This window comes from Helicobacter turcicus (assembly GCF_019711685.1).
GTDB classification, from domain to species: domain Bacteria; phylum Campylobacterota; class Campylobacteria; order Campylobacterales; family Helicobacteraceae; genus Helicobacter_D; species Helicobacter_D turcicus.
In genome coordinates this window covers 115,343-230,436 of the sequence record NZ_JAIGYQ010000002.1, presented here as the reverse complement: position 1 = coordinate 230,436, position 115,094 = coordinate 115,343, and the positions used below count along the sequence as shown (strand labels likewise).

Genomic DNA, 115,094 nt, shown 5'->3' with positions numbered 1-115,094 from the left:
AACACACGTTCCTTACATGCAAAAAGTTCTCCCCCAAACAAACACAGAAAAATCACTAAAAACCGCAACTTATCCTCCCTTACCTATTACTTTTTCTTGATAAATTTAGGCTTTTCCTTGCATAACCCAATTCCCATTTGCAAAGAGTTTTATTTTGATTTTAAAACTTAAAATTAACACATATAAAATAAATTTTACTTTTTTAAAGAAACTTATATAATCCTTTTATGAAAGCATTTGCACTTTTAGAATTTTTAGTTTTTATGGTAGTAGTCTTAAACAAAATCATAGTAAAAACCCGCAAAATACACACAATTATTCCTATGAATCTGTAACTTTTTGTAACAAAATATCTTCAAATTGCATTTTAGATTCCAACATTCCTCCCCTTACTCCACTTTTTGAAATCAATGCTACCAAAGCCTATTAAATGCCAAAAAACTTAAAAAGAGATTTAAACGCGCACATTTTATGGTTTGCCAACTTGCTTCCTTTTCTCTCTTTTTCTCACACCATGAAGCGAGCGAGAATGTGGAGTTTCTAAGTTCTCTTTTTGTGCGGAGGGGGATTTTAAATTGTGAATAAGTCTGTATATATTGTCTTGCGTGTTCTATCGGTTGGTATTTAATACATTGCATTGCATAAAATACAAATTTAAAATTAATGTTGTCATATTTGCTAGTGGAATCCTCACTAGCAAATATGACAAAAAAGGGGGATTCTTCGCTTACACTCAGAATGACAGGGAGGGGGAGCTCAAGAATGATAAAGGGTGTCTTAGTATGACAAAATGAGTTTTGGAATGACAAGGGGGGCGTGATGACAAAAGGCAGGATTTACTCTAAATAAAGTATAATAGCCATTCAAAACCATACAAAAGGATAGAAAATGACTTCAGTTGTGCAATTTAGAATGGATAGCAGTGATAAAGAGATTTTAGAAATAATGCTTAAGGATATGGGGCTAGATTTAGGCACAGCCTTTAGAATGTTTGCCGCAAAGGTGCTTAAAACTGGTGAGATTCCCTTTAGCGTAAGTAGCGAAATAGACCCAGACACTATTGAGACAGAGGCAAACAAGAGAGCCTATAAAAAAGCTATAAAAGAGCTAGAGAGAGGTGAAATAATAAGCCACGAAGAGCTTAAAAGGGAGCTTGGAATCAAATGAATTATTCCTTAGGATATAGCAAGGAAGTAAAGAAATTCCTACAAAAGCACCGCGACTTAGCCCCTAAAGTCATCAACGCACTAGAGCAAATCGCACAAAATCCTTACGCAAACACGTAGGATACTAAAAGACTGCAAGGCACACAAAATCGCTATCGCTTAAGGATTGGCAAATATAGAATCCTTTATGAAATAAAAGAAAAGGAGATTATTATCTATGCATATGATGCAGAATCTAGAGGCGATATTTATAAATAAAATACAGGAAGTTAAATAGAATCCTTAACCCACAAATAAACCAATAACACAAAGGAGAAAACAATGAAAAGCGTAGAACAAAGAGAGGAACTCCATAAAACAATATGGAAAATCGCAAATGACTTAAGAGGAAGTGTCGATGGCTGGGACTTCAAAAGCTATGTTTTGGGATTTTTGTTTTATTACTTTATCAGTGAGAAGCTCAAAAATAGCATTGATGAATTACACAATACAGACTATGAAGCCCTAAGCGATGAGGAGGCAGAAAATGGCAAGGAGACTATATTAAACGCCTATGGATTTTTTATCAAACCTAGCGCTTTGTTTTCAAATGTGCTTAAAAATGCTGATTTAGAGAAACTCAATGAGACTTTAAGCGGATATTTTAAGGAAATCCAAGCAAATAGCAAAAATTATGAAAGCTCTAGGCAGTTTGAGGGGCTTTTTGCAGATATGGATTTATATTCTAATAAGCTTGGTAACTCCAATAGTGAGCGCAATAAAAAAATTTTAAGCATAATGCGAGCCATTAAGGATTTAGAGCTACATTATAATGAAAATGAAATTGATGTCTTTGGCGATGCGTATGAGTATTTAATGAAAATGTATGCAAGCAATGCGGGGAAAAGTGGCGGGGAGTTTTTCACCCCTCAAGAAGTAAGCAGACTTTTAGTTGAAATCACACTTTGCAATAACGCTAAGCCTAATAAGGTCTATGATCCAGCATGTGGAAGTGGATCACTACTCTTGCAATATAAAAAGATTTTGAAAAAAGACCCGAAATTAGGTTATTTTGGACAAGAAATCAATATCACCACTTATAACCTTGCAAGAATGAATATGCTATTGCATAATGTGGAATGGACGTGTTTTGATATAGCACACGGCGATACTTTAACAAAGCCTGATGAAAAGCACAAACAAACCGAACCCTTTGACGCAATCGTTAGCAATCCTCCTTATAGTATCAAATGGGAAGGCAAAAGCAATGCACTTTTAATTAATGATGAACGGTTTTCTAAGGCGGGGGGTTTAGCTCCTGAATCAAAGGCTGATTTAGCTTTTGTAATGCACACTCTCTCTTGGCTTAGTGAGAAAGGCTCTGCGGCAATTGTCTGCTTCCCGGGTGTGATGTATAGAAGCGGTGCGGAGCGGGATATAAGAAAGTATTTGATAGAGGAAAATTTCGTTGATTGCGTGATAGCTCTTGCGCCTAATCTTTTCTTTGGCACAGGCATTGCGGTGTGTATCTTGGTATTACGAAGAAATAAGAGGGACGATAAGGTTTTATTCATCAATGCCCAAGAGGAATTTATCAAAGTAACGAATAAAAATATGCTTTCACCGCAGAATCTAGAAAAGATTTTAAAAACCTACAAGGCAAGGGATAATGAATCGTTTTTAAGTGCGCTCGTGCCAAAAGAGCAGATTGTTAAGAATGACTACAATCTAAGCGTTTCTAGCTATGTAGAGGCAAAGGATACGAAAGAAGTGATTGATATAGCCTTTCTTAATGCGCAGATTAAAGAGATGCTAAAAACTCAAGTAGCTTTAAGAACACAAATTGATGCAATAGTCGAGGAACTTGAGAATATAGCTTAATGCTTTAATTAAACTATCAAAGAATTTTTTGGGTAAAAATAAGTTTGTCATATTGAGCATTTGAAAAATGCGAAATATCTCATTAGATTCTTCGCTACGCTCAGAATGACAAAAAATTAAGATATTTTGCTAACGCTCGTGCAATCAATTTCACCCTCACTAGCAAATATGACAAAGACAAATTTAATCTAAATTATATGCTAAATAATACATAAGCTAATTAATAGTATAATACGCGCCTTCAAAGCACTTTATAGGCTAAAATACAGAGGGAAAAGTGAGAGAATGAGAAAACACGAGGCAAATAATGAAAAATATCATACTTAAAGCCTTATCTCTGTCTTTGTTGCAAAAAATGGGCTTGGCTTCCTTTCACCTCTTTGATATTCGTAGCACTCAAGCCTTTTTAAGTGCGCATTTACAAGGCTCACTCCACGCACAAAATGAAAAAGAAATCATAGAATTTTTAGCGCATTTAGGGGGGGGGGCAATAGTTCTAAGCCTCTTTTAATCCTTTGCTTTAGTGCTAAAAAATCTAAAGCCCTAGCCCAAAGCTTAAGCCAAAACCAAAACTTTCTCTCACTTTACCCCTTAAATACCATTTACTATTTAGATTGTGGAATAATGGAAGCCTTTGACAATGGCTTTAGCCCTATCTCAAATTCGCAAAATCCTAAAAGCTCACACATTTGCTCTACTTTAGAATCGCTAAAGAGCAAATTCCTCGCCTCAAAACGCACTTGGGTTGTGGCTTTTAGCGGGGGTAAAGATTCTACTTGTGTGTTGCAACTTGTCTATGAAATGCTTGTATCTTTACCACAAAGCCAAAGGCGGCAAACCTATGCTATCGCCTCAAATACGCTTGTAGAAGCCCCGCATATTGATAGATTTTTAAAAGAAGTAATAGATTCTATTAATACGCACGCTAAAGAAAACAAAATCCCTTTTGAAATCTTGCAAGTAAGCCCAACGCTTAAAGATGACTTTTGGGTAAATCTCATTGGTAAGGGCTACCCTAGCCCAACGAGGACTTTTAGGTGGTGCACCGATAGGCTTAAAATCACTCCAGCCAAAGCAGAGATTGCTAAAATCACGCAAAAATATGGCTCGGCGCTTTTGATACTAGGCTCAAGAAAAGCAGAATCTAGCAATCGTAAAAAATCCATAGAAAAGCGCATCTTAAACGAAGAGGGCTACTCGCAACATCACGACTTTCCAAACACCCTTACCTTTTCGCCCATAGCAGAATGGAGCACTGATGAAGTCTGGGCGTATCTTAGCACGCACAAGCCTCTATGGGAGAAAGACCATAGCGAGCTATTTTCACTCTATGCTAAGGCAAGTGGCGAGGAGTGTCAATTCATCACGGATTTAAGTCAAAGCAGTTGTGGTGGCTCACGATTTGGCTGCTGGGTATGCACGGTGGTAAATGAGGATAAATCAATGCAAGGGTTTATAGAATCAGGCGAGGAGAATCTTAAAGCTTTGAATGCATTTAGGAATTACATTAAAGATTTAAGGGAGGATTGCAATGCGAGGGCGGACTACAAACGCGATGGCAAGGCGGTGTATAAAGTCGGGGGATTAGGACCATTTCTAAGCCATATTCGCATAGAGATTCTAAGCAAGCTTTTGCAAGTGGAGCGGGAATTTATGCAAAATGGCGGTAGTTGGCTGATTTCAGATGCGCAGATTGATGCCATACAAAAGCAATGGAGTAAAGACTTTGATTTTGAAAACAAAGCAATACAACTCGCACAGGAGGTAGGCAGAATGAAAGATGAGAACTTAGAGAAAAGCAAGGTTTTACACAAGGAGCTTTTAGCAGAGGTCGCAAATGATGAGGTGGATTCTAAAGAGCTTGAGAATCTCATTGGCACTTGTATTGATATTTATAATACCACAGGTTCAAGGGGCAAAAATAATGCTTCAAACAAGATAAAAGAAGAGATAAAAAAGCTTGTAGAGGATAAAACAAGCAAGCAAAGGGAGGCATAATGTTTATTTCAAAAATCACCATTTGCAATCTTTTTGCTTACTATGGACAAGTAGAAGTGGAATTTAAAAAGTGTGAGGGCAGGAATCTCTACTGCATTTATGGCAATAATGGCTTTGGTAAAACGAGCTTTATCCGCTGTGCGAAATTGCTTTTTTTGGGTGTGGGCGTGAAAGAGGCGGAGATTCCAAATGTCATTAAAAGGTTTGCGCCTCGTATTCTATCTGCTAAAAAACTGCTTAGAGGGGATTCAAACTCTTGGGCTGGAATCTTAAATAAAGCAGCGATAAAAGAGGGTTTAGAGGAGTTTTTTGTCTCTTTTGAGGGGACTTTGGGAGATAAAAATTTCACTCTCACCCGCACTTTTAAAAATGTCTATGGAGAGATTGAGGAAGAATTAACATTGAATCTTGATAGAGAAACTTTAAAAGATGAAAAAGCACAAGAGAGAATCGATACGATTTTGCCTCCAAATTTGACAGAATTTTTCTTTTTTGACGGCGAGGAATTAGGAGAGCTTAGTAATAATTTACGCGAAGAATTTCAAGGAAAAATTGAGGAAATACTGCAAATTAAGCCTTTAGATACGCTCATTAAACAGATTCAAAATCATAGAGAAGACTTAATAAAAAATGAACAGGAAAATAAAGAACAACGGAACACGCTTGAAAATGCAATGCAAGATAGAAAAAAATGTGAGAGAAACTTAAACTACAACAAAGAGCGACTTAAAAATATTGAATATTTTATTGAGCAAAAGGCTCATCAAATAAGGCAAATACAAAAAAAGATTGAAAAACTAAGCGCAGATTCTAGCAAAGAGCAAGCAGAGCTTATTAGTGAAAAAAATGAGCTTGATAAGGAACTTGTTTCTTTAAAAGAGCGATTAAAAGAAAGCATAAAAAGTGTGATTTTTGTGAGCAATGAAGTGCTTTTACAAGATTTGAAGGCAGAAATACAAAAATTGCAATCAAGTAAGTCCGCAAGTGATATTGAAGTATTTAAAAGGCTTTTGCCTGAATTTAAAGCATTTATGAATGCAGAGCTTGAAAATAGTGAAATCTTTAAAGTGCTTGATATAAAAAGCATAGAAGATATTATGGATAAATTTCCAAATAGACTAGAACACAAAGGATTTAGCAATTCTTTTATCATGCATAATATGCTACCTTGTTTAAGAGAATCTTTAGTAAGGCTTGAAAATGTAAGTTTGGCACAAGATATAAAAGATATAAAAAGCACAAAAAATAAACTCATGCAAGTTAAAAATGATATAGATGTGCTAAGCAGTGATGATAGCACAAGAGAAAAACAAAAGGCACTCAAAGAGGAAATGGGTGCATTAGAGAGTGAAAAGTCCCAAGAGGAACAGAAAAAAGAAGATATCAAAATAAGCTTAAGACATTTAGAAATACAAAAAGAACAACTTGATAGAGAGATTGATTCCTTAAAACAAAAGATCAATACAGAACGCATTGATAATAAGCTAAAAATTCTAGAATCTTTGCAAAAAAGTATAGAGCAGTATAGAAAAAAACTTAACAATACACTAAGAGATGAACTACATTTGCTCATTTTGCAAAATTATCAAAAGCTTTTACCTAACGACAATATCAAGGAATTGAGCATTAGTGAGGATTTTGAGATAAAGCTTAAAGATGAAAATGATGAGCAAATCATTATAGAAAATCAAAGCAGTGGGCAAAAGCAGATTCTAGCGATTGCGATTTTTTGGGCTTTAAGCAAGTTATCAAACTCTAATCTACCGCTTATCATTGATACGCCATTAAGCAGGATAGATAGGGAAAATAGGGCGAGAATTATACAAAATTATTACGCAAGTAATGCACAAGTGATTATTTTGCCCCATAGCGGAGAAATGGGAGAGAGGGAATACGAATATGCAAAACCTTATCTCGCAGAGCTTTATAGGATAGATAATAAAGCAGATAGAAAACACGCTACTATCAAAAATGCAAGAAAAGAAGAGATTTTATAAGGAGAGAAAATGGCAGATTTTAATACAAATCACCACGAAGAGCTTTTGATAAATAGGATAAGAAAAGATGGATTTGGCTTCAAAGAAGAAAATGAATTTCCAAAATATTTTATTTTAAGAGTGGCTCTAGCTTGGGCATTAAATGCGCCTTTTTTGCCATTAGAATCTAGAGATTGGGAGCGCAAAAGATTAGAGGGCGATAAAGGCAAAGAATACCATTTAGAACAAATCACAGGCAAAGGCAAGGATAAAAAAGAAGATTTTGATTTACTCATTCGCTCAATGCTCTATATCAAACACAAGGAGGAGTTAGATAGAGATAAAAAAGACATTTTCAGCGATGAAAAAGAATATTTAAAGATTCTAAATCGCTATATCCAAAGGGGACTTTATGAGCTTGATAATACTTATAAATTAAGTGATTGTTTTTATCAATGGTGTTTAGATAATTTGCATTTATCCCCCACACAAGAAAAGCAGACAAAAGAAAACCCCAAAAGCAATGATGAAGGCTATTTTTCTAAATTGCAAGATTATTTTAAAAGGCAAGGCATTGGCATTAGCTTAATGAATGAAGAAGATTCCTATCGGCATCATATTTGTAAAATTGAACTTTTGGATTCTACTAAGATTCAAGCCTTTAAATCCAAAAGTCACTATCTTGATGATGAGCTAGGAGAAAGTGTTTATATTGAGCAAATTAAGGGCATAAGCAGGGCATATAGTTTGCAGATTACAAAGCCTAAAGAACAATGGCGCAATCTTGGTTTGAACGAATTTAAACAAGGCTTAAAGGATTTAAGTAAGCAAAACTACGTACTTGGTATTTTTGCTGGAATGAGTGTGGATAAAAAGCCTTTTTGTTTTGATTTACAAACTACTCCGCATTTGCTTGTGGCAGGCACAACAGGGAGTGGAAAAAGTGTGCTTTTAAAAAACATTATTTTGTGTTTGTTGCGTAATCAAAATATTGAAATTTCTATCATTGACCCAAAGGCTGGAGCGAGCTTTAAGGAGTTTAAAGATATCAAAAATATAGAGATTTTTACCACACAAGAAACAAATGAATGCGTGGAAAAGTTTATTAAAGAAATGGAATCGCGTTATGAGAGAAATGCCAAAGGCGAGGGCTTTGAGAGTATGCCTTATAAGATTTTAGTCGTAGATGAGTTGAGTGACTTAATAAAGCAAGATAAAGAAATTGAAACGCTTCTCATAAGATTAGCCCAAAAGGCAAGAGAGGCGAGGATTCATCTTATTTTAGCCACGCAAAGACCAGATTCTGCGACCTTTAGTGGAAACCTGCGCACCAATGTGCCTAGTCGCATAGCCCTAAAGGTAGGAAAAAGCACAGAATCTAAAATCATTTTAGATGAAACAGGTGCGGACAAGCTCACAGGCAATGGCGATATGCTTATTAAATTAAGTGAAGGTGGCGCATTGCAAAGGGTTATTGGCATATACCTTGGAGAAAAAGAGATACAAAATCAACTAAAAACTATGCCTTGAAGCTTAGGATTTCTTTAAAATTTTAGTGCGCAAATTAAGTTATAATCTGGGCTTTCAAGGTTGATATTCTAAAATCTAAAAGAGCTTATGCTAGAAAATCTTAAGCCTTTAAATATATTTATTTGAATCTTTAAAAATGCCCAGCTTTTAATTACATTGAGGTTGATTATTTAGATTGTGTATAATACATTTTTTGTTGCGGAGAAAATAATGACACAAAGCTTAAGCCTCTATAAACCCTATAACCAAGTCTTTTATAAATCTAGCACCACAATGCAAGAATTGCAAGATTCTAGCGTGGATTTAATCATCACTTCTCCGCCTTACTTTAATATCAAAGACTACTCCAAAAATGGCTATCAAAACGCGCAACATTCAGAATCTAACAAGGAAGATTTAGGAGCGATTGATAACTATAAAGAATACATCAATGGCTTATTGCAAGTTTGGATGGAATGTCATAGAGTGCTTAAGCCAAATGGCAAACTTTGTATTAATGTGCCTTTAATGCCTATGCTTAAAAAACAGCTAAATACACATTACAATCGCCATATTTTTGATTTGCAAAGTGATATTCAGCAAAGTATTTTAGAATCCACATCTTTTTATTTACTTGATTTGTATATTTGGAATCGCACCAATACAACAAAATCGCTAATGTTTGGAAGCTATCCTTATCCACGCAATTTTTATGCGCAAAACACAAGTGAATTTATAAGTATTTATGTTAAAGATGGCAAACCAAATAATAAGATTCCAAAAGAAATCAAAGAGCAAAGCAAACTCACTCAAGAAGAATGGATAGAATACACAAAACAAATTTGGAATATCCCCATTCCAAACAAAAGCGATAGTGCTTTTGGGAAACATTCAGCCATTATGCCAGAAGCAATTCCTTATCGCCTCATTAAGCTTTATTCTTTTGTGGGCGATGTGGTGCTAGACCCATTTGCTGGGAGTGGGACGACATTAAAAGTTGCTAAAGAGCTTAAAAGAAATTATATAGGTTATGAACTCTACACGCATTATAAAAGCGTGATAGAATCTAAACTGCAAGCAAACTTATTTTGATGAAAGCTACTGCCTTGCAACTCAATACAATTTATATACAAGACTGCTTTAGCTTTTTACAATCCTTAGAAAATGAAAGCATAGATTTAGCAATTATTGACCCACCTTATAATCTTAAGGTGGCGGATTGGGATAGCTTTAAAAGTGAGCAAGAATTTTTAGATTTTAGTTTTGCTTGGATTGATTTAATGTTGCAAAAAATGAAAAAAAGCGGGAGTTTTTATATTTTTAACACCCCTTATCATTGTGCTTTATTTTTGCATTATTTGCAAGGTAAGGCGGTGTTTCAAAACTTCATTACTTGGTATAAAAAAGACGGCTTGAGTTACACAAAAAAGAAATTTGTAAATAATCAAGAATCTATTTTGTTTTACACAATGGATTCTAAGGATTATTATTTTGATTACGATTCTGTGAGAATACCTTATAAATCTACCCAAAGAATAGCCCACGCTAGAGAAAAAGGAATCTTAAAGAATGGTAAGCGTTGGTATCCTAACAAAAAGGGCAAACTATGCCCTGATGTATGGGAGATAGTAAGCCAGAGGCATAAGCAAAAGCTAAATGGCAAAACACAAAAGCTTAACCACCCAACACCAAAACCAAAAGAAATGATAGAGCGAATGATTAAAGCAAGCAGCAAAGAGGGGGATTTGGTATTAGATTTATTTGCTGGAAGTGGCACTACAAGTAAAGTAGCTAAAGAATTTGGTAGAAATTACATAGGCTGTGAATTGAATAGTGGCTATTTGGATTCTAGTTTGGAGATAAGGGAGAGTAAATGACACAGATTTTACAAGATATTTTAAATATAGACACAAGCAAAGAGTGTATAAAGTTTCTAGTCAAAAGGGTGCAGAGTGAAAATTATCGCGGAGTGCAAATCTCACAACACAATCGTTACACACAAAAAGAAATCCTTATCATTTTGCAAGAAATTTATAGTCTTTGTGGAGAGAATTATTTGCAAATTCGCACCACAGATTTAAGTAAGCGACCTCAAAATATCAATGGAGAAGAAAAGTATGCGAAACTTACGCATAATATAGCTTCAAAAATTGGACGTTGCACACAAGATTCTTTACGAAAAAATATTTTTGTAGATATGCACAGAATGGGTTTAATCAATAGATTTAATGCTAAGAAAAAGGCTTTAAGTCCTTTTGAGAATGGAGTTAAAAAATATATTGCTTTAACCCAACTCGCCATAGAGTTATTATCAGCTAAAGATATTTTCACACAGAATATTCTTTATACAAGAGCTTTAGAATCTTTAATGAATGGTTTTGGTGAAGAGATTTTACAAATCATATTAGAACTTAACAAGCCCTATCTCACAATCTATGAATTACTCTTTTTTGGCACTTTTGTTTATCAAACATTGGATTCTCATATTTATGAGCGCGTAGAAATTATAGGATTCATTAAAGAGTTTCGCTCTTTAAGCAGATTTTCTCAAAAACTTTTAATAGAAAAAATAAAAGCCTATTGTAACCCCTTAAATTTTAGTGGTGATAAGACACAAAAAAGGGATTTTCATAATTGGATAAACGAAACACAACAAATTTTAACCCTTTTAGCACAAATGGCATATTTTGAGTGGAACAAAAAAGAGCAAAAACTTTATATACGCGTAGGTAAAGAAGGCATTTATGACAATAGCGCAAAACTTAAACGCTCTTTGGCGCAAAAACAATATTATTTTACGCAACACAAAATTACAAAAACAAAAGGCTTTGAACTTCACCATATTGTGCCACTCTGCTTTGCAAAAAATCGTTTGGAGTTTCAAATCTTTGATAATTGGCAAAATCTTGTTTATATTGACGCCTATTCTCACGCACAAATTACGCAGAATAATAATGCAAATGTGCTTTTAAGCTTTGAGGAGAATGACGCAATTTTTACAGACTTTAATGATAATAAAGTGTGCTGTAAAAATAATACAAATATTAAATATGACACAGACAAACAAAATCTTATGCTTGCATATAATCAACAACTTTTATTTGCAAAAGAAACTTGAAATTTTAAAGGAATTCCAATGGCAACAAGTGAAAGTTTCAAGGATTTTGTGTTAGAAAATCTTACAAACGCGCTAGAGGATACATCTTATAGTTTTAGCGCGAGAAAGATGTTTGGGGAATACTGCATTTATGTGATTGATAGGGGCGGTGTGCCTAAGCCTATTTTCTTACTCTGCGATGAAGTGCTGTATGTCAAGTGCGCCGAGATTCTAAAGCCTATTTTGCAATCCGCGCCGCTTGGCTTTGCTTATCCGGGGGCAAAAGAGTCTTATATCCTTGATGTAGAATCTCTTGAAGTTTTAAAAGAAGTCGTGCTTACTCTTGCTCCCACTCTGCCTACTCCAAAGCCTAAAAAACCTAGAAAAGTAAAAACCCAAAGAAATGATAAGAATTTTGATAAAATTGTGGGATTGAAATGATAAAAAGGAGAGAAAATGGAGGCAAAAGCGGTAAAAATGCTAGATTTTATGCACGAACCTAAAACACAATTTATTATCCCTATATATCAAAGAACTTATAGTTGGGATGAAGAGCAATGCGAGAAATTATGGCAAGATATTTGGCAAATTGGCACAAACGAAAAAAAAGCACATTTTATAGGCTCTGTTATTTATATACACGAAAACACTTATCATCATAGCTCTATAAATCAGCTCTTAGTTATAGATGGACAACAAAGGATTACTACTTTAACACTGCTTTTAGAAGCTTTAAGAGAAATTATAGATGATGAGATTGAGGGATTTTCACAAGCAGAAATTAGAGATTATTATCTTATTAATCAATATGGCAAAAATGAAGAAAAATACAAACTTATCCTTACGCAAAATGACAAAGACACGCTTATTTCCTTAATAGATAATGACAAAGCAAAGCCCAAAGAAATCTCAAGCAAAATCCAAGCTAATTTTGATTTTTTTAAAGAAAAGCTAGAAAAAAACAAAGACAAACTAGAAACTATTTGCAAAGGTATCAGTAAACTTTTAATCATTGATGTAGCGTTAGAGCGGGGCAAAGACGACCCGCAACTGATTTTTGAGAGTATGAATTCCACAGGCAAGAAATTATCTCAAAGCGATTTGATACGCAATTATATGTTAATGGATTTACCCCCAGATAAGCAAAGCAGATTTTATGAAAAATATTGGCGTGTTATGGAGCTTGAATTTGGAGAGAATTTTAACAAAACAAAGCAAAACAAGCCAGATAAACAAAGTTTTGATTATTTTGTAAGGCATTATCTCACCATAAAAAATGAGGGCAATATTACTAACTTAGATAAGATTTATGACGATTTTAAAGAGTATAGGCAAAATCAAGGCATTACTCGAGAGGATTTACTGGTTGATTTGCAAATATATGCGCATTTTTATTGCACTATGGCTTTTGGCAAAGAGGGGGATAAAGAGCTTAAAAGTAGCTTTAAGAATCTAAAAGCATTAGATTGTGAAGTGGCGTATCCGCTTTTGCTTGAGCTTTATAGGGATTATACAGAGAATACTCTAAGCAAAAATGATTTTTTAGAAATCTTAAAACTCATAGAAAGCTATGTATTAAGAAGGGCAGTTTGTGGAATCCCTACAAGTGCCCTAAATAAAACTTTTGCCTCTTTTGCTAAAAATATCAAAAAAGACCAATATCTTGAAAGCCTTAAGGCATATTTCAGTCTCCAAAAAAGTAATACAATCTTCCCAAATGATACAAAATTCCATGACGCGCTCATTAATAAAGATGACTTCTATAAATTTAGCAAGAAAAGCTATTTCTTTGATAGATTAGAAAATCTTGACAGAAAAGAAAGGGTGAGCATAAATGGATACACCTTTGAGCACATTATGCCACAAAACATTGATAATAGCACAGAGTGGCAAAAAGAGCTTGGCGAAAATTGGCAAGAAATCCATGAAAAATACTTAAATACTTTAGGCAATCTCACACTTACAGGCTATAACTCCGAATATTCTAACAAGCCTTTTAAGGAAAAACAAAATACGAAAGGTGGCTTTAAAGAAAGTCCTTTAAGATTAAATCAAGGATTGAAAAATATAGAATCTTGGAACGAACAAGCCATTAAACAAAGGGCAGAAGAATTGGCTAAAGATGCTTTAAAAATTTGGTTATATCCTAAGGTTGATAAAGAGATTTTAGAAAATTATAAACCTAAAAAAGAAAAGCAAACCTATACTTTGAGAGACCATAAGCCTTTACAAAGTGGTAAAACAAAAGAATTATTTGAGGCTTTAAGGAGAGAAATTTTCGCGCTTGATGAAAATATAGAAGAAGAAATTTTGAAGCGATACATTGCCTATAAACTTGATACTAATTTTGTGAATATTATCCCTTTACAAAAAGAATTAAAACTAAGCATAAATATCTACCTTGATGAGTTAGATGACCCAAGAGGATTAGCAAGAGATGTTTCAAATATAGGAAAATGGGGCAATGGAAATGTAGAAGTAAGATTAGATAGTATGGAAGATTTGCCTTATTGCTTGGGGCTGATTAGACAAGCATTAGAGAAGCAAGAATACAATTAAGGCAATGCAACCCTGCTTCATCGCTGCGGTGTCAAAATTATATCAAGCTAGGAAAAGTGCGGCTGCCCAAGCAAAACTTAAAGGATTTCTTATGCAAAATAAAATATGTCAAAGTTGCGGTATGCCACTAAGCTCACAGGAGCAAATGGGGCTAGAGAAAGACGGAAACGTGAGTCTTGATTATTGCAAGTATTGTTATGAAAATGGTGAATTTATAGATAAGGTTTCCATGCAAGAATATATAAAAATGTGTTCTTTATATGGCGCACAAGCAGGAATGAGCAATGCACAAATGAAAGCGCACTGCACCAAATTATTCCCAACACTAAAAAGGTGGCAAACCCCTACAAGCCCCAAAAGTTCTAATACCTAAGCCATTCTAGAATCTAGAATGCTTTTGCCTTGTATGCGACTTGATACAACTCAAAACTCCCCCACTCCCCGCCCACTCCCGCATAAAATCTATCCTAAGGCTATTTACAAAGCTTATGTGTTTTATACTATAATCTAAAAATTTTTTTAAAAGGCATTTGATGTTTTCTATTTATTCGCGTCGCTACACAGGGGCTAAAACGAAGCTTTTAAAAGAAATTGACAAGGTGCTTTTAGAACATTTTGATTATACAAAGCAAAGCAATCTTAGCTTTTTTGATGTGTTTGCAGGCACGGGTGCAGTGAGTGCATTTTTTATGCAAAAGTCACAATTTAACCATTTTCTACTTAATGATTTTTTGGAATCTAATTTTATAATTTATCAAGGATTTTTCGCGCAAAAAAGATTTAGTCAAAGCAAACTTTTAGGCTTACAAAAGTATTTTCAAAGTTTAGAGCCTCAAACACTCAAGCAAAATTATTACTCTCAAGCTTTTGGAGGCAAGTTTTTTAGCCTAAATGATTCTAAATATATAGGCTTCGTAAGAGAAGAGCTTGATAAACTTGTAAAGCAAAGGAAAATTAACACAAAAGAATTCCACATACTCCTATCAAGTTTGCTTTATAGTGCTGATAGGGTGGCAAATACTTGCGGACATTATGATGCTTATCGTAAAAATGTAAGCCTAGGGGATAGATTTAGCTTTGAGCTCATTTTACCTTTAAAAACACAGGCAAAAATAGAGCTTTTTAAGACAGATTCTAATGCCTTAGTCAAAGCATTTATCAAACAAAAAAGAAAGCTTGATGTTGCCTTTATTGACCCACCTTATAATTCTAGACAATATAGCAGATTCTACCATTTACTTGAGACTTTAACGCAAAATCATAAGCCTAAACTCTATGGCGTGGCTCTAAAACCAAAGCCAGAGAATCTAAGCGAGTATTGCAAAAGTAATGCCAAAAATGCCTTCAAAGATTTAATTAAAAGTCTTGCATTGATTACTAAGTTTTTGGTAGTTACTTATAATAATACTTATGGTGCAAATACAAGGAGTAACGCAAGGATAAACGATGAAGAAATTGTGCAAATCTTAAAAGAATATGGTAAAGTTTGCGTTTATGAATTTGATTATAAAGCTTTTAGCAGTGGTAAAAGTGAGCTTAAGAATCACAAGGAGAGGATTTTTATATGTCAGATATAAGACAAGCTCTTTTATATGCAGAGGGTTTTATCCCTAGCCCCCTTAATTATATAGGCAATAAATTCAAACTTTTAGGGCAAATAATGCCACTTTTTCCCAAAGATATTAACACGGCAGTTGATTTGTTTTGCGGAGGTGGAAGCGTGGGGATAAACTTAAAAGCTAAAAATATTATCTTAAATGACAATTTAAGCGAACTTATAAGATTGTATGAAAATTTACAAACTCATAATATAGAAATAATTTTTAAGAAAATTTTTCATATTATCAAAGATTTTAAACTCTCTCATACTGCAGAAATGGGTTATGATTTTTATAAATGCAATAGTAGCAAAGGTTTAGCTCCTTATAATAAAGATAAGTTTTTACAACTAAGGAATCGTTATAATCAAAATAAAAATATATTTGATTTTTTTGTTTTGGTCATTTTTGCATTTAACAATCAAATAAGATTTAATAGCAAAGGTGTATTTAATTTGCCTTGTGGAAAAAGGGATTTTAACACTAATATGCAAAAAAAAATTAAAGCGTTTTGTTTTAAACTTACAAATCAAAAATATAAAGATTTCAAATCAAGATTTTAGAGATTTTAATCTAAGCCTCTTAAATTCTAAGGATTTTATTTATATAGACCCACCTTATTTTCTCGCTACCGCTCCCTATAATGAAAACAAAGCTTGGACTTTGCAAGACGAGCTTGATTTGCTAGAATTTTTAAGCTTACTTCAAGCAAAAAATATTCGCTTTGCCTTGTCAAATGTGATTTTGCATAAGGGCAAAGAGCATAAAATTTTACAAAATTGGCTCAAAAAACACTCAAATTTAAAAACCCATTTTCTAAATTTTCATTACACTAACTGCAATTATCAAACAAAAAATACTTTATCACAAGAAGTGCTTATCACAAATTATTAGGAGTATATATGCTGCGTTATGATTACTTTGGCAACACAAGCTTAAGGGTAAAAAATTTGCTTTATAATTTTGAAACTCAACTCATTTTATTTGAATATCTTTTTTCTAATGCACACAAAGAAGATATTTGGGCTAATGATTCTAAATTACAAATAAAATATTTAGAACTTTTAGAACAAAATAATCTTTTAGAATCTAAAAACAAAACCACGTATCTAGGCACAAAAGATGCAAGAGTAAATCCGCTCCATTAGAAGATTACCAACTCATCAAGAGAAAACAAAAACGCATTACAAAAGAAGGCTATGAATTACTAAATCTCATTAAAACTCAAAGCTATAAAATTAATAATAATTTCTTACAGATTGATTTAATTTCTTTACTTTTTTTGAAAACTACACTTTGTATTGATAACGAATCGTTATTTGTCAAATATTTAGAAGTATTTAAAGCTTTTAATGGTTCTTTAGATATTGAAATATTTAGACTTTTACCTCTTGTGAATAATTTTAAAAATACAGAGCTATTCATTCAATCTCTTAAAAATAAAAATTTATTCTCAACTTTATTTGAAGAAGATTCTATTTATAAGAATAATTTAAAATTATTTTTAAATGATTTGAATAAAAATATTTTTAAAACTCATTATTTTAAAACTGCAAAAGGAGAAAAAACTGCTTTAGCAATCATCAAAACCCTAAAAGAAGTATTTTTGCCTTTTATAAATTCCAAAGATTCAAAAATTTTAGAAAGGCTTATGAGTTCTGATGATTATTTGGATTTTAAAAAACTATATTTACCGTATTTAAGTAGGCAAAGCAAAAAAGAAGAAAAGATAAAAGATTTAATAAACTTTTACAATGGAAGCTTGAATGAATTTGGAGAGAACTTTTTTAAGTTTATTTTTAAGGCAAGAATACAGGCAAACCTAAATGACTACTTAGATTTAAACCGCAGATATTTAAATCTCACTGGTATTTTTGAATTTCAGTATGATAAAGTAGAGCTTAATACTATTTTTAAGATAATTTTAAAGCATTCAAAATATAAAGAAATTCTAGAAAAAATCGCACAAGATTCTATATCTCAAAATCTTTTAAGTGAATATTTTGATGATAAAGAATTTAAGCAATACTTCAAAGAATTAGGGATTGCAAAACCACAAGATATAAAAAATTATAAAGACAAACAAGACAAAGAAAAGCTTAAAAATCTCTTGCAGACTAAATTCGCAAAAACAAATATTATAGAAATTTTAAAGCTTTTTGAAGAAAGAAAAAACGATGCAAAGATTTTAGAAAAAACAACCACAGAGGCGAATGTTCCTACTATTTTTGAATATATCGTTGCAATTGCTTGGCATTACATAGATGATAGTAAAATTGAGAGAATTTTTGAAGCAAATTTAAGTTTAGATTCCTCTCTTTTACCAAAATCTCACGCTGTGGGAGGCAATGCAGATTTTGTTTATACTTATGACAATCATAGTCTAATGATAGAAGTAACTCTTAGCGAAAAAACTAATCAAAGAAGAGCTGAAATGGAAAGTGTTTCAAGGCATTTAGGAAATTTGCTTTTGAGCTTAAATACAAATTTGCAAAATCAAAGCTATGCAATCTTTATTGCGCCCTATTTAGATAAAAATGTATTGAATGATTTTAGAAGCAGGATACATTGTTATTTTGAAAACGATAGAGCTCATATTGAAGGAATGAAAATTTTGCCACTAAGCACGACTGATTTGATAGAAATCTTGCAATCCAATTTAAACTACCAAAGCCTTTTGCCTAAATTTCAAAAAGTGCTTCAAAGCAATGAAAAATGGGGAAGCAAGTGGTATAATGAGGAGCTTAAAGATATGATTAACACATTGAGCATAAATTAAAATCAACCCTTTAGCGCGTCTTTTTAAAAAGTTTTATAAATTCACTTTAAGCCCCTAGGGACTATCCCAGCTAAAAATTTTATTCCTATCAAGTTGTTTTAGCTGCTTTAGAATCTAGCACAAAATCAAAAATTTCTAAATTTTGTTTTAATGCTCTAGAAGCTTTTGGAATCACAATGCGTCAAAAATAATTAATATTCCTAGCAAATTTAAGGATTCAAAATATCTACATAAAAGAAAAATATTAAGAGCCGCGCACACCCTATTTTACACCCTTTTTTCTACAAAACTCCCTAAAATTAAAAGTCAGGGAATTTTAAGCATAAAATACAATTTCTTTAAACGAGCTTTAAAGCCATTTATACAGCTTTCCAATCTTTTCCTTATCGTCTAAAATTAGGATATTTCTTTTGTATCTCTTCTAGCTTTTTAGAATCCACCCACCAAGTCTCAAAACCCACTTCATAAATGGGAGTAATTTTTGGATGCTCTAAAAAATTCCAAAATGCTACACGAAAAGTTTTTGTATGAAAATGCGGAATCACATAATGTTCCCACAATAGCACTCTATCAAGCGCACGCACACTAATTACTAACTCTTTGTGATTTTTAGCTTGGATAATCTTAGAGATTAAAGCATCTACCACACTATTTCTTACTCCGACATAATTATGACTCCCCTTTATCTCTGCCACCTCACTCCCCCAAAAAAAAGCCTGCTCATTACCCGGCGATAAACTTTGAGGAAATACTCCTACAATCATATCATAATCAAAACTGCGCAAACGCTTAACATACTGCGCAACATCAACTCTATGCAATTGCATTACAATCCCTAAAGTTTGTAAATTTTTCTGAAAAGGAATCACAACACGTTCCATTTCTGGGCTAACAAACAATAATTCAAACACAAAAGGGTTTCCATCTTTTTGCAGCTTACCATTTTTAAGGCTATACCCAGCCTCTTTTAATAATGCTTGTGCTTTTTTTAAATTCTCCCTATTGTCTCCATTACCCTTACTTTGCGGTAAAGAAAAACTTTGCGTAAAAAGCTCTTGTGGCAAACTCCTCCTAAAAGGCTCAAGCAGCTCTAATTCTGCACCTAGTGGAATCCCAACACTTGCATATTCTGAATTCTCAAAAAAACTTTTTGTACGTGTGTATTGATTATAAAAAAGATTCTTATTGCTCCATTCAAAATCAAATGCAAGCCCTATTGCTTCCCTTACGCACCTATCGCTAAAAAAATTTTTGCGTATATTAAATACAAAACCCTGCATTCCGCTTGGTAGAAAATGTAAAAACTCCTGCTTTTGAATATCTTGATTTTTTAATGCAATTCCATTATAGCCTAGCGTCCAATTCCTTGCATTAATCTCTTCTCTAAAATCATATTTGCCAGTCTTAAAAGCCTCTAGGGCAATTGCGTCATTCTCGTAATAATCAATAGTGATTTTATCAAAGTTAAAATGCCCTATACGTGTTGGGTGGTTTCTAGCCCAATACTTCTCCACACGCTTATAAGTTATACTGCGTCCTGCATCAAAAGATTCTATCACATAAGGACCACTACCTAGTGGAATTCTTAAGAGATTCGCATTAAAATCTACTGCTTGATAATAGTGTTTTGGTAAAATTGGCAAGTCTCCTAAAATTAATGCTAACTCACGATTCTTATTGTTCTTAAAATTAAAGCGCACAGTGTATTTATCCACTACTATAACATCTTTCACATCTGCATAATAACGTACCATTGAGGGATTGTCTCCTTTTGCAATGGTATTAAAACTAAATTCCACATCAAAGGCAGTAATTTCTTTTCCATCGTTAAAGTGTGCGTTTTCATCTAAATGAAAGATTACAAAAGTATTATCCTTTGCCCTCTGCACTTGTCTTGCAACAAGCCCATATTGGCTACTTGGTTCGTCAAAGGAACGCACCATTAAAGTATCATAAAGCAATCCCAAGCCTTTAACACTCACTCCTTTGGGCAAAAAATTATAAAAACTATCATAACTTCCTAGTGCGTATTGTTTAATATGTCCTCCTTTTGGTGCATTGGGATTAACATAATCAAAATGCTTAAAATTCCTATATTTAATTTCCCCTTGCGCACTCAAAGCAAAGCCACTATAAGTTTGTGCATTTACGAACATTCCAAAAAACAGCAATACAAAAAAGAAGGATACAACAAAACGCATAGGAATCCTTAAGTTCAAAAATCAACGATTCATTTTAACAAATTATTCACAAACTAAGGGGTAATAATTAACATTTTCTTCACATTTTGCAATTAAACTTCCATAAAATTTTTCAAAGGAGTCTTTAATGACAAAACAATTTCGCAACATTCATATTTATCTAAGTTTGTTCTTCTTGCCCATTGCATTAATGTATGCAATTACTGGAATCCTATACATTAGTGGATTTGATCAAAATAGCTGGGCAACAGAACACACTTACACACTTACACAAAATATAGAGCAAGGTGAGGAAATTAATGCACTTGTGCAATATCTAAAAGATAATAACCTAAGCATTCCTTCAAACTTAACCCCAAAAACAACTAAAAATGGTGCATTAAGTATAGGCAGCACACATTATAGTGCTAGTATCAGAAAAAATGCAGATTCTACTTATACAATTAGAACACTTGAACGTTCTATTATGGGAGATATGATTATGCTCCATAAGGCAAAGGCAAAATGGTATTTTGATGTGTTAGCTATTGGGTTTGGAATAACTTTAATTTTGCTTTATCTCTCAGGTTTAATGATTACACTCTTTAATAGCAAGAAAAATCGCGGAATCCAATATGCGACAATTTTAGCAGGTTGTATTATTAGTGTTGTTCTAGGTGCTTTAAGCGTACTATAAAAGGCATTTTTAGTATTTATTAACCTTTGCAAAGTTTATAGTTTCATAATTTAAACTTAAGTTTAGTGCTTTATAAAACAACCTTAACATAAGTTAAAATATGGAATCCAAAAAGGATTCCAACCTTAAAAATTAAAAACTAAAATCCAAGAAACTTAACGCTGAAACTTAACGTTTAGATTCTTCAAATTTCTTTTTATCCCAGCCACCACCAAATGCTTTATACAAACCAATTGTTGCACTTAGAGATTCTAGTTTCGCACCTTCTTGTTCTAATTCCGCAGCAAAAAGCGCACCTTGCGTACTTAGGACTTCAAGGTAATTTGTATAACCCTCTGCATAGCGTAAATTTGCAAGCTCTAGTGTGCGTTGCAACGCATCAACACGTTCTTTTAAACTACTTAGTCGCTCACTTGTTGTTTGCACATTAAATAAACTTTCTCTAACTTCGCCAAATGCTGTGCGCACAGTCTGCCCATAAGTTAATAACATTTCTCTATATTGCGACTTTGCTAAATCCACATTTGCACTTGTTCGCCCAAAATCTAAAAGATTCTGTATGAAGTTTCCTCCAAAATTCCAAGTAGAATTTGAAGTTCTAATAAGCTCATTTAACTGCGGACTTGCATAGCCAAAAAGTCCAGTTAGAGAAATCGTTGGAAAATAGGCACTACGTGCTACGCCAATAGAAAAATTCGCCGCTTTTAGATTCTGCTCTGCTGCCTCAATATCTGGACGTTTTTGCAAAATACTTGATGGCAAACCTGCCTGTATGCTAGGAACATTTACCAAAGCTTGTGGTGCGTTTGGAATCTTATTTTCAAACACACCCTTACCATCACGTCCTAATAAGATTAAAAATGCACTTTGTGCAGAATTTTGCTCCATTAAAAGACTTTGTAACTGCGCTTTAACGTTTGCCATTTCAGACCTTGCTTGTTGCATATCAATCTCTGAAATCTTACCTGCTTCAAACTCTTTTTTACGATATTCATAATTTTCTGTGCGACTCTTTAACGTATTTTGAGAAATTTGCACTTGATTATTTAACGTTAAGACACCAAAGTAGCTCTGCATTACATTTGCAATCAAGCTCAAACGCACCATATCTCCATTTGCCTTGAGCGCAAGAAGTTTTGCTAAAGCACTTCTATTAGAATCCCTAACCCTACCCCATAAATCAAGTTCAAAACTAAGCACCGCACTAAGAGAAAAATCATTATAATTCTCCCTCTTTCCCAAATCAATATTTTTGCGATTCCGCTTTGCCTCACCTTGCGCTTTTAAGCTAGGATAACGATCGCTTCTTGCATAGCTCCATTGTGCACGTGCTTGCTCTATACGTTCCATTGCAACAAGTAAATCATAATTGTTTGCTAAGGCTTCTTCTACAAAAGCATTTAAATGTACATCACCAAAATCCTCCCACCATTTCTCTTTAATTTCCATTGCTTGGGTACTTTGTGATACCTCTTTAGAATCTGGAACATTAATTAAAGGCTGTGAATATTTTGGCGATAGCGAACAACCACTAAAACCTAAAACCAAAATTGTGGCAATACTTAAACTCACTTTGTAAATTTTAGGATTCATTTTTTCCCCTTAAATTCGCAATAAACTCACTAAAACGCGCAAAATAGGTATAAAATAAAGGGATAAAGAAAGTTGCAATAAATGTTGCAGCAATCATACCTCCAATTACACCTGTCCCTATTGCATGACGACTTGCTGCTCCTGCTCCTGTGCTAATTGCAAGAGGCAAAACTCCTATGGTAAAGGCTAAAGAAGTCATAACAATAGGACGAAATCTAAGGCGAGCTGCCTCAATTGCAGAATCGTAAATATCCTTGCCTTCCACTTCTCTTGCTTGCATTGCAAATTCAATAATCAAAATTGCATTTTTTGCAGAAAGAGCAATCAGCATTACAAGTCCGATATTAAAATAAATATCCGCATTTAAACCTCTAAGCCAAGTGGCAAAAATCGCCCCAAAAACAGCAAAAGGAACAGCTGTTAAAACTGCCATTGGCATAAGCCACCGCTCATATTGCGCTGCTAAAATCAAAAACACAAAAATTAAACCAAAAACAAAAGCAAGATAACCTGTATTGCTGCTTGCTTTTTCTTGATAAGAAGTCCCCGACCAAGCAATCGTATAACCCTCTGGCAAAACCTCTTGAGCCACTTCTTCAATAGCTTTTAGCGCATCTCCTGAAGAATACCCAGCCGCTGCATCCCCCATTAGCTTAGCCGATGGAAAAAGATTAAATCTTTCTAAAATATCTGGAGCAATGATTCTTTTAAAGGTTACAAGCGCACTAATTGGAACTAAATCTCCATTGCTTGAGCGCACAAACACATTACGTAAATCTTCTGGACTCTCCCTAAAAGCACTATCGGATTGAATATTGACCTTATAAGTTCTCCCATAAAGATTAAAATCATTCACATAGTAAGAACCAAAAGTTGCCTGCAATGTTGAAAAAATATCATTAATATTAATCCCTAAAGACTTTGCTTTTTGTCTATCAAGTTGCACATTATATTGTGGCACATCAGCACTCAAGGTTGTTCTAACACTTGTTAGCTCTTTTCTTTGTGTTGCCTTTTGTAGAATTTCTTGTGTGTATTTTTGCAAATTTTCAATAGAACCACCAGTTCTATCTTGCACATACATTTCAAAACCATCTGTTAAGCTAAGTCCCATAATGGGTGGTGGATTTAATGCAAAAATTATTGCATTAGGATTCCGCATTAGTTGCCCTGTTAAAGTATTTGCAATAGCTTGAGAATGTTGGCTATCCCCTTTGCGCAAATCCCAATCTTTTAACTTCACAAACGCAGCCCCCCCAAATGTCCTAACAGCACTTGATAACAAATCATATCCTGCAAGTGCCATAATGGATTCTGTATCAGGATGATTTCTAACCGTTTGCTCCATAAAAGAAGCAACATCAGTAGTTTTTGAGAGTGCCGTTGCAGGAGGTAATTTCATGGAAATAAGCAATACTCCTTTATCTTCTGAAGGCACAAGCCCAGTAGGCACTCTTGTAAATAAACCATAAGTGATTCCAATAAGCCCCACAAATAAAATTACATATAAAGTGCCACGGCGAATTGCGTGTGCTACTTTTTGCGTAAATTGCTGTGTGAGCCAATCAAAAAAAGTATTGAATTTTTTCACAATCCAAAAAGGCTTAGGCTCTTTTGTTTTTAACAAAGATACACAAAGTGCTGGGGTAAGTGTCAGTGCTACAAATCCAGAGATAATCACAGAAATTACAATAGTAATCGCAAATTGCTTATAAATTTCCCCTGCAAACCCACCAATAAACGCAACAGGAATAAACACTGCTGAAAGTACTAAAACAATGGCAATTACAGGGCTTGCAATTTCTTCCATTGCTTTTGTTGTAGCATCTTTAACAGAAAGCTTTTCCTCATGGATTAGCCGTTCAACATTTTCAATGACAATAATTGCATCATCAACTACAATTCCAATGGCTAGAATCAAGCCAAAAAGCGTTAAGAGATTAATAGAGAATCCTAAAATATACATTCCTGCAAATGCACCAATAATAGAAACAGGCACAGCTAAGACAGGAATAATTGTCGCTCTAAAATTCTGTAAAAAGAAATAAATCACAATCACAACAAGCACAATTGCTTCAATAAAGGTTTTGATCACTTCTTTTACGGAAACATTAACAAATGCTGTTGTATCATAAGGAATCGCATATTCTAAGCCATCAGGAAAATTTTTAGATAGCTCTTCAAGCTTTGCGCTCACACTTTTTGCAACATTAAGCGCATTTGCTCCAGGTTGCAAAAACACACCAAAAGCAACTGCTGGTTTGCCATTATAAAAGGCATTAACACTATAATCCTCTGCCCCCAAAGAGACTTTAGCAACATCCCTTAAGCGTAGAGAAGAACCATCAGGATTTGTGCGAATTAAAATCTCACCAAACTCTTCAGCACTAGTAAAGCGCCCCTGTGTTGTTACAGAATAAGTAAAATCTAAATCTTTTCTAATGGGTTCTTGTCCAAATGCACCCACTGCAAATTGTGAGTTTTGCTCTTGCACGGTTGCAATCACTTCAGCAGGGGTTAAATTATATTTAGTCAGTTTATCAGGAGCAAGCCAAATACGCATTGAATATTCCGAACGGCTAAACAATGCCGCATCTCCAACACCTGGAATCCTTTTTAACTCATCTAAAATATTAATCGTTGCATAATTTGCAATAAAAACTGCATCATGGCTTGGAGTATCTGAAGAGAGAGAATACACAGCAAGAATCGTAGAAGAACGTTTCTCAACAGTAACCCCCATTCTTTGCACTTCTTGGGGTAGCTGACTTAAAACTGCTTGCACTCTATTATTTACATTAATCGTTGCTTGGTCTGGATCAGTTTCATTAGTAAAATAAATATTAATAGATAGCACCCCGCTAGAAGTTGAAGAAGATTGCATATACAACATTCCCTCAACCCCATTAATACTATTTTCCAAAACACTTGCTACACCACTTGAAATCACTTCTGCGCTAGCTCCAGGGTAAGTTGCCTGCACAACAACTTGAGGAGGGGTAACTTGCGGATATTCTTCCACAGCAAGTGAAAAGATTGAGAGCGAACCCGCAATCACAATAATAATAGACATTACCATTGCTAAAACAGGACGATTAATAAAGAATTTTGAAAACATTTTATGATTCCTTATTGCCCATTTTGCTGCATTGGTGCTACTGGAGCACCCGAACGCAATTTAATTAGCTGACTTGTAATAATCACATCATTATTGCTTAACCCACTCTTTACCACTACACTATTTCCGATTATGTGTCCTGTGATGATATAAGCAGGTTGTGCCTTACCATCAACAATTTTAAACACATAGCTTCCTTTAGAATCTTGCAAAAGTGCATTTTGTGGAATTATGATGGAATTTTCTAAAACAAATCCTTCTAATTTAATGCGAGAAAATTCTCCAGGAACTAATAAATGCTCTGGATTTTCCACAAGTGCGCGCGCCTTAATTGTCGCGGTGCTAGGATCAATCACACTATCAAGAAAATCTATCTTACCCTCTTTTTCGTACTTATTTCCATCTGGTAAAATATAATGCACACTTACATTTTCTTGGTTAAGTGTACGCACAAAATAATAATCATTGCTTGGGATTGAAAATTCTGCATAAATTGGGTCAAGCTGTGTAATGGTTGTTAGCACATTATTGCCACCTGCTGCACCGACTAAATCACCAATATCATAACGTTTCATACTAATTTTTCCACTTGCAGTTGCCATCACATCGGTATAATCTAAGTTAATTTTAGCAATATCTAGATTAGCCCTTGCATTTGCGACTGCTGCATTTGCACTCTCATACGCAGACTGGGCAGAATCGTATTCTTTAGGGCTAAGTGCATTTTCTTTAAACAGCTTTTGCGCACGCTTCCAATCACGACTTGCAGCTCTAAAAGTCGCTTGAGATGAAAGAAGTTGCGCACGTGCCATATTAAAAGAAGCTTGATATTTAGAAGGATCTATTTTAAAAAGCTTATCTCCCTCTTTAACAAGACCTCCCTCTACAAAATGTTGTTCTAACAATGTCCCCTCAACACGTGCGTAAATATCCACACTCTGCAAACTTTCAAGCTTTGCAGGGAATTCAAAACTAACAGGAACATTTGCAGTTTTAATCCTATAAGTGCTAACTGGAATTACCATATTTTGTTGTGTTGCTTGTGCGTTTTTATCCTCTTTGAAACAACCTGTAAAAAGCAATACCCCACAAACTAAACTTAAAGATATTTTAGAAAATATTGCGGTAGTTTTTTTCATTGTTTTCCTCATCTAAAAATCAATTTTATAAACGATAACTACTAAAAACTTGTAATTATCATTACACAAAAAAGTTTGGAATTCTAACTAGCATTTGCTTAAAAGCAAGTTAGTTTATAATGAAAAAATTATCTAAAATGCAACCAAAAAAATATAAAGCAGAAATAAAATTTAAAGTCAAAGCGCACAGCTAAAACCTAGGAAAGTTTTAGCTAAATCCAAATTAAAATCTAAAATTAAAACAATAAAACTAGAATCAAAAATTAAATCCCAAAATCTCCTAACACTTAAAAGAATCAAGTTGTGTATTTAACATACTTGCCTTTTGCGCCATCTCTTTTGAGATTGTATTAATTATATGCACTGCTTCGCTATTATCGTTTGTGAGTTTATCCACTTCGCTAATTTGCTTTAACATTGTTTGCATTGCCTCAAAAAGCGTATTTGTTTTATCAAGTGCTTCCACAGAGGCATTAACAGCTGTTTCAAGTGATTTTGCGCTAGTCTCTAAAATTTCTGTTCCCTCTATTGAATCATCAGCGACACTTACAATTTTTTGAACATTCGCACGCATTGCATTATTAGAATCAGTAATGGATTGGATGATTGTATTTACCACAGCATTTACCTCTCCTAAGCTCTTTTGTGTACGTTCTGCAAGCTTTCTAACTTCATCAGCAACAACAGCAAAACCACGCCCAGCCTCTCCAGCACGTGCTGCTTCAATGTTTGCATTTAATGCAAGCAAACTTGTTTGGTCAGCAATTTCTGCTATGATCGTTAAAACGCCTTTGATTTTATCCGTTTCTTGTGCGCTCTGTTCCAAACGTTCGGCAATGTTGTGTTCAGTGCTAACATTTTCTTGCACACTATTTGCCACCTTTAATAATAACTTTTTAGTATCGGCTAACTGCTTGGAGGATTCTTGAATATCTTTAGCACTAAGTTGCACTAAATCTTTTGCTGCATTCAACATTTCTTCTATCTCCTTACCTAATTGCGCACTATTTCTTACAACCTCTACGGAACGTCCGATACGTTCATCAATTTCACTTGATGCATTGAAGAGTTGATTAGATTCCGTAATGTTTTGGTGGCTAATGCCTTTTGCGCTACACACAGTGTTTCTAATTTTTTTAATAAAACTATTAATATATATGCTTGCTTGTGTAATCTCATCCTCATTTTTAACCGGCAAGCACTTTGTTAAATCTCCATCTCCTTGAGACAAATCAAATGCCACTCTTGTAAGATTTGAAATAGGATAAAACACCCAGCGATTAAAGAGTAAAAGCAATAAAAATAATGCGATAACTCCAACACCCACCATTAAAAGAATAATTCTATTTTGCACTGCAGTGGAATCTTCCATTAGTGTGCGCACAGAAATTTGCATTTCAGAGACACCTAGCACATCACCTACTTGTGAAGTTGCATGGCACATTATGCATGCTTCTTCAGCTAGGATTGGACTTGCCATTAAAAAACCCTCATCATTCTCTGTCTCATAAGTCCTAATTAGCTCTTTTTTACTCTCAAACACTCGCAAAATTTCAGGATCTGTTGTAAATTCCTTTTGCAAACCCATAAGTTCAATAACATCTTTAGCCACAAAAATCTCTAAATCTGTGATACCATTAACTTTTTTTGCGCCCTCAATAAAACCATTAATCACTATGGGATCACCCGTATTCATCGCAACTTCTAAACCCTGAGTTAGCATTTCATTTAGTTGGTGCAATTCCCTCGTGGAGCTACTTCTAGCGATACTATCAAACCCATTTTGCAGATTATAATACACCATCGCCAAAAGCACTAACAAAAAACTCACAATCATTACAATAATCTTTGAACGGATAGTCTTTAGCATAGTTCCCTCCTAGTTAGCGGAATCCTAAATCGCAAAAATCCTAAAACCATAGATTATTATAATAAACTGCGCTAAAAAACTCATTAAAAATACAAAATTTTGCGTTAATTACAGCTTCATATTTAATTCTTGAGTGCTTTGATTACTTATTGGTAGTTCCACTTTAAATTCCACACCATCTTTTTCATTGATAAAAGAGATTCTGCCCCGCATAGAATCTAAAAGCATCTGCACCATGGATAGTCCAATTCCAGTGCCACTTTGCTTTGTAGTAAAAAATTTATCAAAAATTTTTCTTGCGATATCTGCACGAATTCCACCTCCATTATCTTTGATATAGAGTGCGCATACGCGCGCTCCAGCAATATTTTCTTCCATTGCACAACGAATCGTAATCTTTCCTTCTTTAATCCTTTTTTCTCTCAAACGCTCCTTAATTGCCTCAATCGCATTATCTATTAAGATAATTATTATATTTTGGAACTCACTTTTAATTGCATAAATTTTAAGAGATTTTTTATTCTTACAAGATAAGATTTTTATAGAAATATTATTATCTAAAATGCTATAAAATAAATCTAAAGTATTTTGAATTGTAATGTAAATTTCAAACTCTTCTTTATCTTCAGAAGGAATATAAAATGAACGGAATGTATCAATAGTATTGGACATAAATTTGATTTGTTCAGTCATTATCTGCAAATATTTTTCAAACTCCGCATCATTAAGAACTCCTAAAGTGCGCATTTCTTTTAGATTCTGACATACAAGATAAAGTGCATTTAGCGGTTGTTTCCATTGATGTGCAATATTGCCCAACATTCTTCCCATCTCTTCATCTTTTGTTTTTTGGGTAAGCATTAGGTGCTTATTTTGTAACTCTTCTTCAAGTTTTGCTATGTCAGAAATATCAATAAAAGTAAAATACAATGTTGTTTTTTGTGCAAATTCTAAAAAGTTGATGGACACCATAACCGGTATCGTAGTCTCTGCATTCTGTAAAACCATACGAAAATTTTGACACCATTTACTATGCTTCAGCTGATCAATTTTTTCTAAAACAAGACGCTTGCATTCCGTATCCTTAAAAAGTTCCAAAACATTGGTATTTAACATTTCCATACCAAAAAGCGCAAAAGCTGAACTATTGCATTTAATAATTTTTAAATCCTCATCTTGGGCAATCACAATCGCATTTAAACTACCCTCAAACAAATAATTATGTGCATAATCACTCTTTAAACGTTGCGCTACCTCTTGTTCAATGTGATTAGCAAGCTCTCTACTTAGAATCTCAACTGCTTCTCTCTTACTTTGAAGCTCATTCACTAGTGTTTCACTTTTTTTTAATTCTTTGCTTAGGTGTCTATATTGACCAAGTGCATAAATCACCGCCCAAGCCAAACAAACAAGAAGCCCAAAAAACAGAATTGCAAGTGAGTAATTTTCATTCCAATGTGTCAGCCACTCCATTCACAAACCTCTCATAACCCCACTTTTTTCCTAAATTAATTATACAACACTAACTGCAATTTTTATCGCTTTTAGAGTTTTTTAGTTTTTGTTTTGTTACAATCTCGGAATTTTTTAAAAGGTAACAAACAGATGACAACTGCTTTACAAACTAGCCCACTCTTGCTTGAAATTGGCACAGAAGAACTACCAGCAATTCCATTTTTAGCAGAGTTACCAAATATTAAGAATAAGTTTCAAAAAATCCTAGAAGCAAAGCGCCTAAATTGTGCATTTGACTTTTATTACACGCCTCGTCGCTTAGTTATCATCACAAAAGAATTTCCAAAATTCCAAAGTGCTGAGACTTTAGAATTTTTTGGACCGCCTTTAAGCCTTGCTTATAAAGACAATACGTTAACACCAGCAGCATTAGGGTTTTTTAAAAAATGTGGCATTAATCCTGTAAATGCACAAACTACGCAAAGAAATGGAAAAGAGGTTCTCTATTGTCAAAAAGATGCAGAACAACTCCCATCTAGCACATTATTAGAGGCAATCATTAAGGAATTTTTAGAATCCCTAAACTTTGGCAAAACAATGCGCTGGGGCAATATAAAAGAATCCTTTATTCGCCCAATTTCTTGGATTTTATGCCTTTTAGATTCCAAACTTGTCCCACTAAAACTCTATGGAATAGAAGCAAAAGCGCAAACCTATGTGCATCGTAATGTAAGCTTTGAGCCTTTTGATGTAAATTCTTTGGAATCGTATTTACAAACTTTAGAAAACAATGGTGTAATTTTAGACCAAAATGTGCGTAAAAGTAGAATCCTAAATGCGATTGCTAAGATTGAAAAAACCCAAAATATCAAAGCAGAAATTGATGCAAAATTACTTGAAGAAGTCGTAGCAATTACTGAATATCCTACCGCACTTTTTGGCGAATTTAGCACACATTTCTTAGAGCTTCCTGCCCCTTGCATTATCACTTCAATGAAAGTCAATCAACGCTATTTTGCTACTTATAAAGATGGGCATCTCCACAACGGGTTTATTCTAGTTTCAAACAGCTTAAGTGAGAATCCAAAAAAAATTATTACTGGAAATGTTAAAGTCTTGCGTGCGCGCTTAGAAGATGCGCTATTTTTTTACCATAATGACTTAAAAAATGGCTTTATGCCAGAAAAATTAAAAGAAGTAACCTTTGTTGAGGGTTTAGGCACTATGTGGGATAAAACAGAGCGAGAATGCCTAATCGTGCAAAGTTTGAGCGACTTGTTTAAAGAAGCTTTGCAAAAAGAGGAGGAAAATTTAGAACTAACTTTAGAGATTTTAAAACAAGCTTGCTTACTTAGCAAAGCGGATTTGATGAGTGAAATGGTATATGAATTTACAGAATTACAAGGCATTATGGGATACTACTATGCTAAAGCATTGCACTATGAAGAACGTGTTGGCGTGGCGATAAAAGAGCAATATTTACCAAACTCAGAAGAGAGTGCCCTACCTTCAAATCTAATAAGTGCTACCATTGCGCTTGCTTACAAGCTAGATAATCTTTTAGGGCTTTTTAGTGTTGGCAAAATCCCAAGTAGCTCTAGTGATCCCTTTGCCCTACGTCGTGCCGCAAATGGTATCATTAAAATCATTTTACATTTTAACCTACCTTTTAACTTAAGAGAGGTTTTAGAAACACTCAAAGTCCATTACAAAAATTTTAATACCAATGCGCTAGAAACTTTTATTTTAGAACGTTTAGATTCCATATTGGAGTTTAACCCATCGCTTTTACGTGCAGTTTTAGCCACAAATGAACGTGATTTAGTGCAGATTTTCAAAAAATTAAGTGCACTTGATAATGCCCTAAAAAATCAAGATAAGCAACTTTTAACACAAACTTTTAAGCGTCTTGCGAATATTACAAAAGAAGTGGATTTAAACAGCACACTCTCTATTAAAGAGGACAAGCTCCTAGCAAGCGAAGAAATTGAACTCTATAATAGCTTTAAACAATGCAAACTTGAGGAAAGCGATTACACAAAGCGCATAGAATCTCTGCTTAGCCTAAGCCCAATTTTAGAACGTTTCTTTGATAAAGTGCTTGTAAATGCTCCAGACGAAGATTTTAAAAATAACCGCAAACACCTAATCGCAAGCATTTATAAAGAATTTTTAAGTATTGCAGACATTAGAGAAATCAGTTTTTAGGAATATTTCTTGCAAGATTTTAAAGGTGTGAAAATTACACAAATTAGAGATGTAATTGAAGTAAAAAAGCAAAGCTTTGACGCGCAATGGCTTGGACGAAGCCTTGCCTATACACCCTATCAACCCCGCCCTCTAGATTTAAAACGTAAAGAATCCCTAAACTCTATTTACACACTTTCTAACTCAAACAATGAAGATTTTTTATTTCGCGCAAAAGAACTTGAAAAAGATGCTAGAGCCTTTATTGTGGAATCTCTAGAACTTGCGACATACCTTAGACGTTATGTGCGCACACCACTTATTTATGATTTTTTAATTTTAGATTCCTATCAACTCTTGGAAGCTCTTGTCTATGGAATCGATAGTGTAATACTCTACCCAAAATACTTAGGACAAAAAGAGTTAAAAGCCCTTAGTGATTACACGTTAAAGCTAGGGTTAGAACGTGTGTTCCACATAGAATCCAAAGAGGATTTAACCAAGGCAATTTTTGCAAAAGCAGACATTCTAAATCTCAATGAAAACTTCTCTCTTGTTCCGCTAATCCCTAAGCAAAAAATCCTTATTTCAACTTTGCAAAACACTCTAAAGGATTCTGTTAATTCACACATTAGCGCACTTGATGCATACATTATCTAAAAAAGCAAATTTTTAAGCACTAATTTAGAATCTTTTAGTTAGAAACTACATTTCATTTTAACTTCGGAGCTATTTATGTCATTAATGATTAATGAAGAGTGCATTGCATGCGATGCTTGTCGCGAAGAGTGTCCAAATGAGGCAATTGAAGAGGGAGACCCTTATTACATCATAGATCCTGAACGTTGCACAGAGTGTTTTGGATTTTACGATGAACCCGCCTGTCTCTCCGTATGTCCTGTGGATGCAATCATTCCAGATCCTGATAATGTAGAAACGCTTGAAGAGTTGAAATTCAAGCATTCACAGATACACCAAGAAGACTAAAAGCACATAAAAAATGGCGAAAATCACTGCCATTATAGACATTGGCTCAAACTCTGCGCGGATGGCGATTTTTGAAAAGACAAGCCATTTAGGATTCCATTTGCTTTATGAAGCCAAAAGTAAGGTTAGGATTTCAGAATCCACTTATGCGCATAATGGCTACTTACAGCCTATCCCAATGGAACGTGCTATTTGCGCACTAAAAGACTTCTTAAGAATTGCAAAAATCCATAAAGCGCGTAAAATTATATGCGTGGCAACTTCAGCTGTACGTGATGCTCCTAATAAAGCAGATTTTCTTAGACTAGCACGCAAAATCGGTTTAAATATCAAAGTTATTACCGGTGAGCAAGAAGCCTATTTTGGAGCACTAAGCGCACTAAATCTTCTACCTTATACAAGTGGAATTACTATTGATATAGGCGGTGGAAGCACTGAATGCGCACTCATTGAAAACCACAAAATTATTGACAAAATCTCACTAGATATTGGCACTATCCGACTAAAAGAACTCTTTTTTGATAAAGGCGACTTAAAAGGTGCAAAAGACTTCGTTCAAAACGCGCTTCTCAAACTCCCAAATCACTTTAAACACGAGCGCATTTTTGGAATAGGTGGCACAGCAAGAGCACTTAGTAAAAGTATCCAAAAGCGCATTGAATACCCCCTTGACACTCTCCATGCCTTTGAATACGACTTTTTCAGCCATGCAGAATTTTTCCGTGCAATCTACTCTGCAAAACCAAGTGAGCTTCCAAAACTAGGCATAAAAGAGGATCGCATTGATTCGATCCAAGGTGGAGCACTAATCTTCCATTTAAGTTTATTGCATTTTGAAGCACAAAGTATCATAACAAGCGGAGTTGGCGTAAGAGAAGGTGTGTTTTTAAATGACTTATTGCGCAATGAAAATGGACATTTTCCACCAAATTTTAACCCCAGTGTGCGCAACTTAAAAGATAGATTCCAAAAAAACACTTCCCAATCCAATGTACAAAAACTCCTAGCAATGCGTCTTTTTAATACCCAAGAAAATCTAGCTCTTATTCCGCAAGTCTATAAAAAACACCTAAGCATTAGTGCTGAACTTTGCAATATAGGAATCGCATTAAATTTCTACGAAAAAAGTAGTCATAGTGATTACATCTTATTAAATGCCCTAAGCTATGGACTAACACACCAAGAACGCCTACTTATTGCTACACTTGTGCGCTATGCATCAAAAAAGATTCCAGAATCCTTGCCTTATTTAGAACTCCTTCCAAGCTTACAAATCCTAAAAACTCTAAGCTTTTTTGTAGGCTTAAGTGAGATTCTAAGCCAAAATGAAAACCCTAGCAATTTCCACTTTATCCTATTTAGTAGTCTAAATGGTTACACGTTACAAATCACACACCCAAATATTTCCTATCTCGTGCAAGAAAGACTAAAAAAACTTCCTCTACCAAGTCCATTTTCACAGCTTGCACTCACAAGCTCTAAGGGGCAGTAATGCCTCAAACGCTTAACCTAGCGATCGTGCGCCTAAGTGCTATGGGCGATATTATCCACACAGCTAGTATTTTACCAAGTTTGTTTGATGCCTTAAAAGAACGTTATACGCTCCATCTTAATTGGATTATAGACTCCACATTTAGTGCAATTATGGAGGATTCTCCATATATTAATAGGCTAATCCCATTGCCTCTAAAAGAAGCAATAAAAACAAAAGATTTAAAAACTTTACTTGCAATGCACAAAGCCTTAAAAACAGAATCCTTTGATATTGTACTTGATATGCAAGGCTTGTTAAAATCTGCACTTATTGCTAAAACCTTAAATGCACAATCTATTTTTGGATTCCAAAGTCCTAAGGAATCCCTAGCAAAGCTTTTTTATACTAAAAGCATTGCAATCCCCTATTCTAGCCACATTCTCTTACGCAATGCCACTCTAGCCTTTGGTACTTTTGGTTTGCCAATTCCTAGTCTTGAGACTCTAAAATCTCCAAAAGATTTTTTAGGCTTTAAGTCTGCTCAATTTCCTTTCATTTCAAGCATCAAAAATAAAAAGATTCTTTGTGTGCTTGAAACTTCAAAACCTAACAAAACTTATCCCTTAGAAAAGTTTTTAGAACTCACAAAATTGCTAAATGCTAAAGGCTACACACCTATTTTTCTCTCCCAAAAACCAATTACGATTCCACAAAATGCACAATTTTACCACATACACAGCCTAGATTTAGCAAAAATCAAAAGCTTAGTTGCACAAATGGACTTAGTCATCGGTGGAGACACTGGAATCACGCATCTTGCTTGGGCGTTAAAACGCCCTTCTATCACGCTTTTTGGATCAACTCCAAGAGAACGTTTTAACCTAGACACCCCACAAAACCTCTCCCTAAGTGCTAACACAAATAATGATAAAAATAATTTCAACATTGCAACCCTTGATCCAAGCGCGATTTTTGAGCTTACACAATCACTTTTAGAAAAATCACTCTCAAAAACGTTTTCAAGGAATAATTTATGAAGCATTTACGCTTTAAAAAATTCTTTCTTTTTAGTTCTCTTAAAATGCTTGGGCTTAGCTTTTTGTATATGCCCCATTTCTTGCGCTTAAATCTTGCTAGGGCAATTGCCTACATCTTATACATTTTAGATTCCAAACGCAAATTTGATTTACTAAATAATCTAAACTTTGCCTATAATAACACACTAAATAAACTCCAAAAACAAGAGATTCTAAAAACAAATTATCTCAATTTGGTCTATAATAGCATACTTTTTTTTATGCTTTCTGTCAGCAGCAAAAAGAAGGTTTTAGACACCATTAGCTTTGATCAACCCAAGATTATAGCTGACCTTTTAGAAAAAGGCGAAAAAATCGTCTTTGTTACTGCGCATTTTGGTAATTGGGAATACACAACTCCAGCTTTTACTTGCACTTTTAACCACCCGATAACCGCAGTCGCCAGAATGACGCCTAGTGCGTTAGTAAATGCCTACCTTACATATGTGCGTGAGCGTTTTGATGTTGCGATTTTAGACAAAAAAGGTTCGGCTACTAGTCTAGTGCGCGCACTTAAAAAATGTGGTGTTGTTGGAATCGTAACTGACCAAAACACAGCTAAAGATGAAGGATTGCTTGTAAAATTCTTCGGCAAAAATGTCCGTCACACGCCAATTGCTTCTTTGCTTGCTTTAAAATATGATGCAAAAATCGTGCATTGCATTGCAGAATATTCCAAAGATTACCGCAAAATCCATATAAAAGTCCTACCACCCCTAGAGTTTCAAAAAACACAAGATTTAAAAGCAGATATCCAAGCCCTAACACAACTTCAAAGCAATATTTTAGAAAAAATTATCCGTGAAAATCCAAAAGAATGGCTATGGTTTCACAAAAAATTTAAAAACCAATATCCAGAAATCTATACGCATTAAAAACTATGAAAGTCTTAATCATTATATTAAACAAAATTGGAGATGTGCTACTAACTAGCCCCTTATTTCCTAATCTCAAAGCACATTTTGGAGAAAATTGCCAGATTGATATGCTTGTAAATGCAGGCACAGAAGGATTACTAGACACTACGTTACTAGGAACTATATATTTACTAAAACGTCCTAAAGGAATTTTTGTTGGATTAAAGTCCGATATTGCCTTGCTTTTTACCCTAAGGGAACAAAAATATGATATTGTATTAGGGCTTACAGGTGGGGAGCGCGCCGCATTTGCAGCTTTTTTTACAGGTGCTAAAGTACGTGTTGGAATCACTCCACATAGTTTTTGGACAAAACATATCTACACACATAAAATCTCTCACAAACCACAACACATCATAGAATCTAATCTTGATGCCCTACGCTTACTCCAGATTCCTATTCTTAGCAAATGCGTGTGCGTTAAAGTCGCTAAAGATTCCAAAGCTTTTAAAAATCTACCAAAAGAATTTGTGCATTGTCATTTTTTTAGTGATTGGCTATTTAAATGCCTAGAAGATTCCTTTTGTGCGCAAATTGTAGATTTTATCGCACAAACTTATCAAATCCCTTGCGTATTAACCGCCGCACCTAATGCTAATGAAATGCAAAAAATTCAAACCATACAAATCTTAACACAAAGCAATCCTATCATTTTTGCCGGTAATCTCTCTTTAGAAGAAGTTGCTTTACTAAACACAAAGGCTAAGGCATTCATTGGTGTAGATACCTCTATAATGCACCTAAGTGCTGCAAATGGAATCCCAACTTTTGCCTTTTTTGGACCAAGTTTTGCACAACTCTGGCATCCTTGGGATAATACGTTACAAGATTCCATTTTTAAAAACCAAAAAGGTGGAATCCAAATAGGAAAACATCGCATTTACCAAGAAAAAATGCCATGTGTGCCTTGTGGCAATGCAGGTTGTAATAACACTCAAAAAAGCGATTGTCTCTTAAAGCTTGATACAAAAAAAGCTCTCAATGCACTCCATGAGTTTTTATCCCCCTTGCTAAAGGATTCTAAAACGTAATCACAGAATTTTCGCTAAACAGCGCATTAAGTGTGCTCTGCATATTTCCCACACTCCCAACCTTTAACACATCAAGAACATTAAAATACCCCAAACAAGTCTGACAAGAATAAATTGCAACGCCCTTTGCTTCTAAACGTTTTAATGCCTCTACGCCCTCACTATCATTAGTGGCTAATAATACAGAACGATTCAACAAATATATTGCCTTTGGCAAGGATTCCATTGTTAAGAGCGTCCCTAGAAAATTCAGCATAAGCTTTCTTCCAAGCTCACCACTCTCTCCAATCACATCACTTTTTAATAATAAAATTTTTCCCATCATATCTCCTTTAAAATTGATAACACCGCTTCAAGCCTACCCTTCTCCCTTGCACTCTCTAAGAAGCTCCGAAAACGTTTTGGTATCTTAAGCTTACGATATTTTTCTTTAAATTCTTTTGGAATTGCAACTAAATGAACTTTAAAAGGAGCAACAAAGATTCTACCTTCTGACTTCTCCACACTCACTTTATGTTGCAGCACCACTGAAAAACTATTACTCTTAAGCATCTTTTCTAGTATTTCTCTTTGTGCGCGAGAAAGAAGAATTCCACAATGCTTACACGCCCTATCTATTTGCTCTACACCTCCCTCCCTAAAGATACAAAAAGGCTCTAAGGATGGGATTCTAAATAACTCCACATCTACAATTTCACTCCCAAGCTTCTCTAAACTAAAAGCAATTCCATTTTTGAAGTGCGTAAGCAAGGGGTTACTAAAATTCTTTCTAAAAGTATTGCGTAAAAATTTGGAATCTAAATTACTAAAATCCTCAAAATAAAAGATTTTTTCACTTTCTAAATACTTCAAAATCTCCATACGAGTGCTTTTAATCAATGGTCTGACCACCAAATAATCCAAAATCCCTTGTCTCTTATAACATCCTTGCATTTTTAATAAACTTGAACCCTTGCAAAACTGCATTAAAAACCACTCAAAAGCGTCATTTAATTGATGAGCAAGAATTAGATTTTGGTAACCCTGTGTGCTAATAATTTCTTCAAAAAACACATAACGTGCCTTGCGCGCCCTATGTTCAAAATCTGCAAAAATCGGTTCTGAATGCCCAATAAAACAACGTTTCTTATCCCAAAAACAAAGTGCTTTAGCGCGATTAACTTCTAAGCTAGATTGCTTACGCACACCATAATCTACAATCGCCACATCAAACATAATTCCATGTTGTTGCAACAAAAAATACAATGCTGTGGAATCCACACCTCCAGAAAAACCTAAAAGATTCCTCCTCCCCTTTAAAATCTCTAAAAATTCAAGTCTAAGCATATCCAATCACGCAACCAATCACATTTTCTCCCACCACTTCTGTAATCTTAACTCTATAATACCCAGCTTTTAATTCTTCATTAAGCTCTGTATCATTAATCAAAATCTCCCCATCAATACTAGGGGCAAAGCGCACATCACGCGCACTATAAAAATACTCCGATTCCTGTGATTTTCCTTCAATAATCGCCACAATCTCCCTGCCAACAAGTGCTCTTAAATCTGCCTTATACTGCTTTGTAAAAATTGCATCCATCTCCTTTAAACGTGCATTAATAATCTTTTGTGGAATCTGCTCCATTGTCGCACTCTTTGTCCCCTCTTCTTTAGAAAAAGCAAAAAGATTCATTCTATCAAATGAAAACTCTTTAATAAACTCACAAAGTTCAATAAAATCCTGTTCGCTCTCTCCAGGATGTCCTATAATAAAACTTGTGCGCACAAAACTATTAGAAGCCATTCGCATTCTATCTAGCAAATCTCTAAACTCTCCACTGCGTCCCATTATCTTTAATACATTTTTACTTATATGCTGTAAAGGCATATCAAAATAATTCACAAACACTTTAGAATCACAAATTGCTTGAATTAGCTTCTTTGAGGTAGTAGAGGGATAAAGATATAAAATCCTAGCACTTCTAAGCTCTAACCCATTCTCCACGAGCGCATCAATCCTTTTAATAAGTTCCACAAGCCCATTTTTGACACCTAAATCACGCATATATGAGCTAGAATCTTGTGCAATAAAGCTAAAATCCCTAAAACCTCTTTTAACTAAATTTTGCACTTCTTTTAGTGTGGATTCTAAAGTGCGTGAATGCAACTTGCCCTTAAAAGAGGGAATCGCACAGAAGCTACACTTTTGATTGCAACCTTCTGATAACTTAATATAAGCATGGATATTTGAGCCACTAATCACACGTTTATTATTCTCATCTGCCAAAAACACGCCCTTACGACTTTGACAAATCTCCTCACCTTTTTTGCGTCTTTGAATCATCGCATCAATCTTATCATAATCCCCAACTCCTGTGATAATGTCAATCTCTGGAATTTCTTGCTTTAACTCCTTTGCATAACGTTCACTCAAACATCCACTTGCTACCAAAATTGCCCCATTTTTTTTGGATTCTAATGCATGCAGAAGTGTTTGAATGCTCTCTTGCTTTGCTGCTTCAATAAAACCACAAGTATTAACAATCACAACATCAGCTTCACTCACATCTTGCGTATTTTCATAAGAGCTTAGACACCCTAACATTACTTCACTATCCACTAAATTTTTCGTGCAACCCAAAGAAATTAAATGCAGTTTTTTGCTCAAAAAAGATTCCTTATTTTATAATGTTTGTAGGCGCTTTAATGCAGCCTTTACCATTGCGCCTACCTCATCATTTTCTAGTCCTTTTGTAGCCTTTGCAATCACATCATTTTTATATCCTAAGGACTCTAAGGCTAAGATAACTTGGTGCAAATTAGAATCCTCTGATGAGCTCACGCTCTTCTCTTGCATAAGCTCTAGCGACCAACCAGAGAGTTCTACTAAAATTCTACCTGCACTTTTTGGACCAATTCCGGGCACACGTTGCATGGATTTTATATCATTATTTTCCACCACTTTAGCAAAAGTTTGGGGTGTATAAGTAGAGAGGATTGCCATAGCCACTTTTGGACCCACTCCATTAATTTTAATAAGACGCTCAAATAAACTTTTTTCTAGCAACTCCACAAATCCAAAAAGCATTTGCGCATCTTCACGAATAATTTGCGTAATGTGTAGAGTTAGTTTCTCACCCACATTTTGTTTGATTTGGTTAGAAGATTGAATAGAAATAAACACTCCATACACAACCCCAGCACACTTTAGCCCAATATGCGTAGGCTCTTTACTAAAAATCTCCCCTTCCATTGCAATAATCATCATTTTTCCTTTATAACACTAACTCAATTTTATCGTCTTTATAAATCACTTTTGAAGGCTCTCCAGGCTTTGGAATGCACAAAAAATCTCGACTTGGTGCATAAAAAGTATAATGCACTTCATTATAGCCCACCCAGCCACTATCCACACTAATAGTTGCATCTTTTGTTTGCACATCTAGCCTTGCAATATCCTCACGCGCACTTTTAAACGTTCCACTTAGTTGATTAATCTTTTCTCTTTTTTCACGCAATGCTACAACACGCGCATGGTATGCTTCAAACTTTTCTAACAAATAGCTTGGTGGCTTGGTTTTGGTATTTTTATACTGCATTAGCACTTTACGCACTTCATCGGCTGTGTCTTTTAGTTTTGAGAGTTCCAAACTCTCAACCTTTAACTCTTTTGTTAAGCGGATCGCCTCTTTAATGCAATTGTTTTTTTGTGCTAAAAGTGCATTATACCGCTCTTTATTACTTGGGCTATAATCTGCTGCTAAGAAAAATTTATTCTCTCCTTTTTTCATATGGACAATGTGAATACTTTTTGTAGCATATAAAAAGGCATTAGAATGCAGAGTGTGAATAACAATCTCTTCAGCATAAATCTTGCCTCCATACATTTTACTAATTTCTACACGTTTTCCTTCAACAATTCCAGCTTCTAGCATATCAATTTGGACATTTTCACCCTTAATATACCCCTTATGTGTTGCTACTGCTACATTATCTGCATAGATTTTTGAGCTTTGATGTGTTAGCCCACCAATATGCACTTTTTTAGAATGCACAATCGCATCAGAGCCGACATTTCCCTCAATATTAACCTCTCCTGCTTGAATTTCCATTCCTTGCCCTAAGGCTTCTTTCATCGCATCTGCTTCTGTAATATTAATAACTGCTCCACTATCAATTGCGCCAATTAGAGAGCCTGTGGTCTTAAAGGAAACTTCTTGTGTCTCAAGCGTATCTTCTATACTTAGCACATCATCATTATAATCTAAAAGTCCTCCAATAGCACTTCTATACTCTATCTTAGTGGGATAATCCACAAGAGTAATACTTACAGAATCGTATCTCAAAGGGCTTGTTTGTTTCTCTTGCTTTGGTGCTTGTGGGATAATATAATCTCCTCTAATATTACGTCCGGGCTTTCCTTGTAATGGCTTTTGAAACTCACAAATCACCTCATTTGCTAAGACGGTTTGAAATTGTGCAGTAATATCTTTTTTAAAACTTAACTTTGCTTCTGTGCTAACAACTAAATTTACCCCACGTATTAATAGATAGCGCGTTTCTTCTTTAAGCGGATATGATAATGTATTCAAAAAATCTAATAATGCTTTCTTTTCACTCTTTTCATCAAAACATAGAATCTTATTCCATACTTTTTCTTTTTTAATTCGCGCATAAAGATTCTCAAAATTTCCTTCTTTAAAAGTAAAGCCAGAATGAAAATACAAAAAAGCTTCGCTAAAACTCTTATCTGTGCTTAAATGAAACTGCGTCTCCTTACGCTCCTTTTCTTTAATCAGAATACAATAACGTTGGGAAATCACTAAATTTGGCTCTAGCATATTATCGCGATTTTGTAAAAACTTATCAACGACGTCTTGTTGAATTTGTTCTAATTCATAATCATAAAGATTTTTTTTATAAGTCGTTATTGCTTGAAGCTCAAAATCAAAGGAATCTGCATCGCGATTATACTGCGAGGCGACTTGCTTAATAGCAAATTTAATGTCTTCACATTCATTAATATAATAAGGTCGAAATACACGCGAACCTTTTTTTAACATATCTCTAAAACCTTTTATGTAAAAATAAGCGTTCAATTTTAGCCAAATGTTGCTATAAGTTTAATTTAAATTTTTTGATTTTCACCCAAAAAAGAGATATACAATGTTTTTAAGAGGCTTTTTTACCAACTCTAGCGGAATCCTAACTTCTAGAATTCTAGGTTTTTTCCGTGATTTCCTAACAGCAAATACCCTTGGAGCTGGAATTTATAGTGATATGTTTTTTGTTGCTTTTAAACTCCCAAATCTCTTTCGCCGTGTTTTTGGTGAGGGTGCATTTAATCAATCCTTTCTGCCCGGATTTTTCAAAGCGCGCTTCCGTGGCGGTTTTGCACTTAAAATTGGGCTTATCTTTTGTGTAATTTTACTCCTTCTTTCTCTTATTGTTACACTCTTTAGTATGCCTATAACTAAACTTCTAGCTTTTGGATTCTCTGATGAGCTTATCACACTTACTGCACCTTTAGTTGCCATTAACTTTTGGTATTTGCTTTTAGTCTTTATTGTTACATTTCTTGGAGCAATGCTTCAATACAAGCGTAATTTTACTGCTTGGGCATATTCTCCTGCCCTTTTGAATCTTGCAATGATTATAGCTTTATTGTTAGTCCAAAACAGCAATGCGTATGATGCGGTATTAATCCTTAGTTATGCCGTTCTTGCAGGAGGAATTGCTCAGATTGCTTTGCATTTTATCCCGATATATCGTTTAGGGTTTTTGAAGCTTCTTCTTTGCGGCTTTAGAGAATTAAAAGATTCCGCAAACTCTCTCCATAAACAAAACAGAAAATCTAGTATTAATACTAGTGTGAAGGACTTTTTTAAGCAGTTTTTTCCTGCAATGCTTGGAAGCTCCACTGCGCAAATTGCTTCTTTTATTGACACACTTTTAGCTTCTTTTTTAGCTAGTGGCTCTATCTCCTATCTTTACTATGCAAACCGCCTTTTTCAGTTACCTTTAGCCATTTTTGCGATCGCCACTTCCACTGCCCTCTTCCCCCTAGTTGCAAAATACATTAAGGAATCTAAAGAAAATGAAGCAATTAAAACACTCACAAAGTCTTTTTGGCTGCTTTTAATCTTGCTTAGTATCTGCACACTAGGTGGAATCTTGCTTAGAAATGAAATTATTTGGTTGCTCTTTGAACGTGGAAAATTTATGCGCACAGATACGCTAATTTGCTCAAGTGTATTTGGAGCATATCTTATTGGATTGCTACCCTTTGGACTTGCGAAGATTTTTTCTTTATGGCTTTACTCTAAAGGACAGCAAATATTAGCAGCAAAAATCTCGGCAATCTCTCTGGCTATTGGCACACTATTTTCTCTTATTCTTATGCAATTTTTTGGTGCTATGGGACTTGCTCTTGCCGGGAGCATTAGTGGTTTTATAGTATTTTTTTTAACACTGCATCACTTTGGATGGCAAACGTTTTTTCAAATCCTATGGAATCCAAAATTCATTTTAATCACTTGCGGAATTTTAGTTTTGGAATCCCTCATAATTTTAGCCTTTAAACAATATATTTTTAGCCTTTAAAATTTATTCTTAACTTTCAAACTCTGCGCCATTAAAGAATTCTACAATGGCTTCACGCATTAACATAGGTTCAGAAATTACATTAACCTTACTTCTAAATTCGCTTGCACCCTTTAATCCTTTAGAGTAAGCATGTAAATTTTTACGAAACATAATTGCTCCATAATCCCCCCTAAAATCAATGGTACGTTCAAAATGTTCCAACGTCACACGTCCCCTTAGCTCCACACTCTCTTCTATAAACCCCTCTTTAATCTGTGCAAAAATCCAAGGTTTTTCTACCGCTGCTCTCCCAATCATTACTCCATCTGCTCCTGTTAGCTCTAGCACTTCTTGACTTTTTTTGGCACTATTAATCTCACCATTTGCAATAAGTGGAACTTTAAGATTGCACTTCATCAAAGCAATAGAATCATAATCAATACGTTCCTTTTTGTATCCATCTGCCCTTGTCCTTCCATGCACCACAACATAATCAACGGGTGCGTCATTTAAGGCTTTTGCAATTTCTAAAGGAATCTTTTGGTCAAATCCTAAACGCACTTTTACACTTAAATAGGGAATTTCACTCACTTCTCTAATGAGTTTTAAAATTTCAACTAGTTTATTTAAATCCTTTAAAAGCGAACTTCCACTGCCATGACTTGAAACTTTTGGAGCTGGACAACCGCAGTTAAAATCTAAAATAGTAATGTTATCTTTTTGCGTATTTAAAAACTCTACTGCTTGCCTAATAATCCCAAAATCATTACCTGCAATTTGTAAGGCAAAAGGTGTTTCAAGAGGAGATTTTTCTACCATTTTGAGTGTTTTTTTATTTTTAAATGCTAAGGCATGCACACTAATCATTTCACTCACTGTAATATCTGCACCAAACTTCTTTGCCACTTCACGCAAAGGTAAATCACTGTATCCTGCCAAGGGTGCTAACATTAATGTATTTTTTTTAATGACCGATTCCAAAATTAACCTTTACTTATTGAATAAAATTAGCGAAATATTAACAAAGTCTTGGTAAAATGCAACCACCTTAAGAGTATAAAAGGTGTCTCTCTCCCTGATTTTAACAAAATTTTGATGGAGAAGCATTATGGCAAATAAATGGAATTTCTAAAGCAAAAAGCATAGAGTAGGAATGCGGACAAATCACTCTAACTATTACTTTTAGTGATGAGTAGATTCTTTATCTTAACAAAAAGCTAACAATAGTCCATTAAAATTCTCCTACTAAATTGATAAAGGAATAAAAATGAATGGTATTTATAGGCTTAAATGTATTTACAAAGGACATTTAAAGGATATTTGTAGAAGTGGGCTCTCTGCAAGAAAAATTTTGCATACACACAAAATTGAATGCAAAAAAACAGCATACTAGGAATTTTTATGGGTCTTATAAAGATAACCTTATGTATTGCTATATTAGCAGTTTCAAGTCTAGCAAGTAGTTTCAAACTTCAAGGCACAATTGCACAAACAAACTCTGCAGATAAAACAATTGTAGTAGATTCCATTTATGGAGATAGTGTCGTGGTCAAGGTTTTGCCTAACACAGAAATTGATATGGATAATTGTGGTGTATTTGGGATAGACAAATACGGAACTTTTAAAGATTTAACTCCGGGGACTTTTGTGGAAATTAAATTATATTTTCAAGATTTCAACAATGGCAAAGCAAATCCAATTGCGAGAGAAATTGAAATAGAATGCTATAAAAATAGAGCATACTAAGCTTTATATAAAAATACAATTCCGGTTTCTGCAAGATCTTTATATGCTTCTAGACTAGAGATTGGAATCCTTTTTTGCCTTTTAAAAAAAAAGTAAATTTTAGTGCCAAAACTTTGAATTATTTTTAGGTTTTTTAAAAGTTTTGTAGATATTTCTTGTGGTTCTAACCTTGCGATTTTAGATCCCCTATTCAAATCTAAATGCACAAGCACCAAAGCTTCTACGCGTTTATTTTCTCTTAATGTTTTTAATGTAAATTCCACTGCCTCTTTACAATGCTCTTTCACTCCAAAAACACTAAAATCTCCATATAAAAATTGAAGAATACTAAAAGATTCCAGCTCTGTTTTTTTTCCAAAAATTACGCTCATCCAAATACTTCAAGCATTAATTATCTTCCCAACTTCAGCAAACTCTAACTTCTCATTTGTCAAAAGTGCACTTTTAATGGAATCCAAAATTGAACGATAATTTTTAAAAAATCCATAACGTTCATTTTTACAATTCTCTAAAATTTTTAAGACATCTTCTTCGCGCCCTAAAAGATACTCGCCCATCCCATAGGATTCTGCCATTTTACGCGCAATCACCTTCGCCTTATCCAAATCCACTTTTGCATGTGAGTAGCGTTCCTCAAAAAGCAACTCCAAAGCTGCAATTCCAGATAAATGAATTTTAATTTGACTCTCCATTTCATTTTGACTTAAAAACTCTTTATCAGCATACTTTAGCCCATCACTCATTAAAGTCGCTTTTTCAAAAGGTATTTCTAAAGCATACGCACTAAAAGCTTTTGCTGCTTGATAATATGCTAAAATCTCGCGCTCTTTATCGCTAAAACTTAGCTTCTTGCGCACTCCTAGCATAACTTTATCACGTACATTTAAAATATCCTCTTTGGTAATAACTTCTGAACCTCTCTTAATTGCGCATAAAGCAGCTTCGTTAATGAGTGAAGCAAGCGCAGCACCACTAAAGCCTACGCAAAGCTTAGAAACCTCCTCATAGTCAAAATCACAACGTTTATCGCGTGTATGCACCTTTAAAATTTTGATACGTTCTTCTAAATTTGGCAATTCCACAAAAATTCTTCTATCAAATCTCCCACTGCGCAATAATGCTTCATCAAGAGATTCCATATTATTTGTCGCACCAATAACAATTACACCAAAACTATCTTCAAAACCATCCATTTCCGTTAAGAGCTGATTGAGCGTTGCTTCTCTTTCATCATTGCGCATTCCACCCCTCGCTTTACCCACTGCGTCAATCTCATCAATAAAAATAATTGATGGGGCACTAAGTTTTGCCCTTGTAAATAAATCATGCACTCTTTTTGCACCCATTCCTACATAAATTTGCACAAAACTTGCTCCACTTTGGTAAAAAAATGGCACATTTGCTTCTCCAGCAAGCGCCTTTGCAATGAGTGTTTTTCCAACACCTGGGGCACCAACTAGCAAAACTCCCTTTGGTAATTTCACACCAAATTCTTGGTATTTTTTAGGAAATTTTAGATAATCAATAATCTCTTCAAGCTCATTTTTTGCTTCATTAATACCTGCGACATCCGCAAAAGTCACATTTGAGGTTATAGGCTTAATATGATGCAGTGCAAAAGCATCACTTGCTAGGGATTTTGCGACATTTGAAGTGTTAGATACGGAATCCTCTTTTAGCTTTGGTTTATTTTGTGCAACTTTACTCTGCTTAAAGGCAAGAACAAACAAAAGTATAATAAACACCACACCAAAAATTACAATAACCTCAATTGTATTGCGCCACAAACTCCACTCTTCTTTAATTTCTAAAGGAACTTTTTGCCCAAAAGCTTGTAAATCTACACTTTCCTTAGCAACCTTATAATGTTGTTTCCCTAGCGTAAAATACAAATATTCTCCTTTAATTGTAGCAATTTCTGGCAAGTTTTCTTTTATTAAACTTTGCAATTTTGTTGCGCTAATTAGCTGTGTATCTTGTTTTAAAACCATCGCACTAAATAGAATCACAGCTAAGATAATCGCTAGGATTCCAATATACAAAGCTTTAAATTTCTGCATAATTCTTATCCATTCTTGGGTTAAAATTTTCTATCTTTATCCAACTATCTTTTAAAATAGGTTGTTTAGAGAAGATTTGCACTTTATTATAATATTCATCAAAGCCTTGTGCAATAGACATAGAATCTTGCAATGTTACATTTTCAACTAGCACATTTAAAGGCATTTTTCTAGCGCACAATGCTTCTCTAAACTTCAAATTATTCGCCCTCACTCTTGTTTCAAGTTGATTTTTTCTTTCTCTTGCAACATTTCCATTAATTCTATCTTTAAGAAGGGCAGATGGTGTATTATCCCTTGGAGAATAAATAAAACTATGCAAATGCGTCAAAGGGAGTTGTGAAAAATTTTCAAATGCTTCCTTCCATATTTCCTCACTCTCGCCGGGGTGTCCAACAATAAAATCACTACCTAATGCAAAACCCTTATTACGTAGTGCATTAAATAGCTTTAAATCTTTTTCAAAAGTATTATAGCGATTCATTATTTTTAGCATTTTTGAAGAAGTGTGTTGCAAGGCAATATGTAAATGCCGCTCAATCTTTTCATTCTCTAGCACTTCCAAAAATTTTTCATCAATTTGCGAAGGCTCTAAGCTACCAATTCTTAGACGCTTTAAAGAGGAGATTGCGCACAAAGATTCCACAAGAGTAGCAATATTTAAACCAAAATCCTTACCCCAACTCCCCATATTTGTCCCTGTAATAATAAACTCGCTAAATCCTTTTTGTATTAAATTTTGCACTTGCTTTAGAATCTTATCTTGCGAAAAGCTTCTAGCCTTACCGCGTACACTAGGGATAATACAATACGAGCATACAAAATCGCAACCTTCTTGGATTTTAATAAATGCGCGACTTTTACCTACAAAATCGCTTAAAATCTCTTGTTCTAGTGCTTCTAAATTGTCTTTTAAATAAAACTTGGATTCCTGTTTTAAAAGCGCATTAATCCTCTCTTTATGCGAGTGTCCAAACACACCACTAACAAGCCCTTTCTCTAAAAGTGTTTGCCCCTGTGTTTGCACTCCACAGCCCGTAAAATATACTCTTTTCCCTTCATTTTGCAAACGATTAATATAATTTCTAACCCCACTATCTGCACCATTTGTAACTGTGCAGGAATTCACAACCACAATATCACTATCCTCTTCATAAGGCGTTTGTATAAAGTCTTTTAGCGCATTAATCATAACTTGCGTATCAAACAGATTTGTCCGACACCCAAAAGTCTTAAAATACACTTTTTGTTTCAACGTCACAATCCCTAGCTAAAATTTGTAGGAGGAATAACACCATCGCCTACACGTGCCGTTTTAAACGCCTCTTTATGCTCCTTTTTGCGCTTACCCTCATACACTGTTGTGCTAGGATATGCAATTTGAATACTTGGCTCTTGTAAAATTTCATTAATAATCTCGGCACTTATACTACTACGCAAAGCTAAAGTCGCATAAGCATTTGTAAGATACCATACAGAGATTCTAATCCCATTTTGTTCTAGTAGACTAAACACCCGTGGTTCTACATTTGTATTGCGCAAAGTAAATCTATCACGCAATTTTGCAAACTGCTTACGTGTGCTTTCTGTGTAGCCTTTTGCATATTTTCTGGCACATTCTCTTGCGATATGGCAAGCCCTTGCGTGATCGGAATCAAAAGTAATGGTAAAATCAATCCCATCCCACACCGTTTTCATTCCGCCATGCGTATAATTAGAAAACATTACGGTGAAGATAAAGTTATTTGGCACAAAAATAATTCTCCCAGCACGACGATTTTGTGCATAAGTTGTTAACGTAATATCCTCATAAAGCGTAATTCTAAGCACAGAAATATCTAGCACATCACCCACATACACTGCCCCATCTTTAATCACTTTGATCCTATCCCCTGCATGCACAGAACCTCCAACAACAATAACAATCCAGCCAAGCACAGACATAAACAAATCTTTCATAGCAATTGCTAAACCAGCCGATGCAAACCCTAGCACAGTAACAAGATAGCCCACATTATCAAGGTAAGAGAAAAGCAAAGTAATCACAATAAGCGTAATATTCAAAAAATTGATAATCTTATTTGTCGTGTAAATGCGCTCATTATCATGAATATACTTACGCACTCCAAGTTTTAGAAAAAAAGCAATTCCAATAAGAACCAAAATTGTAATACCAATATAAATCCCCTTAAAAAACTGCGCCTTGACCTGCCCCATTAGGCGCACTTTGTTCTCCTGTGTCTCCTTGCTAAAAATTTCTAAAGTCGTATTAAAAACCTCTTTTGTGGTCTCTAAAACAGTTAATGCATTTAAATTTTCCGCATAAGCCTTTGCAATCTCTTCTGCATTAGCAAAAAGGCAGTAATTTGAGCGACACACATTGAGCAATTCACTTTTGTTAGGTTCAGCTTGATAGATTTGTAACAAGCCCTTAAGCGCAGAATCTTTTTGGTTTAGCCATTTAAGATTACTCTGCAAACTCTTATAATTGGTATTTAGATTCTTTAACTCTTCATCGGCTTTTTGAATATAGGAATATGCACGCACAATTAACAGTGGATTAGTAACATTTGGCATTTCCTCTAATTTTTTTGCTTCTGTTAGCTCCCTAAAGGGCAAATCCTTGTAAATATCTAGCACTTTTTTTTGTTGTTGTAGTGCTGTTAGATTCCGCTTTAAGACACTTAGCTCATCTTCAACTGCAAGAGTTTTTGGCTTTTTTTCTAGTTGTGTGATTGCCTCTTGTGTATGCGCTAGATTCGCTAAAACTTGCTGATAAGATTGGTAGTTTGAGTAACGTTTCATCCATGCATTATTAGTATCCTCTAAAAAGCGGTTAGCATTGGTAATTTCTAATTCTAGAGATTTTATTGTTTTGATGTCCTCAACAATCGCACCGAATGCGACACTACATACAAAAAGAAAAACAAAAATTACAAAACGCATTAAGCAAACTCACTTAAAATATCAAGCACTAGTGCTTTTGGAATATCATCTTTAAAACACACTCCACCAATGCCCTGTGGTAGAACAAATTTAATGCGAGAATTAAGGCTTTTTTTATCTAAAAAAAAGCTTTCATAAAAAGATTCTACATTTTTAATTGCATAACTTGTTGGAATCCCAAATTTTTCTAGTAGTGCTTTTATGGCATCAAACTCTACTTGATTGATTAGACCAAGCGCAAGTGCAAGGGTATTTGCCATCACCATTCCCATTCCAACTGCTTCTCCGTGTAAATATTTGCCATACCCGCTTTGGAGTTCTATACTATGCCCAAAGGTATGCCCATAATTTAGTGCCGCTCTAATCCCCTGTTCTTTTTCATCTTCTCTAACAACTTGAGCTTTAATACTCACAGCCTTTTGAATCACTGCTAAAAGCGCGCACTCATCACCAATATTAAGATTTTCTAATACCTTAAAAAACTCCCTATCAAAACATACAGCCATTTTTATAATTTCTGCAAATCCAGCACTTAGTTCTCTTTGTGGAAGAGTGCGTAAAAATTGTGAGTTAATATACACAGCTTTTGGTTGGTAAAAAAGTCCAACAAGATTCTTACCAAAAGCATTATTAATTCCTGTTTTCCCTCCAACACTAGAATCTACTTGCGCTAAGAGTGTTGTTGGAATCTGAATAAAGTCAATCCCTCGCATAAAGATTCCAGCAGCAAAACCCACCATATCCCCAATCACGCCCCCTCCAAAGGCAATCATTAAGGACTTTCTATCCAAGTGGTGATTAAATGCTGTTTCCAAAATACTCTCCACACTTTTAAAATTCTTATAAACCTCACCATCTGGAATGATATGACAATACACCTCTCTTGCTTGAACTCGCCCTAAAAGTGTTTGCAAATGCAACCCAGCAATTTTTGGATTTGTAACAATTAACACTTTTTTATCTAATATGAGTTTAGGTAAATCTCCAAAATAAATTTGATAGCTACTCTCTTCACCTTTTAAAGAAATATCAAGAGAATCCACATAAGTTTTTGAGAGATTATCTAAATCTGCTTCTAAGCTCTTATTCACGCAATTTGCCTTTTCTTGAAATTTTTCTATATAATATGAAGTTTATTCCTATTTTAACATTTTTTTGTTTTATCTATCCTTATTATTTATGGCATTTTTAAGGAGAAGCTATGTTAAAAGCGTGGGTTTTTCTCATACTTGCGATTATATGTGAAGTCTTTGGTGTTTCTGTTATGAATTACTCACAAGTTGGAAATGAAATCTTTATGTATGGCTTTATGTTTGCAATGATTGGTGTGGCATATTATTTTATGTCTATCTCTATCCGCACAATTAGTGTGGGAGTTGCTTACGCAATTTGGGAGATTGTTGGGCTTAGCCTTATTACAATTATTGCTATTTTCATCTTTGGAACTTCACTAAAAGCGCAAGAATACATTGGTCTAGCACTCGCTATTCTTGGAATTACTCTTGTAAATTTAGGAGAAGACCATAGACATGGCAAAAAGCAAAAGACGGAGGAGAAACTGGGATAGAAAATGTTTAACATCTACTTGCTTTATGTTGTTTTGGCTGCAATTTTAGACATTATTGCAAATCTAGCACTTAATAAATCTGATGGATTTAGAAATTTTAAATGGGGATTACTAGCAATTTTATTGGTATGGCTTGCATTTTATCTACTGACTTTAAGTCTAGAAGGAATGAAACTAGCAATAGCTTACACACTTTGGGGAAGCATTGGAATCTTAGGAACAACAATAGGTGGCTGGTATTTTTTCAAACAAAGATTAAAACCCATTGGCTACATTGGAATCCTTATTATCATCATTGCAGTTATTACACTAAAAACAGCATGACCGCAATCCTTTTTATTTATTTTTCTAAAAATTATTCTTATTATTTTTTTACAATAAAATAGTAACTTAAACTACAAAAGGAAAGTATTTTTATTGACAGGTTTGCCCCTTGTTTTTTCTATAATTCTCTGCTTTTTATTTTTGGAGGTTAATATGAGTTTTATGGATGCAGTAAATAATGGTTATAGCAAGATGTTTGGTATAATGGGAAGGTTAGCAGAAGTGAATATGGTGGTTTAGGATTGCTTGGATTTACTTATTTTGGATTTGTTTTTATATTTATATTCTCGTTATTCTTTGATTTAATACATGAGCTTTAAGTTCTCTAATAGTTAGACTACTAAACGATAATTGCATTATATTGCTTTGTCTTTCTCTTAGTATTAGTGATGAAGCTAATTATAATACTTCTTTTAGGGAATAAAATTATTTAAATTGTTGGAATTTTTACAAAAAGTTTTTTAGTGACTACTTTTGCAAGAAGGTAATTGGTAGAATAGCAAATGCCATTCTATTTATGGCGACTATAAACACTACTCTAAAAAACAGAACAATTTAATTACGATTTTCTACAATGGTATGTGGATTTGCATATCCATTTACGATTCAAAAGACATCTATAAATACAATCACTTGCCCAAACAAAAATCACTAAACATCACATCTAGCATTTGAGAATACTCATAGGGTTTGGTAATGGACGCAATTGCGCTTAATGCTTCATTTAAATGAAAGCTAAAGAGTTCTAATTCACCATTTTCAAGAGGTTCAAGTGAGTTTTTTAGCGCATTAATACAATTTTGCACCGCTTGGAATTGATATTCAGAAACTAGCAAAAGCGATTCTATATTTTCATTTGCATCTAAAAGTGTTTCAAGCTTAGCTTTAAATTGCTCAAGCAAGGAATCCTCACTATATAAATCTCCTTTCAAACTTAATAGCAAAGGATTAAACTCTTCTAAAAGCTTGGAATCTAACTGCATCGTTAAGTCTGTTTTATTAATTAAAACTAAAATCTTTTTTTGTAGCTTGTAAGTTTTTAAAAGCTCTATAATTTGTAAATCTTCTTTGCTTAAAGGGCACGAGCTATCAAAAATAGCAAGAAGTAAATCGCTCTCATTTGCTCTCTCAAGACTTCTTTTAATCCCCTCATTTTCAACTACATCTTCACTATCTCTAATCCCAGCAGTATCAATAAGACGCAATAAATGCCCACCTAGCAAAAAATTTTCCTCAATGCTATCACGCGTTGTGCCTGCAATCTCACTTACAATGGCGCGATTATTGCGCAAGAGCGCATTAAGAAGAGAGCTTTTCCCAACATTTGGTTTGCCAATAATACAAAGTTTATAACCCTCAAAGAGCATTCTTTTATTTTGAGATTGTTCCAAAAGCGCATTGAGTTTTTTTAAAACTACTTGCAATTTTTGTTCCAAATGTTCTAGAAAATCCTTTGGCAACTCTTCATCTGCATAATCAATAAACACTTCGCTATGCGCTAACAAGCCAATAAGAGTTGAGCGCAAATCTTCACAAAAATCGTGCATTTCTCCTTTTAAGTGGCGCATTAGCATTTGATGTGCATTAGCATTTTGAGAATCAATAAGTTTCGCGACTGCTTGCGCTTGAGATAAATCAATGCGACCTCCTAAAAATGCACGCTTTGTAAATTCTCCGGGATTTGCAAGTCTTGCACCAAACTTTAAACACTCTTGTAAAACATTTTGTGCAATAAAGCTCCCGCCATGACATTGAAACTCAATTACATCTTCTGTGGTATAACTATTTGGAGCCTTAAAATATAACACTATACATTCATCCAAAAGCGCACCATTTTCAAAATAAATCTTAGTAAGCTTTGCAATGCGCGGTTTAATAAAATTTTCAATATCCTTAAAGTCAAATTTGGCGAGTTTTGAAGCAATAAATAACGCATTTTTGCCACTTAAACGTAAAACATTTAAAGAAGAACGTCCATAGGTTGTAGCAGAAGCAACAATTGTATCGTTATCTAACATCTTTTAGGAATGGTAAAAAGCGTTAATAATAATATAGCGCTCCCCTTCACTATTTATACGAAAAGAAACATATTTATCTGGAAATTGCTCTCTTAGTTGCTTTAAAGCAATATGCGCTAACACACCATCTAAAGGCTTCGTTTGCGCCTTACCGGTTAATTTTACGCTCTCAATAGTTGGTAAGAGATAATTAGCAATCATTTCTTCTTGATTGCGCAAAAATTCGGCAATCTCAAGACGAATCATTAAACCATAAATATGATTTACCCAATTAAATATTAAATATGAAATTGCCTTATAGCGATAACCTTCTTTTCCAATTAAGAGCGCAGAATCCTCCCCGTCAATTTTCACATACAATGTATTTTCATCATAAGGTTCAACAATAACACTATCAAGCTTGTAAGGCAACATTGCTAAAAGCTCATCAAGCTCTTTTTGCACGACTTTTGAAATTTCTTGCAATTCCTTTTGTGTAAATGCAGGTTTTTTGCCCTTTTTATCATATTCTTTTTGCATCTCTCTTTTAGATTCTATTGCCTGCTCACAATTTATAGAATCTTTTTTTAAAGTTTTAACAAAATCATAATTCTGAGGACTTTCAGGCATTTTAGATTCCGCATTCTTAACTTGTGCGCAAATCACAGCTTGTTTTCTACCAAGCCCCAAAAATCCTTTAGATGGATTTTGAATAATCTCATAGTCCAAATCCACCACAGAACAATTAAATGTCTTTGCAGCAACTATTAACGCATCTTCTAAAGTCTGAGCTTCTATCTTTTTCATTATCATACTTTATGTTTATGTTCGGCAATTTCTTTAGCTTTTTTGCGCTCTAAAGATTTATTAATTAAAAGTTGCTGCAAGATTGAGAATATATTATTTACAAACCAGTAAAGCACAAGTCCTGAAGGAAATGTGACAAAGAAAATCGTAAAAATTAAAGGCAAAAATTTAAAAATTTTCTCTTGCATGGGATCACTAAATGCTGTTGGTGTCAAATGCTGTTGAAGATACATTGTTGCACCCATTAAAATTGGCAACACGTAATAAGGATCCATTACGGATAAATCTGTAATCCACAATAGCCAATCCGCACCTTTTAGCTCAATAGCATTAAACAAAACACGATAAATTGCAAAGAACACAGGGATTTGTAAGAGTAAGGGCAAACATCCACCCATCGGATTTGCACCATGTTTTTTATATAAATCCATCATATGCACTTGTAGTTTTTGTGGCTCACCTTTATATTTTTGTTGCAATTCTTTCATTTTTGGAGCAAGGTCTTTTAACTTTTGCATTGACACCATTCCCTTGTAAGTCAAAGGATATAACACGATTCTAACAATAAGCGTGAGTAAAATAATAGCCCAACCCCAATTTCCACAAAAATCATAAAGCTTCTCTAGCAACAAAAATAATGGTTTTGCAAAAAATGTAATTACGCCATATTCCACAATGTCAGTTAGAATAGGGTTAATAGATTCTAACAAGCGGTAATTCTTTGGACCAATATAGCCCTCTAGTGCTAACTCACCATTTCCACTAATAAAGGGCATTGGGTCTTCATCAGCATTGCTTAAAATCGTTGCACTTAACCCCTTTTCATTAAATAATAGTGTCGCATAGTAACGATCTACTGCTGCTAAAATCTTAGCGTTAGAGAAATTCTCCTGCCCTTGTGCATCTCCATCTTCAATAGTAGTAATCGTATTATCTACTTTTTTGACAATCACGCCTTTAAAGACAAATTTATCATTTTCCACGCTTGGACGCATTCCTGGAGAAACAAAATAAACATGGTTTTGTGGAATTTTAATGGTCGCTTTGTAATAGCCATTAGGATAGAAAGTTAGAATCTTTTGCACCCTAAAACCATTTAGCTCTTGAGTAAGCGTTAAGCTTTGTGGAGTGTCAGCAAGTTTTAAATGACTAACACTTGCGATATAAGAAGAATTTAGCGCCTGATTATTTAACACAGGATCAGAAAACCTAATTTCTAAAATCTTTGGATTGTTTTGGTTTGCTACACTATCTAGAAATAGAGAAAGGGGTGCGGAATTCTTACGATATTTTTCCTCTTTTAGTTCCACTGCCATAATTCTACCTAACTTGTCAATTTTATAAGTAAAACTTTCTGCTTCAATAGTTGCAATCACTGCAGAATCTTTTACTACGCTAGTATTTGCGAGTGTTGCTGTATTAGTTGGTGTAGTCAAATCTTGTGTATTCGGTGTGCTTGGAACATTTTGTGTAACTTGAGCAGATTCCATTTTTGTTGCATTATTTTCGGCAAGACTAGGTTGGTAAAAATAACTATAAGGCACGAAAAATATGAGGGCTAAGACCACTGCAATCATAATTCTAGTTTGAGAACTTAATTGGTCAATTTTGTTAAACACGAGAAACCTTTGAATAGTTTTTAATGATTTGAAACATTTGGGGTTTAATTTTCAAAAAAGTGCTATTTGGAATATTATAAGAAAGACAATTTAACGTATTGCTAGGGATTAACCAGTATTCCACTAAACAGGGTTTAAAAACATTAACTTGTAAGGATAAAAAAGCACTAGGATAAACAATGCCTCCTTTAAAAAATTGATTGCAAGTTAGAATTCTACTTAGTGTTTTTAAAGTCGCAATCAAAGGATTTTGGAATAAATATGTCTGCTTAGCATATTCTGAACAACTAGGATAATAGCGACAATTCGCTCCTAGCAACGGAGAGATATAGCACTGATAACTCTCAATTGCAAAAAGACAAGCTATTTTTATCATATTTCTTCTTCTTAAACTAAATCAAGCCGTATCAATGCGTATTTGTAGCTGTTTTGCAAGGTTTTATATACGACTTTATCTAACCCATCTTTTGCTAATAAAACCATATCTCCACCTCTTAAATCTAGCATAGACTCTCGATAAATAGCACGTAACCTACGTTTAATACGGTTACGACGTACTGCGTTACCCACTCTTTTTGACACAGAAAATCCAACTCTTCTTTGTCGTGCATCTTCTCTAAAAAATAGGATAAAATGAGAATTATGCCATCGCTTTTGACTCTTATAAACACGATCGAAATCTTGTTTTGTATTCAGTGTTACCAAGACATAATCCCAAACCTAGACTGCTAGTCTTTTTCTACCTTTTGCGCGTCTAGCGTTGATTATCTTACGACCATTTTTAGTCTGCATTCTTACTCTAAAACCATGTGTGCGCTTACGCGGTGTATTATGCGGTTGATATGTTCTTTTCATTTTTGTTTTAAACCTCTTTTAAAAATAGACGCCGATTCTAGCGCAAATTTACTTAAAATTAGATTTATTTAACACTCTCTTCTAATCCACAAGTCAATGCAACTGCGATAGCAGCGACTAAATCACTATCATCTCTACTCTCTTGTGGCATTAGGCTTTCCACCTTCTGTTCCAAATACGAAGTGTCAAAATTTCCACGCCTAAAATCTTTGTCATTACAAATATTAATCAAAAATGGTATTGTAGTTTTCACTCCACGAATTTTAAATTCATTTAATGCACGCTTTAGCTTTTTGACAGCTAAATCATAACTTGTTGCACGTACGATGAGTTTTGCCACCATAGAGTCATAAAAAGGAGGAATTATAAAATCTTTATAAATATAACTATCCACACGCACAAAAGGACCCAAAGAGGGATAATATGCCGTAATTTTCCCCGGATTTGGCACGAAATCATTATGCACATCTTCAGCATTAATTCTAGCTTCAATCGCAAATCCTTGAATATGCACATCACTTTGAGTAATATCCAAAATCTCGCCGCTTGCGATTCTAATCTGGCGACCAATAAGATCAAATCCTGTAATCTCCTCTGTCACGCCATGTTCAACTTGAATCCTTGTATTCATCTCCATAAAATAAAAATTGTTATAATCATCAACTAAAAATTCCACAGTTCCAGCATTTGTGTAGTTCGCAGCCCTTGCAGCACCCACTGCCACACTCCCCATTCTGCGACGTAAATCTGTACTCATCGTAGGACAAGGAGCAATTTCAATTAGCTTTTGATGTCGCCTTTGAATTGAACAATCACGTTCAAAAAGATGAATTACATGTCCATAATTATCCGCTAAAATCTGAAACTCAATATGACGTGGATTTTGAATATATTTCTCCATAAACACATCTTCATTTTTAAAAAATGTCAATGCCTCTCTTTTGCATGCTTCAAAAGAACTTTCTAAATCTTTTTCTTCCCAAACAACACGGATTCCACGTCCTCCACCTCCACTGCTTGCTTTTAAAATCACTGGATAGCCAATTTTACGAGCAATTTTTTGGATTTCATACAAACTTAGAGTATTAAGCGGTTCAGTTCCCGGAACAACAGGAATTCCATTTGTAATCATTAAATTTCTAGCAGCATTCTTGTCTCCCATTTTAGCAATAACTTCACTATCTGGACCAATCCACACAAGCCCAGCTTCCTTGACTTTTTTTGCAAACAAAGCATTTTCACTTAAAAATCCATAACCCGGATGAATTGCCTCTGCTTCCATCTCTTTTGCTGCTTGAATAATCAAATCTGAATCCAAATAACCCTTAATAGGATCCTCACTAATTGCATAAGTGTGTGTTGCCATCTTCACATGCATACTATCCCTATCTGCATGCGAGTAGATTGCTACAGATTCTATATTTAGATCATTACAAGCTCTAATAATACGCACGGCAATTTCACCACGATTTGCAATTAAAATTCGTCTAAACATCATCACTCCAAATAAGGTAATTTTAAATTCTATAATTTTATTTTTAATGCTTTGTTAAAGTTTTGTAAAATTTGAAAAAAAGCGTGTAAATATGCTACAATTTGCGCACTTTTACACATTATGGGCATTTTATGGAATTTCTTTATGCAATCATTTTAGGCATCGTGGAGGGCTTAACTGAATTTTTACCAATCTCTTCAACAGGACATTTAATCTTAACTTCAAAACTACTAGGTATCCCACAAGATGCATTTCATAAAACTTTTGAAGTTGTAATCCAGCTAGGTTCAATTTTAGCAGTGATTTTCATCTTTTCTGAAAAGCTTTTCAAAAAGAGTTTGCATTTATGGATAAAACTTGGAATCGGATTTTTACCTGCTGGGACTTTAGGATTCCTATTTTACCCCTATATTAAAGCACTTTTTGCGCCAATTACAGTATCTATTATGCTCATTTTGGGCGGAATCGTTTTTATTGTGTTAGAGATGTATTACAAAGAAAAAGAATACCATACCACAGATGTGAATGCTATCTCTTATAAACAAGCTTTATTTATTGGGCTTTTTCAAGCTTTAGCAATGATTCCTGGAACTTCACGCAGTGGTGCGACAATTATTGGTGGATTACTTTTAGGTTGCAATCGCAAAGTCGCCACAGAATTTTCCTTTTTACTTGCACTGCCTACAATGATTGTAGCAAGCACTTATAGTCTTTATGAAAATCACGAAGTGTTAAACCTTGAGAACATTTTAATTTTGGGAGTGGGGTTTATTGTTGCTTTTTTTAGTGCCTTACTTGCTATCAAGCTCTTTTTAAATTTTGTTTCCTATTTTAATTTTATTCCCTTTGGAATCTATCGTATACTATTAGGAATCGTGTTTTTATTCTATCTAGACATTATTTAATGTTTCTACTTCTTTGACTTGCGCTTTAATCAACGCACTTTTATCCTGTAATTCTATAACGGAATCCAAATTTAAATCTGCAAGTTTTTTAATCTTTTTTCCTTGACTTAACACGCAAACACAGCCTTCTTTTTGGTTTTTTGGATTTTTGGATTCCATTTGTGCTTTTAGGGATTCTAATTTTGACTGAAATTGTGCTAGTTTTTGCTCCATTTTTAGATAAATTTGCACACTTGGCGCTTGAAACATTAAACAAGATAGAGCTAACTTATGCTCCATTTTTTGCATTAAAAACACGGCTTGTTGTTTGCAATGCATCTGTAATTGTATGATTTTATTCAAAAAAGAATTTTGGTTTAGTTGCTCTCTTAACCCTTGAAGTTTTAGCGTCTTTGTTTGTAAAATCCGTATTAAAAATTTATCCAAATCCCCTTGTAGTGTATCTAAGCGCATTAGCCACTCATTTTGATCTGGTAACAATAACTCTATCGCAGCAGAAGGTGTAGGAGCGCGCAAATCCGCCACAAAATCACTTAACACAACATCAGGCTCATGTCCAACTGCTGAGACAATAGGGGTCTTAGCAGTGTGAATTGCTTCAATCACAAGAGGCTCATTAAACGCCCATAAATCCTCAAAACTCCCTCCTCCACGCGCAATAATAATACAATCCACCCCCAAAGCGTCTGCAATCTTAATATTCTCTGCAATACTTTCTTTTGCCCCATCACCTTGGACAAGTGTATTTAGCAACACAAATCTAGCAAGATTCCATCGCTTCTTCGCTACACTTAGCATATCATGTAACACAGCTCCAGTGCTAGAAGTCAGCAGTGCAACTTTTTTAGGGAATTTTGGCAAGGGTTTTTTATCTGCAAAATAGCCCTTCCTTTCATACTCTTCTTTGAGTTGTTCATAAGCTAAAAGCAAAGCCCCGACACCATTTGGATAAGCATTTGTGCAATTTAGCTGGTATTCTCCACGCGGAACATACACACTGATAACACCCTCTAACGTTAGCTCCATTCCTTCTTCAATCTTAAACTTTAGTTTATTAGCATTTCCACGGAACATCACGCATTTTAAAGAGGAATCCCTGTCTTTTAAAGTGAAGTATAAATGCCCACTTGAATGGTGCGTAAAGTTGCTCACTTCCCCACTCACGCTAACTTGCACAAAAGTCGCTTCAATAAGGCACTTAATCTGCGTATTTAGCTCAGTAACACTAAGAGTTTGCATTACTCAACAAGCATAATGGCTAAATTTGCGCTAATTTGTTGTCCTTCTTTAGCATAAATTTCCTTAATCTCACCACCCACAGTTGCTAGGACTTGGTTCTCCATTTTCATTGCTTCAACAATTGCTAGGACATCACCTTCTTTAATTTTATCACCAACTTTGACTTTAAGTTTTGTTAGATTTCCGGGCATTGGAGAGATGATATGTCCAGGCAAACTTGCTTGTGGCAAAGAATCAGATTTTTCAGTGCTATTTTTATATTCTTTAGAATCAGATTCCACCAAAACTTCTCTTAAGTCCCCATCTACACGCACAAAGAAAGGGCGCATACTTGCGTTCTTCTCTCCACTACCTTCAATTTTAATGCGATAAGTCTCTCCATGTAGATTAATGGTAAATTCTTTTGGCATAGGACCTTGCATACCACCTTCAAATGTTGTTAGAGCCTCTGGACTTAGGCGATTTTCATTGCGTTCATCTAAAAATTGTTTCGCAATTCCACCAAAAATCGCATAAGAAATCACATCTGTTTCACTTTTTGCAAAACTTTGAGATTCCTCTTTTGCTTTTTGCAATTCAGGAGCAATTTTATCTGCTGGACGCCCTGTGATAATCTCCTCACCCTCTTGCCTAATACGTTCAATCAAAGTAGAATCAATAGGAGCCGGGGTTTTGCCATAATAACCTTTAATAATATTTTTAGATTCCGTAGTAAGCGTTTTGTAGCGAGTTTGTGCTAAGACATTTAACACTGCTTGTGTGCCTACAATCTGACTTGATGGTGTAACCAAAGGCGGATAACCAAAATCTTTACGCACATTTGGAATCTCTTGTAAAACCGCGTCCATTTTATCTAGTGCATTCTGCTCTCTTAGCTGATTTGCTAGATTTGAAATCATACCACCCGGAATCTGGCTTACAAGCACACGCGTATCAATTTGATTATATTCGGATTCAAACTTTTTATATTTTCTACGATTGCGCTTTAAAATCTCTGCGGCTTTTTCCATTAAGGATAAATCCAATTTACTATCCCATTGTGTGTTTTGCAATGTTGCTACCATTGATTGCGTACAAGGATGGCTTGTGCCTTCTGCTAATGCGGAGTTTGCAAGGTCCAAAATATCTACACCTGCTTCAACTGCTTTTAAATGTGAGCCAAAAGCGAATCCTGCTGTGGAATGCGTGTGCAAAGCTAAGGGCAATCCGATCTCTTCTTTTAATGCCTTAACAAGCTCAAAAGTCGTGTTTGGAGTGATTAATCCTGCCATATCTTTAATTGCTAGAGAATCACAACCTATTTGGGCTAATTCTTTTCCATACTCCACAAAACTCTTAATCGTATGCACTGGCGAAGTTGTATAACAAATCGCCCCTTGCGCATGCTTACCTTGTTTTTTTACCTCTTCAATAGAGACTTCAAGATTCCTTATATCATTTAATGCATCGAAAATTCTAAAAATATCCACACCATTTTGAGCAGACAAGCGCACAAATTCACGCACGACATCATCTGCATAATGGCGATAACCAATAAGATTTTGTCCGCGTAAAAGCATTTGGATTGGAGTTTTTTTGAATATTTCTTTAAAGGTTGCAAGGCGCTCAAAAGGATCTTCTTTTAAATAGCGCAAACAAGTATCATAAGTCGCCCCACCCCACACCTCAACACTATGGAATCCAACTTGCTCAAAAAGCTGCGCTGCCTCCACTAAATCCTCTATGCGCATTCTTGTAGCCAATAAAGATTGATGTCCATCTCTTAAGCTGTTTTCAGTAATCTTGATCATTAAAAACTCCAAAATTCTATGTTTAATTTTGCATTATAACAATAATTTCAGCTAATTAAAGGCATTGCAAGGATTTTGTGATTTTTTTTAAAAAAACTGCTTCCTTTAGTATCACGCAGATGTTTTTTGTGGCTTCTCTTTAGTATATAAAATCATCACCCTTTCGTTTTCTTTGGTATCATTTAGATACACGCCACTTTTATCATTTTTTTTAAAATCACCTTTTTTTTGCACAGAAATCTCACTAATATCAAAAAAGTTGCAAAAAGCTAATCCATCGTCTTTTAAAAATTCCATTTTCATCTCCTTAAATCATCAATTAAGGAGATTAAAGCAATTTTCATTCCTAAATTTATGGATTTGTGGTAAATAATGTGCCTTTTTCGTAAATATTATGCATTAGAAAGTCGTGCAATACACTTAAGTCCTTACCACTGGATAAAAACATTTCCTTTTGATTATCTAACAAAAATTTTGCTGCTTTAAGTTTTGTTACGATTCCACCTGTGGCAAACTGATTATTTGGTGTAAATTCTGCACAAAGTTCATCATCTGAAATTTGTGTTACAACCTTTCTCATTTTTGCATTAGGGTAGTCTTTGGGATTAGCCTCAAAATATGCATCAATATCACTTAATATTGCAAGCAAACGTGCATCAAAAAAATGCGCAACATGCGCAGAAAGTTGGTCATTATCCCCAAAACCTAGATATTTCAATTCCCCTGTTGCAATCACATCATTTTCATTAATGATAGGCAACACCTGATTTGATAACAAAACCTCCATTGCATTGCGCGCATTTTGTGTATGTTTTCTAGAATCAAAATCATATGCTGTTAGTAATACTTGCGCAGTTGTAATTTGATATTTTTCAAACACATTTGCATAAATTTGCATAAGCAAGGGCTGTCCAATTGCCGCTAAGGCTTGTTTATTGCTAAGATTTGTTTTGTCAAGCTTTATCTCCGTGTATCCAGCAGCTACTGCTCCAGAGCTTACCAAAATCACCTCATAAACACTTCTAAGTTTTGCAATTAACTGCGCTAAAGCTTCAATGCAATCAAAATTAATACTCTGATTCTCTACCAAAATCGCGCTACCAACTTTAATGACAATTCTGTTATTTTTCTCTTGGTTTTTTTGCATTTTATCCTCTAGATTTCTTTAAGCTTGCATATAATAAATGCTTTAAAGATTCCACATTAGCACCGCTCACACTTGAAACACTTAGAGCAAAAAGCGGTTTTGCAAAATCAAATTCTCCGCCAAAATCATCGGCTTTTTTTTGAATATAGCATTGCGAAATCTCTGTATGTTTTTTTAGATTAAAATCTAAACTCCCAACAAAAGATTCCACGAGATTTTCTGCATCCTCTAACACATCACTTTTTGAAAACATGATTCCAAAAGGACGATTTTCTAACTCTTTACTAAATCTACCCACCTCTAAACGCAATATCTTATACTGCTCTTGAATATCCCTATAATTTGCTAAATCTAACACAAAAAGTAAAAATTGTGTACGCTCAATATGACGCAAAAATTCTATTCCAAGTCCCTTTCCCTCACTTGCTCCGCCAATAATTCCGGGAATATCTGCTATCACGAAAGATTGATAATCTCCCACATTTACGATTCCAAGGCTAGGAATTAAAGTTGTAAATTCATAATTTGCAATTTCTGGTCTTGCATTTGATAACACAGAAACAAGAGTGGATTTACCTACATTTGGAAATCCCACAAGCCCGACATCTGCAATAAGCTTAAGCTCCAAGCGAATAGTTTTTGTAATTCCGGGCAAACCTTTTTGGGCATAAGTTGGACGCTGGTTTGTCGCACTTTTAAAATGTACATTACCTAAGCCTCCTTTTCCGCCTTCTAAAAATAACACCTTTTGTGTTACATCTAACAAATCTAAAATTAGCTCACCACTCTTACTATCAAAGACTTGTGTCCCAGGAGGAACAATAATAACTAAATCCTCTCCTTTTTTACCATATTTATTACGTCCTTCACCCGGACGCCCATTTTGTGCCTTAAAATGTTTGTGTCCTCTAAAATACGAGAGTGTATCGGTATTTCTATCCACTTGAAAATATACATTGCCACCATTGCCACCATTGCCACCATCTGGACCGCCATTAATGACAAATTTCTCACGGCGAAAAGAAACTGAACCCTCTCCACCTTTGCCAGAAGACACAAAGATTTCAACACTATCAATAAACATTAAATAACCTTGAAAATATTTAGAAGCCTTTAAGATTCCATAATGGAATCTTAAAATTACAGAAAGTTTAAGAAGTGGGAATAATAGAAACTTTTTTGCGATTCCTATCTTTTCTCTCAAAAGAGACAATCCCATCAATTAACGCAAAAATTGTATGATCTTTACCTACTCCTACATTATTTCCGGGATGCACTTTTGTGCCTCTTTGGCGAATGATAATATTGCCCGCACGCACAAATTGCCCACCAAATTTCTTAACACCTAAGCGACGTCCCGCAGAATCTCGATTATTCTGGGTGCTACCTTGACCTTTCTTGTGTGCCATATCAACTCCTTAAATGTTGCAATTTAAGCCGCAATTGTAACTACGCGAACACGCGTAAAGTCTCGTCTAAAACCTCTTTTTGTTTTACTATCTTTTCTTCGGCGTTTTTTGAAAGTAATGACTTTTTTGCCTCTGCCCTCATTGATAACTTCAAGCTCAACTTTCGCACCACTTACATAAGGCGCACCAAGTTTCACATTATCACCATCGCAGATGGCTAAAATTTCTTTCACTTCAACTTTTGACTTTGGCTCAAGATTCAAACAATCTAGCAAAATAATATCGCCTTGTTTTACCTTGTATTGTTTGCCTCCATTCCTAATAATTGCATACATAATACAATGTCCTTGATTTGAAGTTATTTTTATTAAAACTAATAAAACTTGGGATTCTATCTAAAATTTTATTAAGATTACTTGAAGTAATGATATTAAAAGCTTTGGCTCGATGTATTTCCATCTTTGCAATGTGCGCGTAGTAATGCGCAAGATTCTTGTTTTGTCTTGTTTTGTATATTTCATTTAAATTCCATTTAATTATGTGGTTTGTTAAAAAAATTAAATAAACTTTCTCTTGATTTCAAATTGCGATAGTATATTCGTATATTAAATATTTATTTAAAAAAAAATATGTCGTAATACTGCAAATTAAAATTTCAAAACTAAGGAGAAACATATGGATTCAAATACAATACTGATGAGTGTGCAAGATAAGCGGGTATGGGTATCACTTCGTTGTGCGCGCTTCAACTTTGCCTCACAACGACAGATTAACGTGTGTCCTTAAGAGATTCCACTTATAGAATCGTGGCTTGTTATTGCGTCATTGCGAGTAAGTTTTTAAACTTGCGTGGCAATCTATAAATATGGAATCCCTTTTAAAAAATTCCATTGCAAAACCTTTGAGATACAAAATTATAGATTGCTTATCTCGCAATAATGCAATGAATTATCCTTAATTTATCCTACTAACGCAATACATTCAATCTCCACCAAAGCACCTTTAGGTAATGTTTTTACCGCTACCGTGCTTCTAGCGGGCTTGTGCGCTCCAAAAAATTCCGCATAGATTGTATTGACAAGTGCGAAATCGTCCATATTGCTTAAAAAAATCGTTGTTTTTACAACATTTTGTAAACTGCTTCCACCTGCTTTGAGAACTTCACTCAAATTATTCAACACCTGTCTTGTTTGTGCTTCAATACCATCTACCAACGCTCCTTGCGGTGTTAATCCAATCTGCCCTGAAGTATAAATGATTTCTTGTGTTCTGATGGCTTGAGAATAAGGACCAATTGCTTGGGGCGCATTTTGCGTTTCTATGATTTCTAACATAAGATTCCTTTACTTTTTGCATAGTTTATTGTAGAATTATAGCCAAAGTTTCGTTTTTCAAGGATTACTCATGCAACCAATTTTGAGAGTTTTGAACGTTAGTATTCTTGCTCTTAGTCTCATTGGAAATACTTTGTATGCCGATACCTTTGTATCTCCAAACCCTCCATCTCCCCCCAAAAAACAAGTGTCAGTCACGCCTTTAACGCCTTTTGATGAAGCACTTAAAAGGGAAATGCAAAAATATCCAAAGGATTCTGCATTTTTTGTTGATGGAAGAACAGGCAAAATCATTTCCGTTAATCGTTTGCCTAAAGAATCTCCAAAATTAGCGCCAAAGCCAACGCATAATCCCACTCCAAAGCCTACGCCAAAAATCCCTTATAAGATGCAAGAAGAACGCATTGAATTACTTTAAAACTCAAGGAGCATTTATGATAAAAGTTGAATTTCTAGGTCCTTTAGGAAATAAAACCTACACAAGCAATGCTGTAAATCTACACGCACTAAAGAAAGAGCTACAAGCAATTCCAGAAATTAATGTATGGCTAAAGGATTGCGCCATTGCTTTAAATAACGAGATTATTACCTCTTTAGATACTCCTATTAAAAAAGGTGATAAAATTGCTCTACTTCCCCCTGTGTGTGGCGGATAGTGCAAGATTCTAACTCTTTACTACTTTTTGATGGCGCACTAGATACATTAGCAATTTATACGCAATGGCATACCTTTGGTGCTTTACGAAATTTTGGAGCAAGTGCCATATTTACAGGAATCGTGCGTGCTGAAAATGACTGCGATGGTTTAAGTTTTGACATTTACACGCCACTTTTAGAGCAATGGTTTAATACATGGCACACAAAAGCACAAAAACTTAATGCGCACTTAAAAATGGCACATGCAAAAGGTGATGTGCCAAATCATAAAAGCTCTTACATGGCGGGAGTTTTTAGCTCTCAAAGACGAGCAACACTAGAACTCTTTGAAAATTTTATTGAAGACTTTAAACACAATGCTCCCATTTGGAAATACGACTTAAAAAATGGGCAACGTATTTATGCAAAAGGACGTAGCCACCACCTCCCACATAGCGGAATCCTAAGTGATGACCACTAAGAGCGGGATTTGAAAAATACGAAATCTAAAAGCATAAACATAGGATCCAACAAAGGTTTTTTAAGTGAAAGCGGTTGCATTTACAGGAAATTCTAATAGTGGCAAAACAACATTAATTGAAAAGCTCTCTCTGCTTTTAACAACTCAAGCAAAAAGGGTTGCCATTATCAAGCACGACCCAAAAGATAAAGCAAAGCTTGATATGCAAGGTAAAGATTCTGCACGTTTTTTTGAGAGTGGAGCTGATGTAGCAATATTAGGAAACACACAAACTACTTTGCGATTCCATAAAGCATTAAGCATAGAGTTCCTAAAGATGCAATTTAATACTTATGATTACCTTTTTGTAGAAGGCTTAAAAGAACTTGCTCTTCCTAGAATTTGTGTAGCTAGAAATTCTTTTGATGAACGCTTTTTGCCCTTCATCCAGGCTGTCGCTATGGATTCTAGTATCCCCAAAGAATCCCTAAAACCTTATCCATTAAAGATTTTGGATTTAAACAATCCCATAGAAATCTTAAAATGGATTGACACCAACATAAAGGAATAAAAATGCAAGCAAAAATTGGAATCCTAACCATTTCAGACCGTGCAAGTGCTGGAATTTACGAAGACATTTCTGGAATAGCAATTTTAGAAACTCTACAAGAATATCTTATCACCCCATTTACATATAGTTATTGTGTGATTGCTGATGAATTAGAATTAATTAAAGAACAACTTATTACGTTTGCAGATAAAGAATCTTGTGATTTAATTGTAACAACAGGTGGCACAGGACCAGCAAAAAGAGATGTAACGCCAGAAGCAACAGAAGCCATATGTGACAAGATATTGCCGGGTTTTGGTGAGCTTATGCGTCAAACTAGCTTACAATATGTCCCAACAGCAATTCTATCGCGACAAAGTGCTGGAATCTATCACAAAAGTCTAATTATCAATCTCCCAGGCAAACCAAAATCCATTAGAGAATGCTTAGATGCAGTTTTTCCCGCCGTGCCTTATTGCCTTGATTTAATTGGGGCAGCATATCTAGAAACAAACCCTTCTGTTATCCAAGCATTCCGACCAAAATCTTAGATTACAAGATTAATTTGCGAGAATATATGCCTTTAAGATTTTTTGTTCCTTTATAGGCTTGTCTGTATAATCTGTTGGAGAATATTCTATTTTGCGTAATGTCTTGAAACTCTCTGCTTCGTACTGCTTGCTAATTTCACCAAAAATCGTATGTTTTCCATTTAAATGCGGAGTGCGCGTTGTTGTAATAAAAAATTGACTACCATTAGTATTAGCCCCTGCATTTGCCATTGCCAAAATCCCAGCTCTATCAAAAGCGTATCCCTTTGCAATCTCATCTTCAAAATCCTCTCCCCATATAGATTCTCCTCCTCTCCCTGTGCCAGTTGGGTCTCCTCCTTGAATCATAAACTGACGAATTACACGATGAAAAATTATTCCATTATAATATCCATTATTAATATGTGTTACAAAGTTTTCAACTGCTTTTGGAGCAACATGTGGGAATAAATCTAAAGTAATCTTACCTGAAGTCGTCTCTAACACTGCTTGGATTATCTCCTTCTCTTGCGCATTTAAGGAGGCTCCAAACCCAAAAATGATACCAATTTTACACAAAAAGAGAATTAACGCTTTCGTCATTATTTATCCTTTTAATTACTTCTGCAAATAAAGGTGCAACACTTAAAATTTTAATCTTTTCACAACTCTGTCGTAATGGAATCGTATCGGTTACTATCACCTCATCAATTTCACTATTTGCGATTCTCTCATACGCAGGACCACTAAATACGGCATGTGTGCCAAGAGCAATCACACTTGCCGCTCCTTTTTGCTTAAAGGCACTTGCTGCTTTTACTATTGTTCCCGCTGTATCAATCATATCATCAATCAAAATAACATCTTTATCTTCTACATTTCCAATCACATTCATTACTTCACTTTCATTTGCTTTTTCACGTCTTTTATCAATGATAACAATATCAAGTCCCAAAAGCTTTGCAAAATATCTAGCACGCGCAACACCTCCAATATCTGGACTTGCGACAATAGGATTTTTAAGATTTTTTGCTATAACATGCTCTTTAAGCACGATTGAGCCATACAAATTATCCACTGGAATATCAAAAAATCCTTGAATCTGCCCTGCATGCAAGTCCATTGTAATCAAACGCGTAATTCCAGCGCGTTGAAGTAAATCTGCGACAAGTTTTGCTGTTATAGGAACGCGTGGGGCTGCTTTTCTATCTTGTCTTGCATAACCAAAATAAGGCATTATCGCATTAATGCTTTTTGCAGAACTCCGCTTTAGCGCATCTACCATCACTAATAATTCCATTAAATTATCATTTGTTGGCGCACAAGTTGGCTGAATTACAAAAACATCTTTACCACGCACACTCTCGCACAAACGAATGCTAATTTCCCCATCACTAAATCGTGTAACTTCCGCATGAGAAATTTGAACATCTAAAACTCTAGCAACATACTTAGAAAACTCCCTATGTGCGTTTCCAGTGAAAACTCTATAATCTTGCATAAGCAGCCTTTTGTGTGAAATAAAACACAAAATTATAAACTTTAAAAACTTAAATGATTTGTCTTTTGTAAAAGGTTTTAAAAATTTCTGCTAAAATTTCTCATCTATAAATTTTAAGGATAAGAATGCACACAAATCCCAAGCAAAGCATTATAGAGGTTCTAAAAAATAGCTCTCCAGAAGAAATAGAATCCTTTTGTAATGCGCGATTCCAACATAATTTAGCATTTTTTCAAACAGCGAACCATTCCAATCTTTTCAGAGCTTTGCAAAGTCCTGCTAAAGAATACCAACTCTACATTGGACAAGAAGGTGTTAATATTTTGAACTTTAAACAAAACACTTTTATGTATGCAATCATTAATGGAAAATCTACTATGTTAGACATTCATGAAGATTGTGCTTATAATCCGCCAATTAACGAAAAATGGAATCGTATTTTTGGCGATAAACCATCTTTTATGGGGGATGAATTTCCCTATAGTCAAATGCTAGTTGATAATATTTTAAATTACGCACTTAAAAATGGTGGGATTATTGATTATCATTTGCCTAGTGATTTTTTGCCAAGTTTAAATTTATTTGGCTTAGGAGGTGGAATCTTTTTGCAGATTCTTATTGAAAACTACGCAACAATCCATAACTTTTTCATCTTTGAAGAATCTCTAGATTTATTTAGGATTGCATGCTTTTTTGTAGATTTTTCCCTACTTTTTAGTAAAACACAAAATCAAGCTGGCTATATCTTTTTAGAAAGTATAATGAAAAAAGAATTCATTCAAAACTTTTTTTCAACACGAAAAATCAGTGCTTCTCTTGTCCGATTTGAACTTGTATTCTATCAGACTCCAATAACGCAGAACGCGCGTGATATTGTCTTTGAGATACATTCTCAAACTATGCGCGGATGGGGAACTTTTGAAGATGAAATGCGCGGAATCACAAACAAACTCTCTTTTCCCATCCAAAAAATGCTTATTGAACCAAAACGTGTAAATGCACCAATTTGTGTCGTAGCAAATGGACCAAGCCTTGACTTTTTGTTTCCCTTTATTAAAAAAAATAAAAATAAAATGATTATTTTTAGCTGTGGGACCGCACTAAAACCCTTATTAAACTATGGAATCAAGCCTGATTTTCAAATTGAAATTGAACGTCACGATTATTTAGGAGATGCCTTAAAATCTGCTCCGCTCAATGATATTCCTTTAATTGCTGCAAGTGTGCTAGATAAAAATGCAAAAGAAATTGCAAAAGAGCTTTATCTCTTTGAACGTGATGGCAGCAGTGCTGCAAACTTAAATGCCCCACGTTTTAAAGTGCAATTTACCGCACCTCTTGTAGGAAATGCTGGAGCAGCATTAGCAAGCTATTTAGGAAGTGATGTGATTTTATGCGGACTAGATTGTGGCTACAAAAAAGGTTCTAGAAAACACGCTAAAAACTCTTATTACGGAGAAGAAAACACAGAAATTCCAAAAGACGCCTATCCTGTAACTGGAAATTTTAGCGATGATATTTATTCAGATGCGTTATTCTCTCTCTCAAAAGCTGCCTTAGAAGAAGCATTTAAAGCACTGAAACCTTTTCATATTTTAAACTTAAACGATGGTGCTAAAATAAATGGCGCACAACCCACACACTACAAAGAATTTGAACTCAAAACAATCAATAAAAAAACAGCTTTAAAACAAATTAAATCTCTTTTTAAAGATCCTTACAAAGAAGGATTCTATACAAAAGAAACACAAAAATACATTTTTGAAATTCTAGCTTTTAAAAACAAAATGCATGATATTTTTAAAATGCAAGTTTCTTCAAAGCAAGATTTATTTATTGTCCTAGATAAAGCCTATGATGTAATCACTAAAGAATTTCTTAGCAATGCTTTTATTAGTATACTTTTTGGAGGAACTCTAAGCCATTTTCTGTATGCAATCGCATTTTCCGCCTTACATCTTCCTCATAATAACATGCAAGACTTTTGGAAAAAATGTGGAGAGCTTTATATCACAGCAATGGAAAAAATGCTAGAATCCCTGCGCAAGAAGCTTTTTGGAAAAAGTGGAACACCAATTGCTTAATACACAAGTATCTTATGTCAAAAAGGATTGAAATGACAAAAACATCAGTTTCATTAGTTTTAGCAGGAATGCTTTTAGGAAGTAGTTTATTTGCCGCTCAAGTAAATTCAACAAATAGTGCTTCTGTAAGTAATACTTCTGTAAGTAATACTTCTGTAAGCCCAATAGGAAATGCAGGATTCCAAAACGTATCTCCAGGACCACAAAATGCATCTTCTTATGGAAGAAACTCAAACACTCCTTCTAATTTGCAAGGGATAGAAGTTGGAGGAGATGATATTGTGATTCCAAATGCACCAATTATCACACCTTCAAGCATTATTGAAATTAGTGCAATTGGCATGGGGGTTGCTCCTGAATCTACAGTATCTCCAGCACAAGCTCTAGCATTAGCAAAACGTGCAGCAATCGTAGATGCTTACCGCCAAATCGGTGAAAAAATGTATGGAATCCGCGTAAATGCACAAGATACAGTGCGTGATATGATGCTAAAAAATTCTACCGTTAAAACAAAAGTATTAGCAGTAATCCGCAATGCTGAAATCGTAGAAACCGTATATAAAGATGGTCTTTGCCAAGTGAGTATGGAACTCAAACTTGATGGAAAAAGATGGTATCGTGTATTAACTGGCGAACAATTCTAAGTGTTATTTGGGTAACACTTTCTACATTTGGGTGCGCTAAAGCGCCCAGTGTTCTGCAAGATTCTGTAACCAAAACAATTTTTTTCTCTACTAAAGATTTTAAATTTTATGATTTAGGTTTTGTAAAATCCTATACAGATTATACGAGCTTAGAAATTTTTAACGCAGGGGCAGCGTTACTTAAAATGGATTGTTATAAAGACAAAATTTGTCTAAACACTCAATGCTACGCAAAAGATTCCATTACACGCAAATTTTTTGGAAGCAATGCTTTTAGAGAGCTAGACTTTATTGCACTTTTAAAAGGGCAAGAAATTTTTAGTGGAGAAAATAAACACACAATTCCGAATGGATTCTCTCAAAATATCATGCGCGAAGGTTTAGAGCTAAACTACACTGCTACACAAGACTCCATAGCCCTAGAGATTAAAAATTTGCAGAAAAAAACAATTTTTTTACTGCAAATCCATTAGGATTCCTATGCAAATTTATCAGCCAAAAGACGGATATTGTTACAATAGTGATACCTTATTTCTACACCATTTTGCAATGCCCTTTTTAAAAAAACGCTATGCACTTTTAGAAGTTGGCGCAGGATGTGGGGTGCTAGGAATGCTTTGCGCTAGAGATTTATCACTAAATCTAACAATGATTGAAAAAAATCCCAAAATGGCAGAACTCTGCGCACATAATTTGCGCATAAACCGTATTTGTGCAGAGTTAATTTGTGCGGATTTTTTAACATTTGATTTTATTAAATCCAAAACAAACATTTTTGATGTAATTTTAAGCAATCCTCCCTTTTACCATAATGGCGTGATAAAATCCCAAAATTCCGATATTTTTAGCGCACGCTATGCAGAGAATCTCCCTTTTTTTGATTTCGTAAAAAAGGTAAATTCACTCTTAAAACCTGAAGGAGAATTTATTTTTTGTTACGATGCTAAGGCTATTTTTAGCCTATTTAGCACATTATATACTTTTAAGATTCCGCCAATTTGTGTGCGTTTTGTGCATCCAAAGGTAGAAAAAAGTGCAACTTTGGTATTATGTCGTGCTAGAAAGAATTCCAAAAGCCAGTGCGAAATTCAACCACCTCTTTTTACGCATTTAAGCAAACAAAAGGGGCAGCATTTCACACAAGAAGTGCAAGCAATCTATCATCACGCAAATACTTGGAGTATTAAATGCTAGAACATTCTGATTTTCAATTCCATTTTAACCCTAACAAATGTGAAGAATGTGGCGGAAAATGTTGCACGGGTGAGAGTGGTTATATTTTTGTCTCTCCTAAAGAAATTGCAGTGATTGCTAAGTTTCTAGAATTAGATTTTGACGCATTTTGTCAAAATTATGTTAAAAAAGTGGGCTATCGCTATTCCTTATTGGACATAGCAAAGGGCAATGGAATATATTCCTGTGTGTTTTTCAAAGATGGAATCTGCCAAATCTACCCAAAACGTCCAAAACAATGCGTTAGCTTCCCTTTTTGGGATTATTATAAGGAACATTTTGAAGAATTAGAAAAGGAATGTATTGGTGTGGTTAAAAAATAAATATCCCATTCTTTTTATAAGTGCTATTGCACTATTTATCGGGTTTGTAGGCTGTTTTAAGCAAGATTTTATCATTCTTAAAAATTCTAAATTTAAAGAAGTAGAAAATCTTGAAGATATTTTTATTGTTCAAGGCTATGCAGCTCTAGATACAAATAATTATGCAAGCGCAAAAGAGGCTTTCGCTAATGCCTATGCCATTAACCCAAACCCAAGTTATCTTAAAGAGATTTTAGGGATTTTAGTTGCACAAAATCAACTTGAAGAAGCTCAAAAAGAAGCATATGCATTTTTAAAGCAATATCCAAAAGATGAAGTGGTACGTAGCGTTCTTGTTGGAATTTTAACAAATAATAAACAATTTGATTTAGCCTTAAAAGAAGCTAAAACACTTTTAAACTATCACAAAAATGCCGAAAACTATGAGCTTATTTCCTCTGTATATTTCTTACGTCAAGATTACAAGAATGCCTCTAAATACTTGCAACTCGCCTACAATTTGAACCAAAGCCCATTTTTGCTTGATAAACTTGCAGCAACACACCTATTATTTTTAAAAGATTCCAAAACCGCACTTAGCTTATACGAAACACACATCAAAACACATGGAATCACAAAACCTATTGGGGATAAACTTGCTACAATTTATCTAGAATCCAAACTCTATTTTGATGCTGCGCGTATTTACACATTACTTTTTGAAGAGACTAACTTGCAAGATTACGCACGTTTTGTGCTGGAGATTTATGCAAAAAACAAACGTCTAGATTTAGCAGAATCTTTTTTATTAAAACACCCTAATATTAATACTAGAGATGCCCTACTCTTTGAAATTTACCGCTTACAAAAGAATGTAAAAAAAAGTATCCAACAAGCCGAAATGATCTATCAAAACACACAAGATTCTAATTTCCTAGCCTATAAGGCAATGCTCTCTTATGAAAGCACAAAAAAACGCACAAAAATCTATCTCCAAACGATTGAAAAAGATTTAAAAGAAGCCGCTCAAAAAACTAATGAACCCCTATATTGGAATTATTTAGGATATTTAATGATTGACCACGATTTTAACAATCTAGAGCGCGTAAGAGAGGGCATAAAATATATCAAAAAGGCTTTAGAAAAAGACCCTAACAATCCTTACTATCTAGATTCTCTTGCATGGGGATATTTTAAACTTAAAGATTGCGAAAATGCAAAAACACAAATGGACAAGATTCCATATTCAGAGATCCAAAAAGAAGAGGAATTAAAAATACATTACCAAAAGATTTTAACTTGCATTCAATCTAAGAATAAGGATAAATAATGGTAGTTTTAGTAACAGGGGCATCTAGTGGTTTTGGGCGAGCCATTGCAAAAAAATTCGGAGAAAACGCACATAAAGTCATTGCGCTTGCAAGACGTAAAGATAAATTAGAATCCTTGCAAAAAGAGATTCCACAATGTGAAATCCTATCTTGTGATGTTTGCGATAAAGAAGGCTTAAAACAATCCCTAGAAACACTGCCCAAAGACTTCAAAACCATTGACATACTAGTCAATAATGCAGGACTTGCTTTAGGCATTGAACCTGCACAAATGTGCGACTTTAACGACTGGGAGAGAATGATTGAAGTTAATATCACAGCCCTTAGCTACCTCACACACCTTGTGTTACCTCAAATGGTAGAGCGCAAAAATGGGCATATCATCACTCTAGGTTCTATTGCAGGAAAATATCCCTATCCAGGAGGTAATGTCTATGGAGCAACAAAGGCTTTTGTTAGGCAGTTTGCACTAGGGTTGCGTGCAGATTTAGCAGGCACAAATGTAAGGGTTAGTGATATAGAGCCCGGACTTGCAGAGAGTGAGTTTTCCCTAGTGCGCTTTAAAGGAGACAAAGAACGCGCTAATGCACTCTATCAAGGCAGCAATGCACTTCAACCACAAGACATTGCAGAAGCGGTGTATTGGGTAGCAACTTTACCAAAGCACATTAACATTAACACACTAGAAATGATGCCAACAAGTCAAAGCTTTAGTGCGCTAAGAGTAAGTAAGGCATAAATTCATAAAATACGCTTGCCCCACGCTAATTCCTCCATCATTACAAGGAATTTCTTTATTAAGATACACCACTTTGTTTTTAAGCTTTTCTAAAACCAGTTGTGTTAAAAGCGCGTTTTGAAAACATCCACCACTTAATGCAATGTGCGTGTAGTCTTGCGCCACCTCTGCGATAATCTCTGCAAGTGTATTATGAAACTTTAATGCAATTTCTTGCACTTCCATACCCCATTCTAATTCCTTGCAAATCTCTCTTACCATTCCTTGATAACTAATCACACTCTCTTTAATGGTGTACATATACATATCTAAATTTTTGTTTTTTACACTCTTTAAAGCACTTAAAGCAAGAGATTCCAACACCATTCCCCCTTCACCCTCATAGCTGCTTTGCGCACAAACACCACAAAGAGCACTAACCCCATCAAAAAGCCTACCCACACTATTACAAGGAACTTTTGCACTTCTGGATACTTTTTTACTTATTGTATAAAAAATTTCCAAATTCTCTTGTGAAAACTCTCTTAATAAAGGCAAAACAAGTGTTTTATACTCTTCTTCAAAACTCTCAAAAATCAAAGATAGCCCAAGCCGCCTTACATCCTTAATTGCTCTCTCCCCGCCCAAAAGTGAAAAATCATCAAAATATGCAATACGTTGATACTCTAGGGGCGCACTAGGATTCCACTCAAAAAACTCTCCACCCCAAATCTTACCTGTCTTGCCACTATCTTTACTAGTTTCCCCATAACCAGTTCCATCAAAGATTACACCTAAAACCTTTGTATTAATCGCATTTTCTGCAACATTAGAGAGCAAATGTGCAAAATGGTGTTGCACGCATTGTATTTTATCTATATCACTTACAAAACCTCTTTGAGCATAATTTGGATGCAAATCTAATACAAAATTTCTAGGGGCAATTTTGTATTGTGTCAAAAATAACTTTTGCGTGTTTAAAAAATTCTCCACACTTACAACATTTTCTAAATCTCCCAAATGCGGACTTAACAAAATCTTATTTTTAGTTTTTAAACAAAAGGTTGCCTTTTGTTGCGCTCCTAATGCGATAAAATCCTGCTGAGTTTTAAAAGATAGCGCAATATCGCACAAAAAACCACGCGCACGACGTAAAATCTGCATTTCCTCCTTACCATTATGTATAAGTGTGCGCACCAAACTATCATCAATAGAATTTAAAATATTACGATTATACAAAAGCACCCCATCGCACACACCAACTAAAGTCTCCACAACCCTATAAAAGTCCTTAATAATTGGCTCTCCACTTAAATTAGCACTCGTAAAAATAAGCGGAAAATCAAGTTGTTCAAAAAGCAAATAATGTAAAGGCGCATAAGGGAGAATCACCCCTAAAGTCGCAAGGTTTGGCGCAATTTCAAAGAGTGGCAAAGAAATTTTATCTTTAGACTTTGTAAGCAAAATTGGCGCAACACTAGAGCTTAGAATCTCTTTTTGCAATGCGCTTAAATGCACATAGGATTCTGCCATTTTCATATCCTTACACATTAGTGCAAAAGGCTTTTGTGGTCGGTTTTTGCGCACACGCAAAGTTGCGATTGCTTCTGCATTTAGCCCATTGCATACTAGGGCATAACCCCCAATACCCTTAATAGCTAAAATTTTTCCTTGCTTTAAAGATTTCACTGCTCTATGTAAAGGCTCTTCTAAAAAATCCTCACCAAACCTCTTACATAAAGTAGAATCTTCCATTGGCTCTTCAAATTTAAACTTATCTAAATTCTCCGCAAAAAATAGTTTTGGACCACAATCATAACAGCAGTTAATTTCTGAATGGAATCTTCTAGAATTAGGATTCTCATATTCCTCTTTACAATGCTCACACATCTCAAATTCTGCCATAGCGGTGTTTTTTCTATCGTAGGGTAAAGTATGGATTAAACTATATCTTCCGCCACAATTTGTGCAACTACAAAAAGGATAGCTAAAACGACGATTCTTAGAATTACGTATTTCTTCTAAGCACTCATCACATAATGCGATATCTGCTGGAATTGTCGCACTTAATGCATTCTCTTGTATGCTTTGTGCAATGCTAAAATCAAAAAAGGATTCTGCATTTTTAATCTCTTTTTTAGAGATTCTAGTAATTTTTGCAACCTTAGGTGGAATTTGCAAAGCGCACTCAAAATATTCCAATGCCTCCTTAGTGCCTTGTGCTAGGATAAATACACCCTCTGTTGTATTGCGCACATAGCCAAAGATTCCGCATTCCTTAGCAATTCTATACACAAAAGGACGAAATCCAACCCCTTGCACAACACCTTGTAGATGGAACTCATAAGTCTTATGCAAACTCTTTAGCATTTCAAACTCTCTTTATGGATTAAAGTATAAAATTTTAAAACATTTTTGATTAGGGTTTGCCAAAATGCTTCATGGAATCTACGCTATTAGTGACACAACACTAACCCCCTACTCCGCACTAGAAAATATGCTAGAGTGCGCAATAAGAGGTGGAATTGCACTCTTTCAACTTCGCGATAAAAACACTCCAGATTCTACTCTTGCTCCTTTATGCGCACATTTAATGAAGCTTTGCGATGCACATAATGTTATTTTTGTATTAAATGATCGCATTGAGCTTGCAAAAACATTAAAAAGCCCAGCGCTACACATCGGGAAAAAGGAAGATGGCACTCCTTATAACAAAGATGAGCTGACGCAAATTCGCTTGAATTATCATGGAATACTAGGCGTCTCTTGTTATGGAGATTTCAATCTAGCACAAAATGCAGCCCTAGTAGGTGCTGACTATATCGCCTTTGGTGCTTGCTTTCACTCTCCCACAAAGCCTAACGCAAAGACAATTCCACTTAATATTTTCACACGTGCTAAAAATCTAGGACTTCCTATGTGCGCCATAGGTGGAATCCAAAAAGACAATATTGCACAAATTAAAGACGCTCAAATGGTAGCGTGCATTAGCAGCATTTGGCAAGGAGATATTAAAAAGAATGTGCAAGAGCTTTTACATCGTTTTAAACAAGGACAATAATGGATTTAGACACGCTAAGAGAAGAAATTTCTAAAGGCTTACAAACTTTAGAACAATTAGAGAATATTATCACAATTTTTGGTGGATCTCGCGTGGATTGTGCGCACACAGCCTATCACAAAATCCAAGAACTTACTTACATTTTAGGAGCGCACAACTATTCAATTATGACAGGTGGCGGACCAGGAATTATGGAAGCAGCAAATCGTGGATTAATGCAATATAAGCAAGAATCCAAAAACGACTCTATCTTTTCAATCGGACTAAATATTCAGCTCCCCCACGAACAAAAAATGAATCCCTATGTGGAGATTCCATTAGAGTTTCAAAATTTTTTTAGTCGCAAACTTGTATTTAATTACAATTCCACAGCATTTATTGTTGCAATGGGGGGCTATGGCACACTTGATGAACTTAGCGAAGTTTTAGTGCAAATTGCCACAGGCAAGCACAAAAGAATCCCAATCATTCTCTACGGAAAAGATTATTGGAGCGGATTCCTTACATGGCTAGAAACTAAACTCTTAGATGAGGGAGTAATCTCAAAAGTAGAGCTTGAATTGCTAACATTAGTTGATAGTCCAAACGAAGTCTTAGAGGTTTTAGAATGTTTTAAAAAATCGGATTTTCCAAACCATACATCATAAAAAGCACCATAAATGCGGCAAATATTCCTAAAAACAAGGGAATAAACTTTGTCATACATATCCTTAAAGTGAGAAAAAATGGAAGACTTAGCATACAATAAAAGACCTAAAAACTTTCAGCAATTTATCGGACAAACACATCTTTTTGGAAAGAATGCTCCCCTTATGCAATTAATCTCTAAACGCAAGATTCCACATTCCTTTTTCTTTGGACCGCCTGGAAGCGGTAAAACTAGTGCTGCAATACTCATCGCAAAAACTATGGACTATCCTTTTTATACGTTTAATGCAACGCATTTTAAGTCTGAGGATTTGCGTAATATTCTAAAAAATCATCAAAATACTTTACAAAAACCATTGATTTTTATTGATGAGGTCCATCGCCTAAATAAACCACAACAAGAAATGCTACTTCCTATTATGGAAAACCATCAAGCTCTAATTTTAGGGGCTTCTACGGAGAATCCTTATTTCGCACTTACCCAAGCAATTAGGTCACGTTCAATGGTTTTTGAATTTAAACCCCTAAATACAAAAGAATTAAGGCAAATTTTAGAACCATTTGCACTAAGTCAAGAAGTGCAAGATTTTCTTATACAAACTAGTGGTGGCGATGCAAGAGCAATGCTAAATTTGCTAGATTGCGCACAAAGTACGCAACTACCTTTAAGCATAGAACTTTTGAGATCTTTACGCAAAACTTCTCTAAGTGGTACAAGTGAGCTAGATACACATTATAATCTAATCTCTGCAATGATTAAGAGTATCCGTGGAAGCGATGAAAATGCGGCAATTTACTACCTTGCCTGTCTCATTCAAGGTGGAGAAAATCCTGAATTCATTGCAAGAAGACTTGTGGTTTTAGCAAGTGAGGATATCGGAAATGCGAATCCCAATGCTCTAAATCTAGCAAATTCTACAATGCAAAGTGTAGCAAAAATAGGCTATCCAGAAGCTAGGATTATCCTTAGTCAATGTGTGATTTATCTCTGCGCTAGCCCAAAATCAAATTGCGCATATCTAGCAATTAATGCAGCTTTAGACTATGTAGAAAAACACTCAAACGAAGAGATTCCAACCCATATCCAACAATTCCACGAAAACTATCTCTATCCTCACGACTTTGGGGGATATGTCAAACAACGTTATTTAAACAAGGATTTAAAATTTGTCAAATGGCTCCCAAAGGGCTTTGAAAAAACCCTTAAAGAATGGTTAGATAAAATCAAGGGGGTGTAAATTTAGCTTTTTATCTAATCTCCTTAATAAAAGCATCTTTATTAATTTTTTCACGGATTTCATTAAGTTTGCTTTGTGCTTCTTGTTTTGAAGTAAAAGGTCCAATCAATAAACGATTATTGTCTCCAGACTTTTGCATACGATAGCTCAATTTATTTGACTCAATTACCCCCAATAACTGCTTATTTGGTGAAAACTTACTAAAAGATCCCACTTGCACATAGAATCCTTTTGTCGCTTCACTTCCCTGCATAGAAGGGTCACTTGTTTTTACATTTTTAAAGGAATCCGCTGGATTTTGCTTAGGAGATTCTTTTGTGGCTTGAGGTTTTGTTTGTGATTTAGCTGGAGCTAAAGGATCTGCAGGTTGCGCAGCTTTTGTCTCTGCGACTTGTTTTGACTCTGGTGCTTTCGGAAGATTTTGCACACCTTGTTTTGCCTGTTCAGCTTTGATTTGCTCAATGATTCTTTGAAATTGATCGTCTGCATTCGCATTTTCTCGGATTGGCTCTTGCCCAAAATCATTGGTTTGTATATTCGACGTTTGTGTATTTGGAGTTCGTTGTTCAATGCGCTCTAGTGGTCTTTGAGCTTCTATTTGCGATTCTTGCTTTTTAGAATCACCTTGAAGCATATACACTACCAAAATCACAATGGCAAATAAAAGCACACCTATTGCGCTTAATAATACTATTTTCTTGCTACCATTGCTCTTTAGCTCATTAGCATCATCACTACTACTAATTAACAAATCATCTAATTCTAGTTCTCTTTGCTCTTTTTTATTTGGCTCTAACTCTGTCATTTTTTCTCCTTTTACATATGCCTTGACCAAGATGCGCCACGTTCTTTTTGGTAAACTTCATACGGAATAGCTAAAATATTAAAACTTCTTGGAATGTCTAAAGATGGGAACATTTTCCACTCTGTTGGCATCTTTTGTGAAAGTTTTGCACCAAGCATTTTCGCTAATTGACAAGCTTCTTGAAAAGTCGTGTGTCCCTTATGCACATACAGATGCAAATGTCCGGGGGTCTTCGTTGCATAAGCAGTAAAATTAATGAAACCCTCCTCACGCAATAACAACTGCGCACGGTGCCAAAAACGCTCTGCATTAAATCCATTGTAATCAAAAACAATATTTTCAACCTTATCTTGCGCATTAATTAATGAGTGCGCAATGGTAATTTCTTTTTTTAAGTGGCTTTGTAATAGATTCCTAGTAATAGGCTCATCTACCCTTTTAAACTTGTCATAAAAGATTCGCCCATTATGCTGTATTTTTGTTCCCAAACCACGCTCTTTAACCCAATAATGCGAAGTGATCATCTTGATTAATTTTAAATCCATATCAGTTACCACTGCATCACTCCTTTAGAAAATTGCTTTGTTATAAACTGGGAATTGTAGCGCAAGTTCCTTTAATTCCATTTTTATTTTTTCTTGTTTTTGAGTATTTTGGATATCATCTAACACATCTACAATTTTGTTTGCCACAATGTCAAACTCCTTTTCTTTAAAGCCTCTAGCAGTAAGTGCTGGGGAGCCAATTCTCACTCCACTTGTTACAAATGGACTTCTAGTCTCACCAGGAACCGTATTTTTATTAACCGTAATTCCTGCATTTCCAAGAGCTAAATCCGCATCCTTTCCGCTAAATTCTTTATCAAGCAAAGATAGTAACACAAGGTGGTTATCTGTGCCATCGCTTACAATTTTATATCCTCTTTGCATTAGCACATTTGCTAAAACTCTCGCATTAGCTTTAACTTGCTTTGCATACTCTCTCCAAGATGGCTTAAGATTCTCCCCAAAGCCCACTGCTTTTCCAGCAATCACATGCATAAGTGGCCCTCCTTGCATACCCGGAAAAACCGCCTTATCAATTTTTTTTGCATATTCTTCATTATTTGTTAGGATTAGCCCCCCCCTTGGACCTCTTAGAGTTTTATGCGTAGTTGTTGTTACGACATCTGCATAAGGAAAAGGATTTGCATACTCTCCTGCTACCACAAGTCCTGCAACATGTGCAACATCTGCCATCAAAACTGCGCCCACACTATCAGCAATCTCCCTAAATTTTGCAAAATCAAGAACCCTTGAATATGCACTAAATCCGCACACGATTAAATTAGGCTTTACAGCTTTAGCAATCTCTGCGACTTTATCATAATTAATTCGCCCATCAAGCTCCACACCATAAAAGAAACTTTGATACATCTGCCCAGTAATACTGACTTTTGCGCCATGTGTCAGATGCCCACCATGGCTTAAATCCATTCCCAAAATCTTATCGTAAGGCTTTAACAGAGCAGAATATACAGCAGTATTTGCTTGACTTCCTGCGTGTGGTTGAACATTTGCAAAAGCACAACCAAAAAGCTCTTTTGCTCTATGAATCGCAATTTCTTCAATCTTATCAACGAACTCGCAACCCCCATAATAACGCTTATAAGGATAACCCTCAGCATATTTATTTGTCAAAACACTTCCCATAGCTTCCATAACGCTAGGAAAGGTAAAATTTTCACTCGCAATCATCTCTAAATGTGTATTTTGACGTTCTAACTCTTGATTAATCAGCTCTAAAATCTCTAAATCAGTTTGTTCTAAAATATAACTCATTTGTTTTCCTTTGCGTTAGTTTCCTTTTTCTGCGGTTTTAAAGCCGGAAATAAAATCACATCTTTAATGCTTGTATTGCCTGTTAGCAACATCACAAGCCTATCAATTCCAATTCCTTCTCCAGCAGTTGGCGGCATTCCATAAGAAAGCGCAAGAATATAATCCTCATCCATATATTGTGCCTCTTCATCTCCTGCTTCTTTAGCAACAACTTGTGCTTTAAAGCGTTCTAGTTGGTCTAATGGGTCATTTAGCTCACTAAATCCATTAGAAATTTCACTTCCACCGATAAACAACTCAAATCTATCCGCGATGTCAGGATTTGCATCATTGCGCCTTGCAAGAGGGCTAATAGCAATTGGAAAATCTGTAATAAACGTCGGATTAATAAGCTTCTCTTCTACAAACACATCAAAAGCTTCACTTTGTAGCTTACCTAGCTCCATTTTGGATTCTAACTTTACATTATGACTTAACAAATACTCATATAGTGCGCTTTTATTAGTCGCAACTTCTCTAGGGATTCCTCCAATCTCTACAAGTGCATCCACATAAGCAATCTCTTTAAATACGCTAAAATCAATGACGTTGCCATTTAATTCTAGCTGTTTTGGTAAATTTAACGTTTCTAATAAATAATAAAAAAGCTCCTTTGTAATGGCAATTAAATCCTTATAATCTTTATATGCCCAATAAAACTCAATCATTGTGAATTCAGGATTGTGCGAGTGATCCATTCCCTCGTTTCTAAAATTACGATTAATCTCAAAAACTGCTTCAAATCCCCCAACGATTAAACGTTTTAAATAAAGTTCTGGAGCAATTCTAAGATAACGCTCGACATTTAGCGCATTATGGTAGGTTACAAAAGGTTTTGCATTCGCGCCACCAGGAATAGGATGCATCATTGGAGTTTCAACCTCTAAAAATCCCTTAGATTCAAAGAATTTTCGCACACTAGAAACAATGCGTGAGCGCAAAATAAAGCTATCACGCACTTTAGCATTCATAATAAGATCCAAATATCTTTGACGGTAACGTAGCTCAATATCAACTAAACCATGGAATTTTTCAGGCAATGGTGAAATTGCTTTAGTTAGAATCTTGAATTCAAGAGAATGCAAACTCAATTCTCCAGTTTTTGTTACAAAAGGAAAGCCCTTTGCCATTACAATATCACCTACTTCAATGTATCTCTTAAACACATCAAAATTCTCTCCTAATTCGTTTTTAGAAAGATACACTTGCAATACACCACTATAATCTTCAATTTTAATAAACGCAGCCTTACCCATTAAACGAATAAATTTAATTCTCCCAGCAATTTGCGCACTTTTGTTTGTGTCTTTTCTCTCTTCTAAATCCTGCACGTTAGCGTAAGTTTGCAAAAATTCTTGCGCGCTCATTTCTTTTACAATTCCATTTCTATAAGGATTAATCCCCATTTCACGCAACGCATCAGCTTTTGCAATCCTTCCCTCTACATACATGTCATTTTCAAACATCACCACTTCCTACATTTTGTCTAGATTCTCTAATGCCGGCTTTGCGTCTTGAACGATATCAAGCTTAATAATCGCATCCCCAGTACTCTTTAACATTGGATAGAGATAACTATTTTGTGTTTTGCTTTCAATAAAACTTTTAGCAAATTGTATATTTGTAAGTGCTGCGATGATAATTGCAAAAACTACAAAAACTTTCAAAGCTCCAAAAACAAAGCCCAACAAACGATTAACAATGCTCAATGCGCTTAAACTAACTAGCCTTTGAAGCACTTCAGCAATAAGCAATGCACCAACCCAAATCACAACAAGCAACACCAAAAAGCCAATGAGTGTCACTGCGGATGGATTTTTAAACACATATATATTTGCACTAATCCAAGCTCCTACATTTCCACCATACACAGAAGCCACATACACACCGCCAACAATTCCAACTAACCCAAAAAACTCTCGAATAAACCCATTAATCACACCACGAATTGCGAGAAATAAAATTAAGACTCCAACAACAACATCAAACCAGCTAAAATCCAGATCCATTACACACCTTATAAAAATAAATAAAGGCTTATTTTACACAAATCAAAATAAAGATAAATTTATGTTACAATGTTTTACGCACAATTTTTAAGATTTTTCGCAAAAAGGATAAAAAATGGCAGTAAAAGAACACAGCTTTGATGTTTCTGCAAAAGTGGATATTCAAGAATTCAAAAATGCACTAGAACAGGCAAAAAAAGAAATCAACAATCGCTTTGACTTTAAAGACGACAAGGCAAAAGAGCTAAACTTCAATGAAAAAGACAAGATTTTAAGCATTCTAGCCACAAGCTCTAACAAAGCAAAGACGATTAAAGACATTTTAGATTCCAAACTCATTAAACGTAATATTTCCTTAAAAGCCATAAAAGAACTAAAAGAAGAATCCGCAAGTGGAGGTAACACAAAAATCACTTACAAACTCAACGACACTCTAGATGACAAAAATACAAAGGCAATTAACACAGCAATTAAAAATGAGAAATTCAAAGTCAGCACACAAATTCAAGGCAACGAAATCCGAGTCAAAGCCAAAGATATTGATGAGCTACAAAAAGTCATTGCACATTTGCGTAAAATAGAATTAGAAGTTCCACTAAGCTTTGGAAACTTTGTGTGAATGCAAAAAAATGTGTCTATGGAATCCAAAAGAGATTCCAAAAATACAAAATACAAACCCAATGTAAATTTTCTTGAAGCACTTTTAATACACAAAATACCGCCTAGCAAACCTTATGCAATTCTATTTGGAGTTTTGTGTGCAATTTTTTTAAGTGCTTTTATATATTTAGAGTATTTTTTAGAAGAAAAAAACTACCCCATTTACTCCACAATTTTTGCTATTTTTGGCTTTTTTCTATATTTCAAACTCTCTCGTCTAGGAGCATTTATCTGTGGAGGAATCTTAGGGGTTTTATGGTTTTATTGGGTCGGTTTTAGTTTTAGATTCTATAATTTTTCCTATCTTATTCCGCTAGTTTGGCTTGTGTTTTTTGCAATCTATGGCATACTTTTTTATATCTTTTGTTTTTTTGCTAACCCCTTTTATCGCCTTTTTACACTCACAACTTCAAGCTTTATTCACCCTTTTGGCTTTAACTGGTTAATTATGGAATCTGTTTTGACTAAAAGCTATTTTTTTCCCTCTAAATTCACGCTTTTCTTACTACTTTGCGCTCTCATAATTTTCATTGCATTACTAGATAAAAAACTTTACAAAACAAGTCTTATTTGGCTCTGTGTCCTTTGTTTTTTACTCCCACACAACACAGAGATAAAAACCGATTCTAATACAATACCACTAAAGGTGAAAACCACACGCTTTGAAATCCCTCAAGATCAACGTTGGCAAACAAATCAAATCCATAATATTTTAATTCAAAATTTTAATGCCATTGCAGACGCTAAAAATTCTGGCTACGACCTTGTTGTTCTCCCAGAAACCGCCTTTCCACTAAGCTTAAATTTACAACCAGCACTAATGGAAAAATTGAAAGCAGAAAGCAAGGAAATCGCCATTTTAACTGGAGCAATTTATCAAGATTCCACACAAGAGAATACACGTTTTTTTAATAGCGCATATTTATTTCAAAATGGCGAAATGCAGGTGTTTCATAAGCTAATTTTAGTCCCTTTTGGAGAAAAGATTCCGCTACCAACGCCTCTTACAAAATGGATTAATAAAACTTTTTTTGATGGGGCAAATGATTTTATGACACAAGATTTCAAGGCACCCAATTCTACGTGGATTAAAAATCAACATTTCCAAATTGCTATCTGCTATGAAGCCACAAGAGACGAGTTTTACAAAAACTCCCCAAACAACCTCATCGCCATTAGCAACAACGCATGGTTTACTCCAAGCATTGAACCAACATTACAAAAACTCTTGATGCTCTATTTTGCCAAAAACCATGGCACACGCATCTACCACTCTAGCAATGCTTCAGAAAACTTCACCTTAGATTAGCCACAATACTTTTGTGAAATCACACACTTACTAGGCCACTCCAGTGCGCTAAGTGTAGCATTTGAGAGTCTTTTATAATACACACAACCTGTATCAATGGCTGCATAATTTTTAGTAAATAATACCCCATCTTTTTGCACATCATGACCAAAAACATTAAAAACAGGTGTTTTTTCCTCCTCATACTTTGCCCCACAAAATGTATAATGTTTGAGTCTGCTCCAACATATCTTATGAGAAACTTCACTTTTACTATAAAAAGGCAACCCAAAACCATGTGAGATAAAAAGATTCCGCCCCAACTCATCTTTATGTGCAAACTCTAAACAAAATGGCAAAGTTTTAAAAAACTCTAAATGTTCTTTTAAACGTTGCACTTTCCCATAATTTGCATAACTTTGAATTGTTTCGCGACCACCATTTTCCATCCAAACCCCATCTCTATCCATCGTTACAGAACTATAATATTCAAGCATTAATTCCTCATGATTTCCAAGCACACAAGGATACTTCCCCTCCATTACAAAATCCACAACCGCACAAGATTCCATTCCCCTATCAATTAAATCTCCCACAAAGACAATTTGAGAGTTTTCCTTTTCTGGAAACTTCTTAACAAGCGCACATAAAGTCTTATAGCACCCATGTACATCACCAATGATATACAACGGGCGCTTATAATCTAAATTAACCTCCATTACATTCCAATTGTTACAAGCACGAAATAACACACAGCACCAAAAACCGCAGAAATAGGCACTGTAATAAGCCATGCTGCAATAATCTTGTTAATTGCAGAGCGTTTTACTAGCTCTTCTTGATAAACTTTCTTTAATTGTTTTTGGTCTTTTTTCTTTAAATCTGGAATCTCTTTATTTTCTAAAGCCTTTGCTTCCTTTTTTGCCTTTTTGTTATCAATGCTCTTAATCATTGCAGCTTTCTTGCGCACAGATGACTTACGGAATCGCTCCAAAAATAACTTCACATTCTCTGCATCCTCACCCTTGCGTGACTCTAATATCTTAAGCTCCATTTCCTTGTAACGTTTCTTTAGATACTCCCTTAAAAATCCTACACCAAATACAGCTCCAACAGCAATATGCGTAGAGCTTACTGGCATCCCAAGCTCACTTGCAATTAAAACAGTAAGTGCCGCACTCATTGCAATACAAAAAGCACGAATTTGGTCAAGCTCAGTAATCTCACTTCCTACCGTGCGGATTAGCTTTGGTCCATAAAGTGCAAGCCCAATAGAGATTCCAAGCCCACCTAAAAGCATAATCCAAAATGGCACACTAGCCTTCCCCCCCATCACAAAGCTTTCTTTTAGTGCGTCATTAATTGCCGCTAATGGTCCAATTGCATTTGCCACATCATTTGCTCCATGTGCAAAACTTAAAAGTGCTGCTGCAAAAATCAGTGGAATCGTAAATAGCTTGTTAATTTCTTCTTTTTTATTGTCTAATTTTTCTAATGTTTTATCAATAATTGGACGCACGATAAAAAACACAACCACCGCAATTCCAACACTAATAGAAAATGCCAAAACAGGTTCTAATGCAACAATTTTCTTTAAGCCTTTACCAATTAAATATAAACTAAAAGCCCAAGTCATAAATGCGATTAAGTATGGCACAACACGTTTTGCGGCTGCTTTTTTGTTCTGTTTGTAAGTAATTGCATTTTTAATGAAAAATAATAATGCAGCAGCAATCACTCCTCCACTTACAGGAGAAATCACCCAACTCATTGCAATTCTACCAAGCTCCGCCCAATTTGCCACACTAAAGCCACCTGCTGCGATTCCAGCTCCTAAGATTCCACCCACAATAGAATGTGTTGTAGAAACGGGTGCACCAATAGCAGTTGCAGCATGCAACCAAATTGCTCCAGAAATCAATGCCGCTAACATTAGCGTTACAAATGTTCTTGCATCTCCAATAGAATCCATGGAGATAATCCCAGAACGCACAGTATCTACAACCTCCCCCCCAGCAATCAAAGCCCCAGAAATCTCACACACTGCAGCAATTACAATGGCTCCGGTCATCGTAAGGGCTTTTGAACCCACTGCGGGTCCAACATTATTTGCCACATCATTTGCACCAATATTAAGTGCCATATAACCACCAACAATTGCTGCAAAACCTAAAAGAAGAGGCTCTGTTACATCATCACTTGCAAGCATTACCATTACAACAATAACTAATACAAAGGTAATAATCACCCCAATCTTGCGCAAATCCTCTTTATTGACACGAAAAACTTTCTCATGTTGCAAAAAATTATTCATTTGATTCCCTCTCTTTATTAGTAGTTTCCTTATGAAAATATCCTAGATCAAATACCCTACAAGACTATTAATTTTACTCTTACTTTTATTTAATATTCCTTTAATATTCCCTTTTGATACAGCAAATAGCAATAATTGCCACTTAAGGTAACTTTTTTAAAACTAGGATTATAATTACCAAAATTCTCCAAAAAAAGGATTTACTATAGAGACTACACTTTGGGAAAAAGTTTGCCTCTTTCATGGACACAAATGCCCCGGACTTGCCATTGGTTATAAAGTCGCTTTGTTTGCAAAAGAAGTTTTAGAAATTAATAATACAATAGAGGATGAAGATATCGTATGTCTATCAGAAACCGATGCTTGTAGTGTAGATGCTATCCAAATCATTTTAAAAGCAACACTTGGCACAGGCTCTATGCATATTGACTACCTAGGCAAACATGCTTTTAATATCTACAATAGAAAAAACGGCAAAAAAGCGCGTTTTGTATTTTGTGATTCCACAAAATTTTCTAACAAAGAAGAAAAGCTCACCTATATCCTCTCCAAAGAACCTAAGGATTTATTTTTAATTAAAGAAACAATTAGGGATTTTCCCACAAAAGCACGTCTCTATGACGCAATCCCCTGTGCAATATGTGGTGAGCAAACTGCAAGAAATGCGCTAGTTTTTGTAAATAATGCGCACATTTGTAAAACTTGTCAAAATTCATAAAAAGGATTCTGTATGCAAAAGCTTTTTAAACTCTTTGTTTTTGCACTTCTTAGTGCGATAACCACCTATGCACACACAATTACAGATATGCGTGGTAAGCAAATAGAAATTCCAGAAAAATTAGAGCGCGTAGCAACAATTAGTGATGGCTTTATTGAGGGTGTAATGACACATTTAGGTGTAATTGATAAGGTTAATGCCATTGGTTCTTGGTCTATGAAACGTGATTATAAATATACTTTTGAGAGTATTGATGGCAAAACTTATACCGCTAGGGGATGGCACACAATGAAGTATTTACACCCTTGGCTGGATAACTTGCCCTGCTTTAACTCTCCACAAGGTAATATTATAAACTACGAAACTTTAGCAAAAGCAAACCCACAAATTGTCATTTTAAGAGTTGGTGATTGCACAGTCTCTGGTGGCTCTTACTTTAGAGGTGGCGATCCAAAAGCACTAGAAAAGACTATTGCAATGATAGAATCTCTTGGGATTCCACTTGTTGTGCTGTATTCTCCCACATATTATGGCAAAGCCGAACTTAGCACAATGCAAGAAGAGATACGTGTTATTGGTGATATCTTTAAACAAAGAGAAAAAGCATTAAAACTTTATGATTATCTGCATTCCACAGAATTACTCGTAAGAAACCGAACAAAAAATATTCAAGATAAAGATAAACCAAATGTGCTGTATTTTGGATTAAATTCCGTCGCCAGAAAGCAAGGGGGTTCAGGAATGGCTTCTGGAATCACAACTCCAGAATCCCATATCATTGAAAATATTACTAATGCCAAAAACGCATTCCGTGGCAAAGGTAATAATATTATCTTAAGCGGTGAGCAAGTTTATGCTATTGATCCAGATATCATTTTACTCCCTACACAAAATGGCTATCATCCTGCAAGTGAGCTATTAAGTGCGCCGTATTATCAGAATCTACAAGAACTAAAGGCGATTAAAAATAAGCGTGTGTACGCTCTCCCATGGAGCCCTATGAACTGCTCTAGGCGCGTAGAATATCCACTTGATATTCTCATTATTGCTAAGGCTTCTTATCCGCATCTTTTTGAGGATATTAAGGTGCATACATTTGCGCTAAAATTCTATCAAGATGTATATCATGTAGATGAAAATACTGCAAAAATTCTAAGAAGTGAACAATTACTAGATTGGACCATAGATAATGATTTTTAATCCAATAGGCGACCTACGTAAAATCATTATCTTAACACTCCTTGTAGCACTTTTTATAGCAATGTTTTTTGCAATCACTTCTGGAAACTCCGAACTTTCTTTAAAAGCCGTTTTGAATATCATCCTCTTTAAACTCACAGGTTACAATATAGATTCTGTCTCTGCACGTGATATGGCGATTGTTTGGAATATGCGCTTGCCACGCATTTTAATGGCAATTCTAGCTGGAATCGCGCTTGCAACTGCAGGTGCATTGTATCAAAGCTGCTTTAGAAATCCGCTTGTAGAGCCTTTTATTCTAGGAGCTTCTTCTGGAGCTAGTTTTGGTGCTGCCCTCGCCATTATCTCTCCAGCACTCTTTTTGCCCACACAAATTTCTGCATTTCTTTTTGCACTTCTTGCTGTGGTAATTGCCTACACGCTTGCACGTCAAAAAGGTGAGATAAACACCATAGGACTTGTGCTATCTGGAGTCATTATTGGTTCTGTATTTTCTGCACTTGTTTCTATTTTGAAATATCTCTCTGAAGATACACAGCTACGCGAAATCACCTTTTGGATGATGGGTGGACTTTACCATGCTAGCTGGAGTGATATTTACATTAATACCATTGTTATTTTGTTCTGCTTTGTTATTGCATGGATTTTTGCATGGAAGCTAAACCTACTCTCCATTGGTGATGAGGAATCCAAAAGCTTAGGTATTAATCCTGATAAATATAAAACTCTATTTATTATTACCGCCACTTTAATGACTGCAATTTGTGTCTCAAGCGTAGGAATTATTGCGTGGGTTGGACTAATGATGCCCCATGCTGCAAGACTACTTGTAGGACCTGATAATCGTTTTGTGATTCCTATTTCTTCTCTTTGTGGTGCAATTTACCTGCTAATTTGCGATACCATAGCAAGAACGCTAACAATGGGTGAAATTCCCATTGGAATTATTACTTCTATCATTGGTGCGCCATTTTTGATTTGGATTTTGCGTGCAAAAAGTGGACGTTTATTTGCTTAAAAAGGCTAAAAAATGCTAAAGATTGAGAATTTAAGCTTTTATTACGAGAATAATCATATCTTAAAAAATATTTCTTTTAAAGCAAAAGCTGGCGAACTTTGGGGTTTAATGGGACCAAATGGTAGTGGCAAGACGACTTTTTTAAAATGCATAATGGCTCTGCTTAAACCTGCATCCTGTAATATTTTCATTAATGGCGAAAATTATCACTCTATTACCACAGCAAAAATGGCAAAACTCATTGCCTATGTCCCTCAAGAACACAAACCACCTTTTCCTTTTAGTGTCAAAGAGATTGTTTTAATGGGAAGATCTCCGCATATGGGTGGAATCTTTGGACTAAAAAAAGCGGATTACGGTTCCGCATATGAAGCAATGGAACTACTAGGTATCTTAGATATTGCAGAGCGTCCTGTTACTTCATTAAGTGGAGGACAACGACAACTTACACTCATTGCACGTTCTCTAGCTCAAAATGCACCAATTATGATTTTAGATGAGCCCACTAGCGCACTAGATTTTCATAATCAAATCTCCATTTGGAGAATCCTAAAAAAAGTCTCAAATCTTGGAAAACTTGTGATTGCTTGTAGTCATGATCCTAATCATCTGCTATGGTTTGCAAACCGCACACTTGTATTAAAAAACGGAGAGATTATTGCCTCCGGTGAGACACAATCCATTATCACACCCCAAATTTTAAAAGAAGTTTATAATAGCGAATATTCCATTTCAAAAGTCAATGACAAAAACGTAATCCAACCTGTGTTTTAGATTCCGCATCGTTATGTATTTAATTCCTTTTTTCTCTAAATCTTTCATTTTGGAATACTCTTTGCTTAAATTCTCTATAAATTTGCACAAGGAAGTGCTAAAAGGAATTATAATGGAAAATCCAAAATCTCTAAACGCTTTATTTATTGTATGCTTTAGCTTTGGAGTGGCAACTTTTTTTACTGCTTGTGCTACAACAGAGCCAAAAATCTCTTTCAAGCCACCAGCCTATGTTGAAGAATTACCACCTAAGGAAGAGGAGGACAATTTTGGAAATCCCGGAAGCATCTTTGGAAGGGGAGACAATCTCTTATTCTCTGACCGCCGTGCTATGCAACTAAACGATTTAGTTACGGTTATTATTAACCAAACAGCACAAGCAAGCTCAAATGCTGATAAGAATCTCAACGAAACTTCTAGTGCGACACTCACAGGTCCAAGAGTTACATTTGGAGGTCCAAGTCAAAGCATTGGTAATCTTGTAAATAAACTAGGTAATATTACTAGCTTTGGCGTTACCACTGGACAAAATACTTCCACTTTTCAAGGCACAGGTTCTCAAAATCGTCAAGAAACATTTTCTACTACCATTGCAGCGCGTATTATCAAAGTGCTTCAAAATGGAAATTACTTCATTGAGGGGAGTCGTGAAGTTCTTATCAATGGAGAAAAGCAAATCATTCACATAAGCGGTGTTGTGCGCCCTAATGATATTGCGCGTGATAATACAATTGAATCACGTTTCATTGCTGATGCAAAGATTATGTATGACACACAAGGTGAATTAAAACGCAACACAGAAAAAGGTTGGGGGACAAAACTTCTTGAATCAGTTTGGCCTTTTTAAAGGCTTATTTAGGCTAGATTAAGATAAAATACGCAAATTTCTTTCAATTTCTTAATAAAGGATTTGTGTGCAAACTCAATATTTTACAGGCACTCGTGGCGGAGAGGATTTAGGCATTACTTTTGAAGATGCTATTCTTAGCCCAAGCGCTTCTTATGGTGGATTATACACATTAGAAGAATTTCCAAAATTTAGCAAAGACGAAATTAAGGAATTCACTAGACTTAGTTATGAAGAACTTACGCGCATTATCTTTAATAAATTAGGCTTAAATGTCCCAAGAGAGCTTTTATGTGAGGCTTTAAGTCTATATAAAAACTTTGACGATAAGTCTTCGCCAGCACCGATGTATCCAGTAACACCATATTTGAATATCCAAAAACTCTATTGCGGTCCTACACGTGCTTTTAAAGATATGGCTCTGCAACCCTTTAGTTCTCTATTTAGCGGTTTTTTGCGCACAAATAGAAGCGCACATAATTATTTGATTTTAGTAGCAACTAGTGGCGATACAGGACCTGCAACACTGCAAAGTTTTGCAAATCAGCCAAATATTAAAGTGGTTTGCATTTATCCAAATGGTGGTACAAGTGATGTTCAACGCTTACAAATGACAACAATTAATGCAGATAATATTGCTGTTTTTGGAATCAATGGAGATTTTGACGATGCGCAAAATTTGCTTAAAAGTATGCTAAAAGATTCCCACTTTAATGCGATTCTAAGAGCTAAAAACATCTCACTAAGCGCAGCAAATAGTGTGAATTTTGGTAGAATCGCTTTTCAGATTATCTACCATATTTATGCGAGTTTGCAAATCTATAAAATTAATAATGAAAAAATCCACACTATCGTGCCTAGCGGAAATTTTGGTAACGCACTTGGTGCATTTTATGCTAAACTTATGGGTTTTCCAATTGAGCGCATTTGGATTGCATCAAACTCCAATAATATCCTAACAGAATTTATCAACACTGGCATATATGATATTTCTAATAAATCCCTAAAGAAAACTTACTCTCCTGCAATGGATATTTTAAAAAGCTCCAATGTTGAACGAGTACTCTTTGCACTTTTTGATTCCTATCGCACAAAAGAATTTATGGAATCCTTAGAGCAAATCGGCAAATTTACCTTAAATAAAGAGGAACTAATTTGGGTGCAAAGTTATTTTAGTGCAACAAGTTGCGACGATAATTTCTGTCTAGAAACAATCAAAAAATATGCTAAACAAGGCTATATTATTGACCCACACACTGCTTGTGGAATCAAGGCTTATGAGACTATCCAAATCAAATACCCACACGCAAAATGTGTGCTTTGCTCCACAGCAGAATGGACAAAATTTGCTCCAACACTTGCAAAAGCATTAGATTTAGGCAATTTGAGCGACAAAGAAGCCCTTGAAACAATTTCTAAAAATTATAAAATTCCAATTCCTAAACAAATTAATTCTTTATTTAATCAAAAAGAAATCCATAATAAAGTAATCAACAAAGAAGAATTGCTTGATACTATTTTACAATGGTTATAAGGATTTATAATGCTTTATTTTTCTGACCTACTTTTAAGATTGCAAGAATTTTGGCATAAGCAAGGTTGCCTTATTATCCAACCTTATGATATTCCTGCAGGAGCTGGGACATTTCATCCTGCAACACTTCTTAGAAGTTTAGATTCTAAACCTTGGAGCGTGGCTTATGTAGCTCCTTCACGTAGACCAACAGATGGACGCTATGGAGAAAATCCAAATAGATTAGGAAGCTACTATCAATTCCAAGTTTTGATTAAACCTAGTCCAAATAATATCCAAGAACTTTATTTAAAAAGCTTAGAATATTTAGGCTTAAATCTAAAAGACCATGATGTGCGCTTTATTGAAGATAATTGGGAATCCCCAACACTTGGTGCTTGGGGGTTAGGCTGGGAAGTATGGCTTGATGGAATGGAGGTAACACAATTTACCTATTTTCAACAAGTTGGTGGAATTGCGTGCGACCCAGTGGCAGTGGAGATTACCTATGGAACAGAGCGCTTAGCAATGTATCTACAAGGTGTGGAAAATGTATTTGATATTAAATGGAATCTAAATTATACTTATGCAGATGTGCATTTAGAAGGAGAGTATGAATTTTCAAAATACAATTTTGAAATAGCAGATACAACAATGCTTTTTGAGTTTTTTACTAAAATGCAACAAGAAGGCAATTGCGCACTTGAGGCTGGATTACCATTACCGGCATATGATTGCGTGATGTTTGCAAGTCATCTCTTTAATGTGCTTGATGCAAGAAAGGCAATTTCTGCAACCGAGCGTCAAAACTATATTCTAAAGATTCGCGAACTTGCAAAAGCTTGCGCAATGCTTTACAAAGAGCAAGAAACTCTGCGTCAAGAGCGCTTAGAAAAAACTCGAGAGAATAAAAATTAACAAATGCAAACTTTTGAGCTTTTAGAAATTTTAGATTCCATTAGCCCTTTTGCATTACAAGAAAAGTGGGACAACTCCGGACTAATTCTAGGCGCACCAAATGCGGAGTTTCGTCAAATCTACCTTAGTCTTGAAGCAACTTTAGAAATCCTAGAAAAGTTGGAATCTAATTCACTACTTATCACACACCACCCTTTGATTTTCTCTCCACTAAAATCTCTAAACTTTACACAATATCCCGCCAAACTGCTAGAGTGTGCAATAAAAAAAGAGATTCAACTCATCGCAATGCACACAAACTTTGATAAAACACATTTTGGTGATTATGTTGTACGTGAAAAGTTAGGCATTAGGACTTATGAGAAAGAAAATTTTGCAGTGCGTTTTCTTTGGAATGATTCCATAGATTCACTCCTAAAACACATAAAAGAAAAATTTACGATTCCCTTTTTAAAATTCACTCAAGGTAATTTTAAAAAACCTCAAAGAGTTGCCTTAATTACTGGAAGTGGTGGAAGCTTTGTTGGAGAACTAAGTGAGATGGATTGCCTAATTACTGGCGATGTGAAATACCATGAAGCAATGGAAGCACAAGCTCTAGGGATCAATATCATTGACTGCGGGCATTATGAATTAGAGTGCTATTTTGGGGAAATTTTGTCCCAGATTTTGACAAATCATGGCTATAAAGCTATAATTTCAAATTCACAAAATCCCTTTAATTTTGTCTAAATAATTTACCTTTGGAGCTGTTAATGAATAAACATTTAAGCCAGTTAATAGAAATCGCAAACTTAGATAAAGAAATTGATTCTTTTGAACCGCGCATTAAAGAAGCTAAAAAAGAACTAACCACTATGGAAGAAGAAGAAGCCAAACTAAACAACCAAGCAGAGGAGTTAAACGTCACTTCTCGCGACATTTCACTCTCAATTCAAAAAAATGAAAATCACTTAGAGGATTTATCACTAAAACTTGAAGAAATCGCTAATAAAACAAAATTGATCAAAACTGAAAAGGAAAGCAAAGCTCTAAGCCTAGAAGAAGAATTAGCAAAAGAACAAATTACCTTTGCCAATGAAGAAATTGCGCGATTAAATGGGATATTAGACAATAAAAAAGAAGCTCTAAAAGAGCTAGAAGACAACATTAAAGCATTAAAAGAAAACCAAAAAGAAGTGGCACAAAAAGTAGAAGTAGAAGTACAAAAAGTCAAAGATGCACAAAAAAAAGTCTTCACCCAAAAAGAAGGACTTGTTAGCAAAATGGACAGAAAGATTATCTCTTTTTATGAGAAAATCCGCAAATGGGCAAAAAACACAAGTGTTGTTCCTGTTACACGCCAAGCTTGTGGAGGTTGCTTCATTCGCTTAAATGACAAGATCTACTCTGATGTAATCCGCTCAGATGACATCACCACTTGCCCACATTGTGGCAGAATCTTATACAATCAAGTTGAAAATTAATCCCTTAATGTATGGTTTATGGCTATTATATTCTAATGTGTGTGGCACACTTTTGCGCCTTGCCATTTCTCTTTTTTTTAAGTTTTAAGCAAAAATACAACACTTCTTTAAAAAAGCGTTTTTTTATTCCCGCACTTTTACCAAAGGGGAGATATTATTGGATTCACGCCTGCTCCTTTGGCGAAGTAAGATCCTTACAAAATATTATTAGCACTCTTGAAAACTCCCTAGCAGCGAATCAAAAAATTCTACTCACCACAACCACACAAACAGGTTTCACACTTGCAAACAAACTTTATCCAAACTGCACCATTACCTATTTGCCCTTTGAGAGCTTTATTCCTTTTTGGTTAAAAGGCAAAGAAATCATTAGCTTAACTCTAACAGAAGCTGAACTCTGGCTAATGCCCCTATTTTGCGCACATTTAAAGGGAGCAAAAACACTGCTAATAAATGCTAGAATCTCCACACGTTCCTATCCACGCTATTTACGATTCTGTTTTTTTTACACAAGACTTTTTAGCACTATCCAAAAAGTGTTTTGTCAAAGTCAAACTGACAAAGAACGCTTAGAATCTTTAGGAGCTCAAAATGTGGAAGTTTTTGGAAACCTAAAATTAGCCGAAATCCCACAAGTTAGTACACACTATACCGCCCTTAATACGCCTTTATGGGTAATTGCTAGCACACATGGCAAAAATAATCAAAGTGAAGAAGTGTTAATTTTAAAAAGTATTTTAGAATCCTTTTTTAAAAAAAATACAAGACCAACTTCACAATGCATTGCACAAAATACAGAAAAAAACTCTCATCAAAATTTACCCAAAAATACACCTCATTTTCTTTTTGCTCCACGTCATCCAGAACGTTTTTTAGAAGTTGAACAAAAATTAAACAAAATTTTAACAACCAATAATCTCCCATTATTACAAAAAACCTCTGCACAAGGCATACAAAATGCACTAAATGCTCCTTTTATTCTATTGGATTCTCTAGGAGAACTCAATAATCTCTATGCAATAGCAGATACCGTGATTTTAGGTGGAAGTTTTCTGCCAAATATCGGTGGACATAATCCTATTGAACCTGCCTATTTTCACACAAAGTTAATTAGCGGTCCTTATATTTTTAATCAAGAAGCATTATTCTCCAGCATAAAAAACTGCGTAATTTGTGAAATAGAAGCACTTACAAAAGTTTTACAAAACCCACTAAAAAACTCTTATATCACGCAAAATCTTGATATTACAAAAATCATTCAAAGCATAAAGGAATCTTAATGCAATCCAATAAACTCCCAAAAACTCAAAAAAGTATCCTATCTAAGAAAATACCCAAGAATATAAAAAGGGATTCCAAACAAAGTTTTAAAAAAACCTCCAACAAACAAGCACAATCCCCAAAGACTCCAAAAAATACCCAAAAAGCTTACAAACTTCTAGCTCTACAAGAAAATATTTCTAATAATGAAGCAAAGAGCCTCATAGACAAAGGATTAGTAAGTATTAAGGGTAAAAAAATCTTAATTGCACGAGGTCTCCTTGCCCCAAACACACGCTTTAGCATTCAACAAATCCAAAGCATTAAAGAAATTTTTCAAGATAAGAATATTTTAGCCCTTGAAAAACCAGCCTTTTTGACAAGCGAAGAAGTTGCTAAAAACTATCCACAATGGACACTTTTACATCGCTTAGACAAAGAAACAAGCGGAATCTTATTGCTAGTTAAAGATAATAGCCCCTTTCACCTAGAAGCTAAAGAAGCCTTTAAGCAATTCCAAGTTTTAAAACAATACACCGCCATTGTAGAAGGAATCTTAGATGAAGAGTGTGAGATTACAGCACCCTTGATTATTAAAAAAGGCAAGTGCGCTAAAGTAAGTGTTAGCAAGACCAAAGAAGGACAAAGGGCTATTACGCATATCACACCCCTTGAAATCTTTGGCAAAAAAACAAAACTAAATGTGCAAATAAAAACAGGAAAAACACATCAAATTCGTGCCCACTTAGCCCACATCAAACACCCAATCATCGGCGATGTTCTCTATGGAGGAAAGCCCTCAAGTCGTATTTTACTCCACGCACACCACGTCGCCTTGCTAGGTTATGATTTCATATCTAGTGAGCCAAGTGAATTTATTTTTAAAGACAATCTTTAAAATTTAAGAATCCTTTTTGGATTCCGTATTTTGATTTTCCACAATCCCTAAAGTCCTCGCCACAACCCCTAATGTCATTCCTTGCACCAACACAGAAATAAACACCATAAAAAACACCACATTAAAGATAAATTGCGATTGCTCTAAATGATACACAAAGGGATAGGTTGCTAAGATAATAGGAACTGCTCCACGCAAACCTACCCAAGAGATAAATAACTTTTCTTTATTTCCATAGCGACTTTTTGCAAGGGAGGTAAAAACACCCAATGGACGCGCAATAAACATTAGCACAAATACAAGTGCTAAAGCCTGCAAAGCGACATCTGGCAACTGCGAAGGAAACACAAGTAATCCAAGCACTAAAAACACCACAATTTGCATCATCCACGCAATCGCATCATGAAAAGCAATAATATGCGATTTATAAGGAAAAGCAAAGCGATTTGTCATAATTCCTGCAATATAAATACTCAAATAGCCATTGCCTCCAAGTAATGCAGAGAGTCCAAAAACCATAAATAACCACGCAATACTAATAAGAGGATAAAGCCCTGGTTGTGAAATATTTGCTTTAGAGCAAATTTTTGGAAACACATATCCACACAAAAGTCCAATCGCCCCACCAATGGCAAACTGCCCTACAAACTGCATAAGCCATTCCCATATAGTTGCGCTCCCTTGCATTACAATTAGTTGTAATACAGTAATAGTTAGAAAAATTGCCATAGGATCATTGCTTCCAGATTCCAACTCTAAAAGAGGTTTAATATTATTCTTTAATTTTATTTCCCGAGAACGAAGCACCATAAAAACCGCTGCTGCATCTGTTGAGGAAACAATAGAGCCAAGCAATAATGCTTCTAAAAGTGTTACTTCCCACATAGAGTAAAAAAATCCAGCAAGAATAATTGCTGTAACTAAAACACCTAATGTTGCTAACATCACACCGCTAACCACCACAGGCTTAATCTGTTCCCAATGTGTATCAAGCCCACCGCTATACAAAATAAAAATAAGTGCAATAGAACCCACAGCTTGCGCTAGCAACGTGTTATCGAACTTGATTCCTACGATTCCATCACTACCTAAAAGCATCCCTAAAATTAGAAAAATCAATAATAAAGGTAATCCAATTTTTTCTGAAATCTTACTCGCATACACACTTGCAAATAAAATCACACCAATGGCAACAATATACACATTTAAATTATTAATAATCTCTAACACTCTCTCTCCTTTAAATCTTCACGCGTGACTGCAAAGCTCGAATAATGGAGAGCTGATCCACATTCTCTAAGCTTACTCCTGTTGGAACACCTTGAGCAATTTTGGTAAATCGCAAACCAAAACTCTCTAATTTATCTTCCAAATATAACATTACACTATCACTTCCAAGTGATGGACTAAATGCAAAAATAATCTCTTTTATCCCAAATTTTGTAATACTCTGCTCCAACTGCTTTAAATTAAAATTCTCAAGACTATTAAGCACAAAATACTTCCCAAAAAACTCTCCGCTCTCCTCTAGTAAAAAAATCTCCCTAGGATTTGCCACAATGCAGAGCTCTCCATTATTGCGTGTGGAATCTAAACAAATCTCACACACTGCTTGATTTGTGATCCCCCCACATTCTTCGCAAGTGCGTAACTCATGGACACAACACTCAATATTATGCGCCACTTGCAAAGCACTAAATTTATCCTCAAATGCCAAAAAATACGCCAAACGCATTGCTGATTTTCGCCCAACGCTTGGAATCCTCTCTAATGATTCCACAAGTTTTGCAAAATTTTCAGGATAAGATTTCATTTGCCTGTCACCAAAACTAAACTATATTAATAATTATAAATAAGTTATGATTAAGAATTTATAAATTGTTACAAGCAAACGATATCTTTATAAAAGGCAAAATTTAACCACTTATAAAACTTTATTACGATATAATGGCAGAATTTTATTTTGCATTAAATTTAGGAGTTATTATTGGAAGAGTTTGATTACTATGAAATCCTAGAAATTGAGCGCACAGCAAGTGGCGAAGAAGTAAAAAAAGCATACCGCAAAATGGCACTCAAATATCATCCAGATAGAAATCCTGATGATAAAAACGCCGAAGATATGTTCAAAAAAGTTAATGAAGCTTATCAAGTGTTAAGCGATAAAGAAAAACGTCAAATCTATGACGCTTATGGCAAAAAAGGTTTAGAATCTAGTGGCTTTGGTTTTAGCGATATGGAAGGTAGTATTTTTGATATTTTCAACTCTGTCTTTGGTGGTGGTTTTGGAGGGTTTGGTGGCACTTCAAAACAAAGAAGAAGTGATAAATATCCGCGTGATTTAGCAATGGAGCTTGAACTAAGCTTTGAAGAAGCGGTTTTTGGATGCAAAAAAGAAATTGAAATCTCCTATAAAAGCGCATGTTCTCCGTGCAAAGGAAGTGGCGCAAAAGATGGTAAAACTACCACTTGCAATACTTGCAAAGGAAGTGGCAGAGAGACATTTTCACAAGGCTTTATGACCTTTGCTCAAACTTGTTCCAAATGCCATGGAAGCGGACAGATGATGACAGAGAAATGCGAGAAATGCTCTGGAAAAGGATTTCAAGAAGAGAAAGAAAAATTTGAAGTTAAGATTCCAGAGGGAGTGGATAGTAACAATCAAATCCGCATACAAGGACATGGAAATAAAATGCCAGATGGCACACGAGGGGATTTGTATTTGGAGATTTTTGCTAAAGAAGATGCGCATTTCATTCGCCACCATAATGACATTTATCTTGAAGTGCCAGTATTTTTCACTCTTGTAATGCTTGGTGGAAACATAAAAATTCCAGCACTCACTAAAGAATTAGATCTAAAAATTCCAGTTGGCGTAAAAGATAAGCAACAATTTGTATTTTATGGAGAAGGGGTTAAGAGCGTCAATAGTGGCAAGAAAGGAAATTTTATTGCTGTTGTCAATATCATTTATCCAGAAAAGCTAGACGAAAGCCAACTAGAACTTCTAACACAACTCCACAAATCTTTTGGCTATGAGAACTCTAAGCCAATTTCCTGCCATGAAGGCTTAATGGATAAAATTAAAAATTGGTTTAAATAATGCAGTATGGAGGAATCCAAAATTCTCCACTAGGAAAAATTCTAGTGATTGATGATGGGGAAGTGATTTTAGAGGTTCGCTTTTTGGATTCCGTATTTAATGCTTCTTGTATTGATAATTCTTTGACAGAATGGCATTCTACACAAAGTATTCAAAATATCCTAGTGCAACACTCTTTAATCCAAAGCCAATTAACCCTTGCTACTTTTTCACAACTCCAAGAATATTTTTCCAAAATGCGCAAAACTTTCACGCTACCACTAAATCCAAAAGGCACAACATTTCAACAAAGTGTTTGGAAAATTTTACGCACAATTCCTTATGGAGAAACTCTAAGCTATGGAGAGGTCGCAAAAACACTAGGCAAACCAAAATCAGCACGCGCTATAGGAGGCGCAAATCATCACAATCCTATTGCAATCCTTATCCCCTGTCACAGAGTCATTAGCGCAAATGGCACAATAAATGGTTATGCAAGTGGCGTCCAAAGAAAAATAAAATTATTAAAACTAGAGGAATATAAGCCCAAAAAGGACTTATGGAGATTATAAAACAGCGTATTTTATAGAAATGCAATCTTCCAAACTAGATAGCTCATCAAGCACATTTTGTGAGACTGCATCATCAACCACAATAAGAGCTAAAGCTTCTTTACCATAGCGTCCTAATCGGAAGTCTGCAATATTAATATTGTGTTTTGCTAAAGTTGTCCCTATAAATCCGATAACACCAGGCGTATCATTATTTCTAAAGAGAATCATTTTACCTTTTGGCTCAATATCAAGGGCAAAATTGTTAATATTAACAATTTTTGGGGTGTTTTCATTAAACACCGTTCCACTTACACTAAATGTACCTTTTTGTGTGAGGAGTGTTAGTTTGATTTGATTTTTATAGATCCCTTTGGATTCCTTACCATCAAGTTTTATTTCAATCCCTCTCTCTTGTGCAACATAAGGTGCATTAACATAATTCACTTTATCGCCAACTGTCGCATTTAGAATCCCAACAAGCGCAAAAGTTGAAAGCGAAGAAAGATATTCTTTAATCTCCCCTTCAGCTTCAAGCGTAACAGATCGGACTTCATCTTTATTGACTTGAATGGCAAAAAATGCCATTTTTTGCATAAGCTCTAAATATGCTTTCATAAAACTTGGCAATTCGTTTTCTTTAATCGGCAAGTTTAACGCATTAGGAAAACTTGAACCACGCGCTGCTTCAAGTGCTGCTTGGGCTGCTTGGACTGCAATTTTTTCTTGTGATTCTAGTGTGTTCGCCCCAATATGCGGTGTTACATAAATATTCTTTGCATCTAGAAGTTTATTACTAGTTGCAGGCTCTTTTGTAAAGACGTCAATCCCAGCCCATCTTACCTTTTTAGACTTCAATGCCACTTCCAATGCATCTTCATTGTATAACCCACCACGTGCGCAGTTAATCAAAATCACTCCATCTTTCATTTTTGCAATTTGTGGTGTGTCGATCATATTAATTGTTTCTTTATTTTTTGGCGTGTGGATTGTGATAATATCACAACTTAAAATATCATCAAAGTTTCTTGTATAGGCAATTCCAATATCTGTGGCTTTAGTGGGATTGATATAAGGATCATAAGCAATGACCTCCATCTCAAAAGCTTTCATACGCTTTCCAACACGACTTCCAATATTTCCAAACCCAATGATTCCTAACTTCTTACCTTTAAGTTCTGTGCCATACCAATCTTCGCGCTTCCACTTGCGTTCTACTTTTAATTGTGTATTAACATCTGGAAAATTGCGAATCGCGCTTAGAATATGCGCACAGGTTAGCTCCACAGCAGCGATGGTATTTGCTGTTGGCACATTCATCACTACGACACCTCTTTTGCTGGAATTTTCAATATCTACATTATCCACACCAACACCAGCACGTACCACAGCACGCAATTTAGATGCAGAATCCAAAAAATCAATATTCACTTCCGTAGAGCTTCTAGTGATTGCCACATCTGCTTTGTATAACTCTCTCTTTAGTTCATCTTTTGGTAAATCCGCTAAATTTAATAGCGTCACTTCAGAATCTTTTGCTAACAAATCCAAACCACTTCGATGAATATGGTCACAAACAATGATTGTATATTTTGACATTAGCTCCTCCATTTTTAAGTTTTAGATAAAGTATAATTGATTGCGTAATGCTTCAATTTATCCAAAACACTGCGCAAATAATTTTCATCTTCTGTGGCAACAACTAGCCAAATATTTTCACCAATTTTATAGTAAGAATATTCAATGTTATGCGCCCCAAAGACTTGATTAATACAAAAAAACTGATAGTCATTAATCACGCCTACTGAAACCCTAAAGACTTCTTTTGTGCTTTTTTTGACACTATTTGCATACAAAAGCTTCACTTGCAATTCAGAAGCTGGATAAATAAATTCACGCTCATTCTGTCCAGAGAGGCGATTTAGCCAATCAGGAGAGGGAGAATGTTGTAAATCAGTGGGCTTAGCAAGCTCGTATGGTCCAATCTCTGGAAGCTCGTAGATATTCATTGCACCAATATAGTTACGAATCAAAATAAACAACAATATGCAAGTAAAGATTGAAAAAATGCCAATTAACAACCTTATTTGCATAGAGCTAAACTCCTAGTTTTAAGAAATTTGATCCTTAATAATATCTCCCAATGTCATCTTATCACTTGCATTATCGTTAAAATTCTTAAGATTTGTTCTTTCTTTTTGTCTCTCTAAACGACGAACAGAAACACGGATTCTATTATTTTGCGTATCAATTAAAGAAATCACGCCATTAATTTTATCACCAATTTTGATTTCTTCTTTTTTAAGTGGAGCTAAATCTTCATTGCGAATTAGCGCATCCATTTCATCATAGATTTTAATAAACACGCCAAAATCTTTGATATCTCTAACAGTCCCCACCACAGCATCATCTATTGAGTATTTTTTTGCAAATGCATCTACCGGAGAAGCAATTAATCCTTTACGAGTTAGAGAAATGCGCTCTTTTTGGCGGTCAATTTTAGCAATTTTCACCTCAATGTTCTCACCAATTTTCATTAAATCTTTGCATTTTTCATTTTTATTCCAATACGCATCTTCATTGTGCAATAGTCCATCAATTCCATCTAGTTTAATAAACGCCCCAAAATCTGTTAAAGTCGCAACAACACCTTTTAACACTTCACCTTCTTTGTGTTTTTTTGCAAATTGTTCAAATGGCTTATCTAGTAATTTTTTCAGAGAAACTCTTAGACGACGATCTTTTGGATCAATCTCAATCACTTCTACATCAATTTCTTGTCCAACTTTCAAGAATTCTTCTGGGTTTTGAATATTTTTATTCCAAGATATCTCAGAGATATGCAAAAACCCTTCAATATCGTTTCCTAAATCCACAAACACCCCATAAGGCTCAATATTACTAACTGTAACCTTAATCGCATCACCCACTTCAAGTTCATTTTCTACTTCTTTCCACGGATCTTCTGCTGTTGCCTTTATAGAAAGTGCTAAACGTCGCTTATCTTTATCATAGCTTAGGACTTTGATGGGCACTACATCCTCTTCTTTGTAAAGTTTAGAGGGATTAACAGGTCCTTTATAACTAATTTCTGTATAATGCACCAAACCTTCCACGCCATTGACATCAACAAACATTCCAAAGCTTGTAATTTTCTTTACCTTACCCTCTAAGATTCCTTCTTCTTTCAAAAGATTATCCACGGCATCTTTTTTTATTGTATTTTCAAGCTCAAATAGGCGTTTGCGTGAAATGACAATGCTATCCTCTTCTGGTTTTACATTAACAATGCAAGCTTTAATTTTCTTTCCTTCAACCTTGCTACCCTCTTTAAGTGCGGCGGCAAACTTTGGCATAAAAAACTCAATGTCCCCACTCTCAACAACATAACCACCCTTATTACGTCTAACGATAGTGCCTTCTATAATTTTATCTTTGTAGTCATTGCCCAGACTTTGGATATATTGGCGCACCTTTTCCCTGCGAATTGCTTTTTTATAGGAAACTATTGGTTGTTCATTGCGTCTTCCCATAATAATAATTGGCAGAGTATCACCCACTTTAAACAGCAAATTCCCTTGTGCATCCAAAATCTCATCGAGTGCTATGACACCCTCTTTTTTCTCTCCTGGAACCGCAATAATTACCTGATTATTTTCAATTGCAACGATATTTCCTTCCGAAACATGCTCACTTTCTTTTTTTTCAAACTGCTCAAACATCAAAGCAAAGTCTTCATTCTCATCAATCACAATCTTTTCTAACTCTTCTGTGTTAATTCCTACAACAGCCATCTATTATGCCCTTTTTAAAAAAATAAATCTTAAAATTCTAGTCAATCTAGCCTTTTAAAAGTATAAAATTAATAGTTTTTAATCGCATTGACAACTTTATCAATAATCCAATTAGGAGTGGAAGCACCAGCAGTAACTCCACATAAATGCTTACCCACAAACCATTTAGAATCCAATTCTAAAAAGTCTTCTATTAAATAGCAATCCTTGCAGTATTCCTTAGAGATATTATAAAGTTGCTTTGTATTTGAGGAGTTTTTACCACCAACAATCACCATCACATCTACTTCTTTTGCCAAATTCCTTGCAGAATCTTGATTGTCAAATGTCGCATTACAAATCGTATTAAATACTCTACACTCCGAGCAATGACTAATAAGATAATTAGCAATTTCTAAAAATAAATTAATATTTTTTGTGGTTTGAGAGACTAAAGCAACTTTATCGCGCAACTTCGCTCCTTTTAGCGATTCCAAGTCCTCTACCACCAATGGATTATTACTGCAATAACTCATCACACCCTTAACTTCTGGGTGTTTCATATCCCCAAAAATTACAATCTGATAGCCTTTTGCACTCATATCCTCACAGATTTTTTGCGGTTTTGTTACATAAGGACAAGTCGCGTCGGTGATATTTTTAGTTTTTTCTTTAAGCGTTTGTAAATCCTGTTTTGGAATTCCATGTGTGCGAATAATCACTTCTGCATCTTTAGGAATTGCCTGAATATCTTCATTAACTATAACATTAAAATTTTCTTTTAAACGATTAATTTCTTTTGCATTATGAATTAATGGTCCAAGCGTAATGCCATTTGGCTTTTTCTCTGCTAATTCAATAGCACGTTTCACACCAAAACAAAATCCATAGTTTTTTGCTAATTTTACTTCCACATTCACCCTTTTTGGCAAATTTGTGTAATTGAGCTAAGAATTTCTAAAAAATTTGGAAAAGAAACATTAATATACTCAGCATTCTCAATCTCCATTCCGCTTCTTAACCCAGCAATTGCAAAACTCATAGCAATTCTATGATCGCCAAAGCTACGCACACAAGCTCTTTTAAACTCTCCACCTTGAATACGGAATCCATCTAAGAATTCTTCTGCTTCAATTCCACAAAGCTTAAGATTTTCCACTATAGCCTTGATTCTATCAGTTTCCTTAACACGCAATTCCCCTGCATTCCTCACTATGCTCTCTCCCTCTGCACAAGCCATTACAATAGCAAGGGCTGGAATCTCATCAATTAACCAAGAAATTCTTTCACTAAGTTGCACAGCCTGCAGGGATTGTGGTGCTTTAATATAAATATCACCAACACTTTCATAAGTCCTAGAAGTCTCTTTATAAGTAACTTCCACTCCCATTTTTTCTAAAACTCTAAAAGCTTCAATACGCGTTTTATTTAATAACACATTGCGTAAGATTCCACTAGCATTTGGAGTGATTGCAACCCCAATAGCAAAGAAAAATGCACTAGAAGGATCCGCTGGAACCTCTAAATTTAAAGGTTCTAATTTACCACTTAGCGGCTGTATTTTAATCTCTACTGCACCATTTTCTTCCACTTTCGATTCTATCTGCGCACCCATTCCAAGAAGCATTTTTTCAGTATGATCGCGACTTAACTCATATTCCCTGTAAATACTCTCACCATCGGCAAAAAGCGCACTTAAAAGCATAGCAGATTTTACCTGTGCGCTTGCAATCTTGCTTGTGTAGCAAAAAGACTTTAATTTAGGATTTCCTACCACAACTAAAGGAGCAAAATTTCCTCCACTTCTACCCAAAATCTCCGCACCAATGCTTCTTAGAGGATCAACCACACGTTTCATAGGACGCTTATTTAAATACATATCACCACTTAAAATAAAGATTCCATTTTGTGCACTCAAAAGCCCAAGATACAGGCGAATTGCTGTCCCAGCATTACCACAATATAGAATCGTATTTGGCTCACAAATGCTACTTGGAGGTGTTAGCAACAACCCGCCATTTTGTTTTTCAGCTTTTAAACCTAGTTTTTTCGCAATCTCTAGAGTATCTAGAGTATCCTCGCCTTCTAAGTAGTTACGCACGAAGCTTGGCTTATCACTTAGTAATGCAAACATCACACAGCGGTGTGAAATAGATTTATCAGGAGCAATTTTGTCCGTATCTAGCTTAAACCCTCGTGTTTTACTAACTTCTAGCTTCATCGCAATTCCACTCCAAAAGTTTTTTTAAGTCCATCTAGCACAATCTCCATTGCCACATTAATATCTTTTTCCTCAAGCGTTTTAACATCAGATTGCAAAGCAAAACGAATCGTTAAACTAATCTTATCTTGCAAAGTGGAATCCTCATAAATATCAAGAGGATAAAATCCTATAATACTAGGAATTTTCAAGCCCTCAATACATTCTCTAATTTTATAATAAGGAATACTTTTACTAAGCACTACACTTAAATCACGTTGCGTTTTTTGAAATTTTGAATACATCTGCACTTGTGGAATCTCTTCACTTAATAATTCCATATTTAGCTCACAGAGGTAAGTTTCACTTAGTCTAAATTCCTCAGCAACTTTAGGATGCAATGTTGCAATTAATCCAACTTCTTTATTTTTTTGAATAATCTTCGCGCACTGCCCACTATGAAAGAGTTTAATCTTGCTCTCTAATGGTTCTACATTAAATCCCCCAATCACACGTGCGATTCTATCACAGAACCCAAAAAAACTCCCTTTAACCCCCTTTGTATTAGGATAGCGTTCCTCACAAAGCAACCCACTTTGGATAAACGCTAAACTTGTGCCTTGTTCGCGCTTTTTATTATACACAGCACCAATCTCAAAAAGACTCACTGCATTAAAACCATTATTGCAATTGCGCTCCACAGCTCTTAAAAGTCCAAGCAAAAGTGTGCTACGCAAAGTATTGAGTTCTTGTGTGATAGGATTTAACAAATCTAGTACTTCATTAAGGACTTCAAATCCATAATTTTGAAGCTTCTCTCTCTCTTCAAAAATAAAATGCACCGCTTCATTAAACCCTACTCCAATGGCTTTTTGTGCAATTTTTCTTTTAAAATAATATTCTCTTGAAGCATCTCCATTTTGATGCTTTTGCACAAAAGAAAGTGGTGTGCTAGGCACATTATCAATTCCATAAAAGCGGATAATCTCCTCGGCTACATCTTGCAAACTAACAATATCATGACGAAATAATGGCGGTTTTGCAATGATAAAATTTTCATCACTTGTAATCTCCACACCAAAATCAAGCCTTTTTAGGATATTCACCACCCTTAGCTTCTCCACGTTTGCTCCAATAATGTGTTCTATTAGCTCCAAATCAATTGTGATTGGATTCTTTGGTTGCATTTCAATAAGCTCTTGAGTATCTGTATATAAAATCCCATCTTCTCCCAAAAGCAAACTAGAAAGCACAGAGAGTCCGACTTTTAAATCCGTACAACTCCCACGAGATGATCGCTGAAACACCTTAGTATCCACTTTTGCCTTTGTTTCCATTACTTTTTGTGCAATGATTTCTGGAGCAATATAGCTTGCCTCAAGCACAATAAATTCTCTTTCTTTCACATAAGCTTCCTTACTTACATGAGTGCAAAGATTCACACCAATAGTAGATAGCTTCTCATTTTCATAATAAATGCTCTCTAATCCAAACTCATCTTTTTTAAGTGTCAAAACCACTTTTTGCCCATCAAGCTGACAGAAACTTTGTGGATAAGCATTTAAAATCACACCACTAAAGAGTGTGCTAAAACTTAGTGCATCTTTTAGCCAAGCATTCTCTAAGATTCCATTATATCCTAAAAGCAAATTTACGCATAATGGCAATGTGCTAGGCTTTGCCTCTATTGCCTGAAAGAGCAAGGAAGCATCATGTTTATTATTTGCTACAATTTGCAACACACGCCCAATTCCTGGAGCATTATCAGAGACTTTTGGCGGATTTAGTGGTTTTAATTCAAGTTCAAATGCCACACTTAAATCCCTAGCAATCCCCATAAGACTCATACAATCCCCACGATTGGGTGTAATAGAAATCTCATACACCTCATCATTAAACATAGGATATTCGCTAAGTTCCTTACCGACGACTAACTCACCAATGCTAGAATCTAGTTCTACGATTCCATCATTCACCTTTGGAAATCCTAGCTCTGTGGTTGAGCAAAGCATTCCGCAACTCTCTATACCCCTAAGCACTGCTTTTTTAATGGTAACATTTGGTAGCTCTGCCCCTTCTAAAGCAACAGCAACATAAATTCCCTTTCGTGCATTTGGAGCGCCACACACGATTTGACGCGTTTCATACGCACCTTCCACACCACCAATTGCCACCTGTGTAACATTTAGTTTCGTAGCATCTGGATGTTTTTGACACTCCAAAATTTTTCCAACAACCACTCTCTTTGGCGCGACCACAGCACAAAAAGATTCCACTTCTAATCCAATCTTATTCAAAGTGCTATACATCATCGCACTAGTGATATTCTCTAGCGACAAAATATGGCTTAAAATACTGCGTGTAAAAATCATTTAAATTGCTCCAAAATTCTTAAATCACTCTCAAAAAATGCCCTTAAATCTGGCACACTATATGCAAGCATGGCAAAGCGCTCCACGCCTAACCCAAAAGCATATCCGCTCACATTCTCATAACCCACAGCCCTAAAAACATTATCATCTACAACGCCACATCCTAGCACTTCTAACCAACCAGTATGCGAACATACACGACAGCCCTCACCCTTACAAAAAATACAACTCATATCCACTTCTGCACTAGGTTCTGTAAAAGGAAAGAAGCTAGAGCGAAATCGGACATTCACATCACCAAACATATATTGCAAAAAATCTTCTAAGATGAATTTCAAATGCGCAAAACTCACAGAATCTTTACCTTTTTCAACAACCAAGCCCTCTACTTGGTGAAACATTGGAGTATGCGTCAAATCATAATCACACCGAAACACACTCCCTGGACAAATCATACGGATAGGTGGTTGTTCAGATTCCATTGCGCGAATCTGCACTGGCGAAGTGTGCGTACGCAACAACTTACCATCTTTAAAATAAAATGTATCCTGCATATCTCT

At 35.2% G+C, this 115,094-nt stretch carries 111 protein-coding genes and 1 pseudogene (1 of these 112 cut by a window edge); 61 read left to right on the top strand and 51 right to left on the bottom strand.

All coding sequences use genetic code 11. The features are described from left to right. The first annotated feature begins 888 nt into the window (after positions 1–888). From K4G57_RS02705 to K4G57_RS02630, 17 genes and pseudogenes are all read left to right on the top strand, one after another. Positions 889–1,167 carry a type II toxin-antitoxin system RelB/DinJ family antitoxin gene (locus K4G57_RS02705; RefSeq protein WP_221531444.1) on the top strand — a complete coding sequence of 93 codons (279 nt, stop codon included), beginning with the start codon at positions 889–891 and terminating at the stop codon, positions 1,165–1,167. Continuing rightward, on the top strand, positions 1,164–1,286 hold the full coding sequence (locus K4G57_RS09210; RefSeq protein WP_283249666.1) for a hypothetical protein: 123 nt from the start codon (positions 1,164–1,166) through the stop codon (positions 1,284–1,286). The genes K4G57_RS02705 and K4G57_RS09210 overlap by 4 nt, the downstream gene beginning before the upstream one ends. Positions 1,287–1,487: 201 nt before the next feature. Further along, positions 1,488–3,026: a type I restriction-modification system subunit M gene (locus K4G57_RS02700; RefSeq protein WP_221531445.1), complete on the top strand. Its 1,539-nt coding sequence runs from the start codon at positions 1,488–1,490 to the stop codon at positions 3,024–3,026. A gap of 307 nt (positions 3,027–3,333) precedes the next feature. Next, a complete protein-coding gene (locus tag K4G57_RS02695) occupies positions 3,334–3,537 on the top strand; it encodes a hypothetical protein (RefSeq protein WP_221561793.1) in 204 nt (67 codons plus the stop codon). Between the two features lie 113 nt (positions 3,538–3,650). Next, the gene (gene dndC / locus K4G57_RS02690) at positions 3,651–5,024 is read left to right on the top strand and encodes a DNA phosphorothioation system sulfurtransferase DndC (RefSeq protein WP_221531447.1); all 1,374 of its coding nucleotides are present in this window, start codon (positions 3,651–3,653) and stop codon (positions 5,022–5,024) included. Further along, complete coding sequence (locus K4G57_RS02685; RefSeq protein ID WP_221531448.1) at positions 5,024–7,021, top strand: AAA family ATPase; 1,998 nt, start codon at positions 5,024–5,026, stop codon at positions 7,019–7,021. The genes dndC and K4G57_RS02685 overlap by 1 nt, the downstream gene beginning before the upstream one ends. Positions 7,022–7,030: 9 nt before the next feature. Then, positions 7,031–8,530: an FtsK/SpoIIIE domain-containing protein gene (locus K4G57_RS02680; protein WP_221531449.1), complete on the top strand. Its 1,500-nt coding sequence runs from the start codon at positions 7,031–7,033 to the stop codon at positions 8,528–8,530. Positions 8,531–8,803: 273 nt separating this feature from the next. Beyond that, positions 8,804–9,601, top strand: coding sequence for a DNA-methyltransferase (locus K4G57_RS02675; protein WP_221531644.1), 798 nt, complete (start codon positions 8,804–8,806; stop codon positions 9,599–9,601). Continuing rightward, positions 9,601–10,386 carry a DNA-methyltransferase gene (locus K4G57_RS02670; RefSeq protein WP_221531645.1) on the top strand — a complete coding sequence of 262 codons (786 nt, stop codon included), beginning with the start codon at positions 9,601–9,603 and terminating at the stop codon, positions 10,384–10,386. The genes K4G57_RS02675 and K4G57_RS02670 overlap by 1 nt, the downstream gene beginning before the upstream one ends. Beyond that, positions 10,383–11,627, top strand: a complete 1,245-nt coding sequence (locus tag K4G57_RS02665; RefSeq protein ID WP_221531450.1) for a restriction endonuclease subunit R — start codon at positions 10,383–10,385, stop codon at positions 11,625–11,627. The genes K4G57_RS02670 and K4G57_RS02665 overlap by 4 nt, the downstream gene beginning before the upstream one ends. Positions 11,628–11,645: 18 nt before the next feature. Next, positions 11,646–12,047 carry a transcriptional regulator gene (locus K4G57_RS02660; protein WP_221531451.1) on the top strand — a complete coding sequence of 134 codons (402 nt, stop codon included), beginning with the start codon at positions 11,646–11,648 and terminating at the stop codon, positions 12,045–12,047. Between the two features lie 15 nt (positions 12,048–12,062). Further along, positions 12,063–14,165, top strand: a complete 2,103-nt coding sequence (locus tag K4G57_RS02655) for a DUF262 and DUF1524 domain-containing protein (RefSeq protein WP_221531452.1) — start codon at positions 12,063–12,065, stop codon at positions 14,163–14,165. 91 nt (positions 14,166–14,256) lie between these two features. Beyond that, a complete protein-coding gene (locus tag K4G57_RS02650) occupies positions 14,257–14,538 on the top strand; it encodes a zinc ribbon domain-containing protein (protein WP_221531453.1) in 282 nt (93 codons plus the stop codon). 160 nt (positions 14,539–14,698) lie between these two features. Then, entirely contained in the window at positions 14,699–15,742 is a 1,044-nt protein-coding gene (locus tag K4G57_RS02645; RefSeq protein ID WP_221531454.1) for a DNA adenine methylase, read from the top strand. Beyond that, a pseudogene (locus K4G57_RS09385) lies at positions 15,730–16,657 on the top strand (Dam family site-specific DNA-(adenine-N6)-methyltransferase). The gene K4G57_RS02645 and the pseudogene K4G57_RS09385 overlap by 13 nt, the downstream one beginning before the upstream one ends. Positions 16,658–16,665: 8 nt before the next feature. Further along, a complete protein-coding gene (locus K4G57_RS02635) occupies positions 16,666–16,911 on the top strand; it encodes a hypothetical protein (protein WP_221531455.1) in 246 nt (81 codons plus the stop codon). A 134-nt stretch (positions 16,912–17,045) separates the two neighbouring features. After that, positions 17,046–18,542, top strand: coding sequence for an AlwI family type II restriction endonuclease (locus K4G57_RS02630; protein WP_221531456.1), 1,497 nt, complete (start codon positions 17,046–17,048; stop codon positions 18,540–18,542). Between the two features lie 383 nt (positions 18,543–18,925). On the opposite strand, the gene K4G57_RS02625 is transcribed toward K4G57_RS02630, so the two are convergent. Next, positions 18,926–20,743, bottom strand: coding sequence for an extracellular solute-binding protein (locus K4G57_RS02625; RefSeq protein ID WP_221531457.1), 1,818 nt, complete (start codon positions 20,741–20,743; stop codon positions 18,926–18,928). 127 nt (positions 20,744–20,870) lie between these two features. On the opposite strand from K4G57_RS02625, the gene K4G57_RS02620 reads away from it, so the two are divergent. Then, entirely contained in the window at positions 20,871–21,419 is a 549-nt protein-coding gene (locus K4G57_RS02620; RefSeq protein ID WP_221531458.1) for a hypothetical protein, read from the top strand. Between the two features lie 168 nt (positions 21,420–21,587). Here K4G57_RS02620 and K4G57_RS02615 read toward each other — a convergent pair whose 3' ends face one another. From K4G57_RS02615 to K4G57_RS02595, 5 genes are all read right to left on the bottom strand, one after another. Beyond that, positions 21,588–23,012, bottom strand: a complete 1,425-nt coding sequence (locus K4G57_RS02615; protein ID WP_221531459.1) for an efflux transporter outer membrane subunit — start codon at positions 23,010–23,012, stop codon at positions 21,588–21,590. Continuing rightward, positions 23,002–26,130 (bottom strand): efflux RND transporter permease subunit, encoded by a 3,129-nt coding sequence (locus K4G57_RS02610; protein WP_221531460.1) that lies wholly within the window; start codon positions 26,128–26,130, stop codon positions 23,002–23,004. The genes K4G57_RS02615 and K4G57_RS02610 overlap by 11 nt, the downstream gene beginning before the upstream one ends. Positions 26,131–26,141: 11 nt before the next feature. Beyond that, complete coding sequence (locus tag K4G57_RS02605) at positions 26,142–27,269, bottom strand: efflux RND transporter periplasmic adaptor subunit (RefSeq protein ID WP_221531461.1); 1,128 nt, start codon at positions 27,267–27,269, stop codon at positions 26,142–26,144. A gap of 280 nt (positions 27,270–27,549) precedes the next feature. Then, complete coding sequence (locus tag K4G57_RS02600) at positions 27,550–29,139, bottom strand: methyl-accepting chemotaxis protein (RefSeq protein WP_221531462.1); 1,590 nt, start codon at positions 29,137–29,139, stop codon at positions 27,550–27,552. Positions 29,140–29,247: 108 nt separating this feature from the next. After that, positions 29,248–30,612, bottom strand: coding sequence for an ATP-binding protein (locus K4G57_RS02595; RefSeq protein ID WP_221531463.1), 1,365 nt, complete (start codon positions 30,610–30,612; stop codon positions 29,248–29,250). Between the two features lie 132 nt (positions 30,613–30,744). On the opposite strand from K4G57_RS02595, the gene glyS reads away from it, so the two are divergent. The 7 genes from glyS to K4G57_RS02560 all read left to right on the top strand — a co-directional run bounded on the left by glyS (position 30,745) and on the right by K4G57_RS02560 (position 38,266). After that, complete coding sequence (gene glyS / locus K4G57_RS02590) at positions 30,745–32,802, top strand: glycine--tRNA ligase subunit beta (RefSeq protein ID WP_221531464.1); 2,058 nt, start codon at positions 30,745–30,747, stop codon at positions 32,800–32,802. Positions 32,803–32,811: 9 nt separating this feature from the next. Continuing rightward, entirely contained in the window at positions 32,812–33,441 is a 630-nt protein-coding gene (locus K4G57_RS02585) for a beta/alpha barrel domain-containing protein (RefSeq protein ID WP_221531465.1), read from the top strand. Between the two features lie 75 nt (positions 33,442–33,516). Continuing rightward, complete coding sequence (locus K4G57_RS02580) at positions 33,517–33,768, top strand: YfhL family 4Fe-4S dicluster ferredoxin (RefSeq protein ID WP_221531466.1); 252 nt, start codon at positions 33,517–33,519, stop codon at positions 33,766–33,768. Between the two features lie 13 nt (positions 33,769–33,781). Continuing rightward, positions 33,782–35,260, top strand: a complete 1,479-nt coding sequence (locus K4G57_RS02575) for a Ppx/GppA phosphatase family protein (protein ID WP_221531467.1) — start codon at positions 33,782–33,784, stop codon at positions 35,258–35,260. Then, the gene (gene waaC / locus K4G57_RS02570) at positions 35,260–36,279 is read left to right on the top strand and encodes a lipopolysaccharide heptosyltransferase I (RefSeq protein ID WP_221531468.1); all 1,020 of its coding nucleotides are present in this window, start codon (positions 35,260–35,262) and stop codon (positions 36,277–36,279) included. The genes K4G57_RS02575 and waaC overlap by 1 nt, the downstream gene beginning before the upstream one ends. Then, complete coding sequence (locus K4G57_RS02565; protein ID WP_221531469.1) at positions 36,276–37,193, top strand: lipid A biosynthesis lauroyl acyltransferase; 918 nt, start codon at positions 36,276–36,278, stop codon at positions 37,191–37,193. Before waaC ends, K4G57_RS02565 begins: the two co-directional genes overlap by 4 nt. A 44-nt stretch (positions 37,194–37,237) precedes the next feature. Continuing rightward, positions 37,238–38,266: a glycosyltransferase family 9 protein gene (locus K4G57_RS02560; protein WP_346727924.1), complete on the top strand. Its 1,029-nt coding sequence runs from the start codon at positions 37,238–37,240 to the stop codon at positions 38,264–38,266. On the opposite strand, the gene yedF is transcribed toward K4G57_RS02560, so the two are convergent. Genes yedF through K4G57_RS02535 form a run of 5 tightly spaced genes read right to left on the bottom strand, consistent with a single transcriptional unit; the run spans position 38,256 to position 43,311 of the window. Continuing rightward, positions 38,256–38,588 (bottom strand): sulfurtransferase-like selenium metabolism protein YedF, encoded by a 333-nt coding sequence (gene yedF / locus K4G57_RS02555; protein WP_236033151.1) that lies wholly within the window; start codon positions 38,586–38,588, stop codon positions 38,256–38,258. The genes K4G57_RS02560 and yedF overlap by 11 nt on opposite strands. Continuing rightward, a complete protein-coding gene (gene tilS, locus K4G57_RS02550) occupies positions 38,588–39,592 on the bottom strand; it encodes a tRNA lysidine(34) synthetase TilS (protein ID WP_221531472.1) in 1,005 nt (334 codons plus the stop codon). Before tilS ends, yedF begins: the two co-directional genes overlap by 1 nt. Further along, positions 39,585–40,916, bottom strand: a complete 1,332-nt coding sequence (rimO, locus tag K4G57_RS02545; protein ID WP_221531473.1) for a 30S ribosomal protein S12 methylthiotransferase RimO — start codon at positions 40,914–40,916, stop codon at positions 39,585–39,587. Before rimO ends, tilS begins: the two co-directional genes overlap by 8 nt. Positions 40,917–40,931: 15 nt before the next feature. Next, positions 40,932–41,513: a Holliday junction branch migration protein RuvA gene (gene ruvA / locus K4G57_RS02540; protein ID WP_221531474.1), complete on the bottom strand. Its 582-nt coding sequence runs from the start codon at positions 41,511–41,513 to the stop codon at positions 40,932–40,934. A gap of 10 nt (positions 41,514–41,523) precedes the next feature. Continuing rightward, the gene (locus K4G57_RS02535; protein WP_221531475.1) at positions 41,524–43,311 is read right to left on the bottom strand and encodes a FapA family protein; all 1,788 of its coding nucleotides are present in this window, start codon (positions 43,309–43,311) and stop codon (positions 41,524–41,526) included. Between the two features lie 103 nt (positions 43,312–43,414). Between K4G57_RS02535 and murJ the strand changes: the two genes are divergently transcribed. Then, positions 43,415–44,851, top strand: coding sequence for a murein biosynthesis integral membrane protein MurJ (murJ, locus tag K4G57_RS02530; protein ID WP_221531476.1), 1,437 nt, complete (start codon positions 43,415–43,417; stop codon positions 44,849–44,851). Positions 44,852–44,860: 9 nt separating this feature from the next. Here the strand turns inward: murJ and K4G57_RS02525 are convergent, their stop codons facing one another. Continuing rightward, on the bottom strand, positions 44,861–45,784 hold the full coding sequence (locus K4G57_RS02525; protein WP_221531646.1) for a tRNA dihydrouridine synthase: 924 nt from the start codon (positions 45,782–45,784) through the stop codon (positions 44,861–44,863). Between the two features lie 316 nt (positions 45,785–46,100). Here K4G57_RS02525 and K4G57_RS09205 point away from each other — a divergent pair, with 316 nt between their 5' ends. Together K4G57_RS09205 and K4G57_RS02520 are read left to right on the top strand one after the other, a co-directional pair. After that, positions 46,101–46,226, top strand: coding sequence for a hypothetical protein (locus K4G57_RS09205; RefSeq protein ID WP_283249665.1), 126 nt, complete (start codon positions 46,101–46,103; stop codon positions 46,224–46,226). Between the two features lie 8 nt (positions 46,227–46,234). After that, complete coding sequence (locus K4G57_RS02520; protein WP_221531477.1) at positions 46,235–46,579, top strand: hypothetical protein; 345 nt, start codon at positions 46,235–46,237, stop codon at positions 46,577–46,579. On the opposite strand, the gene K4G57_RS02515 is transcribed toward K4G57_RS02520, so the two are convergent. The 5 genes from K4G57_RS02515 to aroB are packed head-to-tail and all read right to left on the bottom strand — an operon-like array spanning position 46,576 to position 52,628. Beyond that, the gene (locus K4G57_RS02515; RefSeq protein WP_221531478.1) at positions 46,576–46,950 is read right to left on the bottom strand and encodes a hypothetical protein; all 375 of its coding nucleotides are present in this window, start codon (positions 46,948–46,950) and stop codon (positions 46,576–46,578) included. The two genes, K4G57_RS02520 and K4G57_RS02515, sit on opposite strands and share 4 nt — an antisense overlap. Positions 46,951–46,959: 9 nt before the next feature. Continuing rightward, on the bottom strand, positions 46,960–48,639 hold the full coding sequence (locus tag K4G57_RS02510; RefSeq protein ID WP_221531479.1) for an AAA family ATPase: 1,680 nt from the start codon (positions 48,637–48,639) through the stop codon (positions 46,960–46,962). Then, positions 48,626–49,900, bottom strand: coding sequence for a tRNA (N(6)-L-threonylcarbamoyladenosine(37)-C(2))-methylthiotransferase MtaB (mtaB, locus tag K4G57_RS02505; RefSeq protein WP_221531480.1), 1,275 nt, complete (start codon positions 49,898–49,900; stop codon positions 48,626–48,628). The genes K4G57_RS02510 and mtaB overlap by 14 nt, the downstream gene beginning before the upstream one ends. A 5-nt stretch (positions 49,901–49,905) precedes the next feature. Next, a complete protein-coding gene (locus K4G57_RS02500; RefSeq protein ID WP_221531481.1) occupies positions 49,906–51,585 on the bottom strand; it encodes a mechanosensitive ion channel domain-containing protein in 1,680 nt (559 codons plus the stop codon). Then, the gene (gene aroB / locus K4G57_RS02495; RefSeq protein WP_221531647.1) at positions 51,585–52,628 is read right to left on the bottom strand and encodes a 3-dehydroquinate synthase; all 1,044 of its coding nucleotides are present in this window, start codon (positions 52,626–52,628) and stop codon (positions 51,585–51,587) included. The genes K4G57_RS02500 and aroB overlap by 1 nt, the downstream gene beginning before the upstream one ends. Before the next feature lie 158 nt (positions 52,629–52,786). Here aroB and K4G57_RS02490 point away from each other — a divergent pair, with 158 nt between their 5' ends. After that, on the top strand, positions 52,787–53,152 hold the full coding sequence (locus K4G57_RS02490; RefSeq protein WP_221531482.1) for a DMT family transporter: 366 nt from the start codon (positions 52,787–52,789) through the stop codon (positions 53,150–53,152). Between the two features lie 3 nt (positions 53,153–53,155). After that, positions 53,156–53,476 (top strand): DMT family transporter, encoded by a 321-nt coding sequence (locus K4G57_RS02485; RefSeq protein ID WP_221531483.1) that lies wholly within the window; start codon positions 53,156–53,158, stop codon positions 53,474–53,476. Positions 53,477–54,105: 629 nt separating this feature from the next. On the opposite strand, the gene mnmE is transcribed toward K4G57_RS02485, so the two are convergent. The 7 genes from mnmE to K4G57_RS02450 all read right to left on the bottom strand — a co-directional run bounded on the left by mnmE (position 54,106) and on the right by K4G57_RS02450 (position 60,249). Continuing rightward, positions 54,106–55,494 carry a tRNA uridine-5-carboxymethylaminomethyl(34) synthesis GTPase MnmE gene (gene mnmE / locus K4G57_RS02480; RefSeq protein ID WP_221531484.1) on the bottom strand — a complete coding sequence of 463 codons (1,389 nt, stop codon included), beginning with the start codon at positions 55,492–55,494 and terminating at the stop codon, positions 54,106–54,108. Positions 55,495–55,497: 3 nt separating this feature from the next. Next, entirely contained in the window at positions 55,498–56,280 is a 783-nt protein-coding gene (locus K4G57_RS02475) for a Jag N-terminal domain-containing protein (protein ID WP_221531485.1), read from the bottom strand. Between the two features lie 2 nt (positions 56,281–56,282). Continuing rightward, a complete protein-coding gene (gene yidC, locus K4G57_RS02470; RefSeq protein ID WP_221531486.1) occupies positions 56,283–57,899 on the bottom strand; it encodes a membrane protein insertase YidC in 1,617 nt (538 codons plus the stop codon). Next, complete coding sequence (gene yidD, locus K4G57_RS02465; RefSeq protein WP_221531487.1) at positions 57,892–58,275, bottom strand: membrane protein insertion efficiency factor YidD; 384 nt, start codon at positions 58,273–58,275, stop codon at positions 57,892–57,894. The genes yidC and yidD overlap by 8 nt, the downstream gene beginning before the upstream one ends. An 11-nt stretch (positions 58,276–58,286) precedes the next feature. Continuing rightward, positions 58,287–58,604 (bottom strand): ribonuclease P protein component, encoded by a 318-nt coding sequence (gene rnpA, locus K4G57_RS02460; RefSeq protein WP_221531488.1) that lies wholly within the window; start codon positions 58,602–58,604, stop codon positions 58,287–58,289. Between the two features lie 15 nt (positions 58,605–58,619). Further along, on the bottom strand, positions 58,620–58,754 hold the full coding sequence (gene rpmH / locus K4G57_RS02455) for a 50S ribosomal protein L34 (RefSeq protein ID WP_221531489.1): 135 nt from the start codon (positions 58,752–58,754) through the stop codon (positions 58,620–58,622). Positions 58,755–58,818: 64 nt separating this feature from the next. Then, on the bottom strand, positions 58,819–60,249 hold the full coding sequence (locus tag K4G57_RS02450) for an acetyl-CoA carboxylase subunit A (protein ID WP_221531490.1): 1,431 nt from the start codon (positions 60,247–60,249) through the stop codon (positions 58,819–58,821). A gap of 131 nt (positions 60,250–60,380) precedes the next feature. On the opposite strand from K4G57_RS02450, the gene K4G57_RS02445 reads away from it, so the two are divergent. Further along, positions 60,381–61,154, top strand: coding sequence for an undecaprenyl-diphosphate phosphatase (locus K4G57_RS02445; RefSeq protein WP_221531491.1), 774 nt, complete (start codon positions 60,381–60,383; stop codon positions 61,152–61,154). Here the strand turns inward: K4G57_RS02445 and xseA are convergent. From xseA to K4G57_RS02405, 8 genes are all read right to left on the bottom strand, one after another. After that, positions 61,140–62,393, bottom strand: coding sequence for an exodeoxyribonuclease VII large subunit (gene xseA, locus K4G57_RS02440; protein WP_221531492.1), 1,254 nt, complete (start codon positions 62,391–62,393; stop codon positions 61,140–61,142). The two genes, K4G57_RS02445 and xseA, sit on opposite strands and share 15 nt — an antisense overlap. Further along, positions 62,393–64,183, bottom strand: coding sequence for a sodium-extruding oxaloacetate decarboxylase subunit alpha (gene oadA / locus K4G57_RS02435; protein ID WP_221531493.1), 1,791 nt, complete (start codon positions 64,181–64,183; stop codon positions 62,393–62,395). The genes xseA and oadA overlap by 1 nt, the downstream gene beginning before the upstream one ends. 111 nt (positions 64,184–64,294) lie before the next feature. Further along, a complete protein-coding gene (locus K4G57_RS02430) occupies positions 64,295–64,480 on the bottom strand; it encodes a hypothetical protein (RefSeq protein WP_221531494.1) in 186 nt (61 codons plus the stop codon). Between the two features lie 55 nt (positions 64,481–64,535). Continuing rightward, complete coding sequence (proB, locus tag K4G57_RS02425; RefSeq protein ID WP_221531495.1) at positions 64,536–65,330, bottom strand: glutamate 5-kinase; 795 nt, start codon at positions 65,328–65,330, stop codon at positions 64,536–64,538. Position 65,331: 1 nt separating this feature from the next. Next, on the bottom strand, positions 65,332–66,414 hold the full coding sequence (gene obgE / locus K4G57_RS02420; protein WP_221531496.1) for a GTPase ObgE: 1,083 nt from the start codon (positions 66,412–66,414) through the stop codon (positions 65,332–65,334). A gap of 67 nt (positions 66,415–66,481) precedes the next feature. Beyond that, the gene (gene rpmA / locus K4G57_RS02415) at positions 66,482–66,739 is read right to left on the bottom strand and encodes a 50S ribosomal protein L27 (protein ID WP_221531497.1); all 258 of its coding nucleotides are present in this window, start codon (positions 66,737–66,739) and stop codon (positions 66,482–66,484) included. Between the two features lie 23 nt (positions 66,740–66,762). After that, the gene (gene rplU, locus K4G57_RS02410; protein WP_221531648.1) at positions 66,763–67,077 is read right to left on the bottom strand and encodes a 50S ribosomal protein L21; all 315 of its coding nucleotides are present in this window, start codon (positions 67,075–67,077) and stop codon (positions 66,763–66,765) included. A 621-nt stretch (positions 67,078–67,698) separates the two neighbouring features. Further along, the gene (locus K4G57_RS02405; RefSeq protein ID WP_221531498.1) at positions 67,699–68,073 is read right to left on the bottom strand and encodes a RidA family protein; all 375 of its coding nucleotides are present in this window, start codon (positions 68,071–68,073) and stop codon (positions 67,699–67,701) included. A 70-nt stretch (positions 68,074–68,143) separates the two neighbouring features. Between K4G57_RS02405 and K4G57_RS02400 the strand changes: the two genes are divergently transcribed. From K4G57_RS02400 to mog, 5 genes are all read left to right on the top strand, one after another. Beyond that, a complete protein-coding gene (locus K4G57_RS02400) occupies positions 68,144–68,491 on the top strand; it encodes a hypothetical protein (protein WP_221531499.1) in 348 nt (115 codons plus the stop codon). Between the two features lie 16 nt (positions 68,492–68,507). Then, positions 68,508–68,729, top strand: a complete 222-nt coding sequence (locus tag K4G57_RS02395; RefSeq protein ID WP_221531500.1) for a MoaD/ThiS family protein — start codon at positions 68,508–68,510, stop codon at positions 68,727–68,729. Then, positions 68,729–69,190 (top strand): molybdopterin synthase catalytic subunit, encoded by a 462-nt coding sequence (locus K4G57_RS02390; protein WP_221531501.1) that lies wholly within the window; start codon positions 68,729–68,731, stop codon positions 69,188–69,190. Before K4G57_RS02395 ends, K4G57_RS02390 begins: the two co-directional genes overlap by 1 nt. Positions 69,191–69,254: 64 nt before the next feature. Beyond that, the gene (mobB, locus tag K4G57_RS02385; protein ID WP_221531502.1) at positions 69,255–69,740 is read left to right on the top strand and encodes a molybdopterin-guanine dinucleotide biosynthesis protein B; all 486 of its coding nucleotides are present in this window, start codon (positions 69,255–69,257) and stop codon (positions 69,738–69,740) included. A gap of 2 nt (positions 69,741–69,742) precedes the next feature. Beyond that, entirely contained in the window at positions 69,743–70,270 is a 528-nt protein-coding gene (gene mog, locus K4G57_RS02380) for a molybdopterin adenylyltransferase (RefSeq protein ID WP_221531503.1), read from the top strand. 9 nt (positions 70,271–70,279) lie between these two features. Here the strand turns inward: mog and K4G57_RS02375 are convergent, their stop codons facing one another. Then, positions 70,280–70,852 (bottom strand): peptidylprolyl isomerase, encoded by a 573-nt coding sequence (locus K4G57_RS02375; RefSeq protein ID WP_221531504.1) that lies wholly within the window; start codon positions 70,850–70,852, stop codon positions 70,280–70,282. Continuing rightward, complete coding sequence (locus K4G57_RS02370; protein WP_221531505.1) at positions 70,821–71,750, bottom strand: ribose-phosphate pyrophosphokinase; 930 nt, start codon at positions 71,748–71,750, stop codon at positions 70,821–70,823. The genes K4G57_RS02375 and K4G57_RS02370 overlap by 32 nt, the downstream gene beginning before the upstream one ends. A 125-nt stretch (positions 71,751–71,875) precedes the next feature. On the opposite strand from K4G57_RS02370, the gene K4G57_RS02365 reads away from it, so the two are divergent. The 7 genes from K4G57_RS02365 to K4G57_RS02335 are packed head-to-tail and all read left to right on the top strand — an operon-like array spanning position 71,876 to position 78,083. Beyond that, complete coding sequence (locus K4G57_RS02365; RefSeq protein ID WP_221531506.1) at positions 71,876–73,834, top strand: motility associated factor glycosyltransferase family protein; 1,959 nt, start codon at positions 71,876–71,878, stop codon at positions 73,832–73,834. Between the two features lie 32 nt (positions 73,835–73,866). Continuing rightward, positions 73,867–74,478 (top strand): LPP20 family lipoprotein, encoded by a 612-nt coding sequence (locus tag K4G57_RS02360; protein WP_236033154.1) that lies wholly within the window; start codon positions 73,867–73,869, stop codon positions 74,476–74,478. After that, positions 74,445–74,951: a hypothetical protein gene (locus K4G57_RS02355; RefSeq protein WP_221531508.1), complete on the top strand. Its 507-nt coding sequence runs from the start codon at positions 74,445–74,447 to the stop codon at positions 74,949–74,951. Before K4G57_RS02360 ends, K4G57_RS02355 begins: the two co-directional genes overlap by 34 nt. Before the next feature lie 7 nt (positions 74,952–74,958). After that, complete coding sequence (locus K4G57_RS02350) at positions 74,959–75,672, top strand: tRNA1(Val) (adenine(37)-N6)-methyltransferase (RefSeq protein WP_221531509.1); 714 nt, start codon at positions 74,959–74,961, stop codon at positions 75,670–75,672. After that, positions 75,666–76,034 (top strand): YkgJ family cysteine cluster protein, encoded by a 369-nt coding sequence (locus K4G57_RS02345; protein WP_221531510.1) that lies wholly within the window; start codon positions 75,666–75,668, stop codon positions 76,032–76,034. Before K4G57_RS02350 ends, K4G57_RS02345 begins: the two co-directional genes overlap by 7 nt. Continuing rightward, positions 76,015–77,343, top strand: a complete 1,329-nt coding sequence (locus K4G57_RS02340; protein ID WP_221531511.1) for a tetratricopeptide repeat protein — start codon at positions 76,015–76,017, stop codon at positions 77,341–77,343. The genes K4G57_RS02345 and K4G57_RS02340 overlap by 20 nt, the downstream gene beginning before the upstream one ends. Beyond that, positions 77,340–78,083 carry an SDR family oxidoreductase gene (locus K4G57_RS02335; protein WP_221531649.1) on the top strand — a complete coding sequence of 248 codons (744 nt, stop codon included), beginning with the start codon at positions 77,340–77,342 and terminating at the stop codon, positions 78,081–78,083. Before K4G57_RS02340 ends, K4G57_RS02335 begins: the two co-directional genes overlap by 4 nt. On the opposite strand, the gene hypF is transcribed toward K4G57_RS02335, so the two are convergent. Further along, entirely contained in the window at positions 78,063–80,432 is a 2,370-nt protein-coding gene (gene hypF / locus K4G57_RS02330) for a carbamoyltransferase HypF (RefSeq protein WP_221531512.1), read from the bottom strand. The genes K4G57_RS02335 and hypF overlap by 21 nt on opposite strands. 64 nt (positions 80,433–80,496) lie before the next feature. On the opposite strand from hypF, the gene K4G57_RS02325 reads away from it, so the two are divergent. The 3 genes from K4G57_RS02325 (at position 80,497) to K4G57_RS02315 (ending at position 83,009) form a co-directional block, all read left to right on the top strand. After that, the gene (locus K4G57_RS02325; protein WP_221531513.1) at positions 80,497–81,123 is read left to right on the top strand and encodes a thiamine phosphate synthase; all 627 of its coding nucleotides are present in this window, start codon (positions 80,497–80,499) and stop codon (positions 81,121–81,123) included. After that, the gene (locus K4G57_RS02320; RefSeq protein ID WP_221531514.1) at positions 81,123–81,770 is read left to right on the top strand and encodes an LOG family protein; all 648 of its coding nucleotides are present in this window, start codon (positions 81,123–81,125) and stop codon (positions 81,768–81,770) included. The genes K4G57_RS02325 and K4G57_RS02320 overlap by 1 nt, the downstream gene beginning before the upstream one ends. A gap of 78 nt (positions 81,771–81,848) precedes the next feature. Further along, entirely contained in the window at positions 81,849–83,009 is a 1,161-nt protein-coding gene (locus K4G57_RS02315) for a replication-associated recombination protein A (RefSeq protein ID WP_221531515.1), read from the top strand. A 10-nt stretch (positions 83,010–83,019) separates the two neighbouring features. Here K4G57_RS02315 and K4G57_RS02310 read toward each other — a convergent pair whose 3' ends face one another. Genes K4G57_RS02310 through K4G57_RS02290 form a run of 5 tightly spaced genes read right to left on the bottom strand, consistent with a single transcriptional unit; the run spans position 83,020 to position 87,682 of the window. Beyond that, on the bottom strand, positions 83,020–83,814 hold the full coding sequence (locus tag K4G57_RS02310) for an SPOR domain-containing protein (protein WP_221531516.1): 795 nt from the start codon (positions 83,812–83,814) through the stop codon (positions 83,020–83,022). A gap of 11 nt (positions 83,815–83,825) precedes the next feature. Next, positions 83,826–84,371 carry a DUF1882 domain-containing protein gene (locus tag K4G57_RS02305; protein ID WP_221531517.1) on the bottom strand — a complete coding sequence of 182 codons (546 nt, stop codon included), beginning with the start codon at positions 84,369–84,371 and terminating at the stop codon, positions 83,826–83,828. Between the two features lie 12 nt (positions 84,372–84,383). After that, entirely contained in the window at positions 84,384–85,634 is a 1,251-nt protein-coding gene (locus K4G57_RS02300) for a serine hydroxymethyltransferase (protein WP_221531518.1), read from the bottom strand. Then, positions 85,631–87,139, bottom strand: a complete 1,509-nt coding sequence (gene lysS / locus K4G57_RS02295) for a lysine--tRNA ligase (RefSeq protein ID WP_221531519.1) — start codon at positions 87,137–87,139, stop codon at positions 85,631–85,633. Before lysS ends, K4G57_RS02300 begins: the two co-directional genes overlap by 4 nt. Before the next feature lie 9 nt (positions 87,140–87,148). Beyond that, positions 87,149–87,682, bottom strand: a complete 534-nt coding sequence (locus K4G57_RS02290; RefSeq protein ID WP_236033156.1) for a CvpA family protein — start codon at positions 87,680–87,682, stop codon at positions 87,149–87,151. A gap of 115 nt (positions 87,683–87,797) precedes the next feature. On the opposite strand from K4G57_RS02290, the gene K4G57_RS02285 reads away from it, so the two are divergent. Together K4G57_RS02285 and lnt are read left to right on the top strand one after the other, a co-directional pair. Beyond that, positions 87,798–88,301 carry a YajQ family cyclic di-GMP-binding protein gene (locus K4G57_RS02285; protein WP_221531520.1) on the top strand — a complete coding sequence of 168 codons (504 nt, stop codon included), beginning with the start codon at positions 87,798–87,800 and terminating at the stop codon, positions 88,299–88,301. Continuing rightward, positions 88,302–89,651, top strand: coding sequence for an apolipoprotein N-acyltransferase (gene lnt, locus K4G57_RS02280; RefSeq protein WP_236033157.1), 1,350 nt, complete (start codon positions 88,302–88,304; stop codon positions 89,649–89,651). On the opposite strand, the gene K4G57_RS02275 is transcribed toward lnt, so the two are convergent. Beyond that, positions 89,648–90,349 carry a metallophosphoesterase family protein gene (locus K4G57_RS02275; RefSeq protein WP_221531521.1) on the bottom strand — a complete coding sequence of 234 codons (702 nt, stop codon included), beginning with the start codon at positions 90,347–90,349 and terminating at the stop codon, positions 89,648–89,650. The genes lnt and K4G57_RS02275 overlap by 4 nt on opposite strands. Then, on the bottom strand, positions 90,349–91,944 hold the full coding sequence (locus K4G57_RS02270) for an inorganic phosphate transporter (protein ID WP_221531522.1): 1,596 nt from the start codon (positions 91,942–91,944) through the stop codon (positions 90,349–90,351). Before K4G57_RS02270 ends, K4G57_RS02275 begins: the two co-directional genes overlap by 1 nt. 205 nt (positions 91,945–92,149) lie before the next feature. On the opposite strand from K4G57_RS02270, the gene K4G57_RS02265 reads away from it, so the two are divergent. From K4G57_RS02265 to K4G57_RS02215, 11 genes are all read left to right on the top strand, one after another. Further along, the gene (locus K4G57_RS02265; protein WP_221531652.1) at positions 92,150–92,662 is read left to right on the top strand and encodes an FmdE family protein; all 513 of its coding nucleotides are present in this window, start codon (positions 92,150–92,152) and stop codon (positions 92,660–92,662) included. A 12-nt stretch (positions 92,663–92,674) separates the two neighbouring features. Next, entirely contained in the window at positions 92,675–93,862 is a 1,188-nt protein-coding gene (locus K4G57_RS02260; protein ID WP_221531523.1) for an ABC transporter substrate-binding protein, read from the top strand. Next, positions 93,852–94,880: a FecCD family ABC transporter permease gene (locus K4G57_RS02255; RefSeq protein ID WP_221531524.1), complete on the top strand. Its 1,029-nt coding sequence runs from the start codon at positions 93,852–93,854 to the stop codon at positions 94,878–94,880. The genes K4G57_RS02260 and K4G57_RS02255 overlap by 11 nt, the downstream gene beginning before the upstream one ends. Positions 94,881–94,892: 12 nt before the next feature. Beyond that, positions 94,893–95,654, top strand: coding sequence for an ABC transporter ATP-binding protein (locus K4G57_RS02250; RefSeq protein WP_221531525.1), 762 nt, complete (start codon positions 94,893–94,895; stop codon positions 95,652–95,654). Between the two features lie 112 nt (positions 95,655–95,766). Beyond that, positions 95,767–96,501, top strand: a complete 735-nt coding sequence (flgH, locus tag K4G57_RS02245) for a flagellar basal body L-ring protein FlgH (protein WP_221531526.1) — start codon at positions 95,767–95,769, stop codon at positions 96,499–96,501. Between the two features lie 67 nt (positions 96,502–96,568). Next, a complete protein-coding gene (gene thrC / locus K4G57_RS02240; RefSeq protein WP_221531527.1) occupies positions 96,569–98,035 on the top strand; it encodes a threonine synthase in 1,467 nt (488 codons plus the stop codon). Positions 98,036–98,044: 9 nt separating this feature from the next. Next, positions 98,045–98,932, top strand: a complete 888-nt coding sequence (gene glyQ, locus K4G57_RS02235) for a glycine--tRNA ligase subunit alpha (RefSeq protein WP_221531528.1) — start codon at positions 98,045–98,047, stop codon at positions 98,930–98,932. A 3-nt stretch (positions 98,933–98,935) separates the two neighbouring features. Then, positions 98,936–99,664, top strand: coding sequence for a Nif3-like dinuclear metal center hexameric protein (locus K4G57_RS02230; RefSeq protein ID WP_221531529.1), 729 nt, complete (start codon positions 98,936–98,938; stop codon positions 99,662–99,664). A 23-nt stretch (positions 99,665–99,687) separates the two neighbouring features. Continuing rightward, positions 99,688–100,398, top strand: coding sequence for a zinc ribbon domain-containing protein (locus K4G57_RS02225; RefSeq protein WP_221531530.1), 711 nt, complete (start codon positions 99,688–99,690; stop codon positions 100,396–100,398). Between the two features lie 11 nt (positions 100,399–100,409). After that, a complete protein-coding gene (gene waaA, locus K4G57_RS02220) occupies positions 100,410–101,678 on the top strand; it encodes a lipid IV(A) 3-deoxy-D-manno-octulosonic acid transferase (RefSeq protein ID WP_221531531.1) in 1,269 nt (422 codons plus the stop codon). Further along, positions 101,678–102,556 (top strand): RluA family pseudouridine synthase, encoded by an 879-nt coding sequence (locus K4G57_RS02215; RefSeq protein ID WP_221531532.1) that lies wholly within the window; start codon positions 101,678–101,680, stop codon positions 102,554–102,556. Before waaA ends, K4G57_RS02215 begins: the two co-directional genes overlap by 1 nt. A gap of 3 nt (positions 102,557–102,559) precedes the next feature. Here the strand turns inward: K4G57_RS02215 and K4G57_RS02210 are convergent, their stop codons facing one another. Together K4G57_RS02210 and recR are read right to left on the bottom strand one after the other, a co-directional pair. Further along, positions 102,560–103,786 carry a potassium/proton antiporter gene (locus tag K4G57_RS02210; RefSeq protein WP_221531533.1) on the bottom strand — a complete coding sequence of 409 codons (1,227 nt, stop codon included), beginning with the start codon at positions 103,784–103,786 and terminating at the stop codon, positions 102,560–102,562. A 10-nt stretch (positions 103,787–103,796) separates the two neighbouring features. Next, positions 103,797–104,369, bottom strand: a complete 573-nt coding sequence (gene recR, locus K4G57_RS02205; RefSeq protein WP_221531534.1) for a recombination mediator RecR — start codon at positions 104,367–104,369, stop codon at positions 103,797–103,799. Between the two features lie 174 nt (positions 104,370–104,543). Between recR and dnaJ the strand changes: the two genes are divergently transcribed. Next, positions 104,544–105,659 (top strand): molecular chaperone DnaJ, encoded by a 1,116-nt coding sequence (gene dnaJ, locus K4G57_RS02200; protein ID WP_221531535.1) that lies wholly within the window; start codon positions 104,544–104,546, stop codon positions 105,657–105,659. Further along, complete coding sequence (locus K4G57_RS02195; RefSeq protein WP_221531536.1) at positions 105,659–106,210, top strand: methylated-DNA--[protein]-cysteine S-methyltransferase; 552 nt, start codon at positions 105,659–105,661, stop codon at positions 106,208–106,210. The genes dnaJ and K4G57_RS02195 overlap by 1 nt, the downstream gene beginning before the upstream one ends. Here K4G57_RS02195 and serA read toward each other — a convergent pair. The 7 genes from serA to pheS form a co-directional block, all read right to left on the bottom strand. Further along, on the bottom strand, positions 106,205–107,788 hold the full coding sequence (gene serA, locus K4G57_RS02190; RefSeq protein WP_221531537.1) for a phosphoglycerate dehydrogenase: 1,584 nt from the start codon (positions 107,786–107,788) through the stop codon (positions 106,205–106,207). The two genes, K4G57_RS02195 and serA, sit on opposite strands and share 6 nt — an antisense overlap. Positions 107,789–107,802: 14 nt before the next feature. Then, complete coding sequence (locus tag K4G57_RS02185; protein ID WP_221531538.1) at positions 107,803–108,282, bottom strand: hypothetical protein; 480 nt, start codon at positions 108,280–108,282, stop codon at positions 107,803–107,805. 18 nt (positions 108,283–108,300) lie between these two features. Next, positions 108,301–109,983: a 30S ribosomal protein S1 gene (locus tag K4G57_RS02180; RefSeq protein WP_221531539.1), complete on the bottom strand. Its 1,683-nt coding sequence runs from the start codon at positions 109,981–109,983 to the stop codon at positions 108,301–108,303. Positions 109,984–110,051: 68 nt separating this feature from the next. Continuing rightward, on the bottom strand, positions 110,052–110,876 hold the full coding sequence (locus tag K4G57_RS02175) for a 4-hydroxy-3-methylbut-2-enyl diphosphate reductase (RefSeq protein ID WP_221531540.1): 825 nt from the start codon (positions 110,874–110,876) through the stop codon (positions 110,052–110,054). Between the two features lie 2 nt (positions 110,877–110,878). Then, a complete protein-coding gene (gene aroA / locus K4G57_RS02170; RefSeq protein WP_221531541.1) occupies positions 110,879–112,183 on the bottom strand; it encodes a 3-phosphoshikimate 1-carboxyvinyltransferase in 1,305 nt (434 codons plus the stop codon). Further along, entirely contained in the window at positions 112,180–114,534 is a 2,355-nt protein-coding gene (gene pheT / locus K4G57_RS02165) for a phenylalanine--tRNA ligase subunit beta (RefSeq protein WP_221531542.1), read from the bottom strand. The genes aroA and pheT overlap by 4 nt, the downstream gene beginning before the upstream one ends. Next, on the bottom strand, positions 114,531–115,094 hold the 3' portion of the coding sequence (gene pheS, locus K4G57_RS02160) for a phenylalanine--tRNA ligase subunit alpha (RefSeq protein WP_221531543.1). Its footprint extends 432 nt past the window's final position; the window shows 564 of its 996 coding nt (coding positions 433–996); its start codon lies off the right edge, out of view — the gene reads right to left on this strand; its stop codon occupies positions 114,531–114,533. The genes pheT and pheS overlap by 4 nt, the downstream gene beginning before the upstream one ends.

Coding starts and splice junctions, on each gene's coding strand:
- K4G57_RS02705 (WP_221531444.1), top strand. CDS start 889: ATGACTTCAGTTGTGCAATTTAGAATGGATAGCAGTGATAAAGAGATT.
- K4G57_RS09210 (WP_283249666.1), top strand. CDS start 1,164: ATGAATTATTCCTTAGGATATAGCAAGGAAGTAAAGAAATTCCTACAA.
- K4G57_RS02700 (WP_221531445.1), top strand. CDS start 1,488: ATGAAAAGCGTAGAACAAAGAGAGGAACTCCATAAAACAATATGGAAA.
- K4G57_RS02695 (WP_221561793.1), top strand. CDS start 3,334: ATGAAAAATATCATACTTAAAGCCTTATCTCTGTCTTTGTTGCAAAAA.
- dndC (WP_221531447.1), top strand. CDS start 3,651: ATGGAAGCCTTTGACAATGGCTTTAGCCCTATCTCAAATTCGCAAAAT.
- K4G57_RS02685 (WP_221531448.1), top strand. CDS start 5,024: ATGTTTATTTCAAAAATCACCATTTGCAATCTTTTTGCTTACTATGGA.
- K4G57_RS02680 (WP_221531449.1), top strand. CDS start 7,031: ATGGCAGATTTTAATACAAATCACCACGAAGAGCTTTTGATAAATAGG.
- K4G57_RS02675 (WP_221531644.1), top strand. CDS start 8,804: ATGCAAGAATTGCAAGATTCTAGCGTGGATTTAATCATCACTTCTCCG.
- K4G57_RS02670 (WP_221531645.1), top strand. CDS start 9,601: ATGAAAGCTACTGCCTTGCAACTCAATACAATTTATATACAAGACTGC.
- K4G57_RS02665 (WP_221531450.1), top strand. CDS start 10,383: ATGACACAGATTTTACAAGATATTTTAAATATAGACACAAGCAAAGAG.
- K4G57_RS02660 (WP_221531451.1), top strand. CDS start 11,646: ATGGCAACAAGTGAAAGTTTCAAGGATTTTGTGTTAGAAAATCTTACA.
- K4G57_RS02655 (WP_221531452.1), top strand. CDS start 12,063: ATGGAGGCAAAAGCGGTAAAAATGCTAGATTTTATGCACGAACCTAAA.
- K4G57_RS02650 (WP_221531453.1), top strand. CDS start 14,257: ATGCAAAATAAAATATGTCAAAGTTGCGGTATGCCACTAAGCTCACAG.
- K4G57_RS02645 (WP_221531454.1), top strand. CDS start 14,699: ATGTTTTCTATTTATTCGCGTCGCTACACAGGGGCTAAAACGAAGCTT.
- K4G57_RS02635 (WP_221531455.1), top strand. CDS start 16,666: ATGCTGCGTTATGATTACTTTGGCAACACAAGCTTAAGGGTAAAAAAT.
- K4G57_RS02625 (WP_221531457.1), bottom strand. CDS start 20,743: ATGCGTTTTGTTGTATCCTTCTTTTTTGTATTGCTGTTTTTTGGAATG.
- K4G57_RS02620 (WP_221531458.1), top strand. CDS start 20,871: ATGACAAAACAATTTCGCAACATTCATATTTATCTAAGTTTGTTCTTC.
- K4G57_RS02615 (WP_221531459.1), bottom strand. CDS start 23,012: ATGAATCCTAAAATTTACAAAGTGAGTTTAAGTATTGCCACAATTTTG.
- K4G57_RS02610 (WP_221531460.1), bottom strand. CDS start 26,130: ATGTTTTCAAAATTCTTTATTAATCGTCCTGTTTTAGCAATGGTAATG.
- K4G57_RS02605 (WP_221531461.1), bottom strand. CDS start 27,269: ATGAAAAAAACTACCGCAATATTTTCTAAAATATCTTTAAGTTTAGTT.
- K4G57_RS02600 (WP_221531462.1), bottom strand. CDS start 29,139: ATGCTAAAGACTATCCGTTCAAAGATTATTGTAATGATTGTGAGTTTT.
- K4G57_RS02595 (WP_221531463.1), bottom strand. CDS start 30,612: ATGGAGTGGCTGACACATTGGAATGAAAATTACTCACTTGCAATTCTG.
- glyS (WP_221531464.1), top strand. CDS start 30,745: ATGACAACTGCTTTACAAACTAGCCCACTCTTGCTTGAAATTGGCACA.
- K4G57_RS02580 (WP_221531466.1), top strand. CDS start 33,517: ATGTCATTAATGATTAATGAAGAGTGCATTGCATGCGATGCTTGTCGC.
- K4G57_RS02575 (WP_221531467.1), top strand. CDS start 33,782: ATGGCGAAAATCACTGCCATTATAGACATTGGCTCAAACTCTGCGCGG.
- waaC (WP_221531468.1), top strand. CDS start 35,260: ATGCCTCAAACGCTTAACCTAGCGATCGTGCGCCTAAGTGCTATGGGC.
- K4G57_RS02565 (WP_221531469.1), top strand. CDS start 36,276: ATGAAGCATTTACGCTTTAAAAAATTCTTTCTTTTTAGTTCTCTTAAA.
- yedF (WP_236033151.1), bottom strand. CDS start 38,588: ATGGGAAAAATTTTATTATTAAAAAGTGATGTGATTGGAGAGAGTGGT.
- tilS (WP_221531472.1), bottom strand. CDS start 39,592: ATGCTTAGACTTGAATTTTTAGAGATTTTAAAGGGGAGGAGGAATCTT.
- ruvA (WP_221531474.1), bottom strand. CDS start 41,513: ATGATTATTGCAATGGAAGGGGAGATTTTTAGTAAAGAGCCTACGCAT.
- K4G57_RS02535 (WP_221531475.1), bottom strand. CDS start 43,311: ATGTTAAAAAAAGGTTCGCGTGTATTTCGACCTTATTATATTAATGAA.
- murJ (WP_221531476.1), top strand. CDS start 43,415: ATGTTTTTAAGAGGCTTTTTTACCAACTCTAGCGGAATCCTAACTTCT.
- K4G57_RS02525 (WP_221531646.1), bottom strand. CDS start 45,784: ATGTTAGCACCCTTGGCAGGATACAGTGATTTACCTTTGCGTGAAGTG.
- K4G57_RS09205 (WP_283249665.1), top strand. CDS start 46,101: ATGAATGGTATTTATAGGCTTAAATGTATTTACAAAGGACATTTAAAG.
- K4G57_RS02520 (WP_221531477.1), top strand. CDS start 46,235: ATGGGTCTTATAAAGATAACCTTATGTATTGCTATATTAGCAGTTTCA.
- K4G57_RS02515 (WP_221531478.1), bottom strand. CDS start 46,950: ATGAGCGTAATTTTTGGAAAAAAAACAGAGCTGGAATCTTTTAGTATT.
- K4G57_RS02510 (WP_221531479.1), bottom strand. CDS start 48,639: ATGCAGAAATTTAAAGCTTTGTATATTGGAATCCTAGCGATTATCTTA.
- K4G57_RS02500 (WP_221531481.1), bottom strand. CDS start 51,585: ATGCGTTTTGTAATTTTTGTTTTTCTTTTTGTATGTAGTGTCGCATTC.
- K4G57_RS02490 (WP_221531482.1), top strand. CDS start 52,787: ATGTTAAAAGCGTGGGTTTTTCTCATACTTGCGATTATATGTGAAGTC.
- K4G57_RS02485 (WP_221531483.1), top strand. CDS start 53,156: ATGTTTAACATCTACTTGCTTTATGTTGTTTTGGCTGCAATTTTAGAC.
- mnmE (WP_221531484.1), bottom strand. CDS start 55,494: ATGTTAGATAACGATACAATTGTTGCTTCTGCTACAACCTATGGACGT.
- K4G57_RS02475 (WP_221531485.1), bottom strand. CDS start 56,280: ATGAAAAAGATAGAAGCTCAGACTTTAGAAGATGCGTTAATAGTTGCT.
- yidD (WP_221531487.1), bottom strand. CDS start 58,275: ATGATAAAAATAGCTTGTCTTTTTGCAATTGAGAGTTATCAGTGCTAT.
- rpmH (WP_221531489.1), bottom strand. CDS start 58,754: ATGAAAAGAACATATCAACCGCATAATACACCGCGTAAGCGCACACAT.
- K4G57_RS02450 (WP_221531490.1), bottom strand. CDS start 60,249: ATGTTTAGACGAATTTTAATTGCAAATCGTGGTGAAATTGCCGTGCGT.
- K4G57_RS02445 (WP_221531491.1), top strand. CDS start 60,381: ATGGAATTTCTTTATGCAATCATTTTAGGCATCGTGGAGGGCTTAACT.
- xseA (WP_221531492.1), bottom strand. CDS start 62,393: ATGCAAACTCTTAGTGTTACTGAGCTAAATACGCAGATTAAGTGCCTT.
- oadA (WP_221531493.1), bottom strand. CDS start 64,183: ATGATCAAGATTACTGAAAACAGCTTAAGAGATGGACATCAATCTTTA.
- K4G57_RS02430 (WP_221531494.1), bottom strand. CDS start 64,480: ATGGAATTTTTAAAAGACGATGGATTAGCTTTTTGCAACTTTTTTGAT.
- proB (WP_221531495.1), bottom strand. CDS start 65,330: ATGCAAAAAAACCAAGAGAAAAATAACAGAATTGTCATTAAAGTTGGT.
- obgE (WP_221531496.1), bottom strand. CDS start 66,414: ATGTTTATTGATAGTGTTGAAATCTTTGTGTCTTCTGGCAAAGGTGGA.
- rpmA (WP_221531497.1), bottom strand. CDS start 66,739: ATGGCACACAAGAAAGGTCAAGGTAGCACCCAGAATAATCGAGATTCT.
- K4G57_RS02405 (WP_221531498.1), bottom strand. CDS start 68,073: ATGTTAGAAATCATAGAAACGCAAAATGCGCCCCAAGCAATTGGTCCT.
- K4G57_RS02400 (WP_221531499.1), top strand. CDS start 68,144: ATGCAACCAATTTTGAGAGTTTTGAACGTTAGTATTCTTGCTCTTAGT.
- K4G57_RS02395 (WP_221531500.1), top strand. CDS start 68,508: ATGATAAAAGTTGAATTTCTAGGTCCTTTAGGAAATAAAACCTACACA.
- mog (WP_221531503.1), top strand. CDS start 69,743: ATGCAAGCAAAAATTGGAATCCTAACCATTTCAGACCGTGCAAGTGCT.
- K4G57_RS02375 (WP_221531504.1), bottom strand. CDS start 70,852: ATGACGAAAGCGTTAATTCTCTTTTTGTGTAAAATTGGTATCATTTTT.
- K4G57_RS02370 (WP_221531505.1), bottom strand. CDS start 71,750: ATGCAAGATTATAGAGTTTTCACTGGAAACGCACATAGGGAGTTTTCT.
- K4G57_RS02365 (WP_221531506.1), top strand. CDS start 71,876: ATGCACACAAATCCCAAGCAAAGCATTATAGAGGTTCTAAAAAATAGC.
- K4G57_RS02360 (WP_236033154.1), top strand. CDS start 73,867: ATGACAAAAACATCAGTTTCATTAGTTTTAGCAGGAATGCTTTTAGGA.
- K4G57_RS02355 (WP_221531508.1), top strand. CDS start 74,445: ATGGTATCGTGTATTAACTGGCGAACAATTCTAAGTGTTATTTGGGTA.
- K4G57_RS02350 (WP_221531509.1), top strand. CDS start 74,959: ATGCAAATTTATCAGCCAAAAGACGGATATTGTTACAATAGTGATACC.
- K4G57_RS02345 (WP_221531510.1), top strand. CDS start 75,666: ATGCTAGAACATTCTGATTTTCAATTCCATTTTAACCCTAACAAATGT.
- hypF (WP_221531512.1), bottom strand. CDS start 80,432: ATGCTAAAGAGTTTGCATAAGACTTATGAGTTCCATCTACAAGGTGTT.
- K4G57_RS02325 (WP_221531513.1), top strand. CDS start 80,497: ATGCTTCATGGAATCTACGCTATTAGTGACACAACACTAACCCCCTAC.
- K4G57_RS02320 (WP_221531514.1), top strand. CDS start 81,123: ATGGATTTAGACACGCTAAGAGAAGAAATTTCTAAAGGCTTACAAACT.
- K4G57_RS02315 (WP_221531515.1), top strand. CDS start 81,849: ATGGAAGACTTAGCATACAATAAAAGACCTAAAAACTTTCAGCAATTT.
- K4G57_RS02310 (WP_221531516.1), bottom strand. CDS start 83,814: ATGACAGAGTTAGAGCCAAATAAAAAAGAGCAAAGAGAACTAGAATTA.
- K4G57_RS02300 (WP_221531518.1), bottom strand. CDS start 85,634: ATGAGTTATATTTTAGAACAAACTGATTTAGAGATTTTAGAGCTGATT.
- lysS (WP_221531519.1), bottom strand. CDS start 87,139: ATGTTTGAAAATGACATGTATGTAGAGGGAAGGATTGCAAAAGCTGAT.
- K4G57_RS02290 (WP_236033156.1), bottom strand. CDS start 87,682: ATGGATCTGGATTTTAGCTGGTTTGATGTTGTTGTTGGAGTCTTAATT.
- K4G57_RS02285 (WP_221531520.1), top strand. CDS start 87,798: ATGGCAGTAAAAGAACACAGCTTTGATGTTTCTGCAAAAGTGGATATT.
- lnt (WP_236033157.1), top strand. CDS start 88,302: ATGCAAAAAAATGTGTCTATGGAATCCAAAAGAGATTCCAAAAATACA.
- K4G57_RS02275 (WP_221531521.1), bottom strand. CDS start 90,349: ATGGAGGTTAATTTAGATTATAAGCGCCCGTTGTATATCATTGGTGAT.
- K4G57_RS02270 (WP_221531522.1), bottom strand. CDS start 91,944: ATGAATAATTTTTTGCAACATGAGAAAGTTTTTCGTGTCAATAAAGAG.
- K4G57_RS02260 (WP_221531523.1), top strand. CDS start 92,675: ATGCAAAAGCTTTTTAAACTCTTTGTTTTTGCACTTCTTAGTGCGATA.
- K4G57_RS02255 (WP_221531524.1), top strand. CDS start 93,852: ATGATTTTTAATCCAATAGGCGACCTACGTAAAATCATTATCTTAACA.
- K4G57_RS02250 (WP_221531525.1), top strand. CDS start 94,893: ATGCTAAAGATTGAGAATTTAAGCTTTTATTACGAGAATAATCATATC.
- flgH (WP_221531526.1), top strand. CDS start 95,767: ATGGAAAATCCAAAATCTCTAAACGCTTTATTTATTGTATGCTTTAGC.
- glyQ (WP_221531528.1), top strand. CDS start 98,045: ATGCTTTATTTTTCTGACCTACTTTTAAGATTGCAAGAATTTTGGCAT.
- K4G57_RS02230 (WP_221531529.1), top strand. CDS start 98,936: ATGCAAACTTTTGAGCTTTTAGAAATTTTAGATTCCATTAGCCCTTTT.
- K4G57_RS02225 (WP_221531530.1), top strand. CDS start 99,688: ATGAATAAACATTTAAGCCAGTTAATAGAAATCGCAAACTTAGATAAA.
- waaA (WP_221531531.1), top strand. CDS start 100,410: ATGGTTTATGGCTATTATATTCTAATGTGTGTGGCACACTTTTGCGCC.
- K4G57_RS02215 (WP_221531532.1), top strand. CDS start 101,678: ATGCAATCCAATAAACTCCCAAAAACTCAAAAAAGTATCCTATCTAAG.
- recR (WP_221531534.1), bottom strand. CDS start 104,369: ATGAAATCTTATCCTGAAAATTTTGCAAAACTTGTGGAATCATTAGAG.
- K4G57_RS02195 (WP_221531536.1), top strand. CDS start 105,659: ATGCAGTATGGAGGAATCCAAAATTCTCCACTAGGAAAAATTCTAGTG.
- serA (WP_221531537.1), bottom strand. CDS start 107,788: ATGTCAAAATATACAATCATTGTTTGTGACCATATTCATCGAAGTGGT.
- K4G57_RS02185 (WP_221531538.1), bottom strand. CDS start 108,282: ATGCAAATAAGGTTGTTAATTGGCATTTTTTCAATCTTTACTTGCATA.
- K4G57_RS02180 (WP_221531539.1), bottom strand. CDS start 109,983: ATGGCTGTTGTAGGAATTAACACAGAAGAGTTAGAAAAGATTGTGATT.
- aroA (WP_221531541.1), bottom strand. CDS start 112,183: ATGAAGCTAGAAGTTAGTAAAACACGAGGGTTTAAGCTAGATACGGAC.
- pheT (WP_221531542.1), bottom strand. CDS start 114,534: ATGATTTTTACACGCAGTATTTTAAGCCATATTTTGTCGCTAGAGAAT.